This is a genomic window from Streptomyces sp. NBC_00385 (genome assembly GCF_035917155.1).
GTDB lineage: Bacteria > Actinomycetota > Actinomycetes > Streptomycetales > Streptomycetaceae > Streptomyces > Streptomyces poriferorum.
In genome coordinates this window covers 2,721,895-2,836,312 of record NZ_CP107951.1, presented here as the reverse complement: position 1 = coordinate 2,836,312, position 114,418 = coordinate 2,721,895, and the positions used below count along the sequence as shown (strand labels likewise).

At 70.8% G+C, this 114,418-nt stretch carries 103 protein-coding genes (2 of these 103 running past the window's edge); 57 read left to right on the top strand and 46 right to left on the bottom strand.

Features of this window, described 5'->3' with window-relative positions; translation table 11 throughout:
- From OG959_RS12265 to OG959_RS12255, 3 genes are all read right to left on the bottom strand, one after another.
- Positions 1-1,727, bottom strand: the 5' portion of a protein-coding gene (locus tag OG959_RS12265) for a discoidin domain-containing protein (RefSeq protein WP_326658182.1). The gene continues 868 nt to the left of window position 1, outside the view; 1,727 of the gene's 2,595 nt are visible here — the first part of the coding sequence; it begins with the start codon at positions 1,725-1,727; its stop codon lies beyond the left edge, outside the window.
- A gap of 78 nt (positions 1,728-1,805) precedes the next feature.
- Positions 1,806-2,909, bottom strand: coding sequence for a pyridoxal-phosphate dependent enzyme (locus OG959_RS12260; protein WP_326658181.1), 1,104 nt, complete (start codon positions 2,907-2,909; stop codon positions 1,806-1,808).
- Positions 2,910-2,988: 79 nt separating this feature from the next.
- Complete coding sequence (locus OG959_RS12255) at positions 2,989-4,383, bottom strand: glycoside hydrolase family 18 protein (RefSeq protein WP_326658180.1); 1,395 nt, start codon at positions 4,381-4,383, stop codon at positions 2,989-2,991.
- A 281-nt stretch (positions 4,384-4,664) separates the two neighbouring features.
- Between OG959_RS12255 and OG959_RS12250 the strand changes: the two genes are divergently transcribed.
- From OG959_RS12250 to OG959_RS12225, 6 genes are all read left to right on the top strand, one after another.
- A complete protein-coding gene (locus tag OG959_RS12250; RefSeq protein ID WP_326658179.1) occupies positions 4,665-5,417 on the top strand; it encodes a GntR family transcriptional regulator in 753 nt (250 codons plus the stop codon).
- Positions 5,418-5,742: 325 nt separating this feature from the next.
- Complete coding sequence (locus OG959_RS12245; RefSeq protein ID WP_326658178.1) at positions 5,743-7,476, top strand: purine-cytosine permease family protein; 1,734 nt, start codon at positions 5,743-5,745, stop codon at positions 7,474-7,476.
- A gap of 229 nt (positions 7,477-7,705) precedes the next feature.
- Positions 7,706-7,906 (top strand): SPOR domain-containing protein, encoded by a 201-nt coding sequence (locus OG959_RS12240; RefSeq protein WP_326658177.1) that lies wholly within the window; start codon positions 7,706-7,708, stop codon positions 7,904-7,906.
- A 56-nt stretch (positions 7,907-7,962) separates the two neighbouring features.
- Positions 7,963-8,367, top strand: a complete 405-nt coding sequence (locus tag OG959_RS12235; RefSeq protein ID WP_326658176.1) for a (deoxy)nucleoside triphosphate pyrophosphohydrolase — start codon at positions 7,963-7,965, stop codon at positions 8,365-8,367.
- Between the two features lie 176 nt (positions 8,368-8,543).
- A complete protein-coding gene (locus tag OG959_RS12230; protein WP_326658175.1) occupies positions 8,544-8,972 on the top strand; it encodes an ATP-binding protein in 429 nt (142 codons plus the stop codon).
- Between the two features lie 206 nt (positions 8,973-9,178).
- On the top strand, positions 9,179-11,743 hold the full coding sequence (locus OG959_RS12225) for a SpoIIE family protein phosphatase (protein ID WP_326666350.1): 2,565 nt from the start codon (positions 9,179-9,181) through the stop codon (positions 11,741-11,743).
- An 18-nt stretch (positions 11,744-11,761) separates the two neighbouring features.
- Here the strand turns inward: OG959_RS12225 and OG959_RS12220 are convergent, their stop codons facing one another.
- Entirely contained in the window at positions 11,762-12,475 is a 714-nt protein-coding gene (locus OG959_RS12220; protein ID WP_326658174.1) for a PspA/IM30 family protein, read from the bottom strand.
- Between the two features lie 74 nt (positions 12,476-12,549).
- Positions 12,550-14,664 (bottom strand): TPM domain-containing protein, encoded by a 2,115-nt coding sequence (locus OG959_RS12215; protein WP_326658173.1) that lies wholly within the window; start codon positions 14,662-14,664, stop codon positions 12,550-12,552.
- A gap of 246 nt (positions 14,665-14,910) precedes the next feature.
- Between OG959_RS12215 and OG959_RS12210 the strand changes: the two genes are divergently transcribed.
- Positions 14,911-15,912, top strand: coding sequence for a hypothetical protein (locus tag OG959_RS12210; RefSeq protein WP_326666348.1), 1,002 nt, complete (start codon positions 14,911-14,913; stop codon positions 15,910-15,912).
- Positions 15,913-15,929: 17 nt separating this feature from the next.
- Here OG959_RS12210 and OG959_RS12205 read toward each other — a convergent pair whose 3' ends face one another.
- From OG959_RS12205 to OG959_RS12185, 5 genes are all read right to left on the bottom strand, one after another.
- Positions 15,930-17,393, bottom strand: coding sequence for a glucoamylase family protein (locus tag OG959_RS12205; RefSeq protein WP_326658172.1), 1,464 nt, complete (start codon positions 17,391-17,393; stop codon positions 15,930-15,932).
- Between the two features lie 240 nt (positions 17,394-17,633).
- Positions 17,634-18,836, bottom strand: a complete 1,203-nt coding sequence (locus OG959_RS12200) for a glycoside hydrolase family 1 protein (RefSeq protein WP_326658171.1) — start codon at positions 18,834-18,836, stop codon at positions 17,634-17,636.
- An 85-nt stretch (positions 18,837-18,921) separates the two neighbouring features.
- Complete coding sequence (locus tag OG959_RS12195; RefSeq protein WP_326658170.1) at positions 18,922-19,833, bottom strand: carbohydrate ABC transporter permease; 912 nt, start codon at positions 19,831-19,833, stop codon at positions 18,922-18,924.
- Entirely contained in the window at positions 19,830-20,822 is a 993-nt protein-coding gene (locus tag OG959_RS12190; RefSeq protein ID WP_148021874.1) for a carbohydrate ABC transporter permease, read from the bottom strand. The genes OG959_RS12195 and OG959_RS12190 overlap by 4 nt, the downstream gene beginning before the upstream one ends.
- 5 nt (positions 20,823-20,827) lie before the next feature.
- Entirely contained in the window at positions 20,828-22,078 is a 1,251-nt protein-coding gene (locus tag OG959_RS12185; protein WP_326658169.1) for a sugar ABC transporter substrate-binding protein, read from the bottom strand.
- Positions 22,079-22,358: 280 nt separating this feature from the next.
- Here OG959_RS12185 and OG959_RS12180 point away from each other — a divergent pair, with 280 nt between their 5' ends.
- Positions 22,359-23,339, top strand: a complete 981-nt coding sequence (locus OG959_RS12180) for an acetylxylan esterase (protein ID WP_326658168.1) — start codon at positions 22,359-22,361, stop codon at positions 23,337-23,339.
- 20 nt (positions 23,340-23,359) lie between these two features.
- On the opposite strand, the gene OG959_RS12175 is transcribed toward OG959_RS12180, so the two are convergent.
- Positions 23,360-24,412 (bottom strand): LacI family DNA-binding transcriptional regulator, encoded by a 1,053-nt coding sequence (locus OG959_RS12175; protein ID WP_326658167.1) that lies wholly within the window; start codon positions 24,410-24,412, stop codon positions 23,360-23,362.
- Between the two features lie 169 nt (positions 24,413-24,581).
- On the opposite strand from OG959_RS12175, the gene OG959_RS12170 reads away from it, so the two are divergent.
- Genes OG959_RS12170 through OG959_RS12160 form a run of 3 tightly spaced genes read left to right on the top strand, consistent with a single transcriptional unit; the run spans position 24,582 to position 27,055 of the window.
- The gene (locus OG959_RS12170; RefSeq protein WP_326658166.1) at positions 24,582-25,037 is read left to right on the top strand and encodes a MarR family winged helix-turn-helix transcriptional regulator; all 456 of its coding nucleotides are present in this window, start codon (positions 24,582-24,584) and stop codon (positions 25,035-25,037) included.
- On the top strand, positions 25,034-26,458 hold the full coding sequence (locus OG959_RS12165) for an MFS transporter (RefSeq protein ID WP_326658165.1): 1,425 nt from the start codon (positions 25,034-25,036) through the stop codon (positions 26,456-26,458). The genes OG959_RS12170 and OG959_RS12165 overlap by 4 nt, the downstream gene beginning before the upstream one ends.
- Before the next feature lie 45 nt (positions 26,459-26,503).
- Positions 26,504-27,055, top strand: a complete 552-nt coding sequence (locus OG959_RS12160; protein WP_326658164.1) for an isochorismatase family protein — start codon at positions 26,504-26,506, stop codon at positions 27,053-27,055.
- Between the two features lie 9 nt (positions 27,056-27,064).
- Here OG959_RS12160 and OG959_RS12155 read toward each other — a convergent pair whose 3' ends face one another.
- The 4 genes from OG959_RS12155 to OG959_RS12140 all read right to left on the bottom strand — a co-directional run bounded on the left by OG959_RS12155 (position 27,065) and on the right by OG959_RS12140 (position 30,916).
- Entirely contained in the window at positions 27,065-27,838 is a 774-nt protein-coding gene (locus tag OG959_RS12155) for a succinate dehydrogenase/fumarate reductase iron-sulfur subunit (protein WP_326658163.1), read from the bottom strand.
- Positions 27,835-29,748 carry a fumarate reductase/succinate dehydrogenase flavoprotein subunit gene (locus OG959_RS12150; RefSeq protein ID WP_326658162.1) on the bottom strand — a complete coding sequence of 638 codons (1,914 nt, stop codon included), beginning with the start codon at positions 29,746-29,748 and terminating at the stop codon, positions 27,835-27,837. Before OG959_RS12150 ends, OG959_RS12155 begins: the two co-directional genes overlap by 4 nt.
- Positions 29,749-30,531 (bottom strand): hypothetical protein, encoded by a 783-nt coding sequence (locus OG959_RS12145; protein ID WP_326666346.1) that lies wholly within the window; start codon positions 30,529-30,531, stop codon positions 29,749-29,751.
- Between the two features lie 136 nt (positions 30,532-30,667).
- Positions 30,668-30,916, bottom strand: coding sequence for a hypothetical protein (locus tag OG959_RS12140; RefSeq protein ID WP_326658161.1), 249 nt, complete (start codon positions 30,914-30,916; stop codon positions 30,668-30,670).
- Positions 30,917-31,245: 329 nt separating this feature from the next.
- Here OG959_RS12140 and OG959_RS12135 point away from each other — a divergent pair, with 329 nt between their 5' ends.
- The 7 genes from OG959_RS12135 (at position 31,246) to OG959_RS12105 (ending at position 43,013) form a co-directional block, all read left to right on the top strand.
- Positions 31,246-33,654 carry an ABC transporter family substrate-binding protein gene (locus OG959_RS12135; protein ID WP_326658160.1) on the top strand — a complete coding sequence of 803 codons (2,409 nt, stop codon included), beginning with the start codon at positions 31,246-31,248 and terminating at the stop codon, positions 33,652-33,654.
- 526 nt (positions 33,655-34,180) lie between these two features.
- Entirely contained in the window at positions 34,181-36,052 is a 1,872-nt protein-coding gene (typA, locus tag OG959_RS12130) for a translational GTPase TypA (RefSeq protein ID WP_326658159.1), read from the top strand.
- A 696-nt stretch (positions 36,053-36,748) separates the two neighbouring features.
- Positions 36,749-37,780 carry an ABC transporter permease gene (locus tag OG959_RS12125; protein WP_442805563.1) on the top strand — a complete coding sequence of 344 codons (1,032 nt, stop codon included), beginning with the start codon at positions 36,749-36,751 and terminating at the stop codon, positions 37,778-37,780.
- Positions 37,781-37,888: 108 nt separating this feature from the next.
- Entirely contained in the window at positions 37,889-39,691 is a 1,803-nt protein-coding gene (locus OG959_RS12120) for an ABC transporter substrate-binding protein (RefSeq protein ID WP_326658158.1), read from the top strand.
- A gap of 116 nt (positions 39,692-39,807) precedes the next feature.
- Complete coding sequence (locus OG959_RS12115; RefSeq protein WP_326658157.1) at positions 39,808-40,785, top strand: ABC transporter permease; 978 nt, start codon at positions 39,808-39,810, stop codon at positions 40,783-40,785.
- A 10-nt stretch (positions 40,786-40,795) separates the two neighbouring features.
- Positions 40,796-41,860, top strand: coding sequence for an ABC transporter ATP-binding protein (locus tag OG959_RS12110; RefSeq protein WP_219570781.1), 1,065 nt, complete (start codon positions 40,796-40,798; stop codon positions 41,858-41,860).
- A 25-nt stretch (positions 41,861-41,885) separates the two neighbouring features.
- Positions 41,886-43,013, top strand: a complete 1,128-nt coding sequence (locus tag OG959_RS12105; RefSeq protein WP_326658156.1) for an ABC transporter ATP-binding protein — start codon at positions 41,886-41,888, stop codon at positions 43,011-43,013.
- Positions 43,014-43,117: 104 nt separating this feature from the next.
- Here OG959_RS12105 and OG959_RS12100 read toward each other — a convergent pair whose 3' ends face one another.
- Together OG959_RS12100 and OG959_RS12095 are read right to left on the bottom strand one after the other, a co-directional pair.
- On the bottom strand, positions 43,118-44,446 hold the full coding sequence (locus OG959_RS12100) for an MFS transporter (RefSeq protein ID WP_326658155.1): 1,329 nt from the start codon (positions 44,444-44,446) through the stop codon (positions 43,118-43,120).
- Positions 44,443-44,931: a MarR family winged helix-turn-helix transcriptional regulator gene (locus OG959_RS12095; RefSeq protein WP_326658154.1), complete on the bottom strand. Its 489-nt coding sequence runs from the start codon at positions 44,929-44,931 to the stop codon at positions 44,443-44,445. Before OG959_RS12095 ends, OG959_RS12100 begins: the two co-directional genes overlap by 4 nt.
- A gap of 103 nt (positions 44,932-45,034) precedes the next feature.
- Between OG959_RS12095 and OG959_RS12090 the strand changes: the two genes are divergently transcribed.
- The gene (locus tag OG959_RS12090) at positions 45,035-45,514 is read left to right on the top strand and encodes an NUDIX hydrolase (RefSeq protein ID WP_326658153.1); all 480 of its coding nucleotides are present in this window, start codon (positions 45,035-45,037) and stop codon (positions 45,512-45,514) included.
- Between the two features lie 11 nt (positions 45,515-45,525).
- Here the strand turns inward: OG959_RS12090 and OG959_RS12085 are convergent, their stop codons facing one another.
- Entirely contained in the window at positions 45,526-45,975 is a 450-nt protein-coding gene (locus OG959_RS12085) for an NUDIX hydrolase (protein ID WP_326658151.1), read from the bottom strand.
- A 188-nt stretch (positions 45,976-46,163) separates the two neighbouring features.
- Between OG959_RS12085 and OG959_RS12080 the strand changes: the two genes are divergently transcribed.
- From OG959_RS12080 to OG959_RS12055, 6 genes are all read left to right on the top strand, one after another.
- The gene (locus tag OG959_RS12080; protein WP_326658149.1) at positions 46,164-47,795 is read left to right on the top strand and encodes a peptide ABC transporter substrate-binding protein; all 1,632 of its coding nucleotides are present in this window, start codon (positions 46,164-46,166) and stop codon (positions 47,793-47,795) included.
- A 111-nt stretch (positions 47,796-47,906) separates the two neighbouring features.
- Positions 47,907-48,830, top strand: coding sequence for an ABC transporter permease (locus OG959_RS12075; protein ID WP_326658147.1), 924 nt, complete (start codon positions 47,907-47,909; stop codon positions 48,828-48,830).
- Positions 48,823-49,797: an ABC transporter permease gene (locus OG959_RS12070; RefSeq protein WP_219570769.1), complete on the top strand. Its 975-nt coding sequence runs from the start codon at positions 48,823-48,825 to the stop codon at positions 49,795-49,797. The genes OG959_RS12075 and OG959_RS12070 overlap by 8 nt, the downstream gene beginning before the upstream one ends.
- 13 nt (positions 49,798-49,810) lie before the next feature.
- Positions 49,811-50,788 carry an ABC transporter ATP-binding protein gene (locus OG959_RS12065; RefSeq protein WP_219570767.1) on the top strand — a complete coding sequence of 326 codons (978 nt, stop codon included), beginning with the start codon at positions 49,811-49,813 and terminating at the stop codon, positions 50,786-50,788.
- Complete coding sequence (locus OG959_RS12060) at positions 50,778-52,202, top strand: ABC transporter ATP-binding protein (RefSeq protein ID WP_326658146.1); 1,425 nt, start codon at positions 50,778-50,780, stop codon at positions 52,200-52,202. The genes OG959_RS12065 and OG959_RS12060 overlap by 11 nt, the downstream gene beginning before the upstream one ends.
- Before the next feature lie 218 nt (positions 52,203-52,420).
- Positions 52,421-53,473, top strand: a complete 1,053-nt coding sequence (locus tag OG959_RS12055) for a hypothetical protein (RefSeq protein ID WP_326658145.1) — start codon at positions 52,421-52,423, stop codon at positions 53,471-53,473.
- 14 nt (positions 53,474-53,487) lie between these two features.
- Here the strand turns inward: OG959_RS12055 and OG959_RS12050 are convergent, their stop codons facing one another.
- Positions 53,488-55,569: a prolyl oligopeptidase family serine peptidase gene (locus OG959_RS12050; protein WP_442805736.1), complete on the bottom strand. Its 2,082-nt coding sequence runs from the start codon at positions 55,567-55,569 to the stop codon at positions 53,488-53,490.
- Positions 55,570-55,780: 211 nt separating this feature from the next.
- Here OG959_RS12050 and OG959_RS12045 point away from each other — a divergent pair, with 211 nt between their 5' ends.
- The 8 genes from OG959_RS12045 (at position 55,781) to OG959_RS12010 (ending at position 63,488) form a co-directional block, all read left to right on the top strand.
- A complete protein-coding gene (locus OG959_RS12045; RefSeq protein WP_148020542.1) occupies positions 55,781-55,975 on the top strand; it encodes a DUF2304 family protein in 195 nt (64 codons plus the stop codon).
- A gap of 156 nt (positions 55,976-56,131) precedes the next feature.
- The gene (mshB, locus tag OG959_RS12040) at positions 56,132-57,031 is read left to right on the top strand and encodes an N-acetyl-1-D-myo-inositol-2-amino-2-deoxy-alpha-D-glucopyranoside deacetylase (protein ID WP_326658143.1); all 900 of its coding nucleotides are present in this window, start codon (positions 56,132-56,134) and stop codon (positions 57,029-57,031) included.
- Positions 57,028-57,474, top strand: a complete 447-nt coding sequence (locus OG959_RS12035; protein WP_326658142.1) for a DUF6113 family protein — start codon at positions 57,028-57,030, stop codon at positions 57,472-57,474. Before mshB ends, OG959_RS12035 begins: the two co-directional genes overlap by 4 nt.
- Before the next feature lie 175 nt (positions 57,475-57,649).
- On the top strand, positions 57,650-59,794 hold the full coding sequence (locus OG959_RS12030; RefSeq protein ID WP_442805562.1) for a hypothetical protein: 2,145 nt from the start codon (positions 57,650-57,652) through the stop codon (positions 59,792-59,794).
- A gap of 223 nt (positions 59,795-60,017) precedes the next feature.
- Positions 60,018-60,956, top strand: coding sequence for an ABC transporter ATP-binding protein (locus OG959_RS12025; protein WP_326658140.1), 939 nt, complete (start codon positions 60,018-60,020; stop codon positions 60,954-60,956).
- 62 nt (positions 60,957-61,018) lie between these two features.
- The gene (locus tag OG959_RS12020) at positions 61,019-61,705 is read left to right on the top strand and encodes an ABC transporter permease (protein WP_326666342.1); all 687 of its coding nucleotides are present in this window, start codon (positions 61,019-61,021) and stop codon (positions 61,703-61,705) included.
- Entirely contained in the window at positions 61,702-62,880 is a 1,179-nt protein-coding gene (locus tag OG959_RS12015) for a sensor histidine kinase (protein WP_326658139.1), read from the top strand. The genes OG959_RS12020 and OG959_RS12015 overlap by 4 nt, the downstream gene beginning before the upstream one ends.
- The gene (locus tag OG959_RS12010) at positions 62,877-63,488 is read left to right on the top strand and encodes a response regulator transcription factor (RefSeq protein WP_326658138.1); all 612 of its coding nucleotides are present in this window, start codon (positions 62,877-62,879) and stop codon (positions 63,486-63,488) included. The genes OG959_RS12015 and OG959_RS12010 overlap by 4 nt, the downstream gene beginning before the upstream one ends.
- Positions 63,489-63,555: 67 nt before the next feature.
- Here the strand turns inward: OG959_RS12010 and OG959_RS12005 are convergent, their stop codons facing one another.
- On the bottom strand, positions 63,556-64,257 hold the full coding sequence (locus OG959_RS12005; protein WP_326658137.1) for a response regulator transcription factor: 702 nt from the start codon (positions 64,255-64,257) through the stop codon (positions 63,556-63,558).
- The gene (locus tag OG959_RS12000) at positions 64,254-65,483 is read right to left on the bottom strand and encodes a sensor histidine kinase (protein ID WP_326658136.1); all 1,230 of its coding nucleotides are present in this window, start codon (positions 65,481-65,483) and stop codon (positions 64,254-64,256) included. The genes OG959_RS12005 and OG959_RS12000 overlap by 4 nt, the downstream gene beginning before the upstream one ends.
- A 132-nt stretch (positions 65,484-65,615) precedes the next feature.
- Here OG959_RS12000 and OG959_RS11995 point away from each other — a divergent pair, with 132 nt between their 5' ends.
- The 3 genes from OG959_RS11995 (at position 65,616) to OG959_RS11985 (ending at position 68,937) form a co-directional block, all read left to right on the top strand.
- Complete coding sequence (locus tag OG959_RS11995; protein WP_326658135.1) at positions 65,616-66,524, top strand: ABC transporter ATP-binding protein; 909 nt, start codon at positions 65,616-65,618, stop codon at positions 66,522-66,524.
- A complete protein-coding gene (locus OG959_RS11990) occupies positions 66,521-67,378 on the top strand; it encodes an ABC transporter permease (protein ID WP_326658134.1) in 858 nt (285 codons plus the stop codon). The genes OG959_RS11995 and OG959_RS11990 overlap by 4 nt, the downstream gene beginning before the upstream one ends.
- Positions 67,379-67,560: 182 nt before the next feature.
- Positions 67,561-68,937: an alpha-amylase gene (locus OG959_RS11985; protein ID WP_326658133.1), complete on the top strand. Its 1,377-nt coding sequence runs from the start codon at positions 67,561-67,563 to the stop codon at positions 68,935-68,937.
- Between the two features lie 131 nt (positions 68,938-69,068).
- Here OG959_RS11985 and OG959_RS11980 read toward each other — a convergent pair whose 3' ends face one another.
- A complete protein-coding gene (locus OG959_RS11980) occupies positions 69,069-69,998 on the bottom strand; it encodes an SDR family oxidoreductase (protein ID WP_326658132.1) in 930 nt (309 codons plus the stop codon).
- A gap of 131 nt (positions 69,999-70,129) precedes the next feature.
- On the opposite strand from OG959_RS11980, the gene OG959_RS11975 reads away from it, so the two are divergent.
- Positions 70,130-70,702 (top strand): TetR/AcrR family transcriptional regulator, encoded by a 573-nt coding sequence (locus OG959_RS11975; RefSeq protein ID WP_326658131.1) that lies wholly within the window; start codon positions 70,130-70,132, stop codon positions 70,700-70,702.
- Positions 70,703-71,019: 317 nt separating this feature from the next.
- Here OG959_RS11975 and OG959_RS11970 read toward each other — a convergent pair whose 3' ends face one another.
- From OG959_RS11970 to OG959_RS11950, 5 genes are all read right to left on the bottom strand, one after another.
- Positions 71,020-72,831, bottom strand: coding sequence for a coagulation factor 5/8 type domain-containing protein (locus OG959_RS11970; protein ID WP_326658130.1), 1,812 nt, complete (start codon positions 72,829-72,831; stop codon positions 71,020-71,022).
- Between the two features lie 325 nt (positions 72,832-73,156).
- Positions 73,157-73,621: a hypothetical protein gene (locus tag OG959_RS11965; RefSeq protein WP_326658129.1), complete on the bottom strand. Its 465-nt coding sequence runs from the start codon at positions 73,619-73,621 to the stop codon at positions 73,157-73,159.
- A 136-nt stretch (positions 73,622-73,757) separates the two neighbouring features.
- Positions 73,758-74,984: a phage baseplate protein gene (locus OG959_RS11960; RefSeq protein ID WP_326658128.1), complete on the bottom strand. Its 1,227-nt coding sequence runs from the start codon at positions 74,982-74,984 to the stop codon at positions 73,758-73,760.
- A 257-nt stretch (positions 74,985-75,241) separates the two neighbouring features.
- On the bottom strand, positions 75,242-75,799 hold the full coding sequence (locus OG959_RS11955; protein ID WP_326658127.1) for a TetR/AcrR family transcriptional regulator: 558 nt from the start codon (positions 75,797-75,799) through the stop codon (positions 75,242-75,244).
- A gap of 35 nt (positions 75,800-75,834) precedes the next feature.
- Positions 75,835-76,413, bottom strand: a complete 579-nt coding sequence (locus tag OG959_RS11950) for a sugar O-acetyltransferase (RefSeq protein ID WP_326658126.1) — start codon at positions 76,411-76,413, stop codon at positions 75,835-75,837.
- Positions 76,414-76,491: 78 nt separating this feature from the next.
- Here OG959_RS11950 and OG959_RS11945 point away from each other — a divergent pair, with 78 nt between their 5' ends.
- Positions 76,492-77,688, top strand: a complete 1,197-nt coding sequence (locus OG959_RS11945; RefSeq protein ID WP_326658125.1) for an MFS transporter — start codon at positions 76,492-76,494, stop codon at positions 77,686-77,688.
- Here OG959_RS11945 and thrS read toward each other — a convergent pair.
- From thrS to OG959_RS11930, 3 genes are all read right to left on the bottom strand, one after another.
- Entirely contained in the window at positions 77,685-78,911 is a 1,227-nt protein-coding gene (gene thrS, locus OG959_RS11940) for a threonine--tRNA ligase (protein ID WP_442805561.1), read from the bottom strand. The two genes, OG959_RS11945 and thrS, sit on opposite strands and share 4 nt — an antisense overlap.
- A 204-nt stretch (positions 78,912-79,115) precedes the next feature.
- The gene (locus OG959_RS11935; protein ID WP_326658124.1) at positions 79,116-79,871 is read right to left on the bottom strand and encodes a class F sortase; all 756 of its coding nucleotides are present in this window, start codon (positions 79,869-79,871) and stop codon (positions 79,116-79,118) included.
- Positions 79,872-80,086: 215 nt separating this feature from the next.
- Positions 80,087-80,866 (bottom strand): hypothetical protein, encoded by a 780-nt coding sequence (locus OG959_RS11930; protein WP_326658123.1) that lies wholly within the window; start codon positions 80,864-80,866, stop codon positions 80,087-80,089.
- A gap of 403 nt (positions 80,867-81,269) precedes the next feature.
- Here OG959_RS11930 and OG959_RS11925 point away from each other — a divergent pair, with 403 nt between their 5' ends.
- Positions 81,270-83,285 carry a translation factor GTPase family protein gene (locus OG959_RS11925; protein ID WP_326658122.1) on the top strand — a complete coding sequence of 672 codons (2,016 nt, stop codon included), beginning with the start codon at positions 81,270-81,272 and terminating at the stop codon, positions 83,283-83,285.
- A gap of 17 nt (positions 83,286-83,302) precedes the next feature.
- Here the strand turns inward: OG959_RS11925 and OG959_RS11920 are convergent, their stop codons facing one another.
- Both OG959_RS11920 and OG959_RS11915 read right to left on the bottom strand, forming a co-directional pair.
- A complete protein-coding gene (locus OG959_RS11920) occupies positions 83,303-84,142 on the bottom strand; it encodes a transglutaminase-like domain-containing protein (RefSeq protein WP_326658121.1) in 840 nt (279 codons plus the stop codon).
- A gap of 4 nt (positions 84,143-84,146) precedes the next feature.
- Complete coding sequence (locus OG959_RS11915; RefSeq protein WP_326658120.1) at positions 84,147-85,148, bottom strand: GNAT family N-acetyltransferase; 1,002 nt, start codon at positions 85,146-85,148, stop codon at positions 84,147-84,149.
- A gap of 117 nt (positions 85,149-85,265) precedes the next feature.
- Here OG959_RS11915 and fdxA point away from each other — a divergent pair, with 117 nt between their 5' ends.
- Positions 85,266-85,586: a ferredoxin gene (gene fdxA / locus OG959_RS11910; protein ID WP_018956287.1), complete on the top strand. Its 321-nt coding sequence runs from the start codon at positions 85,266-85,268 to the stop codon at positions 85,584-85,586.
- 120 nt (positions 85,587-85,706) lie between these two features.
- Positions 85,707-86,801 carry a succinyldiaminopimelate transaminase gene (gene dapC / locus OG959_RS11905; protein WP_326658119.1) on the top strand — a complete coding sequence of 365 codons (1,095 nt, stop codon included), beginning with the start codon at positions 85,707-85,709 and terminating at the stop codon, positions 86,799-86,801.
- Positions 86,802-86,873: 72 nt separating this feature from the next.
- On the opposite strand, the gene OG959_RS11900 is transcribed toward dapC, so the two are convergent.
- Together OG959_RS11900 and OG959_RS11895 are read right to left on the bottom strand one after the other, a co-directional pair.
- Positions 86,874-87,278: an ATP-binding protein gene (locus OG959_RS11900; protein WP_326658118.1), complete on the bottom strand. Its 405-nt coding sequence runs from the start codon at positions 87,276-87,278 to the stop codon at positions 86,874-86,876.
- A 287-nt stretch (positions 87,279-87,565) separates the two neighbouring features.
- Positions 87,566-88,513: a hypothetical protein gene (locus tag OG959_RS11895; protein ID WP_326658117.1), complete on the bottom strand. Its 948-nt coding sequence runs from the start codon at positions 88,511-88,513 to the stop codon at positions 87,566-87,568.
- A gap of 35 nt (positions 88,514-88,548) precedes the next feature.
- Between OG959_RS11895 and dapE the strand changes: the two genes are divergently transcribed.
- Both dapE and OG959_RS11885 read left to right on the top strand, forming a co-directional pair.
- On the top strand, positions 88,549-89,628 hold the full coding sequence (dapE, locus tag OG959_RS11890) for a succinyl-diaminopimelate desuccinylase (RefSeq protein ID WP_326658116.1): 1,080 nt from the start codon (positions 88,549-88,551) through the stop codon (positions 89,626-89,628).
- A 95-nt stretch (positions 89,629-89,723) separates the two neighbouring features.
- Positions 89,724-90,509: a TIGR00730 family Rossman fold protein gene (locus tag OG959_RS11885; protein ID WP_326658115.1), complete on the top strand. Its 786-nt coding sequence runs from the start codon at positions 89,724-89,726 to the stop codon at positions 90,507-90,509.
- A gap of 140 nt (positions 90,510-90,649) precedes the next feature.
- Here the strand turns inward: OG959_RS11885 and folP are convergent, their stop codons facing one another.
- Positions 90,650-91,522 carry a dihydropteroate synthase gene (gene folP, locus OG959_RS11880; protein WP_326658114.1) on the bottom strand — a complete coding sequence of 291 codons (873 nt, stop codon included), beginning with the start codon at positions 91,520-91,522 and terminating at the stop codon, positions 90,650-90,652.
- A gap of 127 nt (positions 91,523-91,649) precedes the next feature.
- On the opposite strand from folP, the gene OG959_RS11875 reads away from it, so the two are divergent.
- Positions 91,650-92,063: a hypothetical protein gene (locus tag OG959_RS11875; RefSeq protein ID WP_326658113.1), complete on the top strand. Its 414-nt coding sequence runs from the start codon at positions 91,650-91,652 to the stop codon at positions 92,061-92,063.
- On the top strand, positions 92,060-92,653 hold the full coding sequence (locus OG959_RS11870) for a DNA-3-methyladenine glycosylase I (RefSeq protein WP_326658112.1): 594 nt from the start codon (positions 92,060-92,062) through the stop codon (positions 92,651-92,653). The genes OG959_RS11875 and OG959_RS11870 overlap by 4 nt, the downstream gene beginning before the upstream one ends.
- A 12-nt stretch (positions 92,654-92,665) precedes the next feature.
- On the opposite strand, the gene OG959_RS11865 is transcribed toward OG959_RS11870, so the two are convergent.
- Complete coding sequence (locus OG959_RS11865) at positions 92,666-93,481, bottom strand: enoyl-CoA hydratase/isomerase family protein (protein ID WP_326658111.1); 816 nt, start codon at positions 93,479-93,481, stop codon at positions 92,666-92,668.
- Positions 93,482-93,795: 314 nt separating this feature from the next.
- Between OG959_RS11865 and OG959_RS11860 the strand changes: the two genes are divergently transcribed.
- A complete protein-coding gene (locus OG959_RS11860; protein WP_003966491.1) occupies positions 93,796-93,963 on the top strand; it encodes a DUF3117 domain-containing protein in 168 nt (55 codons plus the stop codon).
- 103 nt (positions 93,964-94,066) lie between these two features.
- On the opposite strand, the gene OG959_RS11855 is transcribed toward OG959_RS11860, so the two are convergent.
- Positions 94,067-94,732 (bottom strand): O-methyltransferase, encoded by a 666-nt coding sequence (locus OG959_RS11855; protein ID WP_326658110.1) that lies wholly within the window; start codon positions 94,730-94,732, stop codon positions 94,067-94,069.
- 182 nt (positions 94,733-94,914) lie between these two features.
- Here OG959_RS11855 and sigE point away from each other — a divergent pair, with 182 nt between their 5' ends.
- The 5 genes from sigE (at position 94,915) to OG959_RS11830 (ending at position 99,820) form a co-directional block, all read left to right on the top strand.
- Positions 94,915-95,676, top strand: coding sequence for an RNA polymerase sigma factor SigE (sigE, locus tag OG959_RS11850; RefSeq protein ID WP_326658109.1), 762 nt, complete (start codon positions 94,915-94,917; stop codon positions 95,674-95,676).
- Positions 95,673-96,671 (top strand): anti-sigma factor family protein, encoded by a 999-nt coding sequence (locus OG959_RS11845; protein WP_326658108.1) that lies wholly within the window; start codon positions 95,673-95,675, stop codon positions 96,669-96,671. Before sigE ends, OG959_RS11845 begins: the two co-directional genes overlap by 4 nt.
- Positions 96,672-96,791: 120 nt before the next feature.
- Positions 96,792-98,462 carry a S1C family serine protease gene (locus tag OG959_RS11840; protein ID WP_326658107.1) on the top strand — a complete coding sequence of 557 codons (1,671 nt, stop codon included), beginning with the start codon at positions 96,792-96,794 and terminating at the stop codon, positions 98,460-98,462.
- 100 nt (positions 98,463-98,562) lie between these two features.
- A complete protein-coding gene (locus OG959_RS11835; RefSeq protein ID WP_326658106.1) occupies positions 98,563-99,039 on the top strand; it encodes a sec-independent translocase in 477 nt (158 codons plus the stop codon).
- A 118-nt stretch (positions 99,040-99,157) separates the two neighbouring features.
- Complete coding sequence (locus OG959_RS11830; protein ID WP_326658105.1) at positions 99,158-99,820, top strand: hypothetical protein; 663 nt, start codon at positions 99,158-99,160, stop codon at positions 99,818-99,820.
- A gap of 105 nt (positions 99,821-99,925) precedes the next feature.
- On the opposite strand, the gene OG959_RS11825 is transcribed toward OG959_RS11830, so the two are convergent.
- Genes OG959_RS11825 through OG959_RS11815 form a run of 3 tightly spaced genes read right to left on the bottom strand, consistent with a single transcriptional unit; the run spans position 99,926 to position 102,922 of the window.
- Positions 99,926-101,059: an Mrp/NBP35 family ATP-binding protein gene (locus OG959_RS11825; RefSeq protein ID WP_326658104.1), complete on the bottom strand. Its 1,134-nt coding sequence runs from the start codon at positions 101,057-101,059 to the stop codon at positions 99,926-99,928.
- Between the two features lie 44 nt (positions 101,060-101,103).
- Complete coding sequence (locus OG959_RS11820; RefSeq protein ID WP_326658103.1) at positions 101,104-101,658, bottom strand: DUF1003 domain-containing protein; 555 nt, start codon at positions 101,656-101,658, stop codon at positions 101,104-101,106.
- Positions 101,648-102,922, bottom strand: coding sequence for a magnesium transporter MgtE N-terminal domain-containing protein (locus tag OG959_RS11815; RefSeq protein WP_219572769.1), 1,275 nt, complete (start codon positions 102,920-102,922; stop codon positions 101,648-101,650). Before OG959_RS11815 ends, OG959_RS11820 begins: the two co-directional genes overlap by 11 nt.
- A gap of 204 nt (positions 102,923-103,126) precedes the next feature.
- Between OG959_RS11815 and OG959_RS11810 the strand changes: the two genes are divergently transcribed.
- Positions 103,127-103,915 carry a hypothetical protein gene (locus OG959_RS11810; RefSeq protein ID WP_326658102.1) on the top strand — a complete coding sequence of 263 codons (789 nt, stop codon included), beginning with the start codon at positions 103,127-103,129 and terminating at the stop codon, positions 103,913-103,915.
- A 3-nt stretch (positions 103,916-103,918) separates the two neighbouring features.
- On the opposite strand, the gene OG959_RS11805 is transcribed toward OG959_RS11810, so the two are convergent.
- Positions 103,919-104,437 (bottom strand): hypothetical protein, encoded by a 519-nt coding sequence (locus OG959_RS11805; RefSeq protein WP_326658101.1) that lies wholly within the window; start codon positions 104,435-104,437, stop codon positions 103,919-103,921.
- Positions 104,438-104,470: 33 nt separating this feature from the next.
- Complete coding sequence (locus OG959_RS11800) at positions 104,471-105,592, bottom strand: magnesium and cobalt transport protein CorA (RefSeq protein ID WP_326658100.1); 1,122 nt, start codon at positions 105,590-105,592, stop codon at positions 104,471-104,473.
- A gap of 411 nt (positions 105,593-106,003) precedes the next feature.
- On the opposite strand from OG959_RS11800, the gene OG959_RS11795 reads away from it, so the two are divergent.
- Complete coding sequence (locus tag OG959_RS11795) at positions 106,004-106,588, top strand: suppressor of fused domain protein (RefSeq protein ID WP_326658099.1); 585 nt, start codon at positions 106,004-106,006, stop codon at positions 106,586-106,588.
- Positions 106,589-106,659: 71 nt separating this feature from the next.
- Here OG959_RS11795 and OG959_RS11790 read toward each other — a convergent pair whose 3' ends face one another.
- Positions 106,660-107,892 (bottom strand): MFS transporter, encoded by a 1,233-nt coding sequence (locus OG959_RS11790; protein ID WP_326658098.1) that lies wholly within the window; start codon positions 107,890-107,892, stop codon positions 106,660-106,662.
- A 157-nt stretch (positions 107,893-108,049) separates the two neighbouring features.
- Between OG959_RS11790 and OG959_RS11785 the strand changes: the two genes are divergently transcribed.
- From OG959_RS11785 to OG959_RS11775, 3 genes are all read left to right on the top strand, one after another.
- Positions 108,050-108,694: a DUF6758 family protein gene (locus tag OG959_RS11785; protein WP_326658097.1), complete on the top strand. Its 645-nt coding sequence runs from the start codon at positions 108,050-108,052 to the stop codon at positions 108,692-108,694.
- Positions 108,695-108,779: 85 nt separating this feature from the next.
- Positions 108,780-109,646: a PHP domain-containing protein gene (locus tag OG959_RS11780; RefSeq protein WP_326658096.1), complete on the top strand. Its 867-nt coding sequence runs from the start codon at positions 108,780-108,782 to the stop codon at positions 109,644-109,646.
- Positions 109,647-109,798: 152 nt separating this feature from the next.
- Entirely contained in the window at positions 109,799-110,404 is a 606-nt protein-coding gene (locus tag OG959_RS11775) for a MarC family protein (RefSeq protein WP_326658095.1), read from the top strand.
- A gap of 95 nt (positions 110,405-110,499) precedes the next feature.
- Here the strand turns inward: OG959_RS11775 and OG959_RS11770 are convergent, their stop codons facing one another.
- Positions 110,500-110,652 (bottom strand): hypothetical protein, encoded by a 153-nt coding sequence (locus tag OG959_RS11770; protein ID WP_167359504.1) that lies wholly within the window; start codon positions 110,650-110,652, stop codon positions 110,500-110,502.
- Between the two features lie 223 nt (positions 110,653-110,875).
- Here OG959_RS11770 and OG959_RS11765 point away from each other — a divergent pair, with 223 nt between their 5' ends.
- A complete protein-coding gene (locus tag OG959_RS11765) occupies positions 110,876-111,763 on the top strand; it encodes an NYN domain-containing protein (protein WP_219572778.1) in 888 nt (295 codons plus the stop codon).
- A 41-nt stretch (positions 111,764-111,804) separates the two neighbouring features.
- Here OG959_RS11765 and OG959_RS11760 read toward each other — a convergent pair whose 3' ends face one another.
- On the bottom strand, positions 111,805-112,650 hold the full coding sequence (locus OG959_RS11760) for an alpha/beta fold hydrolase (RefSeq protein WP_326658094.1): 846 nt from the start codon (positions 112,648-112,650) through the stop codon (positions 111,805-111,807).
- Between the two features lie 101 nt (positions 112,651-112,751).
- Positions 112,752-114,418, bottom strand: the 3' portion of a protein-coding gene (locus OG959_RS11755; RefSeq protein WP_326658093.1) for a DEAD/DEAH box helicase. The gene runs 262 nt beyond the window's last position; only the last 1,667 of its 1,929 coding nucleotides appear in the window; its start codon lies beyond the right edge, outside the window — the gene reads right to left on this strand; it ends in the stop codon at positions 112,752-112,754.

Genomic DNA, 114,418 nt, shown 5'->3' with positions numbered 1-114,418 from the left:
GCACCCGGTTCCATCGGCCACTCCAGCGGATAGATCAGCAGGACCGTGTCGGCCTGTTTGATCGTCGAGCCGTCGTACCCCGCGTACTGGAGGTACAGCTTCCGCTCCGGGTCGTACGGGATGCGCAGGCCGTCCGCGACCTCGGTCCACTTCTCCGGGGCCGGATGACCCAGGAGCTGCGCCGCGCGGGTGGCGTTGCGCAGCGCGGTGGCCGCGACGGCGTTGGTGAACACCCCGTCCGTGACGCCGTTGCTGTACTCGTCCGGGCCCGCGACCTCCTTCACCGAGTAGCTGCCGTCGTCGTTCGCGGTGGCGCGCGAGGCCCAGAAGTCGGCGATGCCCCGAAGCATCTGCCAGCCGTGGCCGGCCAGCCAGTCGCGGTCGCCGGTGGCCAGGTAGTACTGCCAGACGGCCAGGGACACATCGCCCTGGAGATGGTTCTGGGTCACGCAGTGCGGCGGGTTCCAGCTCTGGCACTCGGACCAGAGATTGCCCCTGCTCGCGCTCGTCCACGGGTAGAACAGACCCTCGTAGCCGAGCTTCTCGGCGTTCGTGCGGGCTTCGTCGCGCGTCCGGTAGCGGTACTCGACGACTGAGCGGGCCAGTTCGGGGCGGGTGGCGAGCAGCCCCGGGTACATCCAGGTCTCCGCGTCCCAGAACACCATGCCCGCGTAGTTGTCGCTGGTCAGCCCGGCCGGGGCGATGCTGTCGCGGGAGCCGGCGCGGGTGGAGGCGAGGAGTCCGTACTGGGCCGAGCGCAGCCACTTCTGCAGATCGGGGCTGCCCGGCACGGACACGTCGGCGGACCAGTCGCGGCGCCAGACGGCGGCGTTCTCGGCGAGCACGGCGGACCAGCCGCGCCGCGCCGCGTCCCGGGACGCCTCCCGCGCGGTGGTGCGCGGGGCGCGCGAGGTGAGCGCGGTGTCCACGCCCACGTACTTCTCGAACTCGTACGTACGCCCCGCGGTCACCCGGGACGCCTGTCCGTTCACGCCCGCCGGGCGCACCGTCTGCACGATCGCACCCGCCGTCCCCGTGCCCCGGGTGCGGAACGTCCCGTCGTCCCCCAGGTCGATCCGGCGCGCCCCGCGCGGGTCGAGCCTGCCGGTGACCGTCGCGGTGCCGGTCCAGTGCGGGGTCATCCGCAGCCGCACGGCCCCGGTGTGCACGTCGGAGCGGTCGGCCAGCACCTCGTACGTCAGGTCGGTCGCGCGCCCGTCGGCCGTGGTCCAGCGCAGCGAGGTGCGCACCAGCCCGCACCGCAGGAACACCGTCTGGCGGTACCGGGAGACGCGTCCGGCCGGGGTGGCGGAGCCGTACGTCTCCGCGCCCACCCGTACGTCGAGGTTCGTCCAGCTCGGGAGCGCGGCGGCCACCTCGCGGCCCGCCGCCAGATCCTCCTCGCGGCCGAAGAGCCCGGAGACGAACGCCCCGTCGTAGCGCGGGGTGAAGAGCGGCCAGCCGGTCTTCTCCTCGCGCTCGGCGTACCCGGCACCCGCGGCCGGTACGCGGTGCCCCAGATAGCCGTTGCCGACGTAGGGGTCGTAGCCCGCGGCCTCGCCGTACGTCGTGGACGCCGGGGCCCAGGCGGGGTCCGTGTCCCGGCCGCAGGCCACGGCCGGCGGGGTGGGTGAGGGCCGGCCGGCGGCGGACGCTCCGGGCGGCAGGGGCGCGATCAGGGCGCACGCGACGAGGGACGTGAGGAGAGAGGTACGCGAGAGGCTCACGGTACGAACGTAGGGAAGCGGGCGCGGTGCGGCGGGGCACGGCGCGCGGGTGAACGGCTGACGCGGGGGCGCGCACGCTCAGGCCGCGAGCCCCGTCTTCAGCCCCGCGCCGCACAGCGGTACGACGACGCCGCGGTCGGTCCAGCCGCCCACCGCCGCCCAGCAGGCCACGCCCGTCGTCTCCACGTAGAAGCCGCGGGCGGCCAGATCCAGCTGCGCCGCGCGGATCTGATCCTCGGTCACCGTCAGGAAGGTGCCGCCCGACTCCCGCACCGCCGCCAGGATCGCGCGGGCACGCGGCGGGCGCGGGATGGCGATGCCCTCGGCGAGGGTGGGGGAGGCGGTGGCGTCGGCGGTGACGCCGCGGAGGTCCTCGGCCCCGGCGTGGAAGGCCGCGGCCAGCGGGGACACCGCCTCGGCCTGGACGGCGACCAGCGCGGGGCGGGTGTCGATCAGGCCCTGCGCGAGGAGTTCCGCGGTGGCCAGGGCCGCGCCGAGGAGCAGCGTGCCGTTGCCGACCGGTACGGCGATGGCGTCGGGGAGCCGGCCGCCGAGGTCCTCCCAGAGCTCGTACACGTACGTCTTCGTGCCGTGCAGGAAGTACGGGTTGAAGACGTGCGACGCGTAGAAGGTGCCGGGTGCGTCGGCGGCGGCGCGGGCCGCCCGCGCGGTCGCCTCACGGTCCCCGGGGACGACTTCCAGCCGGGCGCCGTGCGCCCGGATCTGCTCGGTCTTCTTCGGGGACGTGCCCTCGGGGACGTACACCGTGCAGGGCAGCGCGGCGCGGGCGCAGTACGCGGCGACGGCCGTGCCCGCGTTGCCGCTGCTGTCCGCGACGACGCGCTCGGGGGCGAGGCGGCGGGCCAGTTCGGCGAGCATCACCGCGCCGCGGTCCTTGAAGGAGAGCGTCGGCATGAGGAAGTCGAGTTTGGCCGAGACCGTGCCGGTGAGCGGCACCAGCGGGGTGCGGCCCTCGCCGAGGGTGGTCGCGGGGGAGGAGAGCGGCAGGACCTCCTCGTACCGCCACAGGGAGTTGACCCGGCCGGGCAGTTCGCCGGGACGCAGCGGGCCCGGGCTCTCGAAGTCCAGGTCCCACGGGCCGCGGCAGACCGGGCAGCACCAGGTGAGCGAGGTGACGTCGGCGCGGGTGCCGTCCTGCGGGCAGCGGTACATGGTGGCCATGGCGCCAGCATGCCAGCCGGGGCGGCGGGGCGGAGTCCGGGGCGGCCGCGGTGTCGCGGCCGCCCCGGCAGGGCCGTTCCTACCGCCGGGAGAGTCCACGGTCGACGGCGGCCATCAGCTCGCCGTCCTCCGTGTCCCCGTCCAGCGACCAGAACATCGCGCCGCCGAGCCGGTGGTCGCGGATGTACGCGGTCTTGCCGCGCAGGACCTGCGGGTCGTCGTACGTCCACAGCGTGGTGCCGTCGAACAGCCACGCGCTGCCGTCACGGACGTTGCGGTGGACCTTGTACGTACCGGATTCGGCCAGCTTCTTGAGGGCCTTGTAGTCCTCGTAACCGGCCGCCCAGGTGGCGGGTGCGGGGGCCGTGGCGGGCTGGCCGAGGCCGTCGCCGCCGCCGGTCACACCGGTCCAACCCTGGCCGTAGAACGGCATCCCCATCACGAGCTTGCGGGCCGGGGCGCCGCGCTTCAGCCAGTCGCGCACGGTCTGGTCGACGCTGAAGTCGCCCTTCGCGTACAGCGCGGACTGCTGCGCGGTGGTCTTCTCGCCCGAGACGTGGAAGTCGTAGCCCTGGAGGTTCACGAAGTCGAAGTCCCGCATGATGCGCGGGACGTCGAAGCCGGCGTCGATCTTCTCGGGTGACGTGGGCACGAACGCCGAGAGGTCGTAGTGCTTGGGCTTCGACCCGTGGTGGCCGCCCTTGCGTGCCGCGGCGCTCCTCGCGTAGGCGTCGAGCTGGGTACGGAACTCGTGGACCAGCGCCGTGAAGTTCCGCTTGTCCTCGGGGCGGTACACCGTGTCGGTGTCACCGGCGGATCCCGGCCATTCCCAGTCGAGGTCCACGCCGTCGAAGAGACCGGCTGCCGCGCCCTCGCCGCCGCGCGTCCCGTCCACCGGCAGATTGCCCTTGATGTACAGGTCGATGCAGGAGGAGACGAAGGCCTTGCGGGAGGCGGGAGTGCGGGCAGCGTCCGAGAAGTGCGTGGACCAGCTCCAGCCGCCGAGCGAGATCATCACCTTGAGACCGGGGTGCTCGGCCTTGAGCTCGCGCAGCTGGTTGAAGTTGCCCGCGAGGGCCTGGTCGTCGGTGTCGGCGACGCCGTCCACCGAGCCCGCCGCATCCAGCGGGCGTACGTAGTCGGCCCAGGCGTCGGCCTCGCCGGGGACGTTGCCCGTGAAGCACTTCCCGTCGGCGCTCACGTTGCCGAACGAGTAGTTGATGTGGGTGAGCTTGGCCGCGGTGCCGCTCGTCTCCAGGTCCTTGACCTGGAAGTCGCGCCCGTAGACACCCCACTGAGTGAAGTAGCCGACGCGCTTGTACGCGGGCGCGGAACTGTGGTGGCCGCCCTTTCCGCGGTCCGCGCCGTGCTCGTCGCCGTGACCGGCGGTGGCGTTGGCGGCGGGGGCGAGGGTGGCTGCCAGCGAGAAGGCGCAGGCGGCAATGGCCAGTCCGGACAGGGTTCTTCGACGCATGAGGCCCGTTCCTGTGCGTGTGCGGAGGCATGTGCGTGTGCGGAGGCACGTGCGGGGAGGTGCGTGACCGTGCTGTGTGGAGAGGAAACTATTGGTCTGGACCAAATGCGGTCAAGGGGTGGGGCGCACCGGAACGGCCGAAGATGCGTGGCGGCCCGCGGGCGGATATGCGCACGCCGGCGGCGAATCATCACTTCGAGTGAAACTCTGGCCTGTGCTTGCGGTCTGGAACCGACGGTTGCGACGCTGTTGCAGTCTGTCAACCTCTTGGGGAGTGGCCTGTGACTTTCGGTGAGCAGCCCGCCTATCTGCGCGTTGCGAGCGATCTGAGAGAGAAGATCGCCAACGGTTCGCTGCCGCCGCATACGCGCCTGCCGTCGCAGGCGCGTATCCGCGAGGAGTACGGGGTCTCGGACACCGTCGCGCTGGAGGCGCGCAAGGTGCTGATGGCCGAGGGCCTCGTCGAGGGCCGTTCCGGCTCCGGAACCTATGTGCGCGAGCGTCCGGTCCCGCGCCGGATCGCCCGTTCCGGCTTCCGGTCGGAGGCGGGGGCCAGTCCGTTCCGGCAGGAGCAGACGGCGGAGGGCGCGCGGGGGACCTGGGAGTCCCGGAGCGAGCAGGAGGGCGCGAGCCCGGAGGTCGCCGAGCGGCTCGGCATCGAGCCGGGCGACCGGGTGATGCGTACGCGCTATGTGTTCCGGGAAGGCGGCGAGCCGATGATGCTCTCCACCTCCTGGGAGACCCTCGCGGTCACGGGGCGCACGCCGGTGATGCTGCCGGAGGAGGGCCCGCTGGGCGGCTGCGGGGTGGTCGAGCGGATGGCCGCGATCGATGTCGTCGTGGACAACGTGGCCGAACAGGTCGGCGCGCGCCCGGGGCTGGCGGAGGAGCTCCTGGCGCTCGGCGGGGTGCCGGGTCATGTGGTGATGGTGATCGAGCGGACGTACTACGCGTCGGGCCGCCCGGTCGAGACCGCCGACGTGGTGGTGCCGGCCGACCGGTACCGGGTCGCCTACCACCTGCCGGTCCGGTGAAGGGTGTCGCGTGGTCCGGTCCGGCCGGGGGGAGGGCTCTCCCGGCCTGCGGTGCCGGCCGGCCGGTGGGCTCTTCGACCTGCGGCCCCGGTCGGCCGGTAGGCTCTTTGACCTGCGATTCCGGTCGGACGGCGGGCCGGGCGGTACGGCGTTCCTGTCGGGTGACCGATATCCGGCGGCGCCCGTCCGGCGGCCGTCACCACGAATTAACGGCAGCCCGGACCCCGTAACGACCGGGCAATCATCGACCGTGACGGCTTGTCATGTCCCGCTCCTACCTTCCCGTTCGGACCCGCACTCCGGACTGACGAACGGGAAGTCACCGATGACGGACACAGCCGTACCGCAGACGGAGACCGCCTCCGGGGGAGACCTCGCAGGCGGCTCCGGCGCCCCGCCTCCCAGTCGCAGCTACGCGAAACTCGCAGCGGACGAGAGCCGGGAGGACTACTCCCTCCGCTATGCGCCGCACTCCTTCCGGCGCTGGTCGCCCGGCACGGTCGCGGGCACCGCACTCGGCGGGATCGCCTACCTCGCCGACTTCGCGATCGGCGCCTCGATCGTCTTCACCTATGGCTTCACCAGCGGATTCGCCTCGATCATGGCGGCCGCGACGATCATCTTCCTCACCGGCATCCCCATCGCCCGCGCCTGCGCGAAGTACGGCCTGGACATGGACCTCGTCACCCGGGGCGCCGGATTCGGCTACTTCGGCTCGACGCTGACCTCGCTGATCTACGCGTCCTTCACCTTCATCTTCTTCGCCCTGGAGGGCTCGATCATGGCCCAGGCCATGCATCAGGCCGTCGGACTTCCGGTCGAGGCGGGCTATCTGATCACCACTCTGATCGTCATACCGATCGTCTTCCGCGGCATGGGCGCCCTCGCCAAGGTGCAGGCCTGGACCCAGCCCGTCTGGATCATCGGCATGGTGCTGCCGTTCGTCGTCCTCGCCTTCGAGGCGCCGGACGCCTGGGGGGCGTTCGGCTCCTTCGGCGGCACGGAAGGGGCGGGGTCGGGCTTCTCCTGGATCGGCTTCGGACTCGGCACCGGTGTCGCTCTCTCGCTCATCGCGCAGATCGGCGAGCAGGCCGACTACCTGCGCTTCATGCCGGCGAAGACGGAGGCCAACAAGCGGCGCTGGAACCTCGCCGTCCTCGCCGCGGGACCCGGCTGGGTCATCATCGGCGCGGCCAAGCAGCTCGGCGGCGCGCTGCTCGCCTTCGTCGCCCTGGAAGCGGTCGGCAAGACGCACGCGCTGGAGCCGATCGCCCCGCAGATCGAGGCACTGAAGCCCTGGCTCGGCTCGTTCGCGCTGCCCGCGGCCGCCCTGTTCGTGATCGTGTCGCAGATCAAGATCAACGTGACCAACGCCTACAGCGGCTCGCTGTCCTGGTCGAACTTCTTCTCCCGGATCACCCACCGTCACCCCGGCCGGGTCTGGTACATCTTCCTCAATCTCGTCATCGCGCTGACGCTGATGGAGATGAACATGTTCGCGGCCCTCAACAAGCTGCTGGGCTTCTACTCCAACGTGGGCATCGCCTGGATCGTCGCGGTCGCCGCCGACCTGGTCATCAACAAGCGGATCGGCCTGAGCCCCCCGTACATCGAATTCAAGCGGGCCTACCTGTACGCGGTGAATCCGGCCGGATTCGGGTCGATGGTGATCGCCTCGACCGTCTCGATCCTCGCCTTCTTCGGGCTGTTCGGCACGTACGCGGAGGCGTTCTCGACCTTCATCGCGGCCGGACTCTCGCTGACGCTCTGTCCGCTGATCGCCTGGGCGACGAAGGGGAAGTACTACCTGGCGCGGCCCAATCCCGTGAACGGCCCCGGCGCCGAGGTCGAGGACATCACCGCCACCCACACCTGCTCGGTCTGTGCCACGGCCTACGAGCTCCCGGACATCGCCGACTGCCCCGTGCAGTCCGGGCCGATCTGCTCGCTCTGCTGCTCGCTGGACGCGGAGTGCGGAGACGTCTGCCGCAAGGCCCCCGCCGCCGGCCCGGTCCTCATGCCGGAGCCGGTGCTGCGCGAGGGAGCGGCCCGCCCCTGAGGGGCCGTCGCCGAGGCGCCGCCGTAACCGAGAAGTCGCTGAGGAACGCCCCGGGGGCGCATCCGGACGGATGCGCCCCCGGGGCGTTGGTCCGCTCCTGGCCGGATCGGTATCTCTTTGTGCAATTACGCATGCGTTGAGTAAAGGTCAGGCGTAGGCTCGGGCATATGCGTACTGCGGTTTCCTGGGGATCCTTAGAAACATGCACGCCGTTCAGGGGAGGGGCGCAATGCTCGGGAGGGACACGATGAGCGACAGCGGTGCCGTGCTCCCTTGGCTGGTGATACGGCAGGACGACAACGGCAACCGCTACCGCGTGGGCAGGTACGCCACGCAGGACGAGGCGCAGAAGACCGCCGACAAGCTGGAGAGTCACGGCCATAAGCAGCTCTACTGGGTCGAGCGCATAGGGCAGACCGCCCGCCCGTAGTGCGCCCCCTACAGCGTTTGTCCGGGCATCCGTGACGGGGCGTTACGCTCCGCACCATGACTGATCGCGTGGTGGTGGCCGGAGCCGTCTACGACCGGGGGCGGCTGCTGGCCGCGCGCCGCAGCGCCCCGCCCGAGCTGGCCGGACGCTGGGAGCTGCCCGGCGGCAAGGTGGAGCCGGGGGAGAGCGGTGAGCAGGCGCTCGTCCGCGAACTCCGCGAGGAGCTGGGCGTCGTGGCGGAGCCGCTGGAGCGCATCCCCGGTGAGTGGCCGCTCAAGCCCGGCTATGTGCTCCACGTGTGGACGGCCCGGCTGGTGTCCGGGGTGCCCGCGCCGCTCCAGGACCACGACGAGCTGCGCTGGCTCGGACCGGGCGAGAGCGGCACGGTGGACTGGCTGGAACAGGACCTGCCCGCAGTGGCCGAAGCTGTACGCCGGCAGCCCGGCGGCGCACACCGCTGAGCCGGGGGCCTTCGCCGAGCACCGTGCGCCCCCTCCCTACACGTACAGCCGTTCGTGCGCACGCTCCTACACCCGTACGCCCCACGTGTCGACAGCAGCGGTATTTCGTCCGGAATTTCGGGTATGTGATGTTTGGTCCCCCGCAATCAGGACGTTCCCGTTGCCGGCCCTGGGAAGTGATCGGCGTGATCGATACGGACGGCGACAGCGCAGAGTGGAGCTTTCCGGCTGTTCCCGGCGCCGTGCGCACGGCACGGCATGCCGTCCACGAGGCGCTGAGCTGCTGGGGGCTCGACGCGGCCCTCGGCGATGTGACGGTTCTGCTGGTCAGCGAGCTGGTGACCAACTCGATGCGCTACACGGCGGGTCCCATCGGAGTGCGGCTGGTGCGCCCCCGTCCTGATGGCGAAGGCCCCGCGGCGCACCCGGGTCTCCTCGTGGAAGTCTCCGATCCGCTTCCGGATCCGCCCACCGAACGTATGGCGGGACCCGACGACGAAGGCGGCAGAGGACTGCAGCTCGTGGCCTGTTCGGCCCGCCGTTGGGGGACCCGCCGCGGAAAGAGCGGCAAGACGGTGTGGTTCGAGCTGGCCCTGCCTGGTTAGGAGTGAGGTGGGACGAAGGCGATCACGGTGGGAAGGTCGGAATCGGCCGGTCATAATCTGGCCGAAACGGACTGAGACCGTGCTGTGATCGTGAACGCCGTGTCGGTCGGGGCCGTAGTGCTGAATACTGCGGGCAGGACCGGTCCGGTGTGTGAGCTGGAGGGGACGGTCGCGTGAGCGAGATACCTGGGACAGCGGGCGACGTGGTGTGGCAGAGCAGTCCGCCTGGCTCGATCTACGACTACATCAGGGTCGCCTCCTTCTCGATCGGCCCCGATGGCCTGATCGAGCAGTGGAGCCGCCGGGCCGCCGGTCTCTTCGGCGTTGCCGCTCACGAGGCCATGGGCAAGGACCCGGTCGAGGCCTTCATGCCGGCCGAGCTGCGCCGGGACGGCCACCGGCGGATCGGCGAGGTGCTCGACGGCAAGGAGTGGACGGGCCTCGTCCCGTTCCGGATGCCGGGCGAGGACGCGGTGCGCGGGCTCGCCGAGATCTATGTGATGCCGAGCGAGACGGTGACCGGTGAACGGGCCGCGGTCTGCATCGTGGTGGACGTCCGGGCCCTGCGGCTCATCGAGACGGACCTCGCGGCCTCGCAGGCGATTTTCGGCCAATCTCCTTTCGGGTTCGTTCTGTTCGGCACCGACCTCACCGTGCTGCGGGCCAACCAGCGGTTCGCCACCGTCTTCGGCGGCCAGGCGGACGACCACCGCGGCCGTACGGTCCACGACTACCTCGCGGCCGTGGAGGCGGACCGGCTGACGGCGACACTCGAACGCGTCCTGGCCACCGGCGACTCCGTCACCGACCTCCAGCTCGTCGGCACCGCCCCCGGCGACACCGAGCGCCGCCACTGGTCGATGAACCTCTACCGGGTGCACAGCGGCTCGGGCCGCCCCATCGGCATCGCCGGACTGGCCACCGACGTGACCCGGCGCCACATCGCCGCCCGGGAGGCCGCCAGCGCCCGGCGCAACCTCGCTCTGCTCAACGAGGCGAGCGCCCGCATCGGCAACTCCCTCGACCTGGAGACGACCGCCCGCGAACTCCTCGACGTCGCCGTACCCGGCTTCTGCGACCTCGCGTCCGTCGACCTCTACCAGGCCCTGCTCACCGGCGAGGAGACGCCGCCCGGCAGCGGCGGCTCCCTGCGCGGGGAAGCGATCGGCGGCTCCGCCGAACTGCGCCGCGTCGCCTTCGCCAGTGCCGTGTCGGACGCCCTGCCCGGCATCCCGGACCCCTCGGCCGACGCCGAACCCCACACGGTCGACGGCCCGCCCGCCCTCGGCGCCCTGCACCACTACCCCTTCGGCTCGCCCTGCGCCATCGCCCTGCGCACCGGCCATGTGGAGGACGTGCCCGGCGACGACCGCGGCTTCGTCCAGTCCACCCTCGCCGTGCCGCTGGTCGCCCACGACACCGTGGTCGGCCTCGTGCGGTTCTCGCGCACGAAGGGCAGCGAGCCCTTCGGGGAGCGGGACCGCTCCCTGGCCGGCGAACTCGCCGCGCGCGCCGCCGTCTGTATCGACAACGCCCGCCTCTACCGCCGCGAGCACGAACGCGCGCTCATACTCCAGCGCAGCCTCCTGCCGCCCGGCGACCCCGAGGCCGCCGGCCTCGACATCGCCTGCCGCTACCTGCCCGGCAACACGGCCACCGAGGTGGGCGGCGACTGGTTCGACGTGATCGAGCTCCCCGGCCACCGCACCGCCCTCGTCGTCGGCGACGTGATGGGCCGCGGACTGCGCGCCGCCGTGGCCATGGGTGAACTGCGCACCGCCGTGAGAACCCTGGCCCTCCTCGACCTGGAGCCCGCCGAAGTCCTCTCCGCGCTCGACGAGGTCGCCCGGGGCCTCGGCACCCCGGGCGCCGGCACCTCGGCCGATGCGGGCGGCGGGGCCCAGTGGCCCTCGCGGGCCGCCCACAAGTCACGCGAGGCGGACCTCTCCGAGGTCTATCTCGCGACCTGCGTCTACGCCGTCTACGACCCCGTCACCCGGCGCTGCACCTTCGCCAACGCAGGTCATCTGCCCCCCGTCGTCGTCGAGCCGGGCGAAGCCGCGCTGCTCCTCGACGTACCGCCCGGCATGCCGCTCGGCGTCGGCGGCGAACCCTTCGAGGAGGTCGAGGTGGAGCTCAAGGAGGGCGCCCTCCTCGCCCTCTACACCGACGGTCTCGTCGAGTCCCGCGACCATCCGCTGGACGAGGGGCTCGAAGCGCTGCGCGAAGCCCTCGTCGAACCGGCCCGGCCCCTCGAGGACGTCTGCGACCACGTACTGAGCTCGCTCGACACCCGGCACGGCGAGGACGACATCGCCCTGCTGATGGCCCGCATCCAGGGGCTGCCGACCGACGCGGTCGGCGACTGGCGGCTGCCCCGCGAGCCCCGCTCGGTCGGCCGCGCCCGCGAACTGGCCCGCGGCCGGCTGCTCGCCTGGGACCTCGACGACCTGGTGGACACCACCGAACTCCTGGTCAGCGAACTCGTCACCAACGCCCTGCGGTACGGCGAGGGCGAGATCCGGCTGAGGCTGCTGCGCGACCGCACCCTCGTGTGCGAGGTGTGGGACGCGGGCCTCGTCCAGCCGCGGCGCCGGCGTGCACGCGACACGGACGAGGGCGGCCGCGGACTCCAGCTGGTCGGGCTGCTGAGCGCGGCCTGGGGGTCGCGCCGGACACCGCGCGGCAAGACCGTCTGGTTCGAACTCCCGCTGCCCGACGGCGCACCGGCCGCCGAGCGCACGGTGGAGGAACTGCTCAGCATGTTCTGAGGCCGGCTCCCGGCGGATTCACGAAGCGGTCTTCAGCGCGGCGAGGCGGGCCTCCACCTCGGCGCTGTCGCCCAGCGTGTCCAACTGCTCGAACTGGGCGTCCAGCGACGACGCGGCGAGCTCCTGCTTGCCCAGCGCCTTCGCCTCCTCGCGCCGCACCTTGTCCTCGAACCGGCTGATCTCGCTCGTCGGGTCGAGGACGTCGATGTTCTTGACGGAGTCCATCATCTGGTTCTGCGCCTGGGCGGACTTGGCACGGGCGACCAGCTCGTCACGCTTGGACTTCAGTTCCGTCAGCTTCGTCTTCATCTGGTCCAGGCCGGACTTCAGCTTGTCCACCACCTCGGTCTGCGAGGCGATCGTGGGCTCCGCCGTCCTCGCCTCCTTCTCCGACTGGAGCTGGCGGCCGAGCGCGACCTTGGCCAGGTTGTCGAACTTGTCGGCGTCCGGACCCGATCCGCCGGCCCGCAGCTCATCGGCCTTGCGGCTGGCGGCGAGCGCCTTCTCGCCCCACTCCTTGGCCGCCGCCACGTCCTCGCGGTGGTCCTGCTCCATGAGGCGCAGATTGCCGATGGTGGCGGCCACGGCCTGTTCGGCCTCCGAGATGTTGGACGTGTACTCGCGGATCAGCTGGTCCAGCATCTTCTGCGGGTCCTCGGCCTGGTCGAGCAGCGCGTTGATATTGGCCTTCGCCAGCTGGGTGACGCGTCCGAGAATGGTCTGCTTGGTCATGGCACCTGCACCTCTCCTGTGTGTCCGGTCCTGCTGAGCAACGTGACGGATACGTGTGGGGCGATGGGACTCGTTCAGAAGCGGCCGCCACCGCCCCGCCGGCCGCGGGTGCCCCCGCCGCCGAAACTGCCCGGTCCGCCGCCCCCGCCGAAGCCGCCGCCGAAGCCGCCACCCCCGAAACCGCCCCCCCGGCCGCCTCCGCCGCCCAGGAGCCCGCCGAGGATGATCCCGCCGAGAACCGCGCCGCCCATGCCCCCGCCGCCTCCCGGCATCCCGCCGCCCGGTCCGCCGCGGCCCCCGTACGCGCGGACGTCCTGCTCCGCGAGGCTCCGCGCCTCACCGGCCAGCGCGTCCGCCCGCTGCGCCTCGGCCAGCGCGGCCTGCGGATCGTCCGTCCCGGCCAGCTCGCCGGCCCGTTCCAGCCTCCGCTGCGCCTCCGCCAGCCGGGTCCTGGCCTGGCTGCCGACGGCTCCGCGGTTCGTCGTGACGTAGTCGGCTGCGCCGCCGATGGCCGACCGTGCGGTGAGCATCGTCTGGTCGAGCAGGGAGCGGGCCCGCCGGTCGCCCTGCTCCTGTTCACGCGCACCGGCCAGCGCCTCGTCCAGCACCGCGTCGGCCTCCTCCACCCGCCGCAGGGCGTCGATCGGGTCGTACGCTCCCGCGCCGAGCTCCGCCCGCACATCGCGGGCCACCGTCTGGGCGCGGGCGATCCGGCCGCGCAGGTCCGCGGTGGACACCCCCTCCGCCGTGCCCTCCAACAGCCCTCCCGCGTCCGCCAGATCCGTCTCCGTCTCCGTGAGCGCGGCCGGCAGCCTGGCCGCGGCCTCCTCCAGCTCCCGTGCCCGCCGGTCGACGGCGTCGACGAGGGTGGCCGCCTGGCCGACCGCACCCTCGGCGGCCCGTACGTACACCGCCGCCGCCGCGTGGTCGCCGCCGTCCACCGCCTGGCGGGCCTGATTGAGGGACGACGTCGCGAAGACGAGCCGGTCCTTGGCCTGCTCGATGCCGCCCGCCACGGGGGCCGACGCGGATTCTGCGTATCGGCCGCGCAGCGTGGTGAGCGTGGCCTCGGCGGCGGAGGCCCGGACGGCGAGCGCACGGAACGCGGTCTCGGCGGCGGCGAGTGCCCGCGGGGCGTCGCGTTCCAGTTCCCGCAGCCGGTCGAAGTCCTCGGAGACGTCGTCCAGGCGGGCGTTGGCGTCCGCGCACCGGCTGATGATCTCGTCCAGCATCCGGCGGCGCGTGGCGTCGTCCTCGGGGAAGGCGTCGTCGAGCTGCTGACGCAACCGGAACGCCGTCGTCAGCTCGCCCTTGGCGTAGGTGACCGCCTCCGTGAACGGTGCGGCGGCCTCCTCGCCGAACTGGGCGGTGGCGAATCCGAGTTCCTCGTCGCTCGTGCGGACCGCGTCGTCCGTGGCGACGAGCGTCTCCTTGGCCCGCGCGTCGAGTTCGGGGAGCGGAGTGGGGGGCTGCGGTTCGTCCCGCCCGCCTCCGGCCGGCCCCCAGCCCGTCGCACCGGGCGTCGTACGGGTGGTGGCGCGCCGCTTGCGCCGGGTGAACGCGTACGCGGCGACCGCCGCGGCGCCGCCGACGAGGACGATCGGCAGCACCAGGTCCCCGGTGCTCGTCCCGCCGGAGCTCCCCGTGCCGGGGTCGTCGGCGCCCGGGGTGATCGCCGGCGTGGGGACGGGCGAACCCGCCAGGACGGCGGAGTACCCGTCGGCGGCCCCGATCGCGGCACCCGCCCAGTCGTTCTCCTTGAGCGCCGGCTCGATCGCGGTGCTCGCCACGTCCTGGAGCTGTGCGTCGGTGAGTCGGGAGCCCTGGTCGACGGAGTAGGCGTACTGCCGGTCGTGGGTGGCGACGGCCAGCAGCACGTCGTCGAGGCCGAGCCCGTTGCGGTCGGCCGTCTCGTCGGCCCAGTCCTGCGGGGACCGCCCGGAGAAGTCACGGACGTAGGCCACGAAGAGCTGGATGCGGCGCTGGTCGTAGAGCCGGTCGAGCGCGGTCACCACCTGGGCCCTGCGGTTCCCGAGCGCACCCACCTTGTCGGTGATCTGCCCGTCCCGGGACAGCGTGACCGGGTCGTCGGCGCGAGTGGACAGCGCGGTGGGAAGGGCCAGCCAGCACACCGTCAACAGCACGGCGAGCAGGGCCCGGCCCGGTATGAGGATCCGGGTTCGGCTCACAGGCGGCATCACGTTTGCGAGGCTATGTCCGCCTCAGGAGCCCCGCGACCCGGCCGACGCGCCGCACACCCCGCCCGGGAACGGCCCCCGCACCCGGTGCGTCCTGCTGTTCGTACGGGCGTGGCGCACCGAGGGACGCGCCCTGCCCGTTCGTACAGCCGGAGTACACCGAGACATACAGGGGGCACGCACGTGCGTGGGCGAATGGGGCGGGCGTCCGACGCCGTACGGAGCGGGGCGGCCCGGATGCTCGGCACCTGGCCGCGGCGGATCGCGTGCGCGCTGGTCCTGGTGATCGTGGTGCCGGTGCTCACCGCGGGCGTCGCCCTGCGCCTCAACTTCACCGGCGACCCCGGGGACGGCACCCGGACCCGTGGCCGCGACGCGATCTGGCTGGGGCACGCCTGGGTCGACGGCCGGAAGAAGGACGCCGACCTCGCCGCGTTCGCCGCCCGGATCAGGGGGACGGGCATCAAGGACCTGTACGTCCACGCCGGACCGCTGGAACACGACGGGACCCTGCCGACCTCCCGCTACCCCCGCGCCTCCTGGCTGATCGGCGCCGTGCACCGCACCATGCCCGGTATCCGGGTGCAGGCCTGGCTCGGGGACAGGCTGGCGGGCGAGGGACCCGACGGGCTGCGACTGGAGCGCGCCGCGTCACGGGACGCGGTCGTCGGATCGGCGCGGCAGATCCTGGACGCCGGATTCGACGGCGTGCACTTCGACCTGGAACCGCTGCACTCCGGCGACGCGCACTACCTCTCGCTCCTGGACGACCTGCACGCGCTCACCCGGGCCCGCGCGGCGCCGCTCTCCGTCGCCGCCCACCAGATCGACCCGCTGCCCGCCGCGCAGACCGTCCTCGGCGCGGTCTCCGGCCGGGGCAAGTGGTGGTCGCAGAAGTACTTCGGGCAGGTGGCGCGCCGGGTCGACCAGATCGCCGTCATGTCGTACGACACCTGGATGCCGCTGGAAGGGCTGTACGGCGGGTACGTCGCCGAGCAGACGGCGCTGGCCCTCGAAGTGACGCCCCGCGACACCGATCTGCTGATGGGTCTGCCGTTCTTCCACGAGAACGACCTGGGGCACCACGCGTCGGCGGAGACGGTCGCGGCCGCGGTCCGCGGCACCAGACTGGGGCTGGGGCGCACGGACCGCGGCCGGGAACGGTTCGGGGTCGCGCTCTATGTCGACTTCGCCGCGGAGGACGGCGACTGGGCCGCGTACCGGGAGGGCTGGCACTGACCCCCGGTGCGACCGGCTCAGATACTGAAGCGCTCCTTGGCGAGCAGCGGCCGCACCCGGGAGCGGAACCCGCCGGTCCGGAACGGCTGTTGCAGCAGGCCGGGGCGGAGGGCCTGGGCCAGGGCCGCGGCGATCATCCCCTGGTCCAGGGCGAGCAGACAGTCGCTGACCCGCCCGGTGGAGACGTTGACGGAGTCCCGGAAGCCGTAACCCTCGTGATAGGCACCGAAATCGCGGTCGAGCGCCCGCAGGTTCGCCACCGCCTCGGCCGGCGCGTACGGCAGCGCGAGGAACGAGGCGTGCGGGGTGACGACCCCGTTGGTGAAGGCCGACGCGGGCGGCAGCGGAGCGCCGTCCGTCGTGTACGTACGGTCGGTGTTGGAGGCGTAACCGTCGACCTGCATGCCGAGCGCGTCGACGCCGTACTCCTGATAGCCGCCCTCGGGGATGTCGGCGGGCGAGAAGCCCCAGTACCCGTACCCCGCCTCCTTCATGCCGTGCTCGATCTGGCCGCGCACATAACGCTGATGGGTACGGCCCCACGACTGCGGCGACCACTCCGGCTCCGGCACGAACAGGGGAACCATCAGCGCCTCGAACATCGACCCGCCCCAGGTGGGGACGAGTTTGCGCCCGCGGTGCGTGTAGTGGCCCTGCCAGACGCGGATGCCGTCCATCGCCACGTAACTGCCCTGCGGCTGCTGCTCCTGCTCGTTGCCGGGGACCATGGTGCGCAGCAGGTGCCAGTAGTGGTCGGCGGGCAGTGAGCCGTCCGCGATGCCGAGATAACTGGCCATCCGAGGCTCGGTGTTGAGTGCTCCGTAATGGTGACCGGTGGGCTCCTCGGTGTCCGTCCAGAAGCCGCCGCGCAACTGGCCGGGGCCGGCGACCGGGTCGGCCGGGTCGTAGGGCGTGTAGTAGTACGACCAGTCGGCGTCGGCCAGGATGCGGGCGATGCGGGGGCGCAGCGCGGGAGCCGCGGCCGCGGCGATGCGCAGGCCGGTGATCAGCCAGGCGTTGTCGACCGACGAGAGGAACGGGCGGACCGGTTCACCGGTGCCGGGCCACTCGGTCAGCACCGAACCATCGTGTGCGTCATACCAGTTGAGCCAGAAGCCGTGGTGGCGCTCCAGTCGCTCGACGGACCGGACGGTCAGGTCGAGCCTGCGCCGCATCGTGGCGTCGCTGATCACGCCGAGTCCGGCGGCGGCGACGGTGGACCACAGACCGCAGCCGATGTTGGTCGGCGAGGTCTGGCGTGAGGGGACGGGCCCGCCAGGACCGCTCACGTCGATCTTGTCGACGGCGAGACCGAGCCCGGTCGTCATGGCCTCGATCGAGCGGTACGTGTCGCGGAACCAGTGCAGCAGCTGCGCTGTGCCGGAGGCGGGGGCGGCGCCCGCCGAGGGCGCGGACACGGCTCCGAGGGACAGGGCGGCGGCCCCGGTCCCGGCGGCCGTGAGAAACGTGCGACGGTCCATGATTCCAGCTCCCGGTGGCAGAAGGGGATGAGGGAGTTCCGTGGCGTGCTCGACGCGGCGGATGAGCCTCCGCCGCCGCTTTCGGGTACGGCTGTCGGCACGGCCGGGGCTGTGGGGCCCGGACCGCGCCGGAGCTGCGGTGAATCGGTGGTGCGGTACGGGAACCGGCGGAGGTCAGGTTCCGCCGGCTCCCGTACCGGCGGGAGCCGTCAGGAGCTCCCGGTCCAGGGGCGGCTGGTGTCAGCCGGCGTTGCGCGGCAGGGCGCGGGTGCGGCCCATCTCGCCCAGCCAGACGGCGGACGGCTTCGGCAGCCGCTCGAACGTCTCCGGGTTCCAGCCGATGAGGCCGAAGGTGGGCTTGTAGGAGCCCCACTCGTAGTTGTCGAGCGCGCTCCACGCCAGGTAGCCCTGGATGTTGAGACCGTCCTCCAGAGCGGAGGCGACCTCATTCAGCGCACCGGTGTAGTAGTCGATCCGGCGGCTGTCGACGTCGGTGGCGATGCCGTTCTCGGTGACGATCAGCGGCACGTCGGGGCCGACGATTCCGGCGGTGTGGCGCAGCGCGTACCCGACGGCGGACGGGTAGTACTCCCACTGCGTGAGGGTGCGCTCGACGTCGTCGGAGGTCGGGATCGGGCCGTCCGTGCCGATCTTCGTCCGGGTGTAGGACTGCACTCCGATCCAGTCGTCGTCGCGGGCGGCCTCGATGAAGACGTCCTCGCGGGGGTGACGATAGGCCGCGGTGACGTCCTCGGCGCCGGGGAGTGCCTGGTAGACCTGGTTGGCGATGGTCCAGCCGACCTGGATGTCGGCGTTGATCGCCTTGACCTCCTTGACGGCCGCGTGGTGGGCGGCGATCACGGCGACGGTGGTCTCGTCGTCCGGGGTCGGCAGACCGGCGGGCGGGAAGCCGATGTCGCCGCGCTTGGCCTGGCCCGCCATGACGGCGATCATGTTCGGCTCGTTGATGGTGCAGACGTGGCTGACGCCTTCGGCGATGACCGGTGCGCAGGCCGCGACGTAGCGGGCGAACAGCTCGGTCGCGCCGTCGGCGGTGAAGCCGCCGCGGGCCTCGAACCACTGGGGCACGGTGAAGTGGTGCAGGGTGACCATGGGGCGCAGCCCGCGCTCGATGGCGCCCTCGACCATCCGGCGGTAGTGGGCGAGCTCGGCCCGGGAGAACCGGCCCTCGGCGGGCTCGATGCGGGCCCACTCGATGGAGAACCGGTAGTCGGTGAAGCCCAGTCCGGCCAGCACGTCCATGTCCTCGTGCCAGCGGTGGTAGCTGTCGCAGGCGTCCAGGCTGGGCTCCTGGATGTGGGTGCCCGCGGTGTGCTCCTTGACCCACCAGTCGCTGTTGGTGTTGTTGCCCTCGATCTGGTGGGCGGCCGTGGAGGCGCCCCACAGGAAGCCTTCGGGGAACGGGACCTGGGTGTGCGTCATCGCAGACTGTCTTTCTGGTGCGTGAAGGGGGGTGGCCGCTGGAGGTGAGGGGTGCGGCCTCGTACGTGTCGGTGGGGCCGGCGGGCTACTTCATGCCCGCGGTGGCGATGCCCTGGGTGAAGTGGCGCTGGAGCGCGATGAAGACGACCAGGACCGGGAGCACGATCAGGAAGGATCCGGCCATCAGCATGCCGTTGGAGCCACCCGCCTTGTTCGGGTCGGTGGCGAAGGTCGCCAGGGCGACGGGGAGCGTGTACTTGTCGGGGTCGTTGGTCGCGATGAGCGGCCAGACGAAGTTGTTCCAGGAACCCAGGAACGTGAAGATCGACAGCGTCGCCAGCGCGGGCTTCACCAGCGGCATCACGATCCGCCAGAAGATGTACCATTCGCCGGCGCCGTCCATCCGGGCCGCTTCCAGCAGCTCGTCCGGGATCGACTGCATGAACTGGCGCATCAGGAAGACCCCGAAGGCGCCCGCCGCGAACGGCAGCACCAGACCGGCGTACGAGTCGATCAGGCCCATCTTGCTCATCAGCACGAACAGCGGCAGCAGCATCAGGTTGCCGGGCACCATGAGGGCGCCGAGCACCAGGCCGAAGATCTTGTTCCGGCCGGCGAACCTCAGCTTGGCCAGGGCGTACCCGAGCATCGAGCAGAACACCAGGTTCGAGACGGTGACCAGCACCGCCACGATCACCGAGTTCATGAAGTACAGCGGCAGGTCCAGCTTGTCGAGCAGGTTCCGGAAGTTGTCCAGGGTCCACTCGGTCGGGATCCAGACCGGCGGGCTCGCGGTCAGCTCGTTCGTCGTCTTGAACGCGGACAGGGCCATCCACAGGAACGGCGCCGACATGATCAGCAGACCGATCGACAGCAGGACGTAGACGAGAACCCGCTTCAGGGACCGCGGCCGCTTCTCCCCGCCCGGCTGCCCGGCGTCCCCGGGCTTCTTCGACGGCGCCGTCGAGACGGCGCCCGGTGCACTGGTGGCGCTCATTTCGTGTTGTCCTTCAGCAGTCGGAGCTGCAGCACCGTGATGCCCATGATCACTACGAAGAGGACATACGCCATGGCGCTCGCATAGCCCATGTGGAAGAAGTTGAAGCCCTCGCGGTACATGTTCAGCGAGACGGTGAGCGTCGAGTCCGAGGGTCCGCCCTGCGTCATCACGAAGGGTTCCTCGAAGACGTTGAGGTAGCCGATGGTGGTGATCACCGTGGCGTAGAGCAGCGTGGGCCGCAGCAGCGGGACCGTGATGCCCTTGAACTCCTGCCAGATGTTCGCGCCGTCCAGCCGCGCCGCCTCCCGCACCTCGGTGGGGATGGCCTGGAGACCGGCGATGAAGAGCACCATGACCGTGCCCAGGTTCCGCCAGACCGCCATCGCGATCATCGACGGCATCGCGAGCTTCTCGGAGCCGAGGAAGTCCGGCGCGGTGAGGCCCACTTCGGAGAAGAGGCCCGCGACGAGACCGTCGCTCGGATCGAGGACGAACCGCCAGACGACGGCGACCGCGACGATGGTGGTGACGACCGGGGCGTAGAAGCCGACACGGAAGAAGGTCCGGGCCCGGTCGATGCCGTTGTTCAGCAGCACGGCGACGATCAGTCCGAGGAAGATCGTCAGCGGCACGCCGATGACCACGAAGTACGCCGTGTTGAAAAGCGACTTGAGGAACTTCTCGTCGCTGAACAGCTTGGTGTAGTTCTCGAAGCCGATGAAGTTCGCGTCGAGCGGATGCGTCACGTTGCGCAGCCCGAAGTCCGTGAAGCTCATCACCAGCGTGGCGATGATCGGGACGGCCATGAAGACGAGGAAGAGCACCAGGAAGGGAGTGGAGAACAGCCAGCCGGCCATGTTCTGCACGCCCATCGAGGGCTTCCTGCGGCTTCGCGAGCCCTTCGGCCCGGCGGCCGGGGACGCGGTGGTCCCCGGCCCGGCCTGCACCTTGGCCGGCTGTGCGGCCTTTCCGGTCGTGGTGCTCATGGCTCCTACTTCACGAGGCCTTCGATCTCGGACTGCGCGGTCTTCAGCGCGTCCTCGGCGGACGCCTTGCCCTGGGTCACCTTCGCTATGGCCTGGTCGACCTTGTCGGTGATCTCGCTGAGGTTGGGCAGCGAGGGGGAGGACTTTGCGGTGTCCATCTGCTTCTTGAAGATCTGCAGATCGGCGTCGTCTGCGAGGTCACCGGAGGTCCAGGCGGCGGTGTTGGCCGGCAGGTCCTTGGTGCGCTCGTACCAGTCGGCCTGGCCCTTGGTGCCGGTCAGGTACTTGATGAACTCGGTGGCCGCGGCCTTGTGCTCGCTGTCCTTGGAGATCACCAGGGAGGAGCCGCCGGCCATCGAGGTGGAGGACTTGTCGGAGGGGACGGCGGCCACCGCCCACTTGCCCTTGATCTGCGGCTGGCCCTCGTTCAGCAGGGTGACGTGCCAGGGACCGCCGAAGAACATCGGGACGCGGCCGTTGCCGAAGTCCTTCACGACGTCGTAGCCGGGCTGCACGGACTTGTTGGAGAGCCCCTTGTCGAAGTACGAGCCGTACTCCTTGAGCGCCCTGACGGCCTCGGGGCTGTCGATGACGGCCTCGCCCTTGTCGTTGACGATCTCGCCGCCGGCCGAGTACAGGAAGGAGTAGAAGTTCTGCACCGTGTCCAGGCCGCTGGGCTGGATGGACAGGCCCCACTTGGTGTCCGCCTTCTTCTGGTAGGCGGTCGCGAGGGCCTGCATCTCCTTCCAGTCGGTCGGAGCCTTGGTGATGCCGGCCTTCTCGGCCAGGTCGGTGCGGTAGTAGAGGACGCGGGTGTCGACGTACCACGGCACGCCGTACGCCTGGCCGTCGACCTCGCCCTGCTTCCAGCCGGCCGGGAAGAAGTCCTTCTTCTGGAAGACCTTGGTGTCGACCGGCTCCAGCACGCCGAGCTCGGAGAACTCGCCCATGTAGCTTCCGCCCATCTGCGCCACGTCCGGCATGGTGCCGGCGGCGGCCGCGGAGACGAGCTTCTGGTGGGCGACGTCCCAGCCGACCGGGGTCACCTTGACGGTGATGTTCGGGTTGGCCTTCTCGTACACCTTGGCCACGTCCGCGAGCTTCTCGCCCTCGGCCCCCATGGCCCAGACGGTCAGCGTCTGCTTGCTGTCCGCGGCGACGTCCTCGCCCCCGGAGCTGCCGCACGCGGTGAGGCCGAGGGAGAGCACGACAGCGATACCGATGCCGGTGGAGGCGGTTCTGGCGGTGCGGGACATGGAGGGCTCCTCCTTGAGCAATCCGGATGTATGCGCTGCCTGTAAGCGCATACATCACTCTGCGGCAGAGATTCGGAAATCCGCAAGAGGGTGCTAGGTCACACTCGTGCAACGTGCTGGACATCTGAATGTTCAACTTGGAACGGTAAGCGTGGTGTTTGCGGAAAAGGTGGGGGTGTGACCGATTCCGCATGGTTGGTTCCGGGGCCGTGCGGGCCCGGGGCTGCACCTGGGCGGGCAGGCTCAAGGTCGGAGCGCAGGCGGCGATAGTGTCGTGATCATGACTTCGTACGTGCATGACTTCCCCTTCGATCCGGCCTACGGGCACACCGTCGACGCGCTCATGGCCGTGCCCGCGCCGCCCGCTCCCGACGACTTCGCGGACTTCTGGCGCGCGCGGTACGACGCGGCCCGCCAGGTCGCCACGGACCCGGAGATAGGGCCGCTGGAGGACGAGCGCGACGGTGTGCGGATCCACGGTGTGACGTACACCTCGGTGGGCGGGGTGCGCCTGGGCGGCTGGCTGGCCCTGCCGGTGGAACCGGAGCCGGTAGGCCACGGGTTCGTCATCGGGCACGGGTACGGCGGGCGCCAGGAGCCGGGGCCCGACGTACCGCTGCCGCTGCCCGCGTCGGCCGCGATCCTGCCGTGCGTACGGGGGATGGGTGCGCGTGGCCTCGTGGCGGGCATCCCCGACGTCTCCGCGCAGCATGTGCTGCACGGCATCGAGTCGCGCGACACCTACGTCATCGGCGACTGCGTGGCGGACCTGTGGTGCGCGGCCTCCGCGCTCGGTGAGCTGGTGCCGGAGCTCACCGGGGCGGGCCGGCTGGGCCTCCTCGGCGAGAGCTTCGGCGGCGGGCTCGGGGCGCTGGCCCTGCCCTGGGACGACCGGTTCGGGGCGGCGCAGCTGACGGTGCCCACGTTCGGCAACCACCCGCTGCGGCTCACGCTGGAGTGCGCGGGCAGCGGGGAGTCCGTGCGCGGGTATCACCGCGGGCACCCCGAGGTCGTGGAGGTGCTGCGGTACTTCGACGCCGCGACGGCCGCGGGGTTCGTCGAGCGGCCGACGCTGGTGGCGGCGGCGCTGTTCGACCCGTCCGTGCCGCCGCCGGGCCAGTTCGCCGTACACAACGGGCTGGCGGGGGAGCGGGAGCTGCTGGTGCTGCCGGCGGGGCACTTCGAGTACGAGGGGCTGCCGGAGCAGGTGACCGGCCTGGTGGCGGCGCGGCGCGCGTTCTTCGGGAAGTGGCTGGCCTGAGGGCCGGCCCGCACCCCGGGTCAGCAGCCGCAGCTGGTCCGGCGGATCACGGAGACCGGGAGGGTGAGCGACACCGGCTCGCGGCCGGTGTCGCTCAGGCGCTGGACCAGCAGCTCGACCGCCTGCTCGCCCAGCCGGCGGATCGGCTGGCGCACCGTCGTCAGCGAGGGCTGGACGATCCGGCCGAGCGGAATCCCGTCGAAGCCGGTCACCGCCATGTCCTGGGGAACCCGCACGCCGCGCCGGGCCAGGGCACGCAGCGCGCCCACCGCCATCTGGTCGTTGGCGAACAGCATCGCCTCGGGCCGTTCCCCGCCCCGGTCCAGCAGGGTCTCGGCCGCCCACGCTCCCTCGGCCTGCTTCATCATCGTCGTCCGCAGGGCCGGCTCGTCCGGCACCGGCAGTCCGGCGTCCCGGCACGCCTCCTGGAAACCGCGGAACCGGGCCTCCGCGTCCGGTGAGTCGGTGTCGCCCCCGACGAAGACCAGCCGGCGCAGGTCGTGGTCCTCGATCAGGTGGCGGGTCAGCTCACGTTCGCCGTCGGCGTTGGCGACGACGATGTGGTCGAGGTGGTCGATCTCGCGCGGTCCGGCGAGCATCACCACCGGCAGCCGGCGCGATATCACTTCGAGGTCCTCGGTCGGCACGGTCTGCGCCAGGACGGCGAAACCGTCGACCCGCCCCGCGACCTTCGCGACCAGGCTCTCCGGTCCGCCCTCCAGCGACGCGGCGATCAGCAGCGCGTACCCGTGCCGCCGGGCCGCGCGCTCCATGCCGCGGATGATCTGGTCGGAGTAGAGCATCACCGCGTCGTCGGCGTCGCTGTCCGCCTCGGCGTCGGCCTCGGCGTCCGGGTCGGCGTAGTCGGGGAAGCACAGGCCGAGCACACCGGTGGTGCGGCTCGCCAGCCCTCGTGCGTTGCCGCTCGGTACGTAACCGAGCTCGCGCGCCGCCTCCAGGACCCGCTCACGGGTCTGGGCGCGCACGGATTCCGGGGTGCGGTAGACCCGCGAAACCGTGGCGATCGAGACGCCCGACCGCTCCGCGACGTCGTACACCGTTGGGGCGCTCACTCGACCGACCGTCCGCTTCTTCTCCGTACTGACGCGTGCCGACAGAGATGTCGGCGTACACGTTTTGAAAGCGCATTCACCCTAGATCGCGGGCCGGAAACGGGCAAGGCCATCCAGGAATCAACAGGTGACCTTGCAAGATGTCCTGTGCATCTTTTACGGTGGAGGCATGACGCGACCGTCCGGAACCACGCCCGCCGACCCGACGGCCGAGGAAGTGGCGCAGCAGCTCGCCTCCGTCGTCGGCAGGCTGCTGCGACGGCTGCGCTCCTCGTCGTCGGAGAGTCTGCTGACCCCGACCCAGCGCTCGGTGCTGGCCCGGCTGGAGGACGGGGGGCCGGCCACCACGGCCGATCTGGCCCGCGCCGAGTTCGTGCGCCCCCAGTCGATGCGGCTGACCCTGGGCGCGCTGGAGGAGCAGGGACTCATCGGGCGCGCGCCCGATCCGGCCGACGGCCGCAAGTCGGTCGTGTCGGTGACGGACACCGGCCGCACCACCCTCGCCGAGGTCCGGGCCGCCAAGCGCAACTGGCTCGCCGAGGCCGTCGCCGCCGAACTGGACGGGGCCGAGCGGCGCACCGTCGCCGAGGCCGCGACCTTCATCGAGCGCCTGGTCGGTTCATGAACCGTCCGGACGCGCTACCCGCCGCACCGGTCCGGCAGCACGCAGACCCGGACCGGGAGGCGGCGCCCGTACCGGGCTTCAGCGCCCGGCTCACCGCCCCGCTGCTCCTCGGTTCACTGCTCAATCCGCTCAACACGACCATGATCTCCACCGCGCTGGTGGCGATCGGGCACCATTTCGGCATCGGCGCGGCCGACACCGCCTGGCTGATCTCGGTCCTCTACCTCGCCAGCGCCGTCGCGCAGCCCGTCCTGGGCAGACTCGCCGACGTCCTCGGCCCCCGCCGCGTCTTCCTCGCCGGCCTCGTCGTCGTCATCGCGTCCGGCGTCGTCGGGACGGTGGCGCCGGACTTCGGATGGCTGATCGTGTCCCGGCTGCTGCTCGGCATCGGTACGTCGGCCGCCTATCCGGCCGCCATGGCGGTGCTGCGTGACGAGTCGGCCCGGATCGGCCGGGTCACCCCGCGTCCCGTGCTGGCCCGGCTCTCCTTCGCCGCGCTCGGCAGCGCGGCCGTCGGTCCCACGCTCGGCGGCCTGCTGGTCATGCTCGTCGGCTGGCGGGGGATCTTCGCCGTCAACGTGCCCGTCGCACTGGTTGCCCTCGGAGCCGCGCTGCTCTGGATCCCCGCCGACCCGCCACGCGGGCGGGCCGCCGACAGCGCGCCCCGGCTCGGCCTGGACCCGCTCGGCATCGGCCTCTTCACCACGGCCCTGACCGTGCTGGTCTTCTTCCTGCTCGACCTGGCCCACCCGATGTGGTGGCTGCTCGCGCCGTTCGCCCTCCTGGCCGGAGCCCTGGCCTGGTGGCAGTTGCGTCGCCCCGAGCCGTTCATCGACCTCCGGATGCTTGCGGAGAACGCCGCCCTCTCGCGGACGTACCTCCGGCACGGGATCAGCTACCTGCTGATCTACGTCGTGATGTACGGGTACACCCAGTGGCTGGAGGAGGCCCGTGGCTACTCGTCCGGGCACACCGGTCTGCTGATGCTTCCGATGTCCGTCGCCGCGCTGGTCTGTTCGCTGCTCGGCGCCCGTACGAAAGGCATCCGCGGACCCCTCACCCTGGCCTGTGTGCTGCTCACCGCCGGGGCCGGACTGCTGTTCTTCCTCTCGGGCGACACCCCGGTCGCCGTCCTCCTGCTGGCCGGCGCCTGCTTCGGCATCCCGCAGGGGCTCATCGGCACGAGCAACCAGGCGGCCGTCCAGGCCTACGCCCCGCCCGAGTCCATCGGCTCCGCCGCCGGCCTCCAGCGCACCGCCCAGTACATAGGGGCCATCACCGCGTCCAGCCTCATCGCGCTCGCCTACGGGCAGTCGGCCGGTGACCACGGACTCCACCTGATGGCCGGCGTCGCCGCCGTGCTGGGCGCGCTGCTCATCGTCCTCACCGTCACCGACCGCGCCCTGCGCGGGCGTACCTGAACCAACCCCCCCTCAAGCACCACCCGACCAAGGAGTACCACCACCATGAGCGCCACCACCCTCGACCCGAAGACCGCGTTGATCGTCGTCGACCTCCAGAAGGGCATCGTCGGCCTGCCGACCGCCCACCCCGCCGCCGAGATCGTCGCCCGCGCCGCGACCCTCGCCGACGCCTTCCGGGCCAAGGGCCTCCCGGTCTTCCTGGTCCGTGTCACCGGCGGAGCGCCCGGCCGCACGGAGGGCCCCGCCCGGTCCGGGCAGCCGGCCGCCGACTGGGCCGAGATCGTGCCCGAACTCGGCCCGGCCGAGGGTGACATCGTCGTCACCAAGCAGCAGTGGGGCGCCTTCTACGGCACCGACCTCGACCTCCGGCTGCGCCGCAGCGGCGTTACCCAGGTCGTGGTGGCCGGCATCGCGACCAGCATCGGCGTCGAGTCCACCGCCCGCTCGGCGCACGAGCACGGCTACCACGTCACCGTCGCCACGGACGCGGTGACCGACATGAGCGCCGAGGCCCACGACAACAGCGTCGAGCGGATCTTCCCCCGCCTCGGCGAGACGGACACCACCGACGCGATCGTCAAGCTGCTCGGCTGACGGTCCGCCTCACGTCGCGTCCCGCCGCCGGATCTTGTTCCCCAGCCACACCAGCGGGTCGTACTTGCGGTCCACCGCCCGTTCCTTCAGTGGGATCAGCGCGTTGTCGGTGATCTTGATGTGTTCGGGGCACACCTCCGTACAGCACTTCGTGATGTTGCAGAGCCCGAGCCCGTGCTCCTCCTGCGCCGTCGCCCTCCGGTCGAGTCCGGACTCGGCGGCGGCGTCCAGGGGGTGCATGTCCAGCTCGGCGACCCGCATCAGGAAGCGCGGGCCGGCGAAGGCCGGCTTGTTCTCCTCGTGGTCGCGCACCACATGGCAGGTGTCCTGGCACAGGAAGCACTCGATGCACTTGCGGAACTCCTGCGAGCGGTCCACATCGACCTGCCGCATCCGGTACTCGCCCGGCTTCACGCCCTCCGGAGGAACGAAGGCCGGGATCTCGCGCGCCTTGGTGTAGTTGAACGACACGTCCGTCACCAGGTCGCGCACCACCGGGAACGCCCGCAGCGGGGTGACCGTGATCGTCTCCTCGCGGCCGAAGACCGACATCCGCGTCATGCACAGCAGCCGAGGCCGTCCGTTGATCTCCGCGCTGCACGAACCGCACTTGCCCGCCTTGCAGTTCCACCGCACCGCCAGATCGCCCGCCTGGGTGGCCTGGATGCGGTGGATGATGTCGAGGACGACCTCGCCGTCGTTGACCTCGACCTCGAAGTCCTCCAGACCGCCGCCTTCGGCGTCCCCGCGCCACACCCTGAACCGTGCGTCGTAGCTGCTCACTCGTAGAGCTCCTCATCGGCGAGGTACTTGACCAGCTCCTCCTTCTCGAAGAGGGAGAGCAGATCCGGACGGATGGGTTCGGTCACCTTGCGTACGAGATCGATCCGGCCCGCCGGCGGCACGGCGGAGCCGGCGGCCGGCCGGCACAGGAGGTTGACCGGGCGCCAGGACCGTTCCATCGTCGGGCAGTCCTCGCGGGTGTGGCCGCCGCGGCTCTCGGTGCGCTCCAGGGCCGCCCGCGCGATGCACTCGCTGACCAGCAGCATGTTGCGCAGGTCCAGGGAGAGGTGCCAGCCGGGGTTGAACTGCCGGTGGCCCTCGACGCCGGCCCGCTCGGCCCGCTCGCGCAGTCCGGCCAGCTTCTCCAGGGCCCTCTCCATCTCGGGGGCCCGCCGGATGATGCCGACCAGGTCGTTCATCGTCTGCTGCAGTTCCTGGTGCAGCGTGTACGGATTCTCCGTCGGCGCGCCCTCGGCGAGGTCCTCCGCGCTGAACGGACGCAGGGCCTCCGCTGCCGCGGCGTCGATCTGTGCCTCGTCCACGACCGGCCGGGAGACGGCGGACGCGGCGTGCCCGGCTGCGTGCAGCCCCGCCCGCCGGCCGAAGACCAGCAGGTCGGAGAGGGAGTTCCCGCCGAGCCGGTTGGAGCCGTGCATGCCGCCCGCGACCTCGCCCGCCGCGAACAGGCCGGGCACGTCCGGGGCAGCCGCGGTGTCGGAGTCGACGGCTATGCCGCCCATCACGTAGTGGCAGGTCGGGCCGACCTCCATCGCCTCGGCCGTGATGTCGACGTCCGCCAGCTCCTTGAACTGGTGGTACATCGACGGCAGCCGGCGCCGGATCCGCTCCGCGGGCATCCGGGTCGACACGTCCAGGAACACCCCGCCGTGCGGCGAGCCGCGCCCCGCCTTCACCTCCGAGTTGATGGCGCGGGCGACCTCGTCGCGCGGCAGCAGCTCGGGCGGGCGGCGGTTGTGGTCCGGGTCCTCGTACCAGCGGTCGCCCTCCTCCTCCGACTGCGCGTACTTCTCCTTGAACACGTCGGGGACGTAGTCGAACATGAACCGCTTGCCCTCGGAGTTGCGCAGCACCCCGCCGTCGCCGCGTACCGACTCGGTGACGAGGATGCCCTTGACCGAGGGCGGCCAGACCATGCCGGTGGGGTGGAACTGCACGAACTCCATGTTCAGCAGGGGTGCGCCGGCGAGCAGTGCGAGTGCGTGGCCGTCGCCGGTGTACTCCCAGGAGTTCGACGTCACCTTGAAGGACTTGCCGATCCCGCCGGTGGCGAGGACGACCGCGGGCGCCTCCAGCACGAAGAAGCGGCCCGTCTCGCGCTCGTAGCAGAAGGTCCCGGAGACGTGGTCCCCGTCCTTCAGGACGCGGGTCACGGTGCACTCCTGGAAGACCTTCAGGCGTGCCTCGTGGTCACCGAACTCGCGCTCGTCCTCCTGCTGGAGGGAGACGATCTTCTGCTGGAGAGTGCGGATCAGTTCGAGGCCGGTACGGTCCCCGACATGGGCCAGCCTCGGGTACTCGTGGCCGCCGAAGTTGCGCTGGGAGATCTTTCCCTCGGGGGTGCGGTCGAAGAGCGCGCCCCAGGTCTCCAGTTCCCAGACCCGGTCGGGCGCCTCCTTGGCGTGCAGCTCCGCCATCCGCCACTGGTTGAGGAACTTCCCGCCGCGCATGGTGTCGCGGAAGTGCACCTGCCAGTTGTCCCCGGAGTTCACATTGCCCATGGAGGCGGCGATCCCGCCCTCCGCCATGACCGTGTGCGCCTTGCCGAAGAGCGATTTGCAGATGACGGCCGTACGGGCCCCGCGCTCCCGGGCCTCGATCGCGGCGCGCAGCCCGGCGCCTCCGGCACCGACCACGACGACGTCCCACTGCTGTCGTTCGAGCTCAGTCATTCAGAAAAACCTCGGATCGTCGAAGGCGCCGGAGGCGACCAGGTACACATAGAAGTCGCACGCCGCCACGCTGATCAGCGAGGCCCAGGCGAGCAGCATGTGACGGGCGTTGAGCCGCCCCACCCAGCCCCACAGCCGGTAGCGCACGGGGTGCTTGGAGAAGTGCCGCAGCCGGCCGCCGATGATGTGCCGGCAGGAGTGGCAGGACAGGGTGTACGCCCAGATCAGGGCGATGTTGACCAGGAAGATCAGTGAGCCGAGGCCCATGTGGCCCCAGGCGTAGTGCTCGTCGCGGAAGGTGAGCACGGTGTCGTACGTGAGGATCCCGGCGACCGGCACCGCCGCGTAGAAGAAGTACCGGTGGATGTTCTGCATGATCAGCGGGAAGCGGGTCTCGCCGCTGTACTTGTGGTGGGGCTCGGCGACCGCGCAGGCCGGGGGCGAGGCCCAGAAGCCCCGGTAGTAGGCCTTGCGGTAGTAGTAGCAGGTCAGCCGGAAGCCGAGCGGGAAGATCAGGATCAGCAGGGCGGGGGACAGGCCCCACCAGCTGCCGAGGATCTCCCAGTTCGGGCCGCTCCGCATGGGGGCGCAGTTGTCCGCCAGACAGGGCGAGTAGAACGGTGAGACATAGGGCGCCGCGTAGTAGTCCGCGTTCGCGAACGCCCGCCAGGTCGAGTAGACGATGAAGGCGAGCAGCCCGCCCGCCGTGACCGCGGGCGCCAGCCACCAGCGGTCGGTCCGCAGATGCCGGGCGGCGATGGCGGCCCGCGTGGGGTGGTGCACGCCCGTCGTCCGGGCGGCGGGAGTGCCCGGCGGGCGGGGCTGCGTGCCCGGGGCGCTGCCCGGGTCCTTGCCTGAATCCGTTCCTGTTTCCGTACCGGTGGCCAAGGAACTCTCCTAGGAGGTGTCAGACCAGCCCTTAGGGGGCGTGCCTGCCGGGGACGCCCAGACCCTCGTCGTCCGAGTCCGTCCACAGGGTGGTGTCGTACGGCGCCTCGGTGATCGTGATGACGCCGTCGACGGGTGCGGCGTGGCCGGCCGGGCCGAGCGGGTCCGGAGCGGTGGCCGCCTCGCGCAGCTGCGCAAGGCTCCGCTCCAGCCGTCCGACGGTGCGGACCAGGTCGTCGAGACAGTGCTGAACTGCCGTCAATTCGTCCTGTAGTGACATGACTTGATCTCACTTCCGCGGTCGCGGGTGGCCATGCTCATGCGCATGCGAGTGTCGCGCGTCACATCCCCGTTGGGAAGAGAGCGGGCGTCCCCGTCTTGCGCTGCGGGGTGGGGAGGCCCCTTCGGTGCCGGAAATCCGGCCGGTTCCGGCACTCCGCCGCACGGGTGAGGTTCGGGGCCGCTGCGCCGTGTCTGCGCGGTCTCCCGCGCGTGGGCGCTTTCAGTGGACGGGCGGAACCAGTGTGATCAACTGCAAATGCCACCAAACACGCAGAATCCGGCCTATACGGGTAACGGTGGGCCGGGCCGTCCCCGGAGGTATCAGTCATGTCCCACGTCGGCGTCCCGCGCGGGACATCCCGAAAGCGCCGCTCGCTCGCCCTGCTCACCACGGGGGTGCTCACCCTTCCCGTCCTGGCCGGCTGCAGCTCGGGCGGCGACGAGGCCACCAGCACCGTCGTCACCCCGCAGGACATCGCGTCCGCGGCCCGCGCCCAGGTGGCGGAGGGCGGCACGGTCAACTGGGCCATCGACGCGATGCCCGCCACCCTCAACGCCTTCCAGGCCGACGCCGACAGCGCCACCACCCGGATCACCGGCGCACTGCTGCCGACCCTCTTCCCGCTGGACGCCAAGGGCCGCCCGCAGCTGAATCCGGACTACCTGGAATCCGCGAAGGTCGTCGAGACCGAGCCCAAGCAGGTCGTGCTCTACCGGCTGAACCAGCAGGCGGTCTGGAGCGACGGCCGGGAGATCGGCGCACCGGACTTCGTCGCCCAGTGGCGCGCGCTGAGCGGCAAGGACTCCGCCTTCTGGACGGCCCGCAACGCCGGGTACGAACGCATCGACAAGATCGAGCGCGGTGCCGACGACCTGGAGGTCAAGGTCACCTTCGCCAAGCCGTACGCGGACTGGCGCTCGCTCTTCTCCCCGCTGTACCCGAAGCAGGTGACGGGCTCCCCGGACGCCTTCAACGACGGTGCGCGGTCCACGCTCAAGGCGACCGCGGGACCGTTCCGGCTGCGCGAGGTGGACAAGGAGACGGGTTCCGTCACGCTGGCCCGCAACCCGCGCTGGTGGGGCAGCCCCGCCAAGCTCGACTCACTGGTCTTCAAGGCGGTGAAGCCGCAGGACCGCACGGAGGCGCTGACCGAGGGGAAGGTCGACGTCGCCGACATCGACTCGGCGGCCGCGAACCGCATCGTCCAGGCCGCCCGGGACACCGGCGGCAACGGCGCACCGCCCGCCCACGGCCCCGGCTCCGAGGTCACTCCGGCCCAGGCGCTGCGGTCCTGGGCACTGGCCCACGGCTCCGACGAGGAGGTGGCCGAGGAGGCGCAGCAGGCCCGGGACGAGAAGGCCAGGGCCGCGAAGGCGTACGCGGCCGAGCAGAGCGACCTGCGCGGCTACGCGGTCCGCAAGTCCCTGGAGCCCGCCTACACCCAGCTCGCGCTGAACGGTGAGAGCGGGCCGCTCGCCGATGACCGGGTACGCCGGGCGGTGGCCCGCGCCCTGGACCGCCAGGAGCTCGCCGACACCGTGCTCAAGCCGCTCGGCCTGCCCGCCGAGCCCCTCGGCAGCCACCTGGCCCTCGCCGGGCAGCCCGCGTACAAGGACGGCAGCGACGCGCTCGGCAGCCAGGACACCAAGGAGGCGCAGGCGCTGCTGGCCGACGCCGGGTGGACGCGTGAGGGCGCCCTCAGGAAGACGGACGGGACCAAGGCGGGCAGCGAGGGCGAGAAGCAGAAGGACGCCGGCAAGAAGGAGGAGGAGGAGAAGGCCGCAAAGAAGAAGGAGGAGAAGGCCGGCACGACGAAGGAGGAGAACGAGAAGGAGGAGAAGGCGGAGGGCGCGGACGACGACGGCAAGACCAGCGACGCCGCCCGCCGCGAGCCTTCGAAGGACGACGGTCTGTACATCGTCGGCGACGACAACAAGCCCGGCGAGGCCGAGGGCACCGCCACCCACGTCATCGCGCCCGCCCCCGCCGCCGCGGTGCAGAGCGCCGCCCTGCTGCGCCAGGCCGGGCACCTGGGCGAGACGGGCACCTCCGAGGACGCCCCCGCCCGTATCACCGCCCAGGACCGGCAGCCCGGCGGAGCGGCCGGCGCCTACGCCCCGGTCGGTACCGCGGCCCCCGTCCAGGCCCCCGACACCGCCCGTGGCCCGCTCGGCAAGGACGGCAAGGCGCTGACGCTGCGGTTCGTCCTGCCGTCGGGTCCCGGTTCCGAGTCCCTGCGCAGCGTCGGCGACAAGATCGCGGCGATGCTGGACACCATCGGGATCCGCACCGAGATCACCAAGGTCTCCGACGACAGCTACTTCCGGGACCACGTCGCCTCCGGTGCCTACGACCTGGCGTTGTACTCCTGGCCCGCCACCGCCTACCCGGCCACGGACAACCGTCCGATCTTCGCGAAGCCGGTGCCCGCCACCGACGGCTCGCTGCTCGTCGAGCAGAACTACTCCCGCGTCGGCACGGACCACATCGACCAGCTCTTCGACGAGGCGGTCTCGGAACTCGACGAGAAGACGTCCCGGGATCTGATGAAGCAGGCGGACGCCCGGATCTGGGCCGCCGCAGGATCGATTCCCCTCTATCAGCGCCCGCAGCTGGTCGCCACGGACAAGAAGCTCGTGAACGTCGGCGCCTTCGGCTTCGGGGTGCCGCACTACCAGGACATCGGTTTCAAGAAGCCGCAGTCCGCCGGCGCCCCGGCCAACACGACGAAGTAAACCGGCCAACACGACGAAGCAGCAGGTCAGCGCCGGACCGAAAGCTCAGAACTGGCTCAATTCCCTTGCCCGCCGGACTGCCGGCGGGCAAGGCTGTGCGTACCTGTTGACCCGGGTGACCTGACCACTCCACCGCCGGCCGAAGGGCCCCAACCCGAAGACCGCGCCGTGGAGGCCCGCTCCGAGCCCCCGCCGAGGAGCCGCAGCTCCGGAGCCCCACCTCCCGAGTTGTTCCGGCCCCGCGTTCGCGTCGTCCGCCCGGGGGACCGTGTTCATGACCACCGGTGAATTCCGGCGGAAGACCTGATCACGGAGGCGGAAACATCAAGCGGACGCGGGCCCACCGCATCACCCGGACCGGACGCGATACCCCGTCCCATGGCCGGTAACCCTTGCCCGGGAAGCCGGAGGCGCGCCTGGCCCGTACCATGGGACTAGCCGTGGCGCGTCCGCCCGGCGGGCGTACGAGGACTCAAGACCGACTAAGACGCCTGAATCCCCGATCCGAGAGAAGCGCAAGCCACCCATGCCCACGCGCCACGACATCCGTAACGTAGCCATCGTCGCCCACGTCGACCACGGCAAGACCACGCTGGTCGACGCCATGCTCAAGCAGGCCGGCGCGTTCGCCGCGCACGCCGCCGAGCACCTCGACGATCGCATGATGGACTCGAACGACCTGGAGCGTGAGAAGGGCATCACGATCCTGGCCAAGAACACGGCCGTGAAGTACCACCCCAAGGATGGCGGCGACGTCATCACGATCAACATCATCGACACCCCCGGCCACGCCGACTTCGGTGGTGAGGTCGAGCGAGGCCTGTCGATGGTCGACGCGGTCGTGCTGCTGGTCGACGCCTCCGAGGGCCCGCTGCCGCAGACCCGCTTCGTGCTGCGCAAGGCGCTGACGGCCAAGCTGCCGGTCATCCTCTGCATCAACAAGACGGACCGGCCGGACTCCCGGATCGCCGAGGTCATCGACGAGACGTACGACCTCTTCCTGGACCTGGACGCCGACGAGGACCAGATCGAGTTCCCGATCGTCTACGCCTGTGCCCGTGACGGCGTCGCCTCGCTGACCAAGCCGGAGGACGGCACCGTCCCGCCGGACAGCGACAGCCTGGAGCCGTTCTTCAGCACCATCCTCTCCGCGGTCCCGGCCCCGGAGTACGACGAGGACGCCCCGCTCCAGGCGCACGTCACCAACCTGGACGCCGACAACTTCCTCGGCCGTATCGCGCTCTGCCGCGTCGAGCAGGGTGAGCTGCGCAAGGGTCAGACGGTCACCTGGATCAAGCGTGACGGCACGCAGTCCAACGTCCGCATCACCGAGCTCCTGATGACCGAGGCGCTCACCCGCAAGCCCGCCGAGAAGGCGGGCCCGGGCGACATCTGCGCGATCGCCGGTATCCCGGACATCATGATCGGCGAGACCCTGGCCGACACCGAGAACCCGATCGCGCTGCCGCTGATCACGGTCGACGAGCCGGCCATCTCGATGACCATCGGTGCGAACACCTCGCCGCTGGTCGGCAAGGGCGGCAAGGGCCACAAGGTCACCGCCCGCCAGATCAAGGACCGTCTGGACCGCGAGCTCGTCGGTAACGTCTCGCTCCGCGTCCTGGACACCGAGCGCCCCGACGCCTGGGAGGTCCAGGGCCGCGGCGAGCTCGCACTGGCCATCCTCATCGAGACCATGCGCCGGGAGGGCTTCGAGCTCACCGTCGGCAAGCCGCAGGTGGTCACCAAGCAGGTCGACGGCAAGACCCACGAGCCGATCGAGCGCATGACGATCGACTCGCCGGAGGAGCACCTCGGCGCCATCACGCAGCTCATGGCGACCCGTAAGGGCCGCATGGAGACGATGACGAACCACGGTTCGGGCTGGGTCCGCATGGAGTGGATCGTCCCGTCCCGCGGCCTCATCGGCTTCCGTACGGAGTTCCTGACCCAGACCCGCGGTACGGGCATCGCGCACTCCCTGTTCGAGGGCCACGAGCCGTGGTTCGGCGACCTGCGCACCCGTCACAACGGCTCGCTGGTGGCGGACCGGGCCGGCGTCGTGACGCCGTTCGCGATGGTCAACCTCCAGGAGCGGGGTGTCATCTTCACGGAGGCCACCACCGAGGTCTACGAGGGCATGATCATCGGCGAGAACTCGCGCGCCGACGACATGGACGTGAACATCACCAAGGAGAAGAAGCTCACCAACATGCGTGCGGCTTCCGCGGACACGACGGAGAACGTCGTGCCCGCCCGCAAGCTCTCGCTCGAGCAGTCGCTGGAGTTCTGCCGCGACGACGAGTGCATCGAGGTCACCCCGGAGACCGTGCGTATCCGCAAGGTCGTCCTGGACCAGAAGGAGCGCGGCCGCTCCGCCTCGCGCGCCAAGCGCTGATCGCACGAGGAAGGCCCGGTTCCGCGCATGTCGCGGAACCGGGCCTTTCCCGTATGCGGATACCGCCGGTCCGGAGCGCCGTTGAGACGCGCCCGAGGGGTGCCTGCGGCCCGGCTCCCGGTGCGCGAGGGCCGGGACGGGGCCTCGGGCCGGGAATGACCCGAAACGCCCTCCCGGGGAGGCCTCCGGCCCTTGTAGGTTGCGGTCGCGGAGGAGAGGGAAACCCGGCCACCGGGCGATGTCGTTCCTGTGTCCCCGGACGGCGTGGAACACGTGCCGCCGGGCTGTACCGCGCAACCTGTTTTCTTTCGTCAGACGTCCGGATATCGGGCGCTGTTCACCGGACCACGTGTTAACAGTCCGTTTCGGGTGTGTCTGTCTAGGATCCCTTTGTCCGAATTTCGGCCATTCAGGGCTTCCCTATGTTGTCAAACCGAGACCCTTTAAGTGTGGTTTACAGCCCGGTTGTGCTCAATAGTTGGCTCAGTTGAGCTCGGGTCAATGAGGCGCGCACTGGCAGGGTGCCGACTCACGAGCACGCTGGGTGTACCGATCAGGCACGTCAGAGATGGCGGCGGATGTCGGTGTCTCTCCTGCGGTGAACAAGTGGACTCTTGAGGAGGAACCCATGCGTGGTGCCATAAGCACCAACTGGGTCGTGTGCGCGACGCTGATCCCTATGGGGGTCGACCGACCGTGACAAGTCCTGTGCAGATTGATGACGCCGAGGCGTCAGCCCTCCCGGCCTCCGGGAGCGAGGCGGAGTCCGGTGGCCCGGAGGCCAAGCAGGCCGCAGGCCTTTCTCCCGGGCAGCTGATGTGGCGCCGTTTCAAAAGGGACCGCGTTGGGGTCATATCCGCGTGCATCGTCCTGTTCTTCTTCGCGGTGGCGATTCTCGCGCCCGTGATCTCGATGCTCTACGGCAAGGATGCCTACACCCTTTACGGGCAGGACAACCTCGACCTCCTCGACGAGTTCAACATGCCTGCGGGTGGTGCAGGTGGCATGTCCGCCGACCACTGGTTCGGCATCGAGCCCAACCTGGGCCGCGATGTGTTCATGCAGCTCGTCTACGGCATGCGCACCTCGATCTACACCGCCCTTGCCGCCACCGTCCTGATGGTCGCGGTCGGCGTGTTCATCGGGCTGGTGGGCGGTTACTTCGGTGGCAAGATCGACTACTGGCTCGGCCGGCTGACGGACTTCCTGCTCGGTTTCCCCAGCCAGCTGTTCTTCATCGCCTCCATGCCGGTGGTCGTCGCGGCGTTCGTCCGTCCCGACGAGGAGACCCCCACCGCTCTGCGGGCCGCAGCGATCATCATCGTGCTGTCGTTCCTGGGCTGGATGGGCCTCTCCCGTCTGATCCGTGCGGAAACGCTGACCCTGCGCGAGCGGGAGTTCATCGAGGCCGCGAAGATCTCGGGTGCCTCGCCCGGGCGGATCATCCGCAAGGAACTGATGCCCAACATCATCACGCCTGTCCTGGTGCAGGCCACGCTGATGCTGCCGTCCACGATTCTCTCCGTGGCGTTCCTCTCCTACGTGGGTGTCGGCTTCGTCGAACCCACCCCGGACTGGGGGCGGATGTTCGCCATCGGCGCGGACATCTACGAGCAGGACCCGGTCTACATGCTGTTCCCGGGTGTCGCCATGGTCGTCTTCGTGGTGGCGTTCAACCTCCTCGGCGACTCCGTCCGAGACGCGTTCGACCCCAAGTCCGGCCGCTGAAGCTTCCGTCCCCCCGCGGATGGGGTAGCTGTCACCCGGACGCCGGCCAGGGCCGGACGTGCCAGGCAGCTCAGTTGGATCACTACTGACAGATAGGTACTCATCGTCATGAGCATCTTTGGTACGCGCCAGATGCGCGCCGCGGTCATCGCGGTTGCAGCCGGTTCGTTGGTGCTGACCGCATGCGGCGGCAGCGACAACGACAACAGCAGCAAGAGCAAGTCGAAGACCCAGGAAGACGCTGCCAAGCAGTCGTCGGCCGTCGTCATGGGAGACGCGAAGGCGTCCACCGGCCCCGCGGCCGAGGTCACCGGCGCCAAGTCCGGCGGCACCATGACGGTCTACCAGGAGACCGACTTCTCGCACCTGGACCCGGCCCAGAGCTACGTCAGCGACGCCAAGCAGCTGGACCGGCTGCTCCAGCGTGGTCTGACGCAGTACCAGGAGGACGACAAGGGCCAGCTCACCGTGGTCGGTGACCTCGCCACCGACTCCGGAAAGGTGACCGACGGCGGTAAGACCTGGACTTACACGCTCAAGGACAACCTCAAGGACGAGAACGGCAACGTGATCGACTCGTCCGACATCCGTCACACGATCGAGCGCATGTACGCGCCGTTCGTCACCGACGGCCCGATCTACATCCAGAACTGGCTGTCCGGCTCGGGCACCACGTACCGCAAGGCGCTGCCGGACGGTCCGTACAAGGGCAAGCACCTGCCGGACTCGGTCCTGGCGACCCCGGACGCGAAGACCGTCGTCTTCAAGTTCAAGGACGCGCAGCCCGACCTCGCCCAGGCGCTGGCGATGCCCGGCTACTCCGTGGTGCCCAAGGAGACCGACACCAAGGAGAAGTACGACACGGACCCGGTCGCGACCGGCCCGTACAAGATCGCCGAGTTCAAGCCCGGCAAGTCGATGAAGCTCGTCAAGAACACGAACTGGGACGCTGCGACCGACTCGGTCCGTCACCAGTACGTCGACGGCTTCAACATCGAGTTCAACCACGACGACCCCGACCAGACCAAGACCCTCCTGGCCGACCGTGGCGAGGCCAAGAACGCCGTGATGTTCACGGGTCAGGTCGCCACCAACCAGGTGAGCAAGGTCGTCGGCGACGCTGCCGCGATGAAGCGCACGATCCAGGGCTACGCCCCGTACGTGTGGCAGCTCAACTTCAACCTCGACCGCATGACGGACAAGAAGGTCCGTGACGCGATCACCTACGCGATGCCGAACGCGCAGCTCTACAAGCTCGACGGTGGCGCCTACGGTGGTGAGACCGCGACCGGTCTGATGGCCCCGACCGTTCCGGGCTACGAGAAGGGTTACGACCCCTTCGGCAAGCTGAAGAAGCCCAACGGTGACGTGGCCAAGGCCAAGGAGCTCATCAAGGAAGCCGGCGCCGAGGGCAAGAAGGTCATCTACGCCTACGGCAACACCCCGGTCCGTCAGCAGCAGGCGGTCCTGATCTCCAAGCGTCTTGAGGAGATCGGCCTCGAGGTCGTGAAGAAGGAGATCGACTCCGCCACCTGGTACGAGCAGGTCGGCAAGGTCAAGAACGGTCTCGACCTCTACATGACCGGTTGGGGCCAGGACTGGCCGGCGGCTTCCACCGTCATCCCGCCGTCCTACGACGGTACCCAGCTGCAGGACGGTTCCTCCGTCTACTCGCACATCAACGACCCCAAGGTCAACGCCGAGATCGCCCGCATCATGAAGATCACGGACCCGGCCGAGGCTCAGAAGGCATGGACCGCGCTGCACCACGACATCGTGGAGCGCATCAACCCGGCCGCCCCGATCTACTTCACCAAGGTGTTCCAGATCTTCGGCTCCAACGTCGGTGGCCTCCGGTACTCGAGTGACGCCAGCTACGTCGACGTCACGCGTCTGTACCTGAAGAAGTAGCAACCCGCACAGGCCGATCCCGGGGGTGCGCACACGGCGGAGCGCGCACCCCCGGGACGTCAGGCCCTCTCCTGATGTCCCCCTCATTGCCGCCGTCCTGAGAGCAGCGACCAGCCATGCTTCGATTCCTCACTCGCCGGACGCTCGGCGCAGTCCTGACGCTTTTTCTGATCAGTGCCGTCACGTACTTCATGTTCTTCGCCATCCCGCAGGACCCGGCCATGCTGGCCTGTGGCAAGAACTGCACCAAGGACGCGCTGGACGTCATTCACAAGAACCTCGGCCTGGACCAGCCGGTGGCCGTTCAGTACTGGCACTACATGGTCGGCATCTTCGCCGGTCGCGACTTCCCCATGGGTGACTGCGCGGCTCCTTGCTTCGGCATTTCCTTCAACAGTCAGCAGCCCGTGTGGGACACCATTGTCGACCGGTTCCCGCTGACGCTCTCCCTCTCCGCCGGCGGCCTTCTGGTCTTCCTCGTGGTGGGTCTGGGTCTGGGCATGCTCGCTGCCTGGAAGAAGGGCACGAAGGTCGACAAGACGGTCAGCTCGGCTTCGCTGGTCCTGAGCTCTCTGCAGATCTACTTCCTCGGCCCGGTGGTTCTCGGAATCTTCGTGTACAGCACGGGATGGCTGGACAAGCCCAAGTACGTGCCGCTGACGGAGAGTTTCAGCGGCTGGTTCATGGGTTTGCTGATCCCGTGGCTCGTCATGTCGGTCATCTTCACGGCCCAGTACACGCGTATGTCGCGCTCGTCGATGATCGAACAGCTGCAGGAAGAGCACGTCAAGGCGGCCCGAGCGAAGGGCATGACGGGGCGTTTCGTCTTCTTCCGCTACGCCTGGCGCGGTTCGCTCATCCCGATCGTCACCATCATCGGTATGGACATGGGTGCGCTCTTCGGCGGCGCCATGGTCACCGAACTCACCTTCGGTCTGGCCGGAGTCGGCCGTCTCGCCCGGGACTCGGTCGTCGACAAGGACCTCCCGCTGACCATGGGCGTGATGATCATCAGCGCCGCCTTCATCCTGTTGTTCAACGTCATCGTGGACGCCGCGTACGCGTTCATCGATCCGCGCGTGCGTCTGTCCTAGGAGTACGACCGTGACCACACTCACCAAGACCGAGGACTCGCCCGCACCCTCCTCGTCCGGAGCCTTCCTGTCGGTGCGGGACCTGAGGGTCCAGTTCTCCACCGAGGACGGCATCGTCAAAGCCGTGGACGGGCTCTCGTTCGACCTGGAGCGCGGGCAGACGCTCGGTATCGTCGGCGAGTCGGGTTCCGGCAAGTCGGTGACCAACCTGAGCATCCTGGGGCTGCACAACCGGCGCAGCACCCAGGTCTCGGGCGAGATCGTGCTGGACGGCCAGGAGATCACCGGGGCTTCCGACAAGCAGCTCCAGACGCTCCGCGGCAACAAGATGGCGATGATCTTCCAGGACGCGCTGACCGCGCTCTCGCCGTACTACACGGTGGGCCGGCAGATCGCGGAGCCGTACATCAAGCACACGGGTGCCTCCAAGAAGGAGGCGCGTGCGCGGGCGATCGAGATGCTCGGCAAGGTCGGGATCCCCGACCCGAAGAACCGGGTCGACGACTTCCCGCACCAGTTCTCCGGCGGTATGCGTCAGCGCGCCATGATCGCGATGTCGCTGGTCTGCAACCCCGAACTGCTGATCGCCGACGAGCCGACGACGGCCCTGGACGTCACCGTCCAGGCGCAGATCCTCGACCTGCTCAAGGATCTTCAGCAGGAGTTCGGTTCGGCGATCATCCTGATCACCCACGACCTCGGCGTCGTCGCGAACACCGTCGACGACCTGCTGGTGATGTACGCGGGCCGGGCCGTCGAGCGCGGCACCGTGCGTGAGGTGCTCAAGACTCCGGAGCACCCGTACACCTGGGGCCTGCTCGGCTCGATGCCGCGGCTCTCCCAGGACGTGGGCTCGGAACTGACGCCGATTCCGGGGTCGCCGCCCAGCCTGCTGAACCCGCCGTCGGGCTGCGCGTTCAATCCGAGGTGCTCGTTCGTCGACATCGTCGACGGGAGCGGCCGCTGCGTGAACGAGCGACCCCTGCTTCCGGAGGGTCGCGGCTCTGCCTGCCACCTCACCGGCGAGCAGAAGCAGCAGGTTTTCATCGAGACGATTCAGCCCCGGCTGGGCTGATGTACCGGCAACTGGGGCTATGACCATGAGCGAGAACAAGAGCAACACCGCCGGTCCGGACACGGCTCAGGCGCAGCGGGAGCCGGATGTCTCGGAACCGCTCCTGAGCGTGAAGGGCCTGACCAAGCACTTCCCGATCTACGGCGGATTTCCCTTCAAGCGGCAGGTCGGTGCGGTCCAGGCCGTCGACGGCGTGACGCTGGACGTGTACCCGGGCGAGTCCCTCGGTCTGGTGGGTGAATCGGGCTGTGGCAAGTCGACCACGGGCCGGCTCCTCACCCGGCTGATGGAGCCGACCAGCGGCACGATCACCTACAACGGCCAGGACATCTCCCACGCCAACCGTAGGAAGCTGGCACCGATCCGGTCCGAGATCCAGATGATCTTCCAGGACCCGTACGCCTCGCTGAACCCGCGGCAGACGGTCGGAACGATCATCTCGGGGCCGATGGAGGTCAACGGGATCAACCCGCCCGGAGGCCGTGAGGCACGGGTGCGGGAGCTGCTGGAGACGGTCGGGCTCAACCCGGAGCACTACAACCGCTTCCCGCACGAGTTCTCCGGGGGCCAGCGTCAGCGCATCGGTGTTGCCCGCGCGCTCGCGCTCAACCCCAAGATCATCATCGCGGACGAGCCGGTCTCGGCGCTGGACGTGTCGATCCAGGCGCAGGTCATCAACCTGCTCCAGGAGCTTCAGCGTGAGCTGAACATCGCGTTCGTCTTCATCGCGCACGACCTCGCGATCGTCCGTCACTTCTCGCAGCGCATCGCGGTGATGTACCTCGGCAAGGTGGTGGAGGTCGCCGACCGCGACTCCCTGTACAACGCCCCGCGCCACCCGTACACGCACGCGCTGCTCTCGGCGGTGCCGAACGCGGACCTGGACGCGGACAAGACGGAGCGGATCCGGCTCTTCGGTGACGTGCCGTCGCCGATCATGCCGCCGTCCGGCTGCCGCTTCCGGACCCGCTGCTGGAAGGCGCAGGACAAGTGCGCGACGGAGGAGCCTCCGCTGGTGCAGCTCTCGGGTGCCCGTGAGGGCCACCTGACGGCCTGCCACTTCCCGGAGGAGCCGACCACGGAGAAGACCGGCCCGGACGTCGTTCTCGACCCCGCGCTGATCGCTCTGGAGAAGAACGCCGAAACGAAGTAGCAGGACACTCCGGCAGAGCCGGGAGTGCGGGTGCCGGGACGCGGAAGCGTCCCGGCACCCGTTCGCGTTTCCGGGGCCTCGCGGCGGGAAGGCGGGCGGCTCGGTCATCCTGCCGTCACGGAGGCCTCGGGGGCGGTTCCCGGGGCGGCTTCGGAGGCGGCGGGGCGTGGGGGAGGGCCGTCCGGCTTCGCGGAGGCGGACGGGGTGCGGTAGGCGCGAAGGGGGGCGTGGGTCGCGGCCACTGCGGCGATGGCCAGGGTGGCGGAGAGCCCGCCGACGACCAGGGCGAGAGGGGCGGACGTGGCCGATGCCAGCAGGCCGCCGCGGAAGTTGCCGAGCTCGGGGCCCGCGACACCGATGACGTGCTCCACCGAGGAGACCCGCCCCCGGTACGCGTCCGGCGTCTCCAGCTGGACCAGGGCGCTGCGGGTGACGACGGAGACGGTGTCGGCGGCGCCCGCCACGGCCAGGCAGCCGAGCGCCGCCCACAAGGGCCCCGCCAGACCGAAACCGGCCAGCGCCAGGCCCCAGACACCGGCCGCGGCCAGCTGTACCAGTCCGCCGCGGCGCCACCGCGTCACCGTGCCGGAGAGCAGCCCGGCCGTGATGCCCCCGACCGCGACGGCCGAGAGGAACAGGCCCAGGGTCTGCGGGTTTCCCTCGAAGCGGATCTCGTTGACCAGCGGGAAGAGGGCGACGGGCATGGCGAGCAGCGTGGCGGCCAGGTCGGTGGCCAGCGAGCCCCGCAGGTTCGGGCGGCCCAGGACGACCCGCCACCCGCCGCGCTCCGGCCGGCGCCTGCCACCCGCCGCGCCGGCACCGTCGGGCCGCATGGCGGGCAGCCGGATCACCGCGAGCATCGAGACCGCCATGGCCACGGCCTGGGCCGCGTACGCGGCAGGGAAGTCCCAGCGGGCGATGATCAGCCCGGCCATCGCGGGACCGGCCAGCATGGCCGCCTGGAAGGAGATGTTGGTCAGCGCGAGACCGGCCGCCACCTGGTCGCCCGGCAACAGCCGGACCGGGAAGGTGCGCCGGGCAGGCGCTCCGAGAGCGCCGCAGCTCGTCCCCACCGCGACCAGGGCGAGCAGCAGCAGCACGCTGCGGTTGTCCGCCAGGGCCTGGGCGCACAGCCCCGCGGCGGCCAGCAGCTGGCCCGCCGTGGTGGCCCGCACCACGGCGCGGCGGTCGACGGTGTCGGCCAGGGTGCCGCCCACCAGCCCGAACAGGACGATCGGCAGACCGGTGGCGAGACCGATGGCACCGGTGCCCACGGGGCTGCCGGTCAGATCCCAGACCTGGGCCAGCACGGCCACGTTGGCTGCCTGGCCGCCGAGTTGGGAGACGGAGGTGCCGATCCACAGGTCGCGGAACGGCCGGTTGCCGCGCAGCGGGCGGGTGTCGAGGAACCGGACGCGGAAGCGCCCGCTCATCGCGGTGGCTCGGTGAGGTGGTGGAGGATCCGCTCCCGCATCGACCGGCGTTCCAGCGCTCGCCGTACCTCCTCGACCACGCCGGTCATCGCATGCGGCACCTCGTGGTCCAACTCGGCGACCGTGGCATGGGTGGCGCGCCACTCCGCCTCCAGGAACGGCACCAGCGACCGGCCGCGCCCGGTCAGGCCGATGTGCCGGGTGCGGGCGTCGGGCCCCGGCTCGGAGGTGACCAGATCCTCCTTGAGCATGGCGGCGACGGTCTGGCTGATCGCGGAGTGCGAGCGGTTCAGGGACTTCGCGAGCTCACGGATGGTCAGGGGGCCGGTGTGGGCGAGCCGGATGAGCGGATAGGCGAAGCGGGGCCGTACGCCCTTGATGCCGCGCTCGACGTAGACCTGCTCGATCTCGGCGTCCATGGCCGCCAGCAGCTCGTGCAGGGAGTGCCAGGGATCGGGCAGCGCAGTGGGATCCGAAGATGTCATAGCGCTAATATAACAGCGCTTGTATATATGGGGCCGCGACGGGCCGTGACGGCCGGCCGAGCCGGTCTTGAACGCGTGGTGCGTGCCGCCTGACGTCGGGCCGGTGGAACCCACACACCGACCTGCCGCCCGGGTCGTCTGCCTCGACGCCGCCGACCGGGTGCTTCTGCTGCGCCGGCGGGATCCGCATGACGGGTCATGGCTCTGGGAGCCGCCCGGCGGCGGCATCGAGCCCGGCGAGACTCCGCTGGTGGCGGCGCGGCGTGAGCTCGTCGAGGAGACCGGACTCGACCCGGCCGCCGTCCTGGACCGCTGGGTGCCCGTCGACCGTGACGTGTGGTGGAACGCCAAGCGGCACATCGGGACGGAGCACTTCTTCCTCGCCCGGTTCCAAGGCGAGCGGCCGGCGCTCGTGCGGACCGGGCTGCTCCCCGACGAGCAGGTCGGCCTGGACACGCATGCGTGGGTCGCCCGGCCGGATCTGGCCGTGCTGCCTGACCGGGTCGAGCCGCCGCAGCTGCTGACGGTGCTCGGCGCGCTGGTACCGGACGGCCCGTGGTGCGACCGGGGCCGACCGGCGTGAGGGTGCTCGCCTCAGCGGGTGATCGTGGGCGTCGCCCGTTCGAGGATGCGGAGGGCGTCCGCCGCCGCCGGTGACAGCAGGGCCCCGTCCCGCAGGCCGGTCAGCGGGATCCACGCCACCCCGTCCGTGGAGCCGTCGGCCTCGGCCACTTCCGTCGCCCCGCCCTGGAGAGTGACCACGTAGAACAGCGCCGTCAGGCTCCAGCTCACCCCGTTCCGCCGGGCCGCGTACGTCCGCGCGTCGGCCAGCCGGGCATCCGCGAGTTCACGTCCGGTCTCCTCCAGGAGCTCACGGGCCAGCGCCTCGACGGGCTGCTCGCCCGGGTCGATCCCGCCGCCCGGCAGGTGCCACAGCCCCGGCGCGAAGACGGGTGAAGCGTCCGACAGGCGGGCCAGCAGGAGGCGATCGCCCTCCCTTGCGATGGCGTATGCCGAAACACGGGTCCGTACTTGAGCGTCCATGATTCCCGCCCCTCCCTCGTGTGCGTAAAGCCGACAGGTCAAACCCTGACGCCGGAATGCACGCTAGCGGCCCCGCATCCACCCGCATGGCCCCGCTGAGCTCGGATGGCGGGAGTAAATGTGCGAGAAGTCCGCTATGAGGCGATATTTGACCTCACGTAAGACGGAGCACTACGAGGAGGCACTCCATGCGCGGAGCCACACAGGTCAAGTGGGCCGCATGTGCGGTGGCCGTCGCCCTGACGGCGACGGCCTGCGGCGGAGGGGACAGCGGCAGCGGTGGCGGTGGCGCGGACGGGATCGTGAGCTCCTCCTGGGGTGACCCGCAGAACCCGCTGGAGCCCGCCAACACCAACGAGGTGCAGGGCGGCAAGGTCCTCGACATGATCTTCCGGGGGCTCAAGAAGTACGACCCGAAGACCGGCGAGGCGACGAACATGCTCGCCGACAAGATCGAGTCCACGGACAACCAGAACTTCACGATCACGGTGAAGGACGGCTGGACCTTCAGCAACGGCGAGAAGATCACCGCCAAGTCGTTCGTGGACGCGTGGAACTACGGCGCCCTGTTGAAGAACAACCAGAAGAACGCCTACTTCTTCGGTTACATCGACGGATACGACAAGGTCCACCCGGAAACGGGGACGGCGAGCGCCACCACGCTCTCCGGGCTCAAGCAGGTGAACGACATGACCTTCTCGGTCAAGCTGACGCAGAAGTTCTCCCTGTGGCCCGACACCCTCGGCTACCCCGCCTTCGCGCCGCTGCCCAAGGCCTTCTTCACGGACCACGACGCCTGGGTGTCCAAGCCGATCGGCAACGGCCCGTACACGATCGACAAGTACACCAAGGGCTCGTCCATGAACCTGCGCAAGTGGGACGACTACCCGGGTGACGACAAGGCGCAGAACGGCGGGATCGACCTCAAGGTCTACACCGACAACAACACCGCCTACACCGACCTGACGGCCGGCAACCTCGACCTCGTCGACGACGTGCCCGCCTCGCAGCTCAAGAACGTCAAGGCGGACCTCGGCGACCGCTACATCAACACCCCGGCCGGCATCATCCAGACCCTCGCGTTCCCCTTCTACGAGAAGGAGTGGGACACCCCCGACGGGGCCAAGGTCCGCCAGGGCCTCTCCATGGCGATCAACCGCGAGCAGATCACCAACCAGATCTTCCAGAAGACCCGCACCCCCGCATCCGACTGGACCTCGCCGGTCCTCGGGGACGACGGCGGCTTCAAGAAGGGGCTCTGCGGCAAGGAGTGCACGTACAACGCCGCCGACGCCAAGAAGATGATCCAGGACGGCGGCGGGATCCCCGGCGGTCAGCTCAAGATCTCGTACAACGCGGACACCGGCTCCCACAAGGAGTGGGTCGACGCCGTCTGCAACAGCATCAACAAGGTCATGGGCAACAACAAGGCGTGCGTGGGCGCCCCGATCGGCACCTTCGCCGACTTCCGCAGCCAGGTCTCCCAGCAGAAGCTGAGCGGCGCCTGGCGTGCGGGCTGGCAGATGGACTACCCGCTGATCCAGAACTTCCTGCAGCCCGTGTACTACTCCAACGCCTCGTCCAACGACGGCAAGTGGAGCAACGAGCAGTTCGACGACCTCGTCAACAAGGCGAACGCCGAGTCGGACAAGGCCAAGGCCGTCTCCACCTTCCAGGACGCCGAGAAGGTCATGGTCCAGCAGATGCCCGTCATCCCGCTCTGGTACCAGAACGGCAGCGCCGGCTACTCGGAGAACGTCACCAACGTCTCCCTGAACCAGTTCAGCGTCCCGGTGTACGAGCAGATCGAGGTCAAGTGACCCGATAGGCAGCCGGGTGGCCGGTGCGCCCACGCACCGGCCACCCGGCTTCCCCGTCCCGCGACTCCTCAGCCCAGAGACTTCCGACCCCGCGAACCCCCGGAGCCCTTCATGGGACGTTATGTGATCCGGCGGCTGCTGCAGATGATCCCGGTCTTCTTCGGCACCACGCTGTTGATCTTCCTCATGGTGAACGTGATGGGTGACCCCATCGCGGGTCTCTGCGGCGACCGCCAGTGCGACCCGGCGACCGCCGCCCAACTCCGTTCGGAATTCGGCCTCGACAAGCCGGTCTGGCAGCAGTACCTGACCTACATGGGGAACGTCTTCACCGGCGACTTCGGCACCGCGTTCAACGGGCAGAAGGTCACCGAGCTGATGGCCACGGCCTTCCCCATCACCATCCGCCTCACCCTCGTGGCGATCTTTTTCGAGATCGTCATCGGCATCAGCCTCGGCGTCGTCACCGGTCTGCGCCGCGGCCGCCCCATCGACACCACCGTGCTGATCCTGACGCTGGTCGTCATCTCCATCCCGACCTTCGTCACCGGTCTGCTCCTCCAGCTCCTGCTCGGCGTGGAGTGGGGCGTCATCAAACCCTCCGTCTCCAGCGAGGCCCCGCTCAACGAGCTGATCATCCCCGGACTGGTGGTCGCCTCCGTCTCGCTGGCCTACGTCACCCGGCTCACCCGCACCTCGATCGCCGAGAACACCCGCGCCGACTACGTGCGCACCGCGACCGCCAAGGGCCTCCCCAGGCGCCGCGTGGTCGTCCGCCACCTGCTGCGCAACTCACTGATCCCCGTCGTCACCTTCATCGGTACGGACGTGGGCGCCCTGATGGGCGGGGCGATCGTCACGGAGCGGATCTTCAACATCCATGGCGTCGGCTACCAGCTCTACCAGGGCATCCTGCGCCAGAACTCCCAGACCGTCGTCGGGTTCGTCACCGTCCTGGTCCTCGTCTTCCTGGCGGCGAACCTGATCGTCGACCTGCTGTACGCCGTACTCGACCCGAGGATCCGCTATGCCTGAGCAGACACCGGACGAGGCGATCTCGTCGGCCGGAGCCGGCGGAACGATGGACCTCGCACTCGACGAGGGCGACTCCCTCGAGAAGACCCCCGGCGGCCCCCGGGGGACGGGCCCCGACACCAAACCGCAGAGCCTGTGGTCCGACGCCTGGCACGACCTGCGCCGCAACCCCGTCTTCATCATCTCCGCGTTGATTATCCTGTTCCTGGTGATCATCTCCATCTGGCCGCAGCTCATCGCCTCCGGCGACCCGCTCGACTGTGACCTGGACAAGTCCCAGGAGGGCTCCCAGCCCGGCCACCCCTTCGGGTACGACGGCCAGGGCTGCGACGTCTACACCCGTGTCGTGTACGGCGCCCGGAACTCCGTCACCGTCGGCATCTGCTCCACCATCGGCGTCTCCCTGATCGGCAGCATCCTCGGCGGGCTGGCCGGATTCTTCGGCGGCTGGTGGGACTCGATCCTCTCCCGCCTCACCGACGTCTTCTTCGGTATCCCCGTCGTCCTCGGCGGCCTGGTCTTCCTCTCCGTGGTGACCAGCTCCACCGTCTGGCCGGTCATCGGATTCATCGTGCTGCTGGGCTGGCCGCAGATCGCCCGTATCGCCCGCGGCTCCGTCATCACCGCCAAACACAACGACTACGTACAGGCGGCCCGGGCGCTCGGCGCCTCCAACGGGCGGATGATGCTGCGGCACATCGCACCCAACGCCATCGCCCCGGTCATCGTCGTCGCGACCATCGCGCTGGGCACGTACATCTCGCTGGAGGCGACCCTGTCGTTCCTGGGCGTCGGCCTGAAGCCACCGGCCGTTTCCTGGGGCATCGACATCTCCGCCGCCTCCCAGTACATCCGCAACGCCCCGCACATGCTCCTCTGGCCCGCCGGGGCCCTGGCGGTCACCGTGCTCGCGTTCATCATGCTCGGCGACGCGGTGCGCGACGCCCTCGACCCCAAGCTGCGCTGAGGAGTCCGCTGCCATGTTGCTCGAAGTGCGCGATCTGCACGTGGAGTTCCACACCCGGGACGGGGTCGCCAAGGCCGTCAACGGGGTCAATTACTCGGTGGCCGAGGGCGAGACGCTCGCCGTGCTCGGCGAGTCCGGCTCCGGCAAGTCGGTCACCGCACAGGCGATCATGGGCATCCTCGACATGCCGCCCGGGAAGATCAGCGGCGGCGAGATCCTCTTCAAGGACCGCGACCTGCTGAAGCTCAAGAAGGAGGAGCGCCGGAAGATCCGCGGCCAGGAGATGGCCATGATCTTCCAGGACGCGCTCTCCTCCCTCAACCCGGTGCTGACCGTGGGGCAGCAGCTCGGCGAGATGTTCGTCGTACACCGCGGGATGTCCCGCAAGGACGCGAAGGCCAAGGCCGTCGAGCTGATGGACCGGGTCCGCATCCCGGCCGCGAAGGAGCGGGTCGGCAACTACCCGCACCAGTTCTCCGGCGGCATGCGCCAGCGCATCATGATCGCCATGGCGCTGGCCCTGGAACCCTCGCTGATCATCGCGGACGAACCCACCACCGCCCTCGACGTCACGGTCCAGGCCCAGGTGATGGACCTGCTCGCGGAGCTCCAGCGCGAGCTGAACATGGGGCTGATCCTGATCACCCACGACCTGGGCGTCGTCGCCGACGTCGCCGACAAGATCGCCGTGATGTATGCGGGCCGCATCGTGGAGACCTCACCGGTCCACGACATCTACAAGGCGCCCGCGCACCCGTACACCAAGGGCCTGCTCCGTTCGATCCCGCGCCTGGACCAGAAGGGCCAGGAGCTCTACGCCATCAAGGGCCTGCCGCCCAACCTGCTGCACATCCCGCCCGGCTGCGCCTTCAACCCGCGCTGCCCGATGGCCCAGGACGTCTGCCGCAAGGACGTGCCGCCGCTGTTCGACGTGGCCGAGCACCGTCAGAGCGCCTGCTACTTCTGGAAGGAGACGCTCGATGCACGCTGATCACTCGGGGCGCAAGGGAGCGCGCGAAGAGGGCGAGGTGGCACGCGACCTCCTGGCCAAGTCGCGGGAGGGCAGTGCGTACGCGGGTGGCGAGCCGATCCTGGAGGTACGCGACCTCGTCAAGCACTACCCGCTGACCCAGGGCATCCTGATCAAGAAGCAGATCGGTGCCGTCAAGGCGGTCGACGGCGTCTCCTTCGACCTGGCGGCCGGCGAGACCCTCGGCATCGTCGGCGAGTCCGGCTGCGGCAAGTCGACCGTCGCCCGGATGCTGGTGCACCTGGAGCAGCCGACGGCCGGTGCGATCCGGTACAAGGGCGAGGACGTCACCAAGCTGTCCGGCCGCGCGCTGAAGGCCGTGCGCCGCAACATCCAGATGGTGTTCCAGGACCCGTACACCTCGCTGAACCCGCGGATGACGGTCGGCGACATTATCGGGGAGCCGTACGAGATCCACCCCGAGGTCGCGCCCAAGGGCGACCGGCGGCGCAAGGTCCAGGACCTGCTGGACGTCGTCGGCCTCAACCCGGAGTACATCAACCGCTATCCGCACCAGTTCTCCGGCGGCCAGCGCCAGCGCATCGGCATCGCCCGCGGCCTCGCGCTCAACCCCGAGATCATCGTCGCCGACGAACCCGTCTCGGCCCTCGACGTCTCCGTCCAGGCCCAGGTCGTCAACCTGCTGGACCGGCTGCAGGCGGAGTTCAACCTCAGCTACGTGTTCATCGCCCACGACCTCTCCATCGTCCGCCACATCTCCGACCGGGTCGGCGTGATGTACCTCGGCCGGTTCGCGGAGATCGGCACGGACGAGGAGATCTACGACCACCCCACGCATCCGTACACCCAGGCGCTGCTCTCCGCCGTGCCGGTGCCGGACCCGATGGCGCGCGAGTACCGCGAGCGGATCATCCTGCACGGCGACGTACCCTCGCCCGCCAACCCGCCGTCCGGCTGCCGCTTCCGTACCCGCTGCTGGAAGGCGCAGGAGCGGTGTGAGCTGGAGGTCCCGCTGCTGGCGGTCCCGGCGGCCTTCCGGCTGACGGAGAGTCCGGCCAAGCACGATTCGGCCTGTCACTTCGCGGAGGAGAAGCGGGTGGTGCCGCCGGAGGGCACGCTGGAGCAGGTGGGCGAGGGCGAAGGCGAGGGCGGCCAGGACGGCGAAGGTGCCGCGGGGGTCGCGGGGGCCGGACCGGATGTGGAGAAGGTGGACCGGGAGGCCCGGAAGCCCCCGCGGCCGGAGGCCCAGCCGGAGCCGGAGACGCCCGCGCAGGCGGAGCCGGAGCCGGGGCCGGGGCCGGCACCCGAAGCCGAACTCGAAGCCGAAGCCGAAGCCGAAGCCGCGCCCTCGCCGGAGGCGGGGGACGAGGACGACGGTCCGCCGCCGCCCTCCGGCAGCAGCCGGGTCAGCTGAGCCGACGGGCCGTTAACGCGAGGGCAACTCGGGCGTCTCACGTCCGATATACGGACCCGTCAGCATGGACTGCGTACGGCCGTGCGGGTGCCGTGGACCGGCCGGAAGGACTCTCGTCCCTCCGGCCGGTCGCCCGACGGACCGCGCCGGCGGCCCTCTTGTCGGGAGGCCGGGCGCGGTGGAGTATCGCTGGGGTGATACTCACCCGTGGAGCAAGAGTGACCGGCGCCGCTCTCTGCGCGGTGCTCGCCCTGATCGTCGCGAGCTGGCTCGTACGGGACATCAGGGCCGTGGACGCCGGACAGCTGTGGCGCTACTGGGCCGGCTTCGCCGAAGCGCGTCCGCGGGCGATGCCCGCGACCTCGCCCCTGGATGTCGCCCTCCTCGCCGTGTACGTCGCCGCCACCGTCGCCGCGCTGCGCTCCTCGGTCGCCGCCGCCGTGCTGGTCGCCACCGGAGTGATCACCCTCGCCGTACGGCTGCCCGGGCTCTGGGGCATCGGGAGCCACCGGATGGAGTCGGTCTTCTCCGACGATCTGCGCTCACGGGCCCTCATCTGCGCCTTCGTGGCCCTCGCCGCGGGCATCGCGCTGTTCATCACCGCCGGGGCCGGCCGCCGTCCGCCGGCCGACTCCTGCGAACAACTGCCCACCCGGCCCGGGCCGGGTGGGTCCGTCGCCGCGTTCCTGATGCTGGGTGCGGCCGGAGCGGTGCTGATCGCCTGGGAGATCCGCCAGATGGTGCGGTACCCCGAGATCTATCCCGAGTGGTACGTGGGCGGTGACCGGGTCCCGCACGGCGTGATCGACCCGCCCCCCGGCTGGGGCACCGCCGCGCTGGCACTGCTCTGCCTCGTCGCGGCGGTGAGCGCACTCTTCCACGCCGTGCACGCGCGGCCGTTCGGGATGGTGGCCGCCGTGCTGCTGCTGCCCGGCGGGGTGCTGGGGGTGGTCCGGATCGTGCACTACGACCTGCTCGACCACTTCGGTTCGCTGCCGACGGAGACCCAGCTCACGCTCCTGAGCTGGATCTTCGAGCTGCTCGCCGCGCTGGTGGTGCTGATCGCGCTGGCGCCCAGGGGCTTCGCCGACGTGCCCGGACCGTACGGGCCGGGGCAGGGACCCGGGTACGGGCCCCCGGAATTCGGTCCTCCCGGCTACAGCCCCGCCCCGTACCCGGGGCAGCAGCCGCCGGCCCCGGGTTACGGATACCCGCAGGGCGGCGGCTTCGGACCGCCCCCGCCGCCCTCGCAGCCGCCGCCGGGCTGGTAGGCCCCCCGGGCCTCCTACATGCCCAACGAGCGCTTCAGGAAGTCCACCTGGAGCAGCAGGAGGTTCTCCGCCACCTTCTCCTGCGGGGTCATGTGCGTCACCCCGCTCAGCGGCAGTACCTCGTGCGGCCGGCCGGCCGCGAGCAGTGCCTGCGACAGCCGCAGGGTGTGCGCGACCACCACGTTGTCGTCCGCCAGCCCATGGATGATCATCATCGGCCGCACCTGGTCGGCGGCGTGCGAGAGGCCCTCGTCGGTGAGCAGCGAGTTGTACGCGTACACCTCCGGCTGCGTCGCCGGGTCGCCGAGGTAGCGCTCCGTGTAGTGGGTGTCGTACAGCCGCTGGTCGGTCACCGGGGCGCCCACGACCGCCGCGTGGAAGACGTCGGGCCTGCGCAGGGCCGCCATGCCGGCCAGGAAGCCGCCGAACGACCAGCCCCGGATGCCCACCCGGCCGAGGTCGAGCGGGAACCGCTCCGCGAGGGCGTGCAGCGCCTCGACCTGGTCGTCGAGGGTGAGGGGGAGGTTGTGCTTGACGGCCTTCTCCCAGCCGGGCGAGCGGCCGGGGGTGCCGCGGCCGTCCGCGACGATCACGGCGAAGCCCTGATCCGCGAACCACTGCGAGGTGAGGTACGGATTGTGGGCGGCGAGGACCCGGCGGCCGTGCGGCCCACCGTACGGATCCATCAGGACCGGAAGCGGACCATCCGATTCCTTGTAGCCGGTGGGGAGCATCACGGCGCACGGAATCCGCCGTGCGCCCCCTTCGGTGAGCTGCGGCCGCGCGGACAGGACCGGCTGCTCCGCGTGACTGGGCACGGTGGCGATCTGCTTCCCGTCCCGGAACACCCGGACCGTCGATCCCGGTGCGTCCAGCGCGGTGGAGACCATGACGGCCACCCCGCCGGACCGGACCGCCGCGTGTACGCCCGCGCCCTCCGAGACCCGCTCGACGCCCAGCTCGTTGACCCGGTAGACGTGGCTCTCGCCGATCTCCGCCTCGGCGGCCCGCTCACCCGCCGACGCCGTGACGAGGATGTCGGACTCGCCGATGTCCAGCACCGCCTGGATCTGCAACTGGGCACCGGTCAGCAGCCGGTCCCCGACCGCGAGGACCCGCGCCCCGCCCTCGTCCGCGATCCGCACCAGCCGCCCGTCCGGCGCCCACGCGGGCACTCCCGGGAACAGGTCCAGCCACACGGGGTCCTCGTCCACGTGCACCGTCCGGGTCGCCCCGGTCTCGGGGTCCACCGCGAGGTAGAGCTGACTCCGCTGGTCACGGGCCTGGACGAGCAGCAGCGGCGCCCCGTCCGACGACCAGTGCACCTGCGCCAGATAGGGGAACCGGGCCCGGTCCCACACCACTTCGGTGCGCTGTCCGGTCAGGTCGACGACGAAGAGCTGTACCACCGCGTTGGGGGTCCCGGCCGCCGGGTACGCGACCTCGGCCGGCTTGCGGTCCGGATGCGCGGGATCGGCGATCCACCACCGCTGTACGGGGCTGTCGTCGACCCGGGCGACGAGCAGCCGGTCCGACTCCGGTGACCACCAGAAGCCCCGCGAGCGCTGCATCTCCTCGGCTGCGATGAACTCCGCGAGCCCGTACGAGACCTCCGCGCCCTCCGGCTCCGCGAGGGCCCTGTCCCCTTCGCCGTCGGCGCCCACGACGCGCAGCGCCCCCTTGGACACGTATGCGATGTGTCGCCCGTCGGGGGAGGGGCGCGGATCGATCACGGGGCCCGGTACGGGCAGGGCGCGCGCCGTCCCGGCCCGCAGCTCGGCCACGTACACCTTCCCCGAGAGCGCGAACGCCGCCAGCTCGGCCGCCGCGTCCACCGCGTAGCCGACGATCCCCGACGACCCCTCGCGGCTCCGCTCACGACGGGCCCGCTCCTGGGCCGAGAGCCGCTCCGCCGAACCGCCCAGCAGCACCGCCGGATCGGCCACGACCCGCTCCCGAGGGGCCGCGCCGTCGCTCAGGTCCAGCACCCACAGCCGGCCCGAGCGGTCGGTGCCCGAACCCGAGCGCACGAAGACCACCCGTTCACCATCGGGTGAAACCGTGAACGCGCGCGGTGCACCGAGGGTGAAGCGCATGGTCCGGGCCAACTGCAGCGGGAAGGTGATCTCTGGCGAAGTCATATGCCGAACCTATCGGCCCGCCCCACCGTCCGTGCGCCCCTCGTGCTGCTGTGCCCCGATCAATGCCTTGCCACGGATAGTTATGATCCGTAGCGCTCGGTGGGTATGAACCTGCTGGCTCCATGCGTGCTGCCCGTCCCGACCGTACAGATGGAGGTGAACCGCCGTGGCGCTCTCGATTTCGGCGGTGGTGCTGCTGGCGATCGTCGTCTTCCTGCTGATCCGGAAATCCGGACTGAAGGGCGGACACGCGGTCGTCTGCATGCTGCTCGGTTTCTATCTCGCCAGCTCGTCCATAGCGCCCAGCATCTCCGAGCTGACCACGAACCTGGCCGGCGTGATCGGAGGCATCAAGTTCTGACGCGTCCGACCGTGCGCGGGCCCGCGACGCCTCCCGACGTCCGCGGCACGCGTGCTCCTTCGGCGCCTTCCGGTGTGTGCGGCATGTGTGGTCCTGCCGTGGCCGCAGCGTGGCCGCCGTCGTTCCCGGGGACCGCCGGCTCGTAGGGTGGTCCCCATGACGGACCTTCCCGCCCGGCGTCTGCTCCTGGTGCACGCGCACCCCGACGACGAGTCGATCAACAACGGCGCCACCATGGCCAGGTACGCGGCCGACGGCGCCCTGGTCACGCTGGTGACCTGCACGCTCGGCGAGGAGGGCGAGATCATCCCGCCCGCCCTCGCGCATCTCGCCGCCGACCGGGACGACTCCCTGGGCCCCTACCGCCGCGGCGAACTCGCCGCGGCGATGAAGGAACTGGGGGTCACCGACCACCGGCTCCTCGGCGGCGCCGGCCGGTACCGCGACTCCGGAATGATGGGTGCCGAGCAGAACCACCGCCCCGGCGCCTTCTGGTCCGCCGACGTCGACGAGGCCGCCGGGGACCTCGTGGAGGTGATCCGTGAGGTGCGTCCCCAGGTCCTGGTGACGTACGACCCCGAGGGGGGCTACGGGCACCCCGACCACATCCAGGCGCACCGGGTCGCGACGCGCGCCGCGGAACTGGCCGCCGACCCCGCGTACCGCACCGGCTCCGGCGCTGCGCACACCATCGCCAAGACCTACTGGAACCGGGTGCCGCGCTCGGTCGCCGAGGAGGGCTTCGCCCGGCTCCGGGCCACCGCCCCGGACGCGTTCCCGGGCATCGCCGTGATCGACGACGTGCCGGGTGTGGTGGACGACACCGTGATCACCACCGAGATCGACGGCACCGGACACAGTGAGGCGAAAGCCGCGGCGATGCGGGCGCACGCCACCCAGATCGCGATCGACGGTTCCTTCTTCGCCCTGTCGAACGACCTGGGCCAGCCCGTCCTCACCACCGAGTACTACGAGTTGGTGAACGGCGCCTCCGGCGCCGCGGACGGAAACCGGGAAGACGATCTCTTCGAGGGACTGACGGAGGCGCACCGATGAGTGGCAGCAGGCCGCGCGCCGCGCGGACCAACGCACCGCCGAGGGACATTCCGGCCACCGGCCTGGCCGCGCCCCTCAACCCTCGCCGGATCGCCGCGCTGCTGGGCCTGGCGGTCCTCGGCGCGCTTGTCGGCATCGCCGGAACACTCGTCCAATCCGCCTGGTTCCCCGGCGGATTGCTGCTGGCCCTGCTCGCCGCCACCGGCCTCTTCCACGGCGGCCGCAGCCTGATGGGCACCCAGCCGGGGGCCGTGGCGCCCGCCGCGGGATGGCTGATTTCGGTCATTCTTCTGCTGGGCGGAAGACCGGAAGGGGACTACGTCTTCGGGAACGAACTGGGCCTCGCCCTCTTCATGCTGGGCGGCATGGCCATCGCTGTGATCTGTGCCACCATGTCGCGGGCGCCCCAACTGGGGGCCGACAGCGGCCGACCTGGCAAGTAATGTGCCACGTCCCATCCCGTAATGCCCCCTGTCCGTCCGGGGGGTGCGCAGTCGTTTCCCCCGGTCGCGGGGTGTCTGTCGGCCGCGGCCAGTAAGGTGGTTCGCGCGCCGAGCCGTCCCCTGGCCTGCGGCATGGGGGAAGTACGGGCGGCGGAGCCAATCGGGAGAACCTGCTTTGAGTCGTGAAACTGACAGTTCGTCCTCCGGGCCCCAGGGCCGCGGAGGAGCCGCGTACCCCTCGGGTACGCCGCCGTACGGATCCCGCCAGTATCCGTCGCTGCACCCTTCGCAGGACGCCCCGGAGGAGTCCCCGGAGCCTGCGGATCCGCCTCAGCCCGACGAGCCGAGGACCGAGACGACGCTGACGACGCGTATCCGGATCAACATTCCGGGCTCGCGCCCCATCCCTCCGGTCGTCATGCGTACGCCCATGAGTGATGTCGACGGCTCCGGTGGTGAGCGCACCGGCTCCACCCCGCGCCCGGGCGCCTCGGCGTCCAGCGGCGCGCAGGCGGCGCCGGCCGTGCCGGGGCCCGAGTCCCGGGACACCGCTGTCGCGGCGGAGCCCGCGGCGGAGAAGCCGGCCAGGGAGAAGAGCGGCAGCGACTGGTTCGCACCGCGCAAGCCTCCGGCCGCCGCCCCGGCGGGCGCGATGGCCTCGTCCGGCACCCCGCCGAACGACGGCACGGACGGTGCGGGTTTCCGGGCCGGTGGTCCCGAGGGCCCCGGCGGCACGGATGGCGCCGGCTTCGCGGCCGGTGGCTCCGGCAGCAGGCCGGACGGTCCGGGCTCCGGCCCCTCCAGCCCGCCCCCGGGCGGCCCCCGGGCCGATCTGCCCTACTTCTCCGACGGACCGCAGCGCGCCGGTGATCCGGGCGAGCCCGGTCCCGACGCCTTCGGCGGCGACGGTGCCGGCGGGCCCCACTCCACGCCGAACCTCGGGGTCCGTACGCCCGGACCGTCCGGCCCCACCACGGGACCGGCCACCGGCACCTCGGCTCTCACCCCGGACCTCGACGGGCGTGCGCCGTTCGGCCCCGGTCCGGGCGGGCCGGCGGGCCCCGGCACTCCCGGTGGCGTGCCGCCCCGGATGTCGGACGACACCGCCGTGCTCACCCCGCAGTTCGGTCCGGGCCCCGCCGGCCCGGGGGGCAACGTCTCGGGCGACACGCTGAACAGCGGCATCCCCGTCGTGCCCTCGGAGCCCCGCCCTGGCGGGGCGTCGCCGTTCCCCGGCGCCGATTCCACCCCGCGGATGCCGGACGGCCCCATGGGCACCGGACCGGCCGGGCCGGGCGGGTTCGCCGACCGGGCGCCCAAGCCCGCCGCCCGTACGGCCCCGGAGCCTGCGGCGCCGAGCGCCCCGGCGAAGAAGGGCCGCTCCAAGCTGGTCATGCTCTGTGTGGCCGCCGTCTGCGTGCTCGGGGTCGCCTACGGCGCCGGGCTGCTGATGAACCACTCCGACGTACCCAAGGGCACCACCGTCCTCGGCGTCGACATCGGCGGCGGGACCAGGGACGACGCCGTCGAGAAGCTCGACGCCGCGCTCGGCGAGCGGTCCAGGGCCCCGCTCCAGCTGACCGTGGACGGCAAGAAGACGCAGCTCACCCCGGACAAGGCCGGACTGTCCCTGGACAGCCAGGCGACCGTGCGCGCCGCGGCGGGCAGCGACTACAACCCCGTCTCGGTCCTCGGCTCCCTCTTCGGTGGCGAGCGCACCGTCGACCCGGTGATCCCGGTCGACGAGGAGAAGCTCGGCGTCGCGCTGAAGGACCTGGCCGGCGCCTCGGGCTCGGCCAGTGACGGCACGATCAAGTTCGTGCCGGGCAAGGCCGTCGCCGTCCCGGGCAAGCCGGGCAAGGCGCTCGACGTCAACCAGTCGATGGTGTCGGTGCGCGACGCGTACCGCGCCCAGGTCGAGACGGGCAAGGCGAACACCGTCCAACTGCCCGTCACCGCCAGCGAGCCCACCATCAGCCAGGCCGAACTCGACCGGGCGATGAAGGAGTTCGCGGAGCCCGCGATGTCCGGTCTGATCGTCATCAAGGCGGGATCGAAGCAGATCCCGTTCGGCCCGGCCAAGTCGCTGCCGAAGATCCTCTCGATGGTGGCGGTCGACGGCAAGCTCGTCGACCACTACGACAAGAAGGCCATCGAAGAGCTCTGCGGAGGCGTCTTCGACGGGATCATGGTCACCAAGGGCGACGGTACGAAGCACCAGGTCGGACCGGACGACGTGGCCTTCGCGATGAGGGGCGCGCTGCTCGGCAAGACGGAGGCCGAGCGGACCGTCACGATCGACCTCGGCGGCAACGGCTGACACCGGCGCCCGCACCGCCCCGGCGCATCGCACCGCCCCCGACCGGAATCCCGGCCGGGGGCGGTGGCGTATCCGCCCTGCGCCGCCGCCGTACGGTGCCGTCGTAGGTACCGATCCGTCTCTGCCCCCGCCTCGCCGTCATACGTACGGCATGACATCCGTCATCCCGGATTCACGACCCGTGACCCTGCCGGGCGCGCCCCGTCCGGGCCAGGCTGGACGCATGACAACGACAGCCCCCGAAGCCACCGCGGCCAAGACCGCCGTGGTCAGCTTCGACCAGGTGAGCAAGGCCTACGGAGACGTACGCGCCGTCGACGGGCTCACCCTCGACCTGCACCCCGGTGAGACCGTGGCGCTCCTCGGCCCCAACGGCGCCGGCAAGTCCTCCACCCTCGACCTCCTCCTCGGCCTGCGCACCGCCGACTCGGGGACGGTCCGCCTCTTCGGTACGACCCCGCAGGCGGCCATCGCCGCCGGCCGGGTCGGCGCCATGCTGCAGTCCGGCGGCCTCATGGAGGACGTCACCGTCGGCGAACTGGTGGGGCTCGTCTGCGATCTGCACCCCAGGCCCTACCCGGTGAGTGAGGTGCTGGCCCGGGCCGGCATCGCGCCGATCGCCGGCCGCCTGGTCAACAAGCTCTCCGGCGGCCAGGAACAGCGCGTACGGTTCGCGCTCGCCACCGCCGGGGCCAACGACCTCATCGTCCTGGACGAGCCGACCACCGGCATGGACGTCACCGCACGCCAGGCCTTCTGGGCCACCATGCGCGAGCAGGCCGACCAGGGCCGTACCGTGCTGTTCGCCACCCACTACCTCGAAGAGGCCGACGCGATCGCCGACCGTGTCCTGGTCCTGCACAAGGGCCGGATCCTCGCCGACGGCACCGCCGCCGAGATCAAGGCGCGGGCCGGGGCCCGGCGGATCTCCTTCGAGCTCGAGGGCGCGATCGACGAAGAGGCCCTGCGCGCCCTGCCGTTCCTCTCCACGCTCGACGTCACCGGTCACCGCGTCCGTATCCAGTCGCGCAACGCCGACGCGACCGTGCACGCCGTCTACGGACTCGGCCTCTACCCGCGCGAGCTCGAAGTCGCCGGACTCGGCCTGGAGCAGGCCTTCGTCGCCATCACCGAGGCCGAGGAGGCCAGGACCACGTGCTGAATTTCTTCTCATGGGCGCTCATCAGGCTCGAAGTGACCCGCACCCTGCGCAACAAGAAGTTCATGTTCTTCTCGATCATCTACCCGTCGGTGATCTATCTGCTGATCTCCGGCACCCAGAACACCACCGACAAGGTGCCGCACACCGATCTGACCCTGCAGTCCTTCTTCATGGTCTCCATGGCCTCCTTCGGCGCGCTGACCGCCGTCCTGATGGGCAACAGCGAACGCATCGCCAAGGAGCGCGAGAAGGGCTGGGTCCGCCAGCTGAGGCTGACCGCACTGCCCAGCCGCGGCTACGTCCTGGCGAAGATCGCCAGTGCCGCCATGGTCACCCTGCCCTGCATCGTGGTCGTCTTCCTCGTCGCGGCCTCCGCCAAGCACGTACGGTTCGACCTCTGGCAGTGGTTCGCCCTCACCGGAGTCATCTGGGCCGGCTCGCTGGTCTTCGCCGCGCTCGGGGTGGCCATCGGCTACCTCGCCAGCGGCGACGCGGTCCGCCCGATCACGATGATCATCTACTTCGTCCTCTCCATTCTCGGCGGTCTGTGGATGCCGAGCGCGACCTTCCCGCAGTGGATCCAGAACATCTCCGAGTGGCTGCCCACCCACGCGTACGCTGCACTCGGCCAGGCCGTCGAGATGGGCGGCGCGCCGCACGCCAAGGACGTCGCCATCCTCTGTGCCTACTTCCTGCTCTTCGCGGGCGGCGCCGCCTGGCTCTACCGGAAGGACACCCTGAAGGCATGAACGAGGACGAGACGTCCGTGGGTATCGGGCGCCCGCCCACGAACACGAAGCAGGCCGGGACGAAGCTCCTGTGGATCGGCATCTGGCTCGCCTTCATGAGCGCGCCGGTCAAGGACCTCGCCGACGGCAACCACACACCGTGGGCGACCGCGCTCGGCACCCTCGGCCTGCTGGTCTTCGTCGGCAGCTATCTCGTCCTGGTCTTCCGCCACACCTCGAAGGCGCTGGACCCCTTCCGGGTCCGCGCCGCCCTCGCCTTCCTCGGCGCCCTCGCCGTCCTGCTCTCCCTGACGTTCGGCACGCCCTGGCTCGTGCTGTTCGTGTACGTGTCGGTGTCGGTCGGCGCCACCCTGCCGGTGCGGACCGCCCGTTGGCTGATCCCCGTCGTCACCCTCGTCCTGGTGGCCATCGGCCTGACCGGCGACCACCCCCGCGAGATCATCACCGCCCTGGTCTTCCCCGCGCTCCTCGGCGGCTTCGCGATGTCCGGCGTACGGCAGATGATCCGCACCACGATCCAGCTCCGCGAGGCCCGCGCCACCGTCGCCCAGCTCGCCGCGAACGAGGAGCGGCTGCGCCTGGCCCGTGATCTGCACGATCTGCTCGGCCACTCCCTCTCCCTGATCACCCTCAAGAGCGAACTGGCCGGACGGATGCTCCCCGCCCACCCGGAACAGGCGGCCGCGCAGGTCGCCGACATCGAACAGGTCAGCCGTCAGGCCCTCGTGGACGTACGCAGCGCCGTCACGGGCTACCGCAGGCCGACCCTCCCCGGTGAACTGGCCGGGGCCAGGACCGCCCTCGCCGCAGCCGGGGTCACCGCCGACATTCCGGCCGACGCCCCCGAAGACCTCCCGGAGAAGGCGGAGGAGGTACTCGCCTGGGCCCTGCGGGAGGCCGTCACCAACGTCGTACGCCACAGTGGCGCCGGACGCTGTACGGTCACCCTCGCCCCGCGCCAGACCCTCGACGGACGGATCCTCGAACTCACCGTCGCCGACAACGGCCGCGGCGCCTCCGGCACGACCCGGGGCAACGGCCTCACGGGCATGGCCGAGCGCCTCGCCACGGTCGACGGGACGCTCACCACCCGGGCCACCGACTCCCGTTCGGGCAAAGGCTTCACCACGGTCCTCAGCGTTCCTTTCGAATCCGGCCTAGGATCCGGGGAATGAGCATGATCAGACTCCTCCTCGCCGAGGACCAGTCCATGGTGCGCGAGGCCCTCGCGGCACTCCTCGGCCTGGAACCCGACATCGAGGTGGTCGCCCAGGTCGCCCGCGGCGACGAGGTACTGGCCGCGGCCAGGGAACACGACATCGATGTGGCCCTCCTCGACATCGAGATGCCCGGCATGACGGGCATCGAGGCGACGGCGGAACTGCGCCGCGACCTCCCCGGCGTCAAGGTCGTCGTCGTCACCACCTTCGGCCGCCCCGGGTATCTGCGCCGGGCGATGGAGTCGGGTGCGGACGCCTTCCTGGTGAAGGACGCACCCGCATCCCAACTCGCCGAAGCCGTACGCAAGGTGCTCGCCGGGGAACGCGTCATCGACCCCACTCTCGCGGCAGCCGCCCTCGCCGACGGCGCCAGCCCGCTGACCGAACGCGAACGCGACGTGCTGCGCACCGCCGCGGACGGCTCGACCAACGCGGAGATCGCCGGGGCGCTGCACCTGTCACAGGGCACGGTCCGCAACTACCTCTCCATGGCGATCCAGAAGATGGCGGCGCGCAACCGCGCGGAGGCGGTCCGGATGGCACGGGAGAAGGGCTGGCTCTAGCGCCCCACGCACCGCAGGGCCGCCCCCGGCCCCGCGCCCCAGCGGACGGCCGTCCCGGCCCTGCGGCTCACCGGGAGGCAGACACCAGACCCGCCTCGTACGCGATGATGACGAGCTGCACCCGGTCGCGGGCATCGAGCTTGGCGAGCAGCCGGGTCAGATACGTCTTGGCTGTGGCGACGCTGATGTACAGCCGTTCCGCGATCTCCGCGTTGGACAGCCCGCTGCCCACCAGGACGAGCACCTCGCGCTCCCGGTCGGTGATCGCGGTGAGCGGGCGGCGCGGGGGCGACGAGGCCGGGCGGCCCACGAACTCCTTGATCAGCCGCCGGGTGACGCCCGGCGCGATCAGCGCGTCCCCGGCCGCCACCACCCGGACCGCCGCCAGGATGTCGTCCAGCGCCATGTCTTTGACCAGGAAGCCGGCCGCACCGGCGCGCAGGGCGCCGTACACGTACTCGTCGTCGTCGAACGTCGTCAGGACCACCACATGGGCGGTGGCGGGGCCCGCGGCGATCCGTTCGGTCGCCTCGATGCCGTTGAGGCCCGGCATCCGGATGTCCATCACGACGACATCGGGGGCCAGTTCGGCGGTCAGCCGGACCGCCTCCTCGCCCGTGCCCGCCTCTCCGACGACGGCGAGGTCGGTGGTCTCGGCCATGACCATGCGCAGCGCGGTGCGTACCAGCGGCTGGTCGTCGGCGAGCAGGACGCGGACCGGCCCGACCGGCCCGACAGGTCCGGAGGGCTGGGCGATCTCGTCGTTCATGCCTCGTCTCCCCTCAACGCCGTGGCGGGCACCGGCAGCCGGGCCGTCACCAGGAAGCCACCCTCCGGGCGCGGGGCGGCGGCGAACTCGCCGTGCAGCAGGGCGACCCGCTCCCGCATGCCGACCAGACCGAACCCCGGCCGGGAGGCGAGCCCCGCGCCCCGGCCGCGGTCGGCGACCTCGATGGCGAGCGCCTCGGAGCCGTACACGATCGACACCCGGCAGGAACCGGTCGCGGCGTGACGGACCACGTTGGTCACCGACTCCTGGATGATGCGGAACGCCGACAGGTCGATGTCCGGGGGCAGCGGCCGGGGCTCGCCGCGCAGGTCCACATCGACCCGGACCCCGGCGGCGGTCGTGGCCCGCGCCAGCCGCTCCACATCGGCGAGGCCCTCCGCCGGACGCAGCGCCGTCTCCTCCCGCTCCACGCCCTCGTGAGCCGGGTCCGCCTGACGCAGCGCGACGAGCATCCGGCGCAGCCCCGACAGCGTGTCCCGGCCCGCAGTCTCCACCGCACTCATCGCCTCGCGCGCGGCGTCCGGCCGCGTGTGCACGACCCGGGCCGCCGCACCCGCCTGGAGGGCGATGATGCCGACGCTGTGCGCGACCATGTCGTGCATTTCGCGGGCGATCCGCAAACGCTCCTGGACCACCGCCTGTTCGGCTGCCCGCGCGGCCAGACTCTCGTCGTGCCGGCGCGCCTCGAACGCCGAGCCGCCCAGCAGCCAGGCGACGACCGCGGTCAGCGCGACGACCAGTTCCGTCGACGTGCCGACGTCCCACCCTGCGAGCACCCGGACGGCCAGGAAGGCGGAAAGGGTACCGAGCGCCATCAGGAGGGCGGCGAAGGCGATCCGGCGCGACCGGGTGGCGGCTATGAAGTACAGCGCCACATCCGCGGCCAGGAACTGGGCGAGTGGTATCTCTCCCACGCCCAGCGAGAACGTGGCGAGCGTGGCGGCGCCCAGCACCAGCGCCAGGGCTTTCAGCGGACGCCGCTCCAGCAAGAAGCAGGCGGCCGCTGCCAGGGCCACGGCGAGCAGCTGCATCAGCAGACCGTCCCACCGGTAGAGCAGCACCCCGGGCCGGACGGACGGCTCGTTCTCGCCGGGCAGCCGCACCCGCACGAGGAAGGTGAGCAGCGTGCCCGCGTACCAGCCCATGCCTACCCACCAACCAGGCGGCACGAGCTTGAGACGAGGCAGAGTGGGTGAGTGGGACATGCGCCGATCGTAGCCACCGGCCCCCGGACCGGAATCGGACCACGGTCGTACAACCGGGGTCGACACCGGCCAGGACAGGTGTCACCGCCGGTCCGACGACGAACGGTGCCTGCGGAAAGGACAGTTGACGGCGTGATCGAAGTCAACGGACTGACCAAGCGATACGGCGCCGCCACCGCCGTCAAGGACCTCACCTTCACCGTACGGCCGGGCGAGGTCACCGGCTTTCTGGGACCCAACGGGGCCGGTAAGACCACCACGCTGCGCATGCTGCTGGGCCTCGTCGAGCCGACCGCCGGGACGGCCACCCTCCAGGGCCGGCCGTTCCGCGAGCACCCGCGCGGACTGCGGCACGTCGGCGCCCTCCTGGACGCGGGCGACGTGCACGGCGGCCGTACCGCCCGCGCCCATCTCGCGATGCTGGCCCGCAGCAACGGCATCCCGCGCTCCCGGGTCGACGAACTGCTCCAGGACGTGGGCCTCGCGGGGGCGGCCCGCCGGCGCATCGGCGGCTTCTCCCTCGGGATGCGCCAGCGCCTCGGCATAGCCACCGCGCTGCTCGGCGACCCACCGGTGCTGCTCTTCGACGAACCGCTCAACGGCCTCGATCCGGAAGGTGTCCTGTGGGTGCGCGGGCTGTTCCGCAGGCTCGCCGACGAGGGGCGCACCGTGTTCGTCTCCAGCCACCTGATGACGGAGATGGAGCACACCGCCGACCGGCTCGTCGTGATCGGCCGGGGCGAACTCATCGCGGCCGAGAGCCTGACCGCCTTCGCCGCCCGGAGCACCCGCCTCAGCGTGACCGTAGGCACCCCCGACCCCGCAGCGCTGGCCCCGCTGCTCACCGCAGAGGGCGCCGAGGTGGTCCCGGACGGTGACCGGCTCACGGTCACCGGTCTCACCGCCGCCCGCATCGGCGAGCTCGCCCTGCACCACCGCGTACTGCTCCATGAACTCACGACGCTCGGAGCCTCGTTGGAGGAGGCGTTCATGGAACTCACCGCGGACAGCGTCGAATACCTCGCAGGAGACCCCCGATGACCACAGCGCAAGCCATGACCGCACCACCCACCCGCATGAACGACGACGAACCCCGCGCCCGCTTCCGCGACCTGCTCGCCGCGGAATGGCTCAAGACGTGGTCGCTGCGCTCCACCTCCTGGATGTACGCGATCACCGCACTGGCCGTCATCGGCTTCAACGCGGGCACGGCCTACGACCACTACAAGTACTGGTACCAGTACGACGACCACGGCCGCGAGTCCTTCATCGCCAACGATTCGCCCCTCATGGACGCCTTCACCGGGAACGGAGCCATGGTGCTGGTGCTGGCCGTCGCCGCCATCGGTGCCGTATCGATCACCGGCGAGTACGGCACCGGCCTGATCCGCACCACGTTCACCGCCGTCCCGGCCCGCCGCTCGGTGATGGCCGCCAAGGCTCTCGTACTCACCGCCGTCACCGCGCTCTTCGGCGCACTCGTCGCCCTGGCGTCCTTCGCCTCGACGCAGGCGATCCTGTCCGGCCGGGACGCCTCGGTGACCCTCGGCCACCCCGGCGCCCTGCGCGTTGTCGTGGCTTCCGCGCTGCTCGCCCCGGTGGCCGCGCTCGCGGGCCTGGCGATCGGTGCGGTGATACGCCACACCGGAGGCGCCGTCATCGGCTGCGTGGTTGTGCTGCTCCTGCTCCCGATGGTCCTCAGCGACCGCCGCCATCTCACGGCGGTGCTCCAGCACACGTTGCCCTTCAGCGCGTGGGAGCGGCTGTCGGCCTCGGATCTCCATGCGTCCGCCCTCTACCCGTGGACGGTCCCCGGAGCCTGGACGGTCTATGCCGCCTGGGCTTTGTCGGCGGGCCTGGTCGCGGCGGTGGCGGTGCACCGCCGCGACCAGTGACCGCCTCCCCAACTCGCGTACCCCGCAACATATTTCAGAAACGTGCTGGAAACTCTTGCGGAACCTCTTGACGTGTTCACCGCCGTGACGGCAGGCTCCGAACACCCCACGGTGGCCAGGCGCGTGGCCACCCACACCGGGTACGGACCCCACTTCCGTCCCCGCGAACGAAGGAGCCGCAATTGAGTTCCCGCGCCGCTCGCGCGACACTGGCCGGCCTGCTCGCAGCCGCCGGTGTCACCGCCCTCGCCCCCTGGACCTCACAGGCGACCCCACCGGGCGAGAAGACCGTCACCGCCACGCTGTTCGAGTGGAAGTACGACGCGGTGGCCCAGGCCTGTACGGACTCGCTGGGTCCGGCCGGCTACGGCTACGTGGAGGTCTCGCCCGCCTCCGAACACATCCAGGGCGATCAGTGGTGGACCTCGTACCAGCCCGTCAGCTACAAGGTCGCCGGGCGCCTCGGGGACCGCGACGCCTTCGCCTCGATGGTGGAGAGCTGTCACTCCGCCGGGGTGAAGGTCGTGGCCGACGCCGTCATCAACCACATGTCGTCCGGTTCCGGTACGGGCACCGGCGGCACGGCGTACACGAAGTACGACTACCCCGGGTACTTCCAGAACCAGGACTTCCACGGCTGCCGCAAGGACATCAGCAACTACGGCGACCGCGACGACGTCCAGACCTGCGAACTGGTCGGCCTGGCCGACCTCGACACGGGCAGCGACGCCGTCCGTACGACGATCGCCGCATACCTCTCCGACCTGCGCGGTCTCGGGGCCGACGGTTTCCGTATCGACGCCGCCAAGCACATGTCCGCCGAGGACATCGCCGCGATCAAGGGCAAGATGTCCGACCCGGGCTTCTGGGTCACGGAGGTCATCTACGGCGGCGGGGAGGCGGTCCAGCCCGACGAGTACACGGGCGTGGGTGATGTCGACGAGTTCCGCTACGGCGGCCACCTCAAGAGCGCCTTCCAGGGCGGCGGCATCACTGGCCTCAAGAACGTCGCCGACGGCAAGCTGGCGAGCGGCAGCGCCCGTACGTTCGTCGACAACTGGGACACCGAGCGGAACGGCTCGACACTGACGTACAAGGACGGGGCGGCCTACACCCTGGCCAACGTCTTCATGCTCGCTTCGCCCTACGGCTCCCCGAACGTCTACTCCGGCTACGAGTGGTCGGACAAGGACGCGGGCCCGCCGAACAATGGCGCGGCTGCCTGCGGCAGCGGCGGCTGGACGTGTACGCACGCGCAGACGGCGATCGCCGGCATGGTCGGCTTCCACAACGCCACGGCCGGCGCGGAGTTGACCGACTGGTGGGACAACGGCTCGTCGGCGATCGCCTTCGGCCGTGGTGACAAGGGGTTCGTGGTCATCAACAACGGTGACGGCGAGCTACAGCAGACGTTCGCCACATCCCTCCCGGCGGGTACGTACTGCAACGTGGCGCAGGCCTCGCCGGACGCCTGCGACGGCAACACGGTGCAGATCGGCGACGACGGCACGGTCACGGCGACCGTTCCGGCGAAGGGCGCGCTGGCACTGCACGGCTGATGCCCGCAGAGGGGGAGCGGCTCCGGGCACCGGAGACGCTCCCCTTGAGGCCTTGAGGCCTTGAGGCCTTGAGGCCTTGAGGTCGGGCGGGCGGCCAGGTCAGGCGCTCCGGCGATCAGGCGCTCCGGCCGTCACGCGGACGGTGCGTCGAAATAGTGCCCCTTGTCGAGGTCCTCGATCAGCCCCGGCTGTATGGGCCGCCATCCCGACGAGGCGCGGGTCACGGCACTGGAGGCCGGCCCGTCCACCCCTACAAGGCCGCCGAGCCAGCCGAAGTGCGCGTCCGCGTCCTCGGGAGAGACCGAGATGACAGGGAGGCCGAGGTGGCGCCCGATGGCGTCGGCGACGTCACGGATCGGGACACCTTCCTCGCCGACCGCGTGCAGCGTCGACCCCGCGGGGGCGGCCTCCAGCGCGAGTCGGACGAGGTGGGCGGCGTCGGCGCGGTGCACGGCCGGCCAGCGGTTGGAGCCGTCGCCGACGTATCCGGAGACGCCCTTGTCGCGGGCGATGCCGACCAGGGCCGCCATGAAGCCGTGGTCCCCTTCGCCGTGCACCGTCGGGGGGAAGCGCACGACGGACGAGCGGACGTCGCGCGAGGCGAGGGAGACGGCCAGCAGGGCCGTGGCCAGCCGGGCGCGCGCGGCCGCGAACGGCGTCGGCCAGTCGGGGCTCTGCCCGTCCTCCTCGGTGGCGACCCGGCCCGGGGCGAGCCCGAGCGTCCCGGAGGCGATGACGAACGGCTTGCCGGAACCCGCGAGCGCCTCGCCGAACGTCTCGACGGCCAGGCGGTCCGCGGCGGCGGCGCCCTCGAAGCCCCCCGAGAAGGCGATGTCGTGCTTGAACGCGAGGTGGACCACGCCGTCCGCGCCGGCCGCCGCGTCGCGCAGGATACCGAGGTCGTCCAGGTCCCCGCGCACCACCTCGGCTCCCGCGGCGACGAGCGCCTCGGCCGAGGTGCCCGAGCGGGCGAGCCCGACGACCTGGTGGCCCGCGTCGATGAGCTCGGGAACGACGGCGGAACCGATCCAGCCGGACGCGCCGGTCATGAATACACGCATGGGAGACCTCCCGGGTCGGTCGACGGCTCCCGTCGTGCGCGCCGGCAGGCGCTACGGGGAACCATCGATGTCAGCAACTGTCATCACCCTACTCCCGATGTCGGTCACTGTCATCACATAGAATCGGCGGCATGGGTCGATGGGAGCCGAACGCGCGGGGCCGCCTGGAACAGGCGGCCATGGAGCTCTATGGCGAACGCGGTTACGAGCAGACGACCGTGACCGAGATCGCCGCGCGGGCGGGACTCACGGAGCGGACGTTCTTCCGGCACTACGCCGACAAGCGCGAGGTCCTGTTCGGGGGCTCCGCTCTGCTTCAGGAGCTCCTGGTGGACACCCTCGCCGGGGCCCCCGCCACGGCGGCGCCGATCGACGCCGTGGCTGCGGCGCTCCGCGCTGCCGCTGACGTGTTCGACGAGCGCCGCGAGCAGGCGCAGCGGCGCCAGAAGGTCGTCTCGGCCAACGCGGAACTGCGGGAACGCGAGTTGGTCAAGCTCGCCTCGCTGTCCGCGGCACTCGCTGAGTCCCTGCGGGCCCGCGGCGTCCCGGAACCGGCCGCGAGTCTGGCGGGGGAGGCGGGGGTCGCCGTCTTCAAGGTCGCGTTCGAGGGCTGGATCGAGGGGGTCGACGGCCGGCCGATGGGCGCGTACATCGAGGAGGCCCTCGACGGGCTCAGGGCCGTGATGGCGGACGGCCGGGGTTGACGGCAGCGCGCCGTGCCGCGGTAGTGCGTGGCCGGGGTTGACGGCAGCGCGCCGTGCCGCGGTAGTGCGTGGCCGGGGTTGACGGCAGCGCGCCGTGCCGCGGTAGTGCGTGGCCGGGGTTGACGGCAGCGCGCCGTGCCGCGGTAGTGCGTGGCCGGGGCTGACGGCAGCGCGCCGTGCCGCGGAAGTGCGTGGCCGGGGCTGACGTCGGCGCGCCCCGCCACGGATTGGGGAAGGGCGGGCAGGACAGCGGTGCGCCCCGCCGGGAATGACGGGGCGCACACGGGGCTGGGGAGGACGGCTGGGGGTCGGTGCCCCTAGGGGAACGACACCACCTGCGACGGAATGGTGTCCGTCCCCGAGGTGGGTGATCCGGTGTCGTTGATGACGTGTTCGTACTGGCCCTGGCCGCCGAGGGAGACGACGATCAGGTCGTGGAACTTCACGCCGGGCTTCACCGGTGCCTGGAATCCGTGGTCCTGGCGGATGGTGGGGTCGACGTTGAAGTAGCAGTAGCTGCCCAGACCCCAGCCTTCGTGGGTGGTGACGGAGTCGTCCACCTTGTAGGCCGCGTAACCCTTCGTGTCACCGTTCTGGATCGCGGCCTGGTTCGGGGCGTCGTACGCCTTCTCGTTCTGGAAGAAGATCGTCTTCCCGTTCTCCCCGGACCAGCGGACGTCGTACTTGTTGAAGTGCTCCACGAACAGGCCCGTCGCGAGGACGTTGTCGCCGTTGACCTGGAGGCCGTAGTCGGCCCGGTTGGTCTCCCAGCCGACGCCCTCGCCGTGGTCCGCGCGCCACAGCCAGGTGTGGTCGATGATCGTGTCGTTGCTGTTGACGACCATGCCCGTGGTGGTCTTGCCGGCCCCCGCGCCGCCGACCCGGACGAACACGTCCTGGAGTGAGGTCGGGTTGTCGGCGTGGCTCGCGGACGCGCCCTCGGGGCCGACCTCGATCAGGGTGTCGGAGTTGGTGGGACCGGCGTCGACGAGCAGCCCGGCGAGCTTCACGCCGTCCACGTCACCGACCTTGATGGCCGTGACCCCGTTGTCCGGAATGATCGTCGCGAGACCGAGTCCCAGCGCGACCGTGTTGGCGCGATCGATGTTGATCGTCTGGTCGACGTGGTAGACCCCGGGCGTGAACAGCAGGTGCAGACCCTGGTCCACGGCCGCGTTGATGGTCTCCGCGGTCGCGCCGGGCTTGACCACGTAGAACTGGTCCAGCGGGATGGACTCGCCCTTCGGCGTGCCGTTGGCCCACGAGACGCCGCGCGCGTTGGTGCGCTTCTCGGGCACGAAGACCTTGTAGTCGGCACCGTCCAGGTAGAGGAACGGCTTCTCGCGGGAGACCGGGGTGTTCTCCAGGGTGGTGTACGGCGGTTCGGGGAAGCTCTGGGCGGGTGCGCCCTCGACGCCGGAGAACGTCATGTTCCAGACGCCGTTGCCCCAGCTGCCGATCGAGCTGTCGCGGGTGTACCACTGCTGCTGCGAGTACGGGCCGACCTGGCCGTCGATCTTGCTGTCGGCGATGTAGCCGCCGCTCGCCCAGCCGTAGCCGTCGGGCGCGAGGTTGAGCCCGCCCTTGACGTGCATGCGACGGAAGGGTGCGGCCTGCGAGACGGCCCAACGGTCCGTGCCGCTCACGGGGTTGAGTGCGAGGTTCTCGGCCGAGCGCCAGAAGTTCTGGGTGGCGTTGCCGTTGAACCAGCCCGCGTCCACGGTCACATCACCGTTGAACGTGGTGTCGTCCGGGTTCAGTCCGAGACCGGCGATCTGGGTGTAGAAACCGATCTGGGCGTTGATCTTGTCGTACGTGCCCGGCTTGAACATCAGCGCGTAGCGGCCGGTGCCGAACTGCGCCGACTCCTGCTGCTTGAACACCTCGTCGACCTTGGCCTGGATGTCGGGCATCGACGGGTCGAACACCATCACGTTGGGCCCGAGGTCACCGCCGCCCTCGATGGCCTGCGCGTCCTCGCCGAAGGCGGTCTGCGCCGTGGGGACGGCCATGAGCAGCGAAACGGCGAACGCGGCGAACCCGAACGTGCGGGTCCGGCGCCTGCGGCGGGAGGTGGTGGGGGTTCCCGTGGGGGGAGTTGTCGGGGGTTCCGTGGGGGGAACATGCATGGGGGTACGTCTCCTGGGTCGTGGTACGGGTGACACGACGAGCTCGTCGGGAAGCCTCTGAGAGCGCTCTCCGACGAGAGTCGATGCTTCCGCCGTCACCTGGGAAACGTCAAGAGGTGTGCAACAGAAGCCTCGTCCAACCCCTCCATGCGCAACAATTAACGCCAGCAGAACGGCAATTGACCCGTTCTGCGCTCAGTTAGGAGTGCGGTTGACTTCAGGAGATTGACGAGATCGTCCAGCCGGGCGCCGCCTTCGGAGCCGGGCGACCCGGCCGGTTCCAGCGCGCCTCTCGCTGTCACCGGCCGAGCGGCGCCGACAGGCCTCAGGCCATGACGACCGAGTAGCTGTCCAGGGTGACCCAGGTGATGTCGTTCGAGGCCGTGGCGCCGAAGACGGTGATCCTCCCCGCGGTGTTGACCTCCACCCGGCAGGAGTTGATGCCGAGCGAGTTGTTGCGCGGGCAGACACCGCGCATCGTCTTCGGCACGGTGATGGACGCGGGCAGGGTGCCGAGCACGGCGTCGCCCGTGAAGACGCAGGTGAACCCCCCGCGCATCTGCAGGAAGTCCGTGCCGGCGATCTTCACCACGCGGGCGGCCGGGGCATCGGTCGCGGCGGTGACGCCCGCCGCGAGGACGAGCGGCTGCCAGTCCTGGACGACGCTGATACCGCCGGGCACGTCGGCCGCGGCGGCGGGGGTGGCTATCATCGGGGCGCTGACCGCCGCTGCGGGAACGGCCACGGCTGCGGTGAGCAGGGCGCGGCGGCTGGTACGGCTCTGGGACATGGCTGATCCTCCGGGATCGTGGAAACGCTGACGTGGCTGGGTGACGGGTGAGGGTGACGGGCGTCGGGCGACCGTCAAAGCCCGGCGGCCGAGAACCAAGCCCGGCGGCCGAGAATCAAAGCCCTACGGCCGAGGATCAGAGCCAGGCGGCCGAGAAGTTGTCGAGGCCGATCCACGAGATCCTGTTGTCCGCGGTCGGGCCGAACACCGAGACCTTTCCGGTGGAGTTGACCTCGACCCGGCAGACGCATCGGCCGTCGTGGTTGTTGCGGGTGACGTTGGCCCGGACCGTACGGCTGGGCGTCAGCACCGGCGGAAGCTGCGCGAACTGGCCCTCGGCGGTGAGGTCGCAGTCGAAGCCGCCACGGAGCTGGAGGTATGTCGTCCCGGCCAGGTTCACCAGACGCCCGCGCGGGCTCATCACGCCCGTATGCGCTGTCACTCCGGACACCGGTGCGAGGGCGGTCCAGTCCGTCAGCAGCTTCACGCCCTGGACCGGGGCATCCGTGGAGAGGAAGCAGATCGTCTCCTCGCGCGGTGTGGTGTGGCTGCCGCTGAAGCCGAAGAGCAGCCGCGCCTCGTCGCCCATCGGCTCGACGCACAGGCCTTCCGGCTCACGGCGGTCCAGGCCCGGCACGGCGGTGATGTGCTGGGGCCCCGCCACCACGGAGCCGTCCGACCAGGAGAGGGCGGTGAGATGGGCGTTGTTCTTGTCGGGGCTGCCCGTGTAGAGGTAGAGGTACTCGCCGAGCGACGCGAAGCCCTGGAAGGTGTCCCAGAGCGTGGGGACCTCGGTCTTCGAGGGGTGCGGGATCGTCCTGGTCGCGGTCCAGGTGACCTCACCCGTCACCGGGTCGATGGGGTACTGGCTGAAGAAGTACCCCTGGGCGGTCTGGTACCTGACCGTGAGGCGCTGGTACACGGGATCGACGTTCGGAGCGGTGAAGCGGGCATCCGCCGTGGGACGGAACGGCGCCGAGACGACGGACGACGTCATGGTGACCGTCTGCCCCGGCAGATAGGGCACCCGGGCGACGCGGGTCCCGAACTCCTTGTACAGCGGCCCGGCTTCGGTCCACAGGTACGTCTTGCCGGCGATGTGCTGCGCACCGATCTGATAGCCGTGACCGAAGCCGTTGAGGTGCATGTAGTCGATCGGGCGCCCGGTTGAGCGGTTCATGCGGTAGACGCACAGGTTGCCGTACTCCAGGGCATCCCGGATCTGCACCACGAACAGATCGTGCGTGACCGGGTCTACGGCCATGGCCTGACCCGCGCGCGTGTGCGTTTCATGGTCGAGCGGCGTACCGCTGAGGATGCGGCCCCAAGGGCCTGCCAGGTCTATGAGGTCCGAATGTGCCACGAAGAAGGTCCCCTCCCTTGCGGTCCGGTGTGGACCGCACGGCGGTGATCGTATGTGGTTCTCCCCGGTGTTCGGTGTGCGTTCTCCCTGGTGGGCGGAGGCGGGAAGTGGCCGCAGACGCGTGCGCGGACGAACGGGGGAAGCACAGGCGAAGGCCGGAAGTGACCGCAGACGCAGGTGCGGACGAACGAGGGGATCACCTGGCCGGCACCTTGGTCAGGTGGGGTGCCGGCCAGGAGTCATGGGGAGGGCGCGGGTCAGGAACGTGCCCCGGGGGCCCCGGTGATGCGGGCGATCGCCTCGACGGTCAGGGCCCGGTCGTGGGGTTCGGTCTCCAGCGCGCGGTGGATGGACAGGCCCTCGATCAGCGCGTCGAGCTGGCGGGCGGTCGCCGGGTCGAAGTGCCACTCCAGCGCGACGCGGCTGCGACGCATCCACTCCCGGGTCAGTTCGCGGTAGTCGGGCTTGCGGGCGGCCAGGGTGTACAACTCGTGGGTGAGGACGAGCTCGCGCTGGTTTCCGCCCGACAGGTGGTGGACCAGACCGGCGACCGCCTCCCGCGCCTCGTCGGGTGTGGTGGCCGCGCCGAGGCGCTCCTCGAAAACGGCGACGATGCTGCTGGAGAAGCGCGTGAACGCCTCCCGCAGCAGCTCGTCCATGCCGCCGAAGTGGTACGTCATCGAGCCGAGCGGCACACCCGCACGCGCGGCGACCTTGCGGTGCGAGGTCCCGGCGACCCCTTCCTCCGCGATCAGGTCGAGCGCGGCGGTGATGATGCGCTCCCGCCGCTCGGGGTCGTTCCGTCCGGTCGCCACGCTGTTTCCTTCTGCCGAGAGGGTGCCGAGCGGTTCTAGATCGAGCGGATCACCCGGGCCGGGTTGCCGACCGCGACCACGTTGGCGGGGATGTCCTTGGTCACGACGGCTCCCGCGCCGATGACGCTGTTCTCCCCGATGGTGACCCCGGCCAGCACGATCGCGCCGCCGCCCAGCCAGACATTGTCGCCGATGGTGATCGGCCGCGCCGCCTCCAGCTTGTCGCGGCGCGGCTCCGGCTCCACCGGGTGGGTGGGGGTGAGCAGCTGGACGTTCGGCCCGATCTGGCAGTCGCGGCCGATCGTGATCGGGGCGACGTCCAGGGCGGTGAGGTTGTAGTTGATGAACGTGTCCTCGCCGACCGTGATGTACGAGCCGTAGTCCACGTACAGCGGCGGCCGGACGTGCGCACCGGCGCCGAGACCGCCCAGGAGCTCGGCGACCACGGGCTGTGCGGCGTCGGGGTCCTCGGCGTAGGCCGCCAGGTACCGGGCGGCGAGGCGCACCGCGCGTCGCTGGGCCTCCACGATCGCCGGGTCGTCGGCGATGTAGAGGTCCCCGGCGAGCATCCGCTCATGGTTGGTACGCGGGTCTCCCGCGAAGTGGTCCGTCATGGGTACGATCGTACACTCCAAGGGCGTACGATCGTACGCTCCTGCTGGATTCCCTCCTGGACTGCCGAGGCCCGCTTCATGGATGCCGCCACACGCCGCCGGCGTGCCGCCCTCTTCCTTTTCATGCTCGCCGCCGGAACCGGCATGGCCTCCTGGGTGGCGCGCACCCCGGCCATCAGGGACGGGCTCGACGTGTCCACCGGTGCGATGGGGCTGGTGCTCTTCGGGCTCTCCACCGGTTCGATGGCCGGCGTGACCTCGTCCGGTCCGCTCGTACGCCGTTACGGGGGGCGGGCCGCCATCACCGTCGGCGCGGCGCTGATCGTCGCGGGGCTGCTGGTCGTCGCGGCGGGCACGAGCCTGGCGCTGGCGGGCGGCGTCTTCTGCGGACTGGCCCTGTTCGGCGGCGGGATGGGACTGGCCGAGGTCGCGTTCAACATCGAGGGCGCGGACGTGGAACGGGTCATCGGCCGGCCCGTGCTGCCGGTGCTGCACGGCTGCTTCAGCCTGGGCACCGTGATCGGGGCGCTGCTGGGCATGGCGCTGACCGCGGCCGCGATACCTGTCGGCCTGCACCTGACGGCCGTCGCCCTGCTCGTCGCCGCCGCAGCGGTCCTGGCCGTCCGGGCGATCCCGCACGGCACGGGCAGGGAGGCGGCCGGTACCTCGGGGCCGGGTGGATGGCGGGGCCAGCTGGCCGTGTGGCGGGACCGGCGGCTCGTCCTCATCGGGGTGATCGTGCTGGCCATGGCCTTCGCGGAGGGGGCTGCCAACGACTGGCTGCCGCTGCTCATGGTGGACGGTTACGAGGTGAGCGCCACCGCCGGCTCGCTGACCTTCCTGGTCTTCGCCTCCTCGATGACCCTCGGCCGCTTCGCCGGCGGCCCCCTCCTGGAGCGTTTCGGTCCCGTCCAGGTCGTCCGGATCAGCGCGGTCGTCGCCGCGCTGGGCCTGGCAGTGGTGATCGTTTCACCGAGTCCGGCGATGGCGGGCGCGGCCACGGTGCTGTGGGGGCTGGGCGCCTCGCTCGGTTTCCCGGTCACCGTGTCCGCGGCGGGTGACCACCCGAGCGACGCGGCGGCACGGGTCGGCGCGGTCTCCACCGCGGGCTATCTCGCCTTCCTCGTCGGTCCGCCCGCGCTGGGCTTCCTCGCCGACCACGTCGGACTCCGGCTCACGATGACGGTCGTCCTCGCCCTGCTGATCGTCGCGTCCACGCTGGCCGGAGCACTCGGGGGAGCCCCGCGCACCGAGGCGAGGCCCGTCACCGCCTAACTGGGGTCGTGGTCCCACAACGCGGTGCTGTGGGCCGCGACCAGCGCGCTGATCCGCTCCAGCATCTCCGAGTCCGGCAGCGGATCGAGGCGGCGGCCGTCCCGCAGACGCAGCGCCACCAGGCCGTCCGCCGCCTCCGCCGCACCGATGACCACCTGGTACGGCACCAGCCGGGCCTCCCTGATCCTGGCCCCCAGGCTGCCGCGCTCCCGGCCGGAGACCTCCGCGCGCAGCCCGAGCGCGGCACAACGTCCGGCCAGGGCCTCGGCGTTCGGCTGCTCGGCGTCCGAGACCGGCAGGATCGCCAGCTGGACCGGTGAGAGCCAGGGCGGGAACGCGCCGCCGTGCTGCTCGATGAGGTGGGCGACGGCCCGCTCCACGCTGCCGATGATGCTGCGGTGCACCATGACCGGCCGGTGTTTCGCCCCGTCCGCGCCGATGTAGTGCAGATCGAACTGCTCCGGCTGGTGGAAGTCGACCTGGACGGTCGACAGGGTCGACTCGCGGCCCGCCGCGTCGGCGACCTGGACGTCGATCTTCGGCCCGTAGAACGCGGCCTCGCCCTCGACCGCCTCGTACGGCAGCCCTGAGGCGTCGAGGACCTCGGCCAGCAGGGCGGTCGAGCGCTGCCACATCTCCGGCGCGGCGACGTACTTCCCGCCCGGCCCCGGCAGCGACAGCCGGAAGCGGGCCGGGCGGACGCCCAGTGCCTCGTACGCCAGTCGGATCATGTCCAGTGCGGCCCGCGCCTCTCCGGCGACCTGGTCCGGGGTGCAGAAGATGTGGGCGTCGTTCAGCTGGATGGCCCGGACCCGGGTCAGCCCGCCGAGCACCCCGGAGAGCTCGGAGCGGTACATGCCGCCCAGCTCGGCCATCCGCAGCGGAAGCTCGCGGTAACTGTGCGCGCGGGAGCGGTAGATGACCGCGTGGTGCGGGCACAGGCTCGGCCGGAGCACGACCTGTTCGCCGCCCAGGTCCATCGGCGGGAACATGTCGTCGCTGTAGTGCGACCAGTGCCCCGAGATCTCGTACAGCTCCCGCTTGCCGAGCACCGGCGAGTACACGTGCCGGTAGCCCGCCAGCCGCTCGGCGGTGCGGATGTACTCCTCCAGGGCGTGCCGCAGCGCCGCGCCGTCCGGCAGCCAGTACGGAAGTCCCGCGCCGATCAGCGGGTCGGTGTCGAACAGCTCCAGCTCGCGGCCGAGCTTGCGGTGGTCGTGCATGGCGGTCTCCTCGCGTACGGCGGGCGAGTGACCGCAAGCAGAAGCCCCGGGGCACTCGCCCCGGGGCTTCGGACTGGTCAGCAGTCAGCGCGCCGGGACACTCTCCGGCGTCGTCGTCATCGCAGCGCGCTTCTTCACGCGGGGGACGCTAACAGCGGCCCACGGCCCTTCGCACGGGATTTTCCGCCGGGGGAGCACGTCGGCTCATCCCTTCTTGGCCGAGTCGAGGTGCGCGAACACGACGACGTTGTCCACGTAGTCCTTGGCCTTCTTGTCGTAGGTGCCGCCGCAGGTGATCAGGCGCAACTGGGCGTCCGGGGTGTCGGCGTAGACCCGCTTGTCGGGGAACTTCGCCTTGCTGAACGTCTCGACGGTGTCGACCTTGAACGTGGCCACCGTGCCGTCCGTACGCGTGATGTCGACCGTGGATCCGGGCCGCAGGAACCGCAGCTGGAGAAAGACGGCCGGGCCGGTCAGCGTGTCCACGTGGCCCGCCACGATCGACGCGCCGCGCTCGCCGGGTGTCACGCCGCCCTGGAACCAGCCGACCAGGTTCTTGTCGTTCGGGGGAGGAGCGTCCAGGCGGCCGGAGGCCCCGATCGACAGCGGGGTGAACGGGGCGTCCACCGCGATGGCGGGGATCTTCAGCCGCTTCGGCACGGAGCGGGCCAGGGCCGGCGCGGTGGTGGGGGTGGGAGAGGGCGCGGGGGAGGCCTGGCGGGGGACGGCGGCGGCCGGTGAGGAGGCGGGGGCCGCGGGGGCGGCGGGAGCCGGGGCGGCGGGTGCCGCGACTGCGAGCGGGGCGGGAGGTTTGTCATCGGCCGAAGGGCCGATGGAGTTGTAGATGAGGAGCATGCCGAGCCCGGCCACGGCGGCGGGCCAGAGCAGGGCGCGGCCGAGGGAGACGGTGTCGGAGGCAGTCCGGGAGGAGGGGGAACCGGGCGACTGCGGGGCGGCCATGGGAACGTGCCTTTCGTCCGTGCGGTGCGGTGCGGTGGTGCGGGGCGGGCTCGACGCGGCGGGCGCCCCGGGGAAAACGAAGGCGCCGCGGCCGCCGTCCGGAGGGACGACGGCCGCGACAGGAATGCGGCCGGCTCGCGATGCGGCCGGCTCGCGATGCGGCCGGCTCGCGATGCGGCCGGCTCGCGATGCGGCCGGCTCGCGATGCGGCCGGGTCAGGCCATCGCGCCACCCGTCGCCTGACGACGGCGCAGCTTGTACGCGCCGACACCGACACCGCCGAGCAGCAGCAGCGAACCGGCTGCCAGGCCGCCGCCGGTCATCGCCATCGCGCCACCGCCGGTGTGCACGCCACCGCTGGGCTTGTCCTTCTTCCAGCCCTCGTCGCTCTTCTCGCTCTTCTCGCTCTTCGAGGACGTGTCGCCCTTCTCGGTCTTGCCGGCCTCGTCGCTGCCCGGCTGCCACTCCTTGGCCACCGTCATCGACATGGCGCCGCCACCGGCGTGCATGCCGCCGTTGGGCTTGTCCTTCTTCCAGTCGGACGAGCCGCTCTCTTCGTCGTTGCCGGGCTGCCACTCCTTGGTGACCGTCGACGACAGCGCGCCGCCGCCGGTGTGGACGCCGCCGCTCGGCTTCTCCTTCTTCCAGTCGGAGTTGCCGCCCTCGTCGTCCTTGCCGGGCTGCCACTCCTTGGCGACCGTCATCGACAGCGCGCCGCCGCCGGTGTGCACGCCACCGCTGGGCTTGTCCTTCTTCCAGCCCTCGTCGTCCGACTTGCCGTGCTCGTCGCCGGTGACCGTCTTGGCCAGGGCGCCGCCGCCGGTGTGGACGCCGCCGTTGGGCTTGTCCTTCTTCCAGCCGCCGTCCTCGCTGCTGGAGGACGAACCGCTGTCGTGCTCCCAGTCGCCGGTGGTCATGGCGTACGCGGAGGGAGCGGTGATCGTGAGGACCGCCGTGACGGCGGCCGTAGCGAACAGGGTGCGGGCAGAGCGCATCTGAACACGTTTCCTTTCGTCGCGACTGCGCAGAGTGACGGAGTGTCGACTCTGGGTGGCGCAGCGGCTACGTGATCCACCGTCAGCCCGGAGCCCGGGACGCGCCATCGGGGAGCTCCGCATTGGAGCTACGGCGTGGGCTCATCGAGTGGCGAAGAACGGATAATCACCCGTTGGACGGCACGGCGCGCCGAAGAGAGGTTTGGCCGCGGCAGGATCCCCCGTTCGCTGACGAGGGCTCACCGCGCGGCAGCGCGTACGGCGCCGGTAAATGACTTGCACCGCCGGCTCGCCCGCTGTTCTACTCGCCGCATCAGCCGACAGGACCAGGAGAAAACGATGCGCGGATCTCACATGTTCGTCTCGACGGGAATTCACCCCACCGCTGACCACATGGAGTTCTGTGCACACGCTCAATCTCGGAATTCTGGCGCATGTCGACGCCGGTAAGACCAGCCTGACCGAGCGGCTGCTCCACACCGCCGGAATCATCGACGAGATCGGCCGCGTCGACGACGGGAACACGCGGACCGACTCGCTCGCGCTCGAACGGCAACGCGGCATCACGATCAAGTCCGCCGTCGTCTCGTTCGCCCTCGACGACGTCACCGTCAACCTGATCGACACCCCCGGCCACCCGGACTTCATCGCCGAGGTGGAACGGGTCCTGAGCGTGCTCGACGGCGCGGTGCTGGTCATCTCCGCCGTGGAGGGCGTCCAGGCCCAGACCCGGGTGCTGATGCGCACGCTCCAACGCCTGCGCATCCCCACGCTGATCTTCGTGAACAAGACCGACCGGGCCGGAGCCCGGTACGCGCAGGTGCTGCGCGAGATCACGGAGAAGCTCACCCCGCACACGGTCGCGAGGGGACCGGCCGTCACCGGTCTCGGCACCCGCGAGGCCCGCAGCGTGCCGTATGCCGACGACGACCCCCGGTTCACGGACCGGCTCGCCGATCTGCTCACCGAGCACGACGACGCCCTGCTGACCGCGTACGTCGAGGGCGGCGAGGAACTCGCACCGGCCCGGCTCAAGGCGGCACTGGCGAAGCAGACCCGGCGGGCCCTGGTCCACCCCGTCTACTTCGGCTCGGCCGTCACGGGCGCCGGCATCACCGCGCTGACCGACGGGATCAAGGAACTGCTGCCCGCGGCCGGGGACGACGCGGACGGGCCGGTCTCCGGCACCGTCTTCAAGGTCGAACGCGGCCGGGCCGGCGAGAAGCTCGCCTGGGTCCGGATGTTCTCCGGGACCGTACGCACCCGCGACCGGCTGGTGTTCGGGCAGGGCCCGGGCGCCGTGTCCGAGGGCAAGGTGACCGGCATCCGGGTCTTCGCCGACGGCGCGGACACCGACGCCGCATCGGTGGGCCCGGGGCGGATCGCGAAACTCCGGGGGCTCGGGGACATCAGGATCGGTGACGCGGTCGGCGATATCCGTGCGGCGGCGACCGGGCACCACTTCGCCCCGCCGACGCTCGAATCCGTGGTGGCAGCCGCTCCGCCCGCCTCCCGGGGCGAACTGCATTTCGCTCTCGCACAACTGGCCGAGCAGGATCCGCTGATCAATCTGCGGCAGGACGACATCCGCAAGGAAGTGTCCGTATCGCTTTACGGTGAAGTGCAGAAAGAAGTCATCCAGGCGACGCTCGCGGACGAATTCGGAATCGATGTCGCCTTCCGCGGAACCACGACCATCTGTCTGGAGAAGCCGTCCGGAACCGGATCGGCCTTCGAGATCATCGACAAGGACGACAACCCCTTTCTCGCGACGGTCGGACTGCGCGTCGATCCCGCCCCGCCGGGCAGCGGGGTCACCTACCGGCTGGAGGTGGAACTCGGCTCGATGCCGTACTCCCTGATGCGAGCCGTCGAGGAGACCGTCACCGAAACGCTCGCACAGGGCCTGTACGGCTGGCGCGTCACCGACTGCACGGTCACGATGACGCACTCCGGCTACTGGCCCCGGCAGAGCCACTCGCACGCCGCCTTCGACAAGTCCATGTCGAGCACGGCCGGTGACTTCCGCCATCTGACCCCGCTGGTCCTGATGGCCGCGCTCCGGCAGGCCGGCACCACGGTGTACGAGCCGATGCACCGCTTCCGGGCGGAACTCCCGGCCGACACGCTCGGGCCGCTCCTGCCGGTCCTCGCCCGTCTGCGGGCCGTCCCGGGCCCGCCGTCCGTCGACGGCGCACGCTGCGTACTGGAGGGCGAGGTCCCGGCCGCCCGGGTGCACGAACTCCAGCAGCGGCTGCCGGGGCTGACCCGAGGCGAGGGGCTGCTGGAGACCGCCTTCGACACCCACCGCCCCGTCACCGGCACCGTCCCGCAGCGCTCCCGCACGGACCACAACCCGCTCGACCGGAGGGAGTACCTGCTGCACACGGTGAGGCGGGCAGGCGGCGGACAGGAGTGAGAGGCTGCCCGACGCCGTCAGTTCAGCATCGCCCGGGCCGCCCGCGCACTCCCGCGCACCGCCTCCGCGGCAGCCGGATCGACGTCCGCGACCACCTGCGCGTACTCCTCCATCTCCGCCGCCCCGCGCAGGAACTCCCCGCCCCGGACCAGCAGCTGGGCCCGCTCGTAGCGCAGCCGCGCCGGGTGCGACGGCAGGAGCAGGGACAGCTCCACCGCCCACAGCGCCACGTCGTTGCGCTCCGGGCGGGCCGCCGCCCACGCCCGGATGTTGTTCAGGATCCGCAACACGGTCTCCAGCGGCTGCGCCGGCACCAGCATCGACGCCTCCAGTGGCTGCCCGGTCGCGCCCGCCACCAGGAGTTCCGCGTCCTGGCCCGTCAGCGGCCGCCCACCGGCGAACGGATCGGCCAGCACCCGCTCCGCCGGATCCCCGAAACCGACCACGAAGTGACCCGGCAGCGCCACCCCGTACACCGGAGCGCCCGCCCGCCGGGCGACCTCGATCCACACCACCGACAACAGGATCGGCAGCCCGCGCCGCCGCCGCAGCACCTCGTGCAGCAGCGACGACTCCAGCCGCTGGTAGTCCGCCGAAGCGCCCTCGAAGCCGTACCGCTCACCGAGCAGTTCGGCCAGCGCCGACGCCCAGGCGCGGCCGTCGCGCAGCCCGTAGGGCAGCAGACCGGCGAGCCGGTCCAGCTCGATCTGGGCCGCGTCCATGCCGTTGGCGTCCAGCGCGGGATCGGCCTCCGTGCCCAGCAGCAGGCAGAGCAGCGCCAGATCCGGGCGCTCCGCCCGCGCCTCCTCGGCGAACCGGCGGCGCAGCTCGTCCCTGTCGTGCCTCTCAGGAGCCATCGCCCTAGGCCGCCCGGAAGTGGTGGTACAGGTGGTGCGTCGCGAAGCCCATGCCGTCGTACAGCGCCCGGGCACCCTCGTTGTCCGCCTCCACCTGCAGCCACGCCGCCGACGCGCCCTCGTCCATCGCCTGCCGGGCCAGCGCGGTCATCACGGTGGTGGCGAGCCCCCTCCTGCGGTGCTCGGGAGCCACCTCGACGGCCATGAAACCGGCCCACCGGCCGTCCACGACACACCGCCCGATCGCGGCGGGGGCCTGGTCCCCCGCCTCGCCCGGCACGGTCGCGAACCACACCGAAGGGCCGCCGCCCAGCACCGCGGAGACCTGCGGGCCCGGCGTCCCGACGCGCTGGTAGCGGGCGAGCCATGTGTCGTCCACCGTGCGGCTCAGCCGCACCCGCGACACCTCCGCCGCCAGGTCGCCGATCGGGGCCAGCGCGGCGATCCGCACCTCCGCGGTCACCTCCCGCCGCCACCCGTGCCCCTCCAGCGCCGCGCACAGCTCCTCCTGCGCACCCTCGGCGCCGGTCGCGGTCTGGATGTAGGCGGGCAGGTCCCGGTCGGCGTACCACTGGCCGACCCGCCGGAGCGCGGCGTCGAGCGGGACGCCCGGATCGCCGAGCGGCAGTACGGAGTTGGCCCGCCGGGTGAAACCGCCGGAGGCGCGAAGCCGCCAGTCACCCAGGGGTTCGCTCTCCACGGGCTGCCACGCGCGGGCGTAGACCGGGGCGAGTTCGGCGAAGGAGGCCGCGGGACCGCGCCTGCGGGCCGGAGCGGCCGGTACGACCTTGCCCGCCACCAGGGATGATTCCGGGATCCGGACGGACTCACCGCTCTTCGGTGTGACCGACAGCACACCGGTGTTCCAGGATGTGAGAACGCCGACCGTGTCGGTGAATTTCGGGCCCTGGGGGCCGTCCTCGGTCAGACGCCGGACTGATACCCGTTTGCCCACGTCAGCCGGTGCAATTCGGACCTCCAGCCGTCCGCCCATGGTGAATTCCACAGCTCTGTCCGCCCCTCCTGTTCGGATCGTGCCCGGGAACGGAGATACTAGGTGCGGGCATCGACGACGCCGCGCTCCCGCGCGAGAGCCAACGCCCTACCGAGGAGGAACGACAGCGTGACCTACGTCATCGCGCAGCCTTGTGTCGACGTAAAGGACAAGGCCTGCATCGAAGAGTGCCCCGTCGACTGTATCTATGAGGGCCAGCGGTCCTTGTACATCCACCCGGACGAGTGCGTCGACTGTGGAGCCTGCGAGCCGGTCTGCCCGGTCGAGGCGATCTTCTACGAGGACGACACCCCGGAGGAGTGGAAGGACTACTACAAGGCGAACGTCGAGTTCTTCGACGACCTCGGGTCGCCGGGTGGTGCCTCCAAGCTGGGTCTGATCGAGCGCGATCACGCGTTCATCGCCGCGCTGCCGCCGCAGAACCAGTAGCAGCGCTCCGGCACGTGCGTCGCCCCGGTCCCGTACGGCTCGTCACCGTGCGGGACCGAGGTGTTTCCCGCGGCCCCTCAGGGCCGCCAGCATGAACCCCGTACGAGAAAGCAGAGATCCGTGTCCGCAGTCTCCTCCCGTCTCCCGGTCTTTCCCTGGGACAGGCTCGCGCCCTACAAGTCGACGGCCGGCGGTCACCCGGACGGCATCGTGGACCTGTCCGTCGGCACGCCCGTCGACCCGGTGCCCGAACTGATCCAGCAGGCGCTCGTCGCCGCGGCGGACAGCCCCGGCTATCCGACGGTGTGGGGGACGGCCGCGCTGCGTGACGCCCTCACCGGCTGGGTGGAGCGCCGCCTGGGCGCCGTCTCGGTGACGCACGAGAACGTGCTGCCCGTCGTCGGCTCCAAGGAGCTCGTGGCCTGGCTGCCGACCCAGCTCGGCCTCGGCGCCGGTGACAAGGTCGCCTACCCGCGGCTCGCCTACCCGACGTACGAGGTCGGCGCCCGGCTGTGCGGCGCCGAGCCCGTCGTCTACGACGACCCGACCGACCTCGATCCGGCCGGACTGAAGCTGCTCTGGCTCAACTCGCCGTCCAACCCGACGGGCCGGGTCCTGGCCAAGGACGAGCTGACCCGGATCGTCGCCTGGGCCCGCGAGCACGACGTGCTGGTCTTCAGCGACGAGTGCTACCTGGAGCTGGGCTGGGAGGCCGAACCGGTCTCCGTGCTCCACCCGGACGTCTGCGGCGGTACGTACGAGGGCGTCGTCGCCGTTCACTCGCTCTCCAAGCGCTCCAACCTCGCCGGCTACCGCGCCGCCTTCATCGCGGGCGACGCGGCCGTGCTGAGCGAGCTGCTGCTGATCCGCAAGCACGGCGGGATGATGACGCCGGCCCCCGTCCAGGCGGCTACCGTCGCCGCGCTCGGCGACGACACGCACGTGGCCGAGCAGCGCACCCGCTACGCGGACCGTCGCTCGGCCCTGCGTACGGCCCTGGAGGCCCACGGGTTCCGCATCGAACACAGCGAGGCGAGCCTCTACCTCTGGGCGACCCGCGACGAGCCCTGCTGGGACACCGTGGCGTACCTGGCGGAGCTGGGCATCCTGGTGGCGCCCGGCGACTTCTACGGGCCGGCGGGAGACCGCTTCGTGCGCGTGGCGTTCACGGCGACCGACGAGCGCGTGGCCGCCGCGGTCAAGCGACTGGGCTGAGCCGCCGGTACGCGGAGGGGCCCCGGGAGTGCGCACTCCCGGGGCCCCTCCGCGTGTACGGGCGTGGTGCGATCAGCCGATCGGCAGGCCGCCGAGCTTGTCGGTGGGCAGACCGCCCTTGGTCACGGCACCGGTCGCGTCGCCGAGGGTGTCGCTCGCGCCGCCCTTGGCGGCCTTGCCGGCACCCTTCGCCGCGGGCGCGGCCTTGCCGCCCGCCTCGCCGAGGGTCTTGGCCGCCACCGGCAGCGTGGTCCCGACGACCTTGCCGCCGGCCTTGCCCGCGGTGTCGGCGGCCGGCTGGGCCGCGTCGACGGCCTGGCCGAGTCCGGCGCCCTCGACGGTGGTGAGACCGCCGAGCTCCGGGGCCTGCGGGAGCTGCGCGGCACCTGCGACACCGGCCGCACCGACCACGGGAGCCGCACCCGCCGCGATCAGCAGCGCGGTACGGGCGATCCGACGGGTCAGGGGGAGGGACATGATGCTCCTTCGACGGGGTGGGAAATCCTGGTGTCCGTGGGTCGGACGCCATGACAACCGTCGTGGGGGAGGGAGAGGTTGCGGTGTGCCGAGGTAAAGATCGGGTAATGCGTCACATAATCCGCAAGGGAGGAACCCGGGCGGACACGGCAGGGCGCGACCACGCGCCGAACCGTCACTTCCCTTTGGCCGCAAGGCGATAGCTGCGTACGGAAGGCAGTCCGAGGGATGCTGTGCGGAGCCCGTACGGAGAAGGAACGGACCCCCTGTGCGAGTGACGGGTCGTACTACTGCGCGAGGCGTATCCGGACCGCGGTGGTGCCCGATTCCTCGCGCTCCGTCCGCCAGCCCGACCCGGAGTCCCACTTCTTGCCGGCGTACGCGACCTCGTCGATGCCGAGCGCCTCGGACTGCGCGACCGCCCAGTGCGCGAGCTCCCAGCCGCGCTGCGGAACACCGTCCTGGCCGGCCCTGCGGGCCGTCTGCACCGGAACCGAGAGCGTCCCGGTGCCCGCGGCCGCACCGGCGGCCGGGGTCTTCGCCGCCGCCGCGTCCTCGGAAGGCAGCACGTCCCTGCCGAAGGAGCGCACCAGCGCGGCCCGCACCTTCGCCGCCTCGCCCGTCCCGGCGGTGCTCCGCGGCGGATCGCAGTTCAGGGCCGCCGGCGCCCGGCCGGTCAGCGCCGCTGCCAGCAGCGCGGCATCCGGCTCGTGCTTCGCGTACGCCTGCGGGAAGCCACTGCGCTGGACCCGCTGCGCTGCCACGGTGAGCGGCAGCCGTGAGTAGCCGGGCACCTCGGCCAGGTGCTCGTAGAACTTCCCGGCCGAGTACACGGGGTCCAGGATCTGCTTCTCGGTGCCCCAGCCCTGCGAGGGACGCTGCTGGAAGAGGCCCAGTGAGTCCCGGTCGCCGTGCTCGATGTTGCGCAGCCCGGACTCCTGCAGCGCCGTCGCCAGCGCGATCGTCACCGCGCGCTCCGGCATGCCGCGGGTGGTGCCGACCGCGGAGATCGTCGCGGCGTTCGCCGCCTGCTCCGAGGTCAGCCGGTACGTCCGTCCCTCGCCGTCCGAACCGTCGGCCGACTCCACGGTGCACTGGTCGGAGCCCTTGCCGCCGGTCACGTACTGCACGGTCAGATAGCCGGCCACCGCCACGAGCACGGCAAAGGCCGCCGTGAGGCGCAGACGGCGGCTGCGGGCGGTGTGTCGGCGGGCAGGGGCAACGGTCCGGGGCACGGGGCCACCGTACGCGAGGCACTAGGGTCGTAGCCATGGCCGAAAGCACGCTTGACCTCACACTGGACGGACCCGCGCTCACCGCGTGGCTCGTCGACTTCCCCTCGGTCAGCGGGGAGGAGAAGGGCCTCGCCGACGCCGTCGAGTCGGCGCTGCGGACCCTTCCGCACCTGACCGTCGACCGGCACGGCAACAACGTCGTGGCCAGGACGAACCTGGGCCGCGCCGAGCGCGTCGTACTGGCGGGTCACATCGACACCGTGCCGATCGCCGACAACGTGCCCTCGCGCCTCGACGAGGACGGCCTGCTGTGGGGCTGCGGCAGCTCCGACATGAAGTCGGGCGTCGCCGTCCAGCTGAGGATCGCCGCCACCGTGCCCGAGCCCAACCGCGACCTCACCTTCGTCTTCTACGACAACGAAGAGGTCGCCGCCCACCTCAACGGTCTCGGACACGTCGCCGCAGCCCACCCCGACTGGCTGACGGCCGACTTCGCCGTCCTCCTGGAGGGCTCCAACGGAGAGGTCGAGGGCGGCTGCCAGGGCACGCTGCGCGTCTTCCTGCGCATGGAGGGCGAGCGGGCGCACTCCGCCCGCAGCTGGATGGGGTCCAACGCCATCCACGCGGCCGCGCCCGTCCTCGAAAGGCTCGCCGCGTACGAACCGCGCAAGCCGGTGATCGACGGACTGGAGTACCACGAAGGGCTCAACGCCGTACGGATCGAGGGCGGCGTCGCCAACAACGTCATCCCCGACGCCTGCACCGTCGTCGTGAACTACCGCTACGCCCCCGACCTGAGCGCCGAGCAGGCCATCGCCCATGTGCACGAGGTCTTCGCCGACTGCGGCGTCGCCGAATTCATCGTCGACGACCACTCCGGCGCGGCCATGCCGGGCCTGTCCCATCCCGCGGCCAAGGCCTTCATGGACGCGGTCGGCGGCACGGCCAGGCCCAAGTTCGGCTGGACGGACGTGGCACGTTTCGGCGGCCTCGGCGTGCCCGCGGTGAACTACGGCCCCGGCGACCCGATCCTCGCCCACAAGCGCAACGAGCACGTGAAGGTCGAACGGATCACCCACTGCGAGGACCGGCTCCGCTCCTGGCTCACGACCTGACCCCTCACATTCCCCTGCCTGTAACCTCCGGCGATCTACGCTGGCATGGGACAGGGCGCCGCAGGGCGGCTCTGACGTCGGCGTAGGGAGCAGTCATGGGCAATGCGGAGGACGCGAGGATCCCTGAGGGCGCAGAGGTCCCCGAGGGAGCGGTCAGGCCCGAGGAGCAGCGGCTCGGCCCGGTGCTGCGCCGCAGGGACCAGGTGCAGCCCGGCACGACCGATCAGCGGTTGCTGGACTCCGAGGGCGACTCCGAGTGGGTGCACACCGACCCGTGGCGGGTCATGCGCATCCAGTCGGAGTTCGTCGAGGGCTTCGGCGCGCTCGCCGAACTGCCGAGCGCCATCAGCGTCTTCGGATCCGCCCGCACACCGGCCGGTGCGCCGGAGTACGAGGCGGGTGTACGCATCGGCCGGGCGCTCGTCGAGGCGGGCTTCGCGGTGATCACCGGGGGCGGTCCCGGAGCGATGGAGGCGGCGAACAAGGGGGCCCGGGAGGCGAAGGGCGTCTCGGTCGGCCTCGGCATCGAGCTGCCCTTCGAGTCGGGCCTCAACCCGCACGTCGACATCGGCGTCAACTTCCGCTACTTCTTCGTCCGCAAGACGATGTTCGTGAAGTACGCACAGGGCTTCGTCGTCCTGCCCGGCGGACTCGGCACTCTGGACGAGCTGTTCGAGGCCCTCACCCTCGTCCAGACGGGCAAGGTCACCCGCTTCCCGATCGTGCTGTTCGGCACGGAGTACTGGGGAGGCCTGGTGGACTGGCTGCGGAACACGGTGGTGGCCCAGGGCAAGGCGTCGGCGAAGGACCTGCTGCTGTTCCACGTCACGGACGACGTGGACGAGGCGGTGAACCTGGTGACGAAGGAGGTCGGGCGGTAGGGCCTCGCCCGGCTCGCCTTTCAGCCCCTCCGGCGTTCGAGGAGCGGGGGTCCGGGGCGGAGCCCCCGGTTACGGGAAGGGGCGGGCAGGGGAAGAGCCCGCCGCGGGCGCAACCCGCCCGCCCCGGGCTCCCGTCCGCGCTACGCCAACCCCCGCCGCGCCACCGCCGGCGCCCGGTGCCCGGCGATGGACGCCACCATGTCCAGGACGTCCCGCGTCTCCGCCACCTCGTGCACCCGGTACACCCGCGCCCCCAGCCACGCGGACACCGCGGTCGTCGCCAGGGTGCCGAGCAGCCGTTCCTTCACCGGCCGGTCGAGCGTCTCGCCGACGAAGTCCTTGTTGGACAGGGACACGAGCACCGGCCACCCCGTCTCCGCCATCTCGCCGAGCCGGCGCGTCGCCTCCAGCGAGTGCCGGGTGTTCTTCCCGAAGTCGTGACCGGGGTCGATCATGATCCCGTCCGGCCGGACCCCCAGTTCCACGGCACGCTCGGCCAGCCCCACGGTCACCCGCAGGATGTCGGCCATCACGTCCTCGTACCCGGCCCGGTGCGGCCGGGTCCGCGGCTCGGCGCCGCCCGCGTGTGTGCAGACAAGGCCGGCCCCGTACCGTGCGGCGACCTCCGCCAGCTTCGGGTCGACCCCGCCCCACGCGTCGTTCAGCAGGTCGGCCCCGGCCTCGCAGACGGCCTCCCCGACATCGTGGCGCCAGGTGTCGACGCTGATCACCACGTCCGGGTGGCGGCGGCGCACCTCGGCGACGAACCCGACGGTGCGGCGGGCCTCCTCCTCGGCGGTGACCTCCTCGCCGGGGCCCGCCTTCACTCCGCCGATGTCGATGATCGCGGCGCCGTCGGCCACCGCCTGCTCGACCCGGGAGAGCGCGGGCTCGTCGAGGAAGGTGGCGCCCTGGTCGTAGAAGGAGTCCGGGGTGCGGTTCACGATCGCCATGATCACCGGCTCGTGCGCGCCGAACTCGCGCCGGCCCAGCCTGAGCGCACCGCTTCGCATCCCGTGTCTCTCCCTCGAACCTTTGAATCCGCCCAGCAGATCTCCGCCGGAGCCGACTGCGACCCTAACTGTCAGTGCCGCATGGCACGATCGGACCCGGACGAATTCCGCTCCCGGGGAGATACGCGTGTTCTGGTTCTTGCTGCTCGCGATGGTGGTGGTGGTTGCCGCGGTCACGCTCGCCGTGGTCGGCGGAGGGAAGAGCGCCATCCTGCAGGATGTGGCGCCCGAGCAGCTGACGGATCCGCTGCCCGCGACGCGCCCGGTCGGCCGCGCGGATGTCGAGGCGCTCCGGCTGCCCGTCGCCGCGCGCGGCTACCGGATGGCCGATGTGGACGACGCGCTGGGCAGGCTCGGTGCCGAGCTCGCCGAGCGGGACGCCCGGATCGCGGAGCTGGAGTCGGCGCTCGCCGGCGCCCAGGCCACGAGAGCCGGCCGCCCCGATCTCCTGAAGCAGCCCGAGGACCGCCCACAGGCGCCCTGGGAGGCTCCGGAGACGCAGGACGGGGCCCCGCGGCCCGACGAGGAGACCGGACGATGAGCGGCGGCGCCGAAGCGGCGGCGGACGGCGGGCTGCGCTGCCCATGGGGCCTGTCCACCGAGGACTACCTCGTCTACCACGACACCGAATGGGGCAGGCCGGTCCACGGCGACGACGCCCTCTTCGAACGGCTGTGCCTGGAGGCGTTCCAGTCCGGGCTGTCCTGGCTGACGATCCTGCGCCGCCGTGAGGGCTTCCGCAGCGCGTTCGCCGGGTTCAGCATCCGGAAGGTGGCGGCGTTCACCGACGCGGACCGGGAGCGGCTCCTCGCCGACGCGGGCATCATCCGCAACCGGGCGAAGATCGACGCCACCCTCGCCAACGCCCAGGTGCTGACGGGCTGGCAGGACGGCGAGCTGGACGAACTGATCTGGTCGTACGCCCCGGATCCCGCGAGCCGCCCCGCCCCCCGCGTCCTCGGGGACGTGGCGGCCGTCACCGCGGAGTCCACGGCGCTGTCGAAGGACCTCAAGAAGCGCGGGCTGCGGTTCATCGGTCCGACCACGGCCTACGCCCTGATGCAGGCGTGCGGCCTGGTCGACGACCACCTCGCGGACTGCGTGGCCCGCGGCGGCGGTTCCGCGGCATAGCCGGGAGCCGGACTACCGCCCGACGTACTTCGGCGACCTGTCCTTGTCGAGGAACGCCTGCACCGCGATCCCGTGGTCCTGCGACGCGCCCGCCCTGGTCTGGAGTTCGTCCTCCTTCTCCAGCGCCTCGCCCAGCGTGTGGCCGGCACCGTAGGCCAGCGACTCCTTGAGCGCCGCGTACGCGACCGTCGGGCCGTCAGCGAGGGCGCGGGCCACCGCGGTGGCCTCGGCGACGAGGTCGGCGGCGGGCACCAGCTTGTTCACGATGCCCAGGTCACTGGCGTCCTGCGCGGAGATGGAGCGCGGGAAGAGCAGCAGGTCCGCGGCGCGGCTGTGGCCGATCAGCCGGGGCAGCGTCCACGACACACCCGAGTCGGCCGTGAGGGCGACCCCGGCGAACGAGGTGTTGAACGAGGCGGTGTCGGCGGCGACCCGGTAGTCGCAGGCGAGCGCGAAACCGAAGCCCGCTCCGGCCGCGGCGCCATTGACCCCGGCCACGACCGGCTTCGGCATCTCGGTGAGGGCCCGCACGATCGGGTTGTAGTGCTCCTGCACCGTGCTCAGCGCGTTGCCGCCGCCCGACGCGCGGACCTCGGCCAGCTTGGAGAGGTGCTCCTTGAGGTCCTGGCCGACACAGAAGGCGCGCCCGCCGGCCGCGGTGAGCAGAACCGCCCGCACGGCGGTGTCGGCAGCGGCCGACTGCAGTGCGTCACGCAGCGCCACCTTGGCCGCGGTGTTCATGGCGTTCATCGCGTCCGGACGGTTGATCGTGATCGTCGCGAGCCCGTCGCTCACTTCGTAGAGCACGGAGTCGTCGTGATCGGCCATGTGCGGTCCCCTTTGCGCCTCGTTCAACATGCCTGTCCAGGCAAGCATGGCTGACTTCGGCGAGGGCGAACATGTGACCTGCGTCTAACGATTCCGCCGCGAAGAGGGGGGCAAGGGGACGGAGTATCGCAGTCGGATCGCCGAATTGGGTGGTTTTGAGAGAGCGCGTTGCCCAAGCGATGCAGAGCGATGTTGGTCATCGGGGTCTGTGATGCGGGATAATGGCCTGGAAGCAATGTGTTCGATGCCGGTGAGGCAGCGCCTGTCATGGGGCCGCCGGTTGCGATGAGCTGGTTTCAGGAAGGGGAACGAGCATGGCGGCCATGAAGCCGCGGACGGGCGACGGCCCGCTCGAGGTGACAAAGGAGGGGCGGGGCATCGTCATGCGCGTTCCGCTCGAAGGCGGCGGTCGGCTTGTCGTGGAGCTGACTCCGGACGAGGCCGATGCACTCGGCGATGCCCTCAAGAAGGTCGTCGGCTAGCAGAAGGCGCCCACACTTCACCACTGCCCCGGCACGGTCTCCGTGCCGGGGCAGTGGTGCGTTCCGGGTGTGCCGCGGTGGTGCGGGGCGGTGCCGGTGGGGCTCAGCCCCGTCGTACCGCGCAGAGGAGGCCGTCGCCCACCGGCAGCAGGGTGGCCATCAGCTCCTGGGTCTCGCGGACCGCCCGCAGCAGTTCGCGCAGGCGCAGCACCTCGGCGGGCTGGGCGGCGGAGTCGACCGTACGGCCGTCCGCGAAGACGCCCTCGAAGCAGACCAGGCCGCCGGGTCGCAGCAGGCGCAACGATTCAGCGAGGCAGTCCAGGCTCTCCAGCCGGTCGCCGTCGCAGAACACGAGGTCGTAACCGCCGTCCGCCAGCCGGGGGAGGACGTCGAGGGCGCGGCCGGGGATGAAGCGGGCCCGATTGGCGGCGAAGCCCGCCGCGCGGAACGCCTCACGGGCGAACTGCTGGCGCTCGGGTTCCGGGTCGACCGTGGTCAGTACCCCGTCGGGGCGCATGCCGTGCAGCAGATAGAGGCCGGACACGCCCGTACCGGTGCCGATCTCGGCCACCGCTTTGGCGTCCGTGGTGGCAGCGAGAAGGCGCAGCGCAGCGCCGGTGCCTGGTGACACCGAGCGGAGCCCCGCGTCCCGTGCCCGGTCCCGGGCCCAGCGCAGTGCTTCGTCCTCGGCGACAAAGGCGTCGGCGAACGCCCAGCTCGTCTGCCGGTTGGCGGTAATGACCCTCTCCTGTCCCCGTAGTTGGCGCAACGGTGACTGTATCCGCTGCACCCGGGAACCCGCAGATGGGACCGGGCGTTAGGGAAGGACAGGGGAAAGCACGTGGATCGGGCCCGCAGACCGGGCCCGGGACCGGCGGGCAGGACGTTCCCGGGGGAGACCCCGGCCCCAGCAGGAAAAAGGCTTATCCGGAGCTAACGGGCGAGGTGGCTATGGTAGGGGCTCCACTGGACACCACCAGAGCCGACAGGGGAGGTGCGGCTGCGCCTGTGGATCGGGGAGGAGTGCTGTGGCGCTTTCTCAGGTCGGCGGGTGAGCCGAAATCCGTGACCAACATTGCTGACCGTTCTTCCAACGACTCCGCACCGACCGCGACCTTCGCCTCAGATGCGGACTCCCAGGCGTGGACGCCGCCCTCATGGGAAGAGATCGTCAGCACGCACAGCGGTCGTGTCTACCGCCTTGCCTACCGACTGACGGGTAACCAGCACGACGCCGAGGATCTCACTCAGGAGGTCTTCGTCCGGGTGTTCCGTTCGCTGTCGACGTACACACCCGGCACCTTCGAGGGCTGGCTGCACCGCATCACGACCAACCTGTTCCTGGACATGGTCCGTCGTAAGCAGCGCATCCGTTTCGACTCCCTCGGGGACGACGCCGCGGAGCGGCTGCCGAGCCGTGAGCCGTCGCCGCAGCAGGTCTTCAACGACACCCACTTCGACGCGGACGTCCAGCAGGCGCTGGACACCCTCGCGCCCGAATTCCGGGCCGCGGTCGTGCTGTGCGACATCGAGGGACTCTCGTACGAGGAGATCGCCGCGACACTCGGCGTCAAGCTCGGCACCGTGCGCAGCCGTATCCACCGCGGACGCTCGCACCTGCGCAAGGCGCTGCAGCACCGTTCGCCCGAGGCCCGTGCCGAGCAGCGCTCCCTGACGGGCGCCCTCGTGTCAGGGGAGGGCGGAACGGCGTGAGCGGCACAGGTCCGACCTCCGCGGAACAACACCTGGGGGACCGTCTCGCCGCGCTGGTCGACGGCGAGCTGAAACACGACGCCCGCGACCGGGTGCTCGCCCACCTCGCGACCTGCGGCAAGTGCAAGGCCGAGGCTGCCGCCCAGCGGCGCCTGAAGAGTGTCTTCGCGCAGTCGGCCCCGCCCTCGCCCTCCGAGGGGTTCCTTGCCCGCCTCCAGGGCCTTCCCGGCGGACCGGGTGGTGACGACGACCGTCGGGGAAGACCCCTGGGTGATGCGGGGCGCTTCGGCGACGGCGTCCTTCCTGTGATGCATCCCCACGGCAGCCGCGCGGAATCCCCGTCCGACGACTCCGTGCCGGCCACCTTCGGCTACCTTCCGACGCTGCACGGCTCGACCGCGGTGATGCCCGCCGCTCCGGCCGGTTCCGTCTTCCGGATCCATGAGGTCGGCCGCGAGGGCGACCGCTCTCCGTGGCGCGGGCGCCGGTTCGCCTTCGCCGCAGCCAGCGCCGTCTCGCTGGCCGCCATCGCACTCGGCGGTGCCCTGCCGACGGACTCCGGCACCGAGACCCCCACGCGTGCCGAGGGTCCGGGCAGCGCCGTGGCCCCGATCGACGCCGACGCCCGCGCGGAGAGCGGCACCGTCAGCCGTCGCGGAGGCGCGAGCCACGGCACGCTCGCCGCGTCCGGCACCGACCGCCCGTTCTCGCTCGCGGTGAACGCGGCGCCGTTGGCGTTCTCCTCGACGCCCTCCCTGCTCGGCAACGGCGATCTGAGCGGCAATCCGTTCGCGCTCACCGCCCGGACCACCGTGTCCGCGCCGTCGCTGATACGCCCCGACGCAAGCAACCCGCTGTTCGCCCGTGCCCTCGGCAGCGGACTCGCCCCGGCCGCCCCGGCGCCCTCCGCGGACCCGTCCCGGAGCCCCACCACGGCCGCCGGAGTGCCGGCCCCCGCCCAGCACGGCCTGCCGCTTTCGCCCCGTCACCGATGAAGGTCTCCGTACGGGGCTGCGCAGGGCATCCGTAAACCTGGTTGAATTCCGGCAGGATTTCCGGAGGGACGCCCCTGGCGGGGCGTGCAGAGGCCGGTTCACGGCAGTTGCGGGGAGAGCATGGACGACGGGAAGACCACCGAGCCGAAGGCGAAGTGGTGGAGCCGGCCCACGCCGGGGCGCAGCACGCGCACGGCGCCCCAGGAGCCGTCGCCCGTCGAGGACGCGATGCCCCCGGCCGACGCACCCGCCGTGAGCGAGTCACCCCAGGACGCGCCGCACGAGCCCCCCGCACCTGAGCCCGCACCGGCCGAGCCCCCGGCGCCCGCTCCGCAGGCCGCGCAGCCGCTCCACGAGCCCGATCAGTACAGCACCCCGCCCTACGGCGGCCCCGGCCCGTGGGCGCCCGCACCTCCCGTACAGCGGCCGACCCCGGCCCACGGCACCCCCGTACCCCCGCCCTACGCGGGGACGAACGGCTCCGGCATGACGCTGCCCCCCGCCCCCGCGCCCGCCTTCCAGACCCCGCCCCCGCAGGCCCAGGCCCCCCACCAGCAGCCCCACCCCCAGCCGCACGCCCAGCCCCCGTCGCCGCAGTGGCTCCAGTACGACCCCTGGGGCGCCCCCCGACAGCCCCTCATCACCCAGCCAGGGCCACCGCTCGGCCCCGACGGCCGGCGGAAGAGCCGGCGCGGGCCGCTCCTCGTCGGCGCGCTGCTCCTCGCCCTGGTGGCGGGCGGCATCGGCGGCGGCATCGGCGCCTACATCGAGCGCAACGGCGGCCTCACCGCGGTCGAGCTGCCCCAGGACGAGAGGAACGGCGGCGGGCGCGCCCCCGACAGCGTCGCGGGCATAGCGGCGAGCGCCCTGCCCAGCGTGGTCACCCTGCACGTCAGCGGCACCACCGAATCGGGCACCGGCACCGGCTTCGTCCTGGACGACCGGGGCCACATCCTGACCAACAACCACGTGGTCGCTCCGGCCGGTTCCTCCGGCGACATCACCGTGACGTTCAGCGGCGGCGAGACGGCGAGCGCCGAGATCGTCGGCACGGACAGCGGCTACGACCTGGCCGTGGTCAAGGTAAGCGGCGTCTCGGGCCTGAAGCCCCTGCCTCTGGGGAACTCCGACAACGTGCAGGTCGGGGACCCGGTGGTGGCCATCGGCGCACCCTTCGACCTGTCCAACACCGTGACGTCCGGCATCATCAGCGCCAAGGACCGGCCCATCACCGCAGGCGGTGAGAAGGGTGACGGGAGCGACATCAGCTACGTCGACGCGCTCCAGACCGACGCCCCGATCAACCCGGGCAACTCCGGCGGCCCGCTGGTGGACACCGACGCGCATGTGATCGGGATCAACAGCGCCATCCGCGCAGCCGACAGCGGCTCGACGACGGAGGGCGGCCAGGCCGGTTCCATCGGGCTCGGCTTCGCCATCCCGATCAACCAGGGCAAGCGCGTCGCCGAGGAGCTCATCAACACCGGGAAGGCCACCCACCCGGTGATCGGTGTGAGCCTCGACATGAAGTACACGGGCGACGGTGCCAAGGTCGGGGCCGAGGGCGCCGACGGCAAGTCCTCCGTCACCGAGGGAGGCCCCGGGGCGAAGGCGGGCATCCGGCCGGGTGACGTCATCACCGAAGTGGACGGCAGGCAGGTGCACAGCGGCGAGGAGCTGATAGTGAAGATCCGCTCGCACCGGCCGGGCGACCGGCTGGAGCTCACGCTGACCCGCGGTGGTAAAGACCTGTCCATGACTTTGACGCTCGGCTCGGCAACGGGCACGTGACGGCCACGAGAAGCTACCGCCCGGACAGTTTCGCCGGGTACCGTGGGCCGAGTCCGGACCCCCATCCGACCTGGTCGCGGAGAACACGAGGAGCCGCAAGGTGTTCAATGACATAGGCCCACTGGAGCTGGTGGCGCTCGCCATCATCGGCGTGCTCGTCTTCGGCCCGGACAAGCTCCCCAAGGTCATCCAGGACGCCTCGCGTTTCATCCGCAAGATCCGGGAGTTCTCGGAGAGCGCCAAGGAAGACATCCGTACGGAGCTCGGCCCGGAGTTCAAGGACTTCGAGTTCGAGGACCTGAACCCGAAGACGTTCGTCCGTAAGCAGCTCATGGACGGCAACGACGACCTCGGGCTGAAGGAGATCCGGGAGAGCTTCGACCTGCGCAAGGAGGTCGCCGAGGTCACCGACGCGGTGAACGGGCGCGAGACCTCTGCCGCGGAGGCGAAGACCGGCGTGTCGGGCGCTGCCGCGGTCACCGCGGCCAACGGCTCGGCGGGCGCTCCCGACCTGCTCAAGAAGCGTGAGCAGCCCACGAAGACCGACCACCCGCCCTTCGACGCAGACGCCACCTGACCCACGTCAATCCCGACTCGTCCGGACGGTATGGCTATTCTCCATCTGTCCGGTTGTGAGTACGCCCGCGGGGGGCGGGCCGCTCCGGACCTTGACGATCGAGGAGGCGGCCGGGCAGATGGAGACAACGAGTCGGGTGGGCGCGGATGGTGCGCCGGACACAGCCACGGCGGAGGGGGTGCCGGCGGCCCGGCTCACGGTCGACGGCTATCTGCAGGCGCCGTTCCCCTGGTACGGACTGGACGAGGCCTTCACCGGGCGCCGCTGGCTGATGCAGGTGGGTACCGCGGCGGACGGCACGGTGCAGCACGGCTCGACCGGTCACGGTGACGAGCCTTCGGTACGGGGCGGCGACTCCGGTGCGGACAAGCAGCGCTTCGCGGTGGTCGTCACCGTCGCCAGCAGCCCGGTACGGCGCAGCGGCGACGGCACGGGGGTCCTGGACGCGACGACCGTCTCCTCGGCGGCCTGGCTGGCGGGCTCCGGTCTGCTCGCCTACACCTGGCCCCCGCAGATGGACCACACCCTGCGCGACGACTGGCTGGACCAGCAGACGGAGACGGCGTTCGAACTCGCCGACGATCTGGACGGCCCCGCGTGGTCGGTGCTGTCACTGCCGGTCGACGGTGTGCCGGTGCCCTTCCACTACCGCGAGTCCGAGTTCGGCTGGGTGCTGGCGGGGTCGGCGCAGGGCGTGCACATCGGGGCGTACGGGCGGGGGATGAGCGCGTACGGGCTGGGGTTCTCGGTCGTCGAGGACATCGCTTCGTACGACGCGTAGATCTCAGGCCTCGCCGGCGTCGGAGGCGCGAGGGGAAGGGGCGAAGCCCCGTTTTCGGGGCTCCGCCCCGGACCCCGCGCCTCGGATGCCGGCGAGGCTGATCTCTCAGAACTTGTTGCGCGGGGTGATGCCCAACGACATGCCGGACAGGCCGCGCTGACGGCCGCCCAGCTTGTCCGCGATGGAGCGCAGGGCCTTGCCGGCCGGGGAGTCGGGGTCGGAGAGCACGACGGGCTTGCCCTCGTCACCGCCCTCGCGCAGCCGCACGTCGATCGGGATGGAGCCGAGCACCGGCACCTCCGCGCCGACCGTCTTGGTCAGGCCCTCGGCCACCCGTGCGCCACCGCCCGAACCGAACACGTCGACCATCTCGTCGCAGTGCGGGCACGGCATGCCCGACATGTTCTCGACGACGCCGACGATCTTCTGGTGGGTCTGCACGGCGATCGAGCCGGCCCGCTCGGCCACCTCGGCGGCGGCCTGCTGCGGGGTCGTGACGACCAGGATCTCCGCGTTCGGCACCAGCTGGGCCACGGAGATCGCGATGTCACCCGTGCCCGGCGGCAGGTCGAGCAGCAGGACGTCCAGGTCGCCCCAGTACACGTCGGCGAGGAACTGCTGGAGCGCTCGGTGAAGCATCGGTCCGCGCCACACCACCGGGGCGTTGCCCGGGGTGAACATGCCGATGGAGATGACCTTCACGCCGTGCGCCGACGGCGGCATGATCATGTTCTCGACCTGGGTCGGCTTGCCGTCCGCACCGAGCATCCGCGGCACGCTGTGCCCGTAGATGTCCGCGTCCACGACACCGACCTTGAGTCCGTCGGCCGCCATCGCCGCCGCGAGGTTCACCGTCACCGAGGACTTGCCGACGCCGCCCTTGCCCGAGGCGACCGCGTACACGCGGGTCAGCGAACCGGGCTGGGCGAACGGCACCTCGCGCTCCGCCGTGCCGCCGCGCAGCGAGGACGCCAGGTCCTTGCGCTGTTCGTCGCTCATCACGTCGAGCGTGACCTCGACCCGGGACACCCCCTCGACACGCGCCACCGCGTCGGTCACGTTGTTGGTGATCGTCTCGCGCATCGGGCAGCCGGAGACGGTGAGATACACCGTGACAGCGACCACACCGTCAGGATCGATCTCGACCGATTTCACCATGCCCAGCTCGGTGATCGGGCGGTGGATCTCCGGGTCGTTCACTGTCGCCAGTGCCTCAAGCACCGCGTCTTCCGTAGCCATACCGACGATGGTACGGCGCCCGTCGCTACGCGCGGGTAGCCCCGTCAGCGGTCTTCGTCACTCTCGGCCGGATACAGGGCGCGGCGGTCGTCCAGGTCCTTCGCCAGGTCCTCCAGTTCGGACCGGATCCAGTCGCGCGTGGCGACCTCGCCCAGACCCATCCGCAGCGCGGCGATCTCCCTGGTCAGGTACTCGGTGTCGGCGATGGAGCGCTCGTTCTGCTTGCGGTCCTGCTCGTGGGTGACCCGGTCACGGTCGTCCTGCCGGTTCTGCGCTAGCAGGATCAGCGGGGCCGCGTACGAGGCCTGGAGCGAGAGCATCAGGGTCAGGAAGATGAACGGGTACTCGTCGAACCGCAGGTTCCCGGGCGCGAAGATGTTCCACACCACCCACAGGATGATGATCAGCGTCATCCAGACGATGAACCGTCCGGTGCCCAGGAAGCGCGCGATGCGCTCCGAGAAGCGGCCGAAGGCCTCGGGGTCGTACTCCGGCAGCAGCCGCCGGCGCGGGGCCCTGGGCTGGTCCAGCCGGGTCCTGGGGGTACGGGTCAGCGCCGTCGAGCCGTTCGACGCCCTGGAGCGGTCCTCACCGGTCACCGGGCACCCCCTCACGGCCGTGGAAGTCGGTCTCCCGCCAGTCGTCGGGCAGCAGGTGGTCCAGGACGTCGTCGACCGTCACCGCGCCCAGCAGCGAGCCGCTCTCGTCGACCACGGGCACCGAGACCATGTTGTACGCCGCCAGATAGCTCGTCACCACCGACAGCGGGGTGTGCGGGGGCAGCGCCACCAGGTCGCTGTCGACGAGCGAGCTGACCAGTGTGAACGGCGGGTCGCGCAGCAGCCGCTGGAAGTGCACCGTGCCCAGGTACTTGCCCGTCGGCGTCTCGTCGGGTGACCGGCACACGTACACCTGGGCGGCCAGCGCCGGGGAGAGGTCGGACTGGCGTACCCGGGCGAGCGCGTCGGCCACCGTCGCGTCCGGACGCAGGATGATCGGCTCGGTGGTCATCAGACCGCCGGCGGTCCGCTCCTCGTACGACATCAGGCGCCGCACATCGGCCGCGTCGTCCGGACGCATCAGCGTCAGCAGCCGCTCCTTGTCCGCCTCGGGCAGCTCGGAGAGCAGGTCGGCCGCGTCATCGGGGTCCATGGCCTCCAGGACGTCCGCGGCGCGCTCCTCCTTCAGCTTGCCGATGATCTCCACCTGGTCGTCCTCGGGGAGCTCCTCCAGGACGTCGGCGAGCCGGTCGTCGTCCAGGGCGGCGGCGACCTCGGCCCTGCGCTTCGGGGACAGGTGGTGCAGGGCGTTGGCCACATCGGTGGGGCGCAGCTTCTCGAACGTGGCGACGAGCGACTCCGCGCCCTGCCCGTGCTCCTCCAGCGAGAAGCCGCTGACCGCCGACCACTCGACGGTCAGGGTCTCGCCCTTGCGGCGCAGCGCCCCGCCCCGGCCCTTGCGGACGAAGTACTTGTCGATCTCCCAGTCGCGGCGGGCGGGCAGCTGCTGGATGGCCACGTCCAGGATGGTGACCTCCTCGCCCGTCTCCACCAGACTGACCCGCCGGTCGAGGAACTCGCCGAGGACCAGACGTTCGGTGGGCCGCTGTTCGAAGCGCCGCATGTTGACCACGCCGGTGGTGATGACCTGTCCCGACTCGATGCCCGTCACCCGGGTCATCGGAAGGAAGATCCGGCGCCGGCTCACCACCTCGACGACGATGCCGAGCAGCCGGGGCGGCCGGCCGCCGACCCGGAGCATCGCGACCAGGTCGCGGACCCGGCCCACCTGGTCGCCGTTGGGGTCGAAGACGGGTACGCCGGACAGATGCGAGACGAAGACGCGGGGCGTGCCTGGGGCCATGCGTGCGCCTCCTCTTCCGCCGACGCTCTTACGCATCCGGTCTGTTCCGACAGCTCTTGCACCCTTATGACGTGATCAGGCTAGCCCGTACCACTCCGTGGCGCCCCGGCGAACCGTCCGTACGGCTCTCTGCCGGAAGACGTAGGCGGCACGGGTACGCTGCCGTCTGCCACCCCCGCCATGCAGATGAGAGGCAGTGCGCCTGTGACCTCTTCCGTTCCGCCCGTCCGGGCTCGCCGCCGGACCGCCACCCTCGCCCTCGTGCTCTGCGCCGGGCTGACCGCGGCGCTGACCGCGTGCGCGGGTGAGGATCCGGACAAGGGGACCAACGGCATCGGCAGACTGACCGGCCCGGAGATCGAGAAGAAGGCCCGGACGGCTGCGGACTCCGCGGACGCGGTCCGGCTGGCCGGCACGCTGGTGAGCAAGGGCGGCACGTACAAGATCGACATGAAGCTGAAGGACAAGGGCGGTGTGGGCTCCGTCACCTCGAAGAACAGCACCTTCGAGCTGCTGCGGATCGGCGACGAGCTCTATCTCAAGGCCGACGCCGGCTTCTGGAACCACGACGACGACAAGAAGACGGGCGCCGGGCAGACGGGCGAGGCGGACAGGACCGCCGCCGACAAGCTGGACGACAAGTACGTGAAGGTCCCCGAGGACGACCCCACGTACAAGCAGCTGCGCGGCTTCACGGACAAGAAGGTGCTGCTCGACGGGCTGCTCACGCTGCACGGCAAGGTCGGCAAGGGCGACCGCGACAAGGCCGGCGGGGTGCGCACCATCCGGATCCTGGGCGGTGCGGGCGAGGGCGGCGCGCTGGACGTGTCCCTGGAGGGCACCCCGTACCCGCTGAGCTTCGCCCGCGGCGGCGGTGGCGGCGTCATCACGCTCGCCGACTGGGGCAGGGACTTCGCGCTGGTGGCCCCGGCCGAGGACGAGACGGTCGACTACGGGCAGCAGCTGCCGAAGTCGTCGTCCTCCTCCTCGTAGTAGCTACGACCTGCGCAGGGACTTCCTCAGCAGCCGCGGCAGCCCGGCCGGAACCGGCAGCCGGGTGGTCGCGGTGGTGGGCAGCGGGGCGGCCGCCCCCGAGGTGTCGGGCAGTTCCGTACGGGAGTCGAGCGGCGTCAGCGTGACGATCCGGCACTCGCGCGCCCAGCGGTCGGGCATCTGCTCGGCATCCGGCGCGTTGAGCCGCTTGCCCTTGAGTTCGGCGACCGCGGCCTCCCACTCCTCGGAGTGCGGGGCGAGCTGCGCCACCGAGGCCGACCAGGCGACGAGCCGGCCGCCCTTGTCCTTGCTGCGCACGGTCACCTCCGCGGTGGCGCCGTCGGTGAGCCCGGCCGGGAGCGGCTGCTCGCCGGGGCCGTCCCCGACGAGGTGCGCCGCACCCTCGTGCCACACATGCCACAACGCCCGCGCGGAGCCGGTGCCGCGCACCCAGATGAGGCCCGACTTCTTGGTGGCCTCCTCGACGAGGGCGGGTCCGAGCAGTGCGTCAGCAGCAGTCATGCGCAGAGCTTAGACCGACCGGACCTCGGCCGGTCAGAGCCAGCCGTTGCGCTTGAGCATGCGGTGGATGGAGAAGCAGACCACGCCGATGAAGCCCATCACCATCGGGTAGCCGTACGTCCAGCGGAGCTCCGGCATGTGGTCGAAGTTCATGCCGTAGACGCCGCAGATCATCGTCGGTACGGCGACGATGGCCGCCCAGGACGTGATCTTGCGCATGTCCTCGTTCTGCGCGACGGTCGCCTGCGCCAGGTTGGCCTGGAGGATCGAGTTCAGCAGTTCGTCGAAGCCGATGACCTCCTCCTGCACCCGGACCAGGTGGTCGGCCACGTCCCGGAAGTACTTCTGGATGTCCGGGTCGATCAGCCGCATCGGCCGCTCGCTGAGCAGCTGCATCGGGCGCAGCAGCGGGGAGACGGCCCGCTTGAACTCCAGCACCTCGCGCTTGAGCTGGTAGATCCGGCCGGCGTCCGAACCGCGCGGACTGCCCTTGTCCGGGGTGGAGAAGACCTCGATCTCCACTTCGTCGATGTCGTCCTGCACCGCGGCCGCCACCGCGATGTACCCGTCGACGACATGGTCGGCGATGGAGTGCAGAACCGCGGACGGACCCTTGGCGAGCAGCTCGGGGTCGTCCTGCAGCCGGTGGCGCAGCGCGCGCAGCGAGCCGTGGCCGCCGTGCCGCACCGTGATGACGAAGTCCCGGCCCGTGAAGCACATCACCTCGCCGGTCTCGACGACCTCGCTGGTCGCGGTCAGCTCGGCGTGCTCGACGTAGTGGATCGTCTTGAAGACGGTGAACAGGGTGTCGTCGTACCGCTCCAGCTTCGGCCGCTGGTGAGCGTGGACGGCGTCCTCCACCGCGAGCGGGTGCAGCCCGAACTCCCGGGCGATCCCGGCGAACTCCTCCTCGGTCGGCTCATGGAGGCCGATCCAGGCGAAGCCGCCCTTCTCCCGGACGCGCAGCATCGCCTCGTGCGGGGTGCGGCAGGTGCCGTCCTCCTCGGCGATGCGGCGGCCGTCGCGGTAGACCGCGCAGTCGACGACCGCGCTGGAGGCGGACGGGTCGCGCGTGGTGTCGTAACCGCTGTGCAGGTTGTTGGTCTTGCGCAGGGACGGGCGCACCACAGCGCGCAGGTCACGGATCATCGACATGACTGGCTCCTTCACGGAGGGGCCGTCTGCGCAGGCGTGGAACAGCCCGGAATGGGGACGTGGGCTCACGTCCGCAAAGCGGGCGGCACCGCGGAGGCACGACGACGGCGTTCGCTACAGACAGGCAAAAAGGGAGTGCTCTTCCGTCGTGCGAAATGCCAGGGGCCTTGACCGAGAAGGCGTCAGATCACAGAAGAAAGGTGTCGAGCGGAAGAGCGGTTGGTACTGCACGGTCGACTTGGATCCACCGCAGCCCCACCTCCTCCGGTCGGTCCCCCGTGGGGGATGACGTTTCGTCGGGACTTGAGAGCGACGCTTCTGCGTGCTGTCCCGACCGGCACCCCAGGCTAGCAGCCGGTACAGGGTCAATCCCTTACTTTGCCCGTTCCATACGCGTCCTATGCTCACGGCATGGCAGAAATTCTTGCTCTGGTCGAGGCGCGTCTGCGGACGGCCCTGGGCGAACCGGACGCACGCGCGGCAGTGACGTTTCTCGGGACGGACCGGATCGAGGTGCTCAGGTTCATCGACGGCGACGTGGTGAGGTACGCCACCCTCGGAATGTCCGCCCAGCCGATGGCCGATCCGACCGCGACGCTCGCCGACCCGTTGAAGGGACCGCGCGCCGAACTGGTCCTCTCGGTACGGGTCGGCCTCGCCGACACGGACCAGGTGCTGCGCAAGCTCGCGGTGCTGGCGGCCTCGCCACAGGTGGAGGGGGTCGTCGTGGCGCCGGGCGCGTCCCTGGACGTGGGTGAACCGCTGTGGCCCGGGGCGCCGTTCGGCTCGGTGCTGGTCGCCGAGTCCGGGGGGCTGGTCGACGATCTGGAACTGGACGGACCGATGGAGCCCGTACGGTTCCTGCCGCTGCTGCCGATGACGCACAACGAGGCGGCCTGGAAGCGGGTTCGCGGCGCGCAGGAACTCCAGGAGCGGTGGCTGTCGCAGGGGACGGATCTGCGTGATCCGCTGCGTGGATCGGTCGCCCTGGACTGAGACGAACGAAGCGGCGGGGCCCCGCCGCGCGGCCGGGGCCGTGGGCGGGGCTGTGCGAGCGGCCGGTCGGCTCAGTTGGCGAAGACCGTGACGCTGTCCTCGGTGGCGTGCTTCGGCTCCAGTTCCTCCGCCTCGTGCGTCAGCGCCGAGCGCCGGACCCAGACGACCACCGCACCGATGACCGCGGCGACGGCGGCGACCACGAACGGGATGTGGATGTTGCTCCACTCCTCGATCTTCGGGGCCAGGTAGGGCGCGGCGGCGGCCGCGAACCAGCGGACGAAGTTGTAGCCCGCACTGGCCACCGGGCGCGGTGCGTCCGAGACCCCGAGCGCCAGTTCGGTGTAGACGGTGTTGTTCATGCCGATGAAGGCGCCGGAGACGATGGTGCAGACGATCGCCGTGGTGTGGTTGCCGTACCCGAGGATCACCAGGTCCGCGGCGAGCAGCACCAGCGAGGCGCCGACCACCTTGAGCGAGCCGAAGCGCTTCTGCAGCCGCGGGGCGACGAGCACCGAGAAGACCGCCAGCAGCAGACCCCAGGCGAAGAAGACGGCGCCGGACTTGTACGGCGTCATGTTCAGCACGAACGGCGTGAACGCCAGGATCGTGAAGAACGCGTAGTTGTAGAAGAACGCCGAGGTCGCGACGGAGGCGAGCCCGCGGTGGCCGAGCGCCTTGAGCGGGTCGAGCAGCGAGGTCTTGCGGGCCGGCCTGGGCTGTTCCTTCAGGAACGCCGTGATGCAGACGAAGCCGATCGCCATCAGCGCGGCCGTGCCGAAGAACGGGTAGCGCCAGCTGGCGTCACCGAGCAGCGCCCCGAGCAGCGGTCCGCAGGCCATGCCGAGGCCGAGCGCCGATTCGTACAGCAGGATCGCCGCCGAGCTGCCGCCCGCGGCGGCGCCCACGATCACGGCGAGTGCGGTCGAGACGAAGAGCGCGTTGCCCAGGCCCCAGCCGGCCCGGAAGCCGACGAGCTCGGCGACGGAGGACGAGGTGCCGGAGAGCGCGGCGAAGACCACGACGAGCGCGAGGCCGGCCAGCAGGGTCTTGCGTCCCCCGATACGGCTGGAGACGAAGCCGGTGACGAGCATCGCCACGGCCGTGATCAGGAAGTACGAGGTGAACAGCAGGGACACCTGGCTCGGCGTCGCCTCCAGTCCCTTCGCGATGGACGGGAGAATCGGGTCCACCAGGCCGATTCCCATGAACGCGACGACGGAAGCGCCCGCTGTGGCCCAGACGGCCTTCGGCTGGCGCAGGATGCTCGCCGTTCCTTGTTCGAACGGATCCTCTCCCTGCATGGGACTGCTCGCTCTCCACTAGATCGGTGTGTTGTACACAGAATAAGTTAGAGCGTCTAATAAATGCAAACTACACCTAAATTGGCTGGTCGGGGCCACGCTGCGGAAGGGTGATCGTCCTTGACGCGGGGACGGCCGGGGAGGACCGTGGGGCGCTATGAGGGGCGAACCCAGTTGCCCGAAGTGCGGAGGCCGGGTCAAGGCGCCCGGTTTCTTCGACGACACCTGGCAGTGCGACGTGCACGGCAGCGTGCATCCGATGCAGCCGGTCATCCCGCCCAGCGTCGAGGCACTCGGGGTGGTGGTCCACCGTGCGCAGGTGCCGGTGTGGATGCCCTGGCCGCTGCCGGTCGGCTGGCTGTTCACCGGCGTCGCGGCCGCGGGCGACGACCGCAGCGGCGGCCGGGCCACCGCTGTCGCCTGCTCCGGACCGGGGCCGCTCGGCGGGGTCGGCGAGCTGCTGCTCGTCGCCGAGGAGCTCGGTGTCGGACTCGGGGCGCGGTACGCGGGGATCGACGGGCCGGACCCGGGCCCGCTGCTGAGGGTCGACGGACCGCCGGACGTCAAGGTGCTCGCCGCCGGCCGCCCCACCCCGCTCTGGCACGTGAAGGACGCCCCCGCCGACCGCGCGGTCTTCGCCGGAGAGGCGTGCGGGCTCTGGCTGTGGGCCATCGTCTGGCCCGAGCAGTCGGGACTCCTGATGTACGACGAACTGGTGCTGACCGATCTGCGCGACGCCGGGGGAGAGGTCGACCTGGTGCCCTGCGGCGCCCTCACGCCCAGGCTGCTGACGGGACCCTGAGCGGCTGCCGGGCGGCCGGAGCGGGCCTGCCCGCCGGTTATCCTTGAGCGTCCCCCACCCGGCTGCGAGCACTGGAGTACGTGTCGTGCGCATCGACCTGCACACCCACTCCACCGCGTCGGACGGTACGGACACCCCCGCCGAGCTGGTGCGCAACGCGGCTGCCGCGGGGCTCGACGTCGTCGCCCTCACCGACCACGACACCGTCCGCGGTCACGCCGCGGCGAAGGCCGCACTCCCCGAGGGCCTCACCCTGGTCACCGGCGCCGAGCTCTCCTGCCGCCTCGACGGCGTGGGCCTGCACATGCTGGCGTACCTCTTCGATCCCGACGAGCCCGAGCTGGCGCGCGAGCGCGAGCTGGTGCGCGACGACCGGGTGCCGCGCGCGCGGACCATGGTGCGCAAGCTCCGGGAACTGGGCGTCCCGGTCGAGTGGGAACAGGTCGCACGGATCGCGGGCGACGGCTCGGTCGGCCGGCCGCACATCGCCACCGCGCTGGTCGAGCTCGGCGTCGTCGAGACCGTCTCCGACGCCTTCACTCCCGAGTGGCTCGCCGACGGCGGACGCGCGTACGCGGAGAAGCACGAACTCGACCCCTTCGACGCGATCCGGCTGGTCAAGGCCGCCGGTGGCGTCACCGTCTTCGCCCACCCGGCCGCCGTCAAGCGCGGCGAAGTGGTCCCCGAGTCGTCGATGGCGAAGCTCGCCGCCGCGGGGCTCGACGGCATCGAGGTCGACCACATGGACCACGACGAGCCCACCCGGGCCCGGCTGCGCGGACTCGCCCGCGAGCTCGGCCTGCTCACGACCGGGTCCAGTGACTACCACGGCAGCCGCAAGACCGTGGCGCTCGGCGAGTACACCACCGACCCGGAGATCTACGGCGAGATCACCCGGCGCGCCACGGGAGCCTTCCCGGTACCGGGCGCCGGCGGACCCGCCGCCCCGTAACGGCCCCCGCGCCACCCCTTCACGTACACGCCCGCGCCGCAGCGCGCCCGCGTGACGCCCGCTCGTCCCCGCCCCACGTCACGGCAGCCGGTCCGGCAGGCCGCGGGGCGCCTCTCCCCACGCATGTCCGCTCTCTCCTCGCAAGGCTCACTGTGTTCGACGTCGCTGTCTTCGGATCCCTTTTTCTCACCCTTTTTGTGATTATGGATCCGCCGGGAATCACCCCGATCTTCCTCGCCCTCACCGCGGGCCGCCCCGCCCGGATGCAGCGCAGGATGGCGCTGCAGGCGGTCGCCGTCGCCTTCGGTGTCATCGCCGTCTTCGGGCTGCTCGGCCAGCAGATCCTGGACTACCTGCACGTCTCCGTTCCCGCGCTGATGATCGCGGGCGGACTGCTCCTGCTGCTGATCGCGCTCGATCTGCTGACCGGCAAGACCGACGAGCCGACGCAGACCAAGGACGTCAACGTGGCGCTCGTGCCCCTCGGCATGCCGCTGCTCGCCGGGCCAGGAGCGATCGTCTCCGTGATCCTCGCGGTGCAGCACGCCGACACCGTCGGCAGTCAGGTCTCGGTCTGGACGGCGATCATCGTCATGCACGTCGTGCTCTGGCTGACCATGCGCTACTCGCTGCTGATCATCAGGGTCATCAAGGACGGCGGCGTCGTCCTGGTCACCAGGCTCGCCGGGATGATGCTGTCGGCCATCGCCGTCCAGCAGATCATCAACGGCGTCACCCAGGTCGTCCAGAACGCCTGACAGGGCCCCGGACACCACAGCGCCCCCGCACGGTTCTTCCGTGCGGGGGCGCTTCGTCTTTGTGCGTCGGCGTCTTTGTTTACGTCGGCAATGCGTTACGAAGCCGAGGTGTCGGCCGGGCGGATATAGATGCGCTGGCCGATTGCTGCGGCCTGCTGCACGATCCGGTTGACGGAGGCGGCGTCCACGACGGTGCTGTCCACGGCGGTACCGTCGACATCGTCGAGTCGCATGATCTCGAAGCGCATATGGCTTCCCTTCGTCTGATCCTCCTGCTGGAGAACTACTGGGAGGACGGGTGGCCCGTCCGCAAGGATGTGGAGCGCACAGGCATCTCTGTCCCGCGCCCCACGGTGTGTACAACGGCTTGCCCCCTGCAATCATTCCCTACGCTAAGGAAATTTTTTGGATGTCTAAGTACCAGCAGGTAACCGAGCATGCGCGGACGACGGATTCCGCGACGAGGTCCGCATGAACGAGGCAGAGACCGCCGATCGTCTGGACCGCACCAACGAACTGCTCCTGCGGGTGCTCGCCGAGGTGTCGAAGACGCCGTCGACCCACGCGATCTTCGTGGACGCGGGGTATGTGTACGCCGCGGCCGGGCTGCTCGTCACCGGCACCGAGGACCGGCGCTCCTTCGACCTCGACGCCGAAGGGCTGATCGAGGCGTTCATCGACAAGGCCCGCACCATCTTCGCGGACAGCAGACTGCTGCGCGTGTACTGGTACGACGGGGCCAGGCGCCGGATCCACACCGTCGAGCAGCAGTCCATCGCCGAACTCCCCGACGTCAAGGTCAGGCTGGGCAACCTCAACGCCAACAACCAGCAGAAGGGCGTCGACTCACTCATCCGCACCGACCTCGAATCCCTCGCCCGGCACCGCGCCATCAGCGATGCCGCTCTGGTCGGCGGCGACGAGGACCTGGTGTCGGCCGTCGAGGCGGCGCAGGGATACGGGGCCCGGGTCCATCTGTGGGGCATCGAGGCCGGGGAAGGCCGCAACCAGGCCGAACCGCTGCTCTGGGAGGTCGACAGCCAGCGCACCTTCGACCTCGACTTCTGCCGCCCGTACGTGACCAGACGTCCCGTCACCACCTATGAGGACGACAGTCCGGCGCCCTCGCGCGAGGACGTCCGCTTCGTCGGTGCGCAGATCGCCGCCACCTGGCTCTCCGCCCGCGGCCGCGAGTCCCTGGCCGACCTGCTGCCCGGGCACCCGTATCTGCCGGGCTCCGTCGACCAGGATCTGCTGGTCGAGGCGGAGCGGCTGCTCCAGCACTCACTGCGCGGCCACGCCCATCTGCGCAGGGCCCTGCGTGACGGCTTCTGGCAGCACCTCCAGGCGCAGTACTGACACAAGTCGGCCCCCGAATGCCCCCGTGTCCTCGCCGTCGCTCAGAGGCTGTCCCAGAAGGAGACGAGCGCGGCGGCCGTCGGCACCGGCCGGTCCGTGTTGGGGGAGTGCTCGGCGCCCTCGATCCGGGTCCGGCGCGCCCCGAGGCGTACCGCCATCGCGTCGAGCAGCGGCACCGGCCAGACGTCGTCGCGCTCGCCGGAGATCACATGGACCGGCAGTCCCGTGGCGGCGAGCTCGGCCACCCGGTCCGGCTCGGTGGCCAGCTGCCGGCCGGTGGCGATCAGCTGTGCGGGGTGGTGGCGCAGCCAGCGCTGCCGCATGTCCTCGCCATCCGTTTCCGCCTCGGCCGGCGGGTCGAGGGCCCGCATGGCGGCCCAGACGTCGTCCATGCTCATCGTGGCGAGCGCGTCACCGAGGATCTTCAGCTTGACCTGCTGGGCCTCGATGACCTCGGCGGGCCCGGAGGACATCAGGGTGAGCGAACGGAACGGTGCGGGATCCAGCAGCACGGCAGCGCGCGCGATCTGCCCGCCGAGTGAGTGGCCGATCAGGTCGACCGCTCCGTCGCCGAGTCCGAGCGCGGCCGTCTGCGCGAGCACGTCCTGGGCCAACTCGCCCTGGGCGTAGGTCTCCTGACGGTCCGTCCCGTCCGTCTCGTACTGGCCTCGCCCGTCGACCGTGACGGCTCGGTAGCCGGCGTCGGCGAGCGGTTGCAGCAGTGCGATGAAGTCCTCCTTGCTGCCGGTGAACCCGGGCAGGAGGAGGACGGTGCCCCGCGGTCGCGTACGCGGCCCGGCGTCCAGGACGGCGAAGTCCCCGCGCCCGGTGTGCAGGGTGCGGGGGCGGGCGCAGGGCGGCGGGATGAAGGTGGGTGGCCTGCTCATGGCACGAGGTTACGGCCGCGGGCGGGGTCCGTCATGCCGTGGAACGCCGGACGGGCCCGAGGAAACCCTCGGGCCCGTCCGGGCGATCGTTCGACGCGTGCTCAGCCCTCGGACTTGGCGGCAGCCGCCCGGGGGGCCCGGCGACGGCGCGGCTTGGCCTCGCCCTCGGCGGCCGGTGCCTGCGCCACGGCCTCCGTCTTCGGCTTCGCGGCCGCACGGGGGCGACGGCGCGACCTGGCGTCCGGCTCGGGCTCCGCGATGGGCGCGATCTGGAAGTCGACCTCGTCCTCGGCGGGCTTGATCACCCGGGCGCGGCGACGCGGCTTGGTCACCGTCGCGGCGACGGGCACGGGCTCGGCCACGGGGGCGGTCTGGAAGTCGGCCTCCTCCGCGGGCTTGGCGACCCGGGCACGGCGGCGACGCGGCTTGGCCTCGGCCACCACCTCGGCCTCCGGCTCGGCGTCGACCACGACCTCGGCCTTGGCGGCCCTGGTCCTCGTCCGCTTCTTCGGCTCGGGAGCGGCCTCGGGCTCGGTGTCGATGACCACGGCCGGAGCCTCCGCCACCGCGACCGCTGCCTCGGCGGCGACGTCAGCGGCGGCGATGTCCGCGGCACCGACACGGCTGCGCCGGCGACGGCGCGGGGTGCGCGGCTCGGACGGGCCGTCCGTGGCCTCGGGGGCCCCGACGATCTCCGTGGCGGGCGCGGGCACCGTCACGGCGCCCTCCTCCGCACTCGAACCGCCCCGGGTGCGACGACGCTGACGCGGCGTACGCGCGGGACGCTCCTCGCGGACCGCGGGGGCCGACGCGGCGGCGGACTTGCGGCCACGGCCGCCCGTCTCGCCGAGGTCCTCGATCTCCTCGGCCCGCAGACCCGCACGGGTCCGCTCGGTACGCGGCAGGACACCCTTGGTGCCGGCCGGGATGTCGAGCTCCTCGTACAGGTGCGGCGACGTGGAGTACGTCTCCGGCGGGTCCGGGAACTTCAGGTCCAGGGCCTTGTTGATCAGCTGCCAGCGCGGGATGTCGTCCCAGTCGACCAGCGTGATCGCGATGCCCTTGGCCCCCGCCCGGCCGGTCCGGCCGATCCGGTGCAGATAGGTCTTCTCGTCCTCGGGCGACTGGTAGTTGATGACGTGGGTGACACCCTCGACATCGATACCGCGGGCCGCGACGTCGGTACAGACGAGCACGTCGACCTTGCCGTTGCGGAAGGCGCGCAGCGCCTGCTCACGGGCGCCCTGGCCGAGGTCGCCGTGGACGGCGCCGGAGGCGAAACCGCGCTTCTCCAGCTGCTCGGCGATGTCGGCCGCGGTGCGCTTGGTGCGGCAGAAGATCATCGCGAGTCCGCGGCCGTTGGCCTGCAGGATGCGCGAGACCATCTCGGGCTTGTCCATGTTGTGCGCGCGGTAGACGTACTGCGCGGTGTTCTTGACCGTCGTGCCCTCGTCGTCGGGCGACGTGGCGTTGATGTGGGTCGGCTGCGACATGTAGCGGCGCGCGAGGCTGATGACCGCGCCCGGCATGGTCGCCGAGAACAGCATCGTCTGGCGCTTCGCGGGCAGCATCGTGATGATGCGCTCGACGTCGGGCAGGAAGCCCAGGTCGAGCATCTCGTCGGCCTCGTCGAGGACGAGGGCGCGGACCTTCGACAGGTCGAGCTTGCGCTGGCCGGCCAGGTCGAGCAGGCGGCCCGGGGTGCCGACGATCACGTCGACGCCCTTCTTGAGGGCCTCGACCTGGGGCTCGTACGCCCGGCCGCCGT

What these genes read in the sequence shown, in the direction of transcription:
- OG959_RS12100 (WP_326658155.1), bottom strand. Translation starts at nt 44,446, where the DNA reads ATGAGCGGGCGCTTCCGCGTCCGGTTCCTCGACACCCGCCCGCTGCGC.
- OG959_RS12170 (WP_326658166.1), top strand. Translation starts at nt 24,582, where the DNA reads ATGACGCGACCGTCCGGAACCACGCCCGCCGACCCGACGGCCGAGGAA.
- OG959_RS11815 (WP_219572769.1), bottom strand. Translation starts at nt 102,922, where the DNA reads ATGGCCCCAGGCACGCCCCGCGTCTTCGTCTCGCATCTGTCCGGCGTA.
- OG959_RS11840 (WP_326658107.1), top strand. Translation starts at nt 96,792, where the DNA reads ATGGACGACGGGAAGACCACCGAGCCGAAGGCGAAGTGGTGGAGCCGG.
- OG959_RS12050 (WP_442805736.1), bottom strand. Translation starts at nt 55,569, where the DNA reads ATGCGCTTCACCCTCGGTGCACCGCGCGCGTTCACGGTTTCACCCGAT.
- OG959_RS12180 (WP_326658168.1), top strand. Translation starts at nt 22,359, where the DNA reads ATGACTTCGTACGTGCATGACTTCCCCTTCGATCCGGCCTACGGGCAC.
- OG959_RS12065 (WP_219570767.1), top strand. Translation starts at nt 49,811, where the DNA reads ATGTTGCTCGAAGTGCGCGATCTGCACGTGGAGTTCCACACCCGGGAC.
- OG959_RS12140 (WP_326658161.1), bottom strand. Translation starts at nt 30,916, where the DNA reads ATGTCACTACAGGACGAATTGACGGCAGTTCAGCACTGTCTCGACGAC.
- OG959_RS12165 (WP_326658165.1), top strand. Translation starts at nt 25,034, where the DNA reads ATGAACCGTCCGGACGCGCTACCCGCCGCACCGGTCCGGCAGCACGCA.
- OG959_RS12070 (WP_219570769.1), top strand. Translation starts at nt 48,823, where the DNA reads ATGCCTGAGCAGACACCGGACGAGGCGATCTCGTCGGCCGGAGCCGGC.
- OG959_RS11990 (WP_326658134.1), top strand. Translation starts at nt 66,521, where the DNA reads ATGACCACAGCGCAAGCCATGACCGCACCACCCACCCGCATGAACGAC.
- OG959_RS12255 (WP_326658180.1), bottom strand. Translation starts at nt 4,383, where the DNA reads ATGCGTCGAAGAACCCTGTCCGGACTGGCCATTGCCGCCTGCGCCTTC.
- OG959_RS12005 (WP_326658137.1), bottom strand. Translation starts at nt 64,257, where the DNA reads ATGAACGACGAGATCGCCCAGCCCTCCGGACCTGTCGGGCCGGTCGGG.
- OG959_RS12245 (WP_326658178.1), top strand. Translation starts at nt 5,743, where the DNA reads ATGACGGACACAGCCGTACCGCAGACGGAGACCGCCTCCGGGGGAGAC.
- dapE (WP_326658116.1), top strand. Translation starts at nt 88,549, where the DNA reads ATGGCCGAAAGCACGCTTGACCTCACACTGGACGGACCCGCGCTCACC.
- OG959_RS11870 (WP_326658112.1), top strand. Translation starts at nt 92,060, where the DNA reads ATGAGCGGCGGCGCCGAAGCGGCGGCGGACGGCGGGCTGCGCTGCCCA.
- OG959_RS11935 (WP_326658124.1), bottom strand. Translation starts at nt 79,871, where the DNA reads ATGGCCGCCCCGCAGTCGCCCGGTTCCCCCTCCTCCCGGACTGCCTCC.
- OG959_RS11865 (WP_326658111.1), bottom strand. Translation starts at nt 93,481, where the DNA reads ATGGCCGATCACGACGACTCCGTGCTCTACGAAGTGAGCGACGGGCTC.
- OG959_RS11885 (WP_326658115.1), top strand. Translation starts at nt 89,724, where the DNA reads ATGGGCAATGCGGAGGACGCGAGGATCCCTGAGGGCGCAGAGGTCCCC.
- OG959_RS11965 (WP_326658129.1), bottom strand. Translation starts at nt 73,621, where the DNA reads ATGTCCCAGAGCCGTACCAGCCGCCGCGCCCTGCTCACCGCAGCCGTG.
- OG959_RS12195 (WP_326658170.1), bottom strand. Translation starts at nt 19,833, where the DNA reads ATGAGCGCCACCAGTGCACCGGGCGCCGTCTCGACGGCGCCGTCGAAG.
- typA (WP_326658159.1), top strand. Translation starts at nt 34,181, where the DNA reads ATGCCCACGCGCCACGACATCCGTAACGTAGCCATCGTCGCCCACGTC.
- OG959_RS12075 (WP_326658147.1), top strand. Translation starts at nt 47,907, where the DNA reads ATGGGACGTTATGTGATCCGGCGGCTGCTGCAGATGATCCCGGTCTTC.
- OG959_RS12025 (WP_326658140.1), top strand. Translation starts at nt 60,018, where the DNA reads ATGACAACGACAGCCCCCGAAGCCACCGCGGCCAAGACCGCCGTGGTC.
- OG959_RS12185 (WP_326658169.1), bottom strand. Translation starts at nt 22,078, where the DNA reads ATGTCCCGCACCGCCAGAACCGCCTCCACCGGCATCGGTATCGCTGTC.
- OG959_RS12095 (WP_326658154.1), bottom strand. Translation starts at nt 44,931, where the DNA reads ATGACATCTTCGGATCCCACTGCGCTGCCCGATCCCTGGCACTCCCTG.
- OG959_RS12020 (WP_326666342.1), top strand. Translation starts at nt 61,019, where the DNA reads ATGTTCTTCTCGATCATCTACCCGTCGGTGATCTATCTGCTGATCTCC.
- OG959_RS11770 (WP_167359504.1), bottom strand. Translation starts at nt 110,652, where the DNA reads ATGCGCTTCGAGATCATGCGACTCGACGATGTCGACGGTACCGCCGTG.
- OG959_RS11930 (WP_326658123.1), bottom strand. Translation starts at nt 80,866, where the DNA reads ATGCGCTCTGCCCGCACCCTGTTCGCTACGGCCGCCGTCACGGCGGTC.
- OG959_RS12115 (WP_326658157.1), top strand. Translation starts at nt 39,808, where the DNA reads ATGCTTCGATTCCTCACTCGCCGGACGCTCGGCGCAGTCCTGACGCTT.
- OG959_RS12150 (WP_326658162.1), bottom strand. Translation starts at nt 29,748, where the DNA reads ATGACTGAGCTCGAACGACAGCAGTGGGACGTCGTCGTGGTCGGTGCC.
- OG959_RS12210 (WP_326666348.1), top strand. Translation starts at nt 14,911, where the DNA reads ATGCTCGGCACCTGGCCGCGGCGGATCGCGTGCGCGCTGGTCCTGGTG.
- OG959_RS12135 (WP_326658160.1), top strand. Translation starts at nt 31,246, where the DNA reads ATGTCCCACGTCGGCGTCCCGCGCGGGACATCCCGAAAGCGCCGCTCG.
- OG959_RS12060 (WP_326658146.1), top strand. Translation starts at nt 50,778, where the DNA reads ATGCACGCTGATCACTCGGGGCGCAAGGGAGCGCGCGAAGAGGGCGAG.
- OG959_RS11860 (WP_003966491.1), top strand. Translation starts at nt 93,796, where the DNA reads ATGGCGGCCATGAAGCCGCGGACGGGCGACGGCCCGCTCGAGGTGACA.
- OG959_RS12220 (WP_326658174.1), bottom strand. Translation starts at nt 12,475, where the DNA reads ATGACCAAGCAGACCATTCTCGGACGCGTCACCCAGCTGGCGAAGGCC.
- OG959_RS12260 (WP_326658181.1), bottom strand. Translation starts at nt 2,909, where the DNA reads ATGGCCACCATGTACCGCTGCCCGCAGGACGGCACCCGCGCCGACGTC.
- OG959_RS12200 (WP_326658171.1), bottom strand. Translation starts at nt 18,836, where the DNA reads ATGACGCACACCCAGGTCCCGTTCCCCGAAGGCTTCCTGTGGGGCGCC.
- OG959_RS12035 (WP_326658142.1), top strand. Translation starts at nt 57,028, where the DNA reads ATGAGTGGCAGCAGGCCGCGCGCCGCGCGGACCAACGCACCGCCGAGG.
- OG959_RS12120 (WP_326658158.1), top strand. Translation starts at nt 37,889, where the DNA reads ATGAGCATCTTTGGTACGCGCCAGATGCGCGCCGCGGTCATCGCGGTT.
- OG959_RS11800 (WP_326658100.1), bottom strand. Translation starts at nt 105,592, where the DNA reads ATGTCGATGATCCGTGACCTGCGCGCTGTGGTGCGCCCGTCCCTGCGC.
- OG959_RS11975 (WP_326658131.1), top strand. Translation starts at nt 70,130, where the DNA reads ATGGGTCGATGGGAGCCGAACGCGCGGGGCCGCCTGGAACAGGCGGCC.
- sigE (WP_326658109.1), top strand. Translation starts at nt 94,915, where the DNA reads ATGGTAGGGGCTCCACTGGACACCACCAGAGCCGACAGGGGAGGTGCG.
- OG959_RS11970 (WP_326658130.1), bottom strand. Translation starts at nt 72,831, where the DNA reads ATGCATGTTCCCCCCACGGAACCCCCGACAACTCCCCCCACGGGAACC.
- mshB (WP_326658143.1), top strand. Translation starts at nt 56,132, where the DNA reads ATGACGGACCTTCCCGCCCGGCGTCTGCTCCTGGTGCACGCGCACCCC.
- OG959_RS11900 (WP_326658118.1), bottom strand. Translation starts at nt 87,278, where the DNA reads ATGTCCCTCCCCCTGACCCGTCGGATCGCCCGTACCGCGCTGCTGATC.
- OG959_RS11765 (WP_219572778.1), top strand. Translation starts at nt 110,876, where the DNA reads ATGAACGAGGCAGAGACCGCCGATCGTCTGGACCGCACCAACGAACTG.
- OG959_RS11830 (WP_326658105.1), top strand. Translation starts at nt 99,158, where the DNA reads ATGGAGACAACGAGTCGGGTGGGCGCGGATGGTGCGCCGGACACAGCC.
- OG959_RS11785 (WP_326658097.1), top strand. Translation starts at nt 108,050, where the DNA reads ATGAGGGGCGAACCCAGTTGCCCGAAGTGCGGAGGCCGGGTCAAGGCG.
- OG959_RS11825 (WP_326658104.1), bottom strand. Translation starts at nt 101,059, where the DNA reads ATGGCTACGGAAGACGCGGTGCTTGAGGCACTGGCGACAGTGAACGAC.
- OG959_RS11945 (WP_326658125.1), top strand. Translation starts at nt 76,492, where the DNA reads ATGGATGCCGCCACACGCCGCCGGCGTGCCGCCCTCTTCCTTTTCATG.
- OG959_RS12010 (WP_326658138.1), top strand. Translation starts at nt 62,877, where the DNA reads ATGAGCATGATCAGACTCCTCCTCGCCGAGGACCAGTCCATGGTGCGC.
- OG959_RS11950 (WP_326658126.1), bottom strand. Translation starts at nt 76,413, where the DNA reads ATGACGGACCACTTCGCGGGAGACCCGCGTACCAACCATGAGCGGATG.
- OG959_RS12015 (WP_326658139.1), top strand. Translation starts at nt 61,702, where the DNA reads ATGAACGAGGACGAGACGTCCGTGGGTATCGGGCGCCCGCCCACGAAC.
- OG959_RS11980 (WP_326658132.1), bottom strand. Translation starts at nt 69,998, where the DNA reads ATGCGTGTATTCATGACCGGCGCGTCCGGCTGGATCGGTTCCGCCGTC.
- OG959_RS11805 (WP_326658101.1), bottom strand. Translation starts at nt 104,437, where the DNA reads ATGACTGCTGCTGACGCACTGCTCGGACCCGCCCTCGTCGAGGAGGCC.
- OG959_RS12160 (WP_326658164.1), top strand. Translation starts at nt 26,504, where the DNA reads ATGAGCGCCACCACCCTCGACCCGAAGACCGCGTTGATCGTCGTCGAC.
- OG959_RS11920 (WP_326658121.1), bottom strand. Translation starts at nt 84,142, where the DNA reads ATGGCTCCTGAGAGGCACGACAGGGACGAGCTGCGCCGCCGGTTCGCC.
- OG959_RS12000 (WP_326658136.1), bottom strand. Translation starts at nt 65,483, where the DNA reads ATGTCCCACTCACCCACTCTGCCTCGTCTCAAGCTCGTGCCGCCTGGT.
- thrS (WP_442805561.1), bottom strand. Translation starts at nt 78,911, where the DNA reads ATGCACGACCACCGCAAGCTCGGCCGCGAGCTGGAGCTGTTCGACACC.
- OG959_RS11760 (WP_326658094.1), bottom strand. Translation starts at nt 112,650, where the DNA reads ATGAGCAGGCCACCCACCTTCATCCCGCCGCCCTGCGCCCGCCCCCGC.
- OG959_RS12205 (WP_326658172.1), bottom strand. Translation starts at nt 17,393, where the DNA reads ATGGACCGTCGCACGTTTCTCACGGCCGCCGGGACCGGGGCCGCCGCC.
- OG959_RS12105 (WP_326658156.1), top strand. Translation starts at nt 41,886, where the DNA reads ATGAGCGAGAACAAGAGCAACACCGCCGGTCCGGACACGGCTCAGGCG.
- OG959_RS12190 (WP_148021874.1), bottom strand. Translation starts at nt 20,822, where the DNA reads ATGAGCACCACGACCGGAAAGGCCGCACAGCCGGCCAAGGTGCAGGCC.
- folP (WP_326658114.1), bottom strand. Translation starts at nt 91,522, where the DNA reads ATGCGAAGCGGTGCGCTCAGGCTGGGCCGGCGCGAGTTCGGCGCGCAC.
- OG959_RS11795 (WP_326658099.1), top strand. Translation starts at nt 106,004, where the DNA reads ATGGCAGAAATTCTTGCTCTGGTCGAGGCGCGTCTGCGGACGGCCCTG.
- OG959_RS12080 (WP_326658149.1), top strand. Translation starts at nt 46,164, where the DNA reads ATGCGCGGAGCCACACAGGTCAAGTGGGCCGCATGTGCGGTGGCCGTC.
- OG959_RS12235 (WP_326658176.1), top strand. Translation starts at nt 7,963, where the DNA reads ATGACTGATCGCGTGGTGGTGGCCGGAGCCGTCTACGACCGGGGGCGG.
- OG959_RS12085 (WP_326658151.1), bottom strand. Translation starts at nt 45,975, where the DNA reads ATGGACGCTCAAGTACGGACCCGTGTTTCGGCATACGCCATCGCAAGG.
- OG959_RS11790 (WP_326658098.1), bottom strand. Translation starts at nt 107,892, where the DNA reads ATGCAGGGAGAGGATCCGTTCGAACAAGGAACGGCGAGCATCCTGCGC.
- OG959_RS12240 (WP_326658177.1), top strand. Translation starts at nt 7,706, where the DNA reads ATGCTCGGGAGGGACACGATGAGCGACAGCGGTGCCGTGCTCCCTTGG.